The organism is Bacillus cereus group sp. BfR-BA-01349 (assembly GCF_022663795.1).
Classification (GTDB): domain Bacteria; phylum Bacillota; class Bacilli; order Bacillales; family Bacillaceae_G; genus Bacillus_A; species Bacillus_A cereus.
On the sequence record NZ_JAKUGE010000011.1, the window covers coordinates 1 to 105,591 of the forward strand.

Genomic DNA, 105,591 nt, shown 5'->3' on the forward strand with positions numbered 1-105,591 from the left:
AAACTAAAAGGATTGTCCCCTGTGCAATACAGAGTTCAATCCTTAGTAGCTGCTTAATATATTTGTCTAATTTTTTGGGTTCAGTTCAAAAATGTTGGTCTTTTTTTCTTGCTAAAAATAGGATGGTGTGTATACACTGTATATATAAGGTATATACAGTGTATACACAAACTGGAGGAAAACATGAATATTATTATTTCGAATTCTTCCCAAGACCCTATTTATGTGCAAATAAGAAAACAATTAAGCCAGCTTATTTTAAATGGCGGTTTAAAGGGTGGAGATCAATTACCGTCTATTCGTAGCTTAGCGAAGGAATTACAAATTAGTGTCATTACAACGAAGCGTGCATACGAGGAGCTTGAAAAAGAAGGATATATAGAAACTGTTGCTGGGAAGGGGACTTATGTTTCACGTAAAAATAATGAACTATTAAAAGAACAAAGGCTTCGCCTATTGGAAAGTAAAGCGGAAGAGATTGTGAATGAAAGTAAAGCGTTGCAGCTTTCACTTGAAGAATTACAGCAGATGATTGCGTTTTTATATAAGGGGGAATGAGAGAGATGTTAGAGTTAAAAAACGTTTGTAAAAGTTATGAAGGTTTCGCAGTGAAAAATATAAGTTTTACGTTACCACGCGGATATATTATGGGGTTTGTCGGACCGAATGGGGCCGGGAAAAGTACGACGATCAAAATGATTATGAATTTAATTAAAAAAGATAACGGAGATATAAAAATTTTTGGCAAGGACAATAAGAAAGCTGAAAAGGAAATAAAACAAAATATCGGCTTTGTATATGATGAAAATCATTATTACGAAGATTTAACGTGTGAACAAATGAAGCGTATTATTGCACCGTTATATAAAAAGTGGGACGAAGAGCAGTATCAATCGTATATGCATAGATTACAAGTTCCAAAGTATAAAAAAATTAAAGAATTATCAAAAGGAATGAAAATGAAATTTGCGATTGCAATCGCACTTTCGCACCACGCAGAGTTTATTATTATGGACGAACCGACAGCAGGGTTAGATCCAGTTGTTCGAAGTGAATTACTTGATATGTTGCAAGAAATTGTAATGGAAGATGAAGTATCCGTATTATTCTCAACGCACATTACAACAGATTTAGAGCGCATTGCAGATTATGTTACGTTCATCAATGATGGAGAAATTATATTTACTGGTGAAAAAGAAGACTTAATGGAGAACTACGTAATCGTAAAAGGAAGTAATGATTTATTAGACCGAGAAGGAAAAGAACTATTTGTTGGATTACGAAAAAATAAGTTTGGTTTTGAAGGTTTAGCGAAGGATAAACAAGGAATTATCGATTGGTTTGGAAATGAGGTTGTACTAGAAAAGCCTACATTAGATGACATTATCGTTTACACTGCGAAAGGGAGAGGTGCCTATGCGTCAGCTAATCTATAAAGATTTGTTCTTTTTTCGGGTTATGTGGTTAGTGTATTTTATTATGCCTCTTGTTTTCTTTGGATTAGATCCAGATGGTGAATTGTTATTTCCAATGAGTTGCTTACTCATAACGATATCATCTTCTATGATACTAATAGCGATGGATGAAAAAAATAAAAGTGATGTTATTATAAATAGTTTACCTGTTGGACGAAAGGATATCATTATTGCTAGATATATTTCGGGTGTAATATTTATTGTAGGTGGCATGATTTCTACTACGCTAGTTGTTTTTCTTATAAGAGGTATCGCTGTCATTGGTGATATTGGAGCTTATCATCCCAATTTGTATATTGAAATTCCTTGGTATGTAGTAGTCAGAGGTGCTGTATATTCTTTAGTTTATATTACAGCATTATTCCCGAGTTATTATGGGACAAAATCAAAAGTAGTACGTGGAATATTTACAGGTGGAGCCGCTGGAATAGGTGTTATTGTTGGAATGTTTATTGGTGACGGAGAAAGTGCTACGGCATCATTCATTAATTGGATTATGAATCCATTACATTTTGGCATATTTATAGTTGGATTAATCACACTAGCTAGTGTCTATATCGTTTCTATGCTTCTTACAATTAAAATTTATGAAACGCGTGATTTATAGAGAGGAGAATTCATATGCAACAGTTGATTTTGAAGGAGTTTTTTTACAGAAGAAGATGTTTCCTTTCTATTTTTTAATCCCTATTTTATCTATTTTTAAGAATTCCGTCGAACCAATGGGGATTGCAATAGGAGTATTTATAACATGTAGTACGATTATATATATTTCTTTTTATTATGACGAGAAAAGTAAAGCAGAAAAAGTATTAGTGAGTTTGCCTATAACGAGAAAAGAGATAATTATAGCTAAATATATTTCAAGCACATTATTTATTATGGCTGGTTTGAGTGTAACTTTTATAGTCGTAATATTAGGGAATATTTTATTGAACAGAGATATAGTTATGCCTGGATATGCAATATTTTCAGCAATAGTAGCAACTTTGATTTATTGTGCAGTAACGATACCGACTAATTACATTGGGGGATATAAAGTTATTACTGTCTTGAATTTGATTATGCTTTTCCTTTAATGGGTATGATTGGTCTTATGTGCAATATTTTTGGTGATAAAACAATTATGTTAAAAGTACTTCACTCTCAAGAGGCTACACAAGCAATGGGTGTTCTTAGTATCGGAGTATTAGTGAGTATATTCGTATCCATGTTCCTCTCAATGAAAATGTTTCAGGAGGCAGAGTTATAGAAGGGACATTTTCATATTAGGAGGTGTAATACATGATCAAGCAACTAATTTTAAAAGATTTCATCATTCAATGGAAATTTTTAATTTGGTACATACTGTATCCTGTTTTCTTTTATATGGCCTTAACAGATACGGAAAAATTTATTCATCATTATGTCAGTAATTATTACAATTGGGGCAACAGTAAAAACATTTGAAGCAGATAGTAAAAATGAGAGTGAAGTTATAGTAAATAGTTTACCAATATTGAGAAAACAAATTGTGTATGCGAAATATATAGTAGCAATAATTATTCTTTTTATAAGTGTAACGGTCGGTTGTTTCACGATAGGAATGAAGAGCGAGGTTAACTTATTTGAATTTATTGAAACGACAATGGTTGCTAGTATTAGCTTTATTTTAGTGTATTTAAGCTTTGTTCTACCAATATCTTTTGGGTTAGGATATAAAAAAACTATTCTTATTACAATAGTAATATTCATGGCGCCGATTGTTATTTTAGAAACTTTGTTTCAAATCAACTTGGAACAAATTCAATTATATAACAGCATGTTATTCGTTAGTTCAATATGCATGTTCATAATATCTATCTTTGTTTCAGTAAAAATATATAAAAAAAGAGAATTTTAAAAGGTGCCTTAAAAAAAGGCACCTTCTTCAATAACGACAATACGAGAGCAGTAGTTTATAAAAAGAAACGCTATTTGGCACATCTTTCGGAGTATGTAATATAAAGCTGAAAACGATGATGAGAATAAGAAATAGGAAAAATAAAAATAGGATTTGCTTATGTATAGAATTTTGCATATTATCCACTCCTTTTTTGGGGTAGTATGTCCAAAAGAAAGGAATGTATGAAAAAAATTGGAGGGGGAACAATGGGGAAACGAAAATTGTTATTTGAAATAGGAGTATTATTTTTGTCAATAGGTCTTTTGTTATCAAATTTTTATTCAGACATACCATCACCGTTTCCTAATTTGCATAAAGGAATTGGTATAAGTATTGTTATAATTGGTCTGTTTTGTCTTATCACATCTAACTTCTACAGAAAGTCTGAATGAATATAAAAAAGGACAGTTACTCTTTTTCAGAAGTACTGTCCTTTTTAAATAACTTATTCCATAGTTTGGCGATACTCCATATAATGACGATTGCAATGGAGGCGATAATGGACCAAACAATCGATATAATTTCAAGTGTCATGTTAGGAAGGAATGTGAGAATGGATAATACTTTATGAAACAATGATTCTATTATATGAAAACTTATTTGTAATAGAATGACGATACAAAGTGTGATCCATGCTAATATTTTCTTTCCTTGTTCTTTCCACATGACATTCACCTCACGTTAGCTTAATAGTTTTAAGCCAACAGCGCCGCATAAAATGCAGCTTAAGAAAGCAAGACGACGCCAATCCGCTGATTCTCGGAAAATAAGGATGCCTAGAAGTGCGCTTCCGGCAGTTCCAATTCCAGTCCAAATCGCGTAAGCAGTTCCCATCGGTAATGTGTTCATCGCAAGAGATAAGAAGAAGAAGCTTACGCCGAAGTTAGCGATCAAGATAACTTTTGGTGCCCAGCCTTTCTTTTCAGTGGCTACTTTCATAAAGAGTACACCAATAATTTCACAAATACCAGCTAGAATTAAAAATACCCAAGCCATTTTATGCAGCCTCCTTCGCTTCTTTTTCTTCTGTTACTCGTTTTAAACCAATTACTCCGAAGAAGATTAAACCGATTAATAAAACTTTTACGATAGAGAAAGGTTCTCCGAAAACGAAAATCTCAGTAAGAACGATTCCACCAGCTCCAATACCTGTAAAGACTGCGTATACAGTGCCGACAGGTAAATCTTTATAAGCTCTAAATAATAAGACGAAACTAATTGTAATTAATAGAGCAACACCAGCCCATTCAAGTGGTGCTTCCGCGTGTTTTAATCCAATCACCCAAAAGATTTCAATAATACCAGCTAAGATTACATAAATCCATGCCATTTGTCATTTCTCCTTCCTACCAGTCGTTAGGTAAAGGGCTTAAAAACGACGCATTGCAAAGGAGCAATCCGTCAGTTTGAAAGGCCTCGCCAAAATACTTGCCAAGAGGCGTTTAAACGAGTCTCAAAGCGATTTAAACCTGCGAATAGTAGTTCAACCATAAGTCCGTCCAGTAAGCATAGGAAAGCTTCTAGAGCGTCTTTCACTTCAATATTATGCAGTTCACTTTGCTCGTTTGCCTGTTTAAATATAGGGAATAAAAGTTTTCCGACGTTTTCAATGTGCGCATTCGCTTTTTCGATAATTTGTTCGCGAAATGCATCAGGCGGAAAATAAGAAGTTCGTAACCAAAACATTGATTCTTCACTTTCACCAAATCGTTTTGCGTAGCCCTTTAGTAATTGTAAGAGCAATTCTTCAGTAGACGAATTTGAAAATTTTTCGATATCGTCAGTGAAGCTTTGTAAATCTTTTTGAAGAGCGGATTCTAAGCATATAAAATATAGCTCTTCTTTTCCTTTAAAGTGTGCGTAAATCGATGGCTTTTTAATCCCAACTTCTTGAGCAATATTTGCTAATGAAGTTCCTTCGTAGCCGTAGCGTGCGAAATGAGAAAGTGCTACAGCTTTAATGCGGTTTGCTGTCATTTTTATCCCCTACCTACCGTTCGTTAGGTTCATTATATGAGATGGAAAATATAAAGTCAATAGGTGAAGAGCTGAAAAAGAGCGTTATAGGTAACGCTCTTTTTAGACAGTCTCTCGCTCAATTAAATGGAATGAAAGCTCTTTTGTACTGCCGACAATTTGCTCGCTTTGAATCTGCTTATGAAATAAAGAAAAAGCATGTGAGCCCATTGCGAGACCGGGATGTTCAATTGTGGAAATTTCTAATGCCTTTGAAATTTCATGATTATCAAATCCAAGGATAGCAAGGTCTTCAGGTACTCGAATACCATGTTTTCGAGCCTCTGTTAATAAACCAGCTGCAACTTGATCGTTCGCTGTGAAAATAGCAGTTGGACGATTTGTCATATTTAAAATACGATGGAGTATTTGTGCTCCGTCCTGCATTGTATAGCATTGGTGGAAAATCCATTCAGGATGCAACGTTTTCCCTTCGTTACGAAGTGTATCGGCGAACGCTTTTTCTCGCTCCATGGAATTTACACTTGTTTTTCTTGCTAAACAAATTCCGATTTTTTCATGGCCTCTACTTAGTAAATAGGCAGTACCGAGACGGAAACCTTCATAATGATCTACGTAGATGGATGAAATGAGGGGATGCTTCATTTTTTCACATGAAATAATAGGGGCAAATTTTGCAAAAGGTTCGATTTGTTCCCAAGAGCTCGTTCGGGAGCAAATAATCATCCCATCAAATTGTTTCATTTTCATCATTTCAAGAACACGAATTTCTTCAATGCTATCGTAATTCGTTTGACATAAATTAATGTGATATCCGGCAGCTAACGCTTCGTTTCCGATTCCTTCAATAATCGTACTGAAGTAGGGGAGGTTAATGAAAGGAAGCATAACGCCAATTGTATATGTTTTCCCTCTTATTAAATGGACAGCATTTATATTTTTTGCGTAGTTTAATTCTTCAACAGCATCTAGAACACGCTTACGCTTTTCTTCTTTTACGTAAGGGTGATTATTCAGGACACGAGAAACAGTTGATATCGATACACCAGCAGTTTTAGCAATTTGTTTTATATTGGCCATATGTATCACCTCTTTCCCTTATTATAAAGGGAAAATAATAAGAAAGAAAAAATCTTGACCTGAAAAGCTTTTCACAAACTATGGTATTAATAAGACTTCTTTTTATTCGCGTAACCTTTTCACTTGGGCGTAAGAATGATAGGGGTCTTTTTTGTTTGCAAAAAGTGTTGTCAAAATGTGTGAGAATAACGTGGAAAGTTTTCAAAGGTGGAGTTTGGTGACAAAGCGAATATGAAGAGAATATCAACGCTTCGTTCGTTAAGAGAGCGGTATGAAAGGGCGGAAACAAATTGAAAAAAAGAATCATTTGTTTCGTGTTTTCTAGTTTCATGCTTAGTTCGTGTTCGTTTCAGCAAACGATGCAAGAAGAAAAACACTTTGTGGGAACAACAGGAGGAGCTATGGATCGTGTTACGGATCCTATTCCGCTAAAGGAACTTCCAAAATATTTTCCGGTGAAGTTTAAAGTTCCAACGTTTTTACCGTACGACATTACAAGTGATGTGAAGGGGGAAGTAAGAACGCTTGGGAAAAAGAACACTGTCTTAACGATTAAATATAAACAGAAGGAGTCAGGTAGAAATGAGTATATTGAGTTAAATGTCGCGAACTTTCCTTATAGTTTTCCGGATCTTGTGGAAGAGAAGCGATTTCAAGAACAAATGAAACTGAATAATGGAACGTCTGCTTATTTTAAAAATAAAGATGATTATGAACGTGGTGACGAATTTGCTACGCTTATATGGAAAGAGAAAGGAATTGAATATCAACTGCTGTATCGGAATGTAGAAGAGAACGATGAAAAGGTAATCAAGCAGAATTTATTATACATTGCGAATAAGATGAAATGAAAAAACTAGCTGATTTATTCAGCTAGTTTTTTGTATGTTATTATTTCTTTTTAATTTTGCCTGTCCAAGATTTAAATCCACCTTGTAATTGGTAGAAATCTTTGTAGCCTTGTTTTTTTAAGTATTGCGCTGCACGACCTGTACGGAATCCGCTTTGGCAATATAAGTAAACAGGTTGATCTTGACGAAGTTCTTTATGGCGAAGGCGAATTTGTGATAACGGAATGTTACGTGCACCTAAAATATGCCCTGCGTTATATTCGTCTGCTTCACGAATATCGATAAGCTGTGCTTTACGGTAGCCAGCGCGAAATTCTTCTTCTGTAAGAGTTTTAATTAATTTTTTCTGATAGAAGTACATCCATACAGTGTAGCCGATAAATGCTACGATTACGGCTAATAAAATAATCCAAGTTGTTGACACGATTCTATCGCTCCCTTTTTTCTTATCCTACTTTCAATATTATAATGCCCTTATGTATTTATGCAACAGATTCATTTGCATATAAGAAGAAATTTCGTATTCTTTCACAAATTTTGTCGAATTTGGTAGACTAGAGAATGTGAAAAATAATTGGTTATATGAGGTGCAGGATGGGAAAAGAAAAATGGTGTTATATTAACTCTGGTCAATGTTCACCGGCATTTAATATGGCGTTAGATGAATGTTTATTAAATTGGCAAAGTGAAAAGAAAATGCCACCAACAATTCGTTTTTATGAATGGGAAGTACCAACATTAACAGTTGGGTATTTTCAACGTGTTGAAAAAGATATTAATATGGATGTAGTTAACGAAAAGAAATATGGATTCGTTCGTCGTCAAACAGGCGGCAGGGGTGTACTACATGACAAAGAGTTAACGTATAGTGTTATTGTGTCTGAAGATCATCCGAATATGCCGAAAACAGTTACAGAAGCGTATCGTGTTATTTCGCAAGGTTTATTAGATGGTTTTAAGGCATTAGGGTTAGAAGCATATTATGCAGTTCCAAAAACAGAAGCAGATCGTGAAAATTTAAAAAATCCACGTTCAGGCGTATGTTTTGATGCACCATCTTGGTATGAAATTGTAGTGGAAGGACGAAAAATTGCTGGTAGTGCTCAAACACGTCAAAAAGGTGTTATTTTACAGCATGGATCGATTCCATTAGAAATTGATTTAGATGAACTATATGATCTATTTTTATTCCCAAATGAACGTGTGAAGGAACGTATGAAGAGTATGTTCTCTTCTAAAGCAGTAGCAATTAATGAATTAACAGACCGTACATTTACGATAGAACAGTTAATTAAAGCGTTTGAAGTTGGCTTTGAAAAAGGATTGGATGTAGAACTTGTTCCATATGAATTAACAGAAGAACAGTTACATGAAGTTCAAACGTTAGCGAAAGAAAAGTATGAAAGTAATGAGTGGAATTATAAAAAATAAGAGATGGCGATAGCCACCTCTTATTTTTTTATAGTAAATTAAGTACTTTTTCTACTTTGATTCCTTTATCTTGTAAAGAACGAAGGCGACTTACAACGTCCATAATTTCTTTGTCAAATGTAACGCTAATACCTTGGCTTTGTAGTTCTTCTTTTAAGCTTTCAATAGAATCATCTATGTCGATGCCAAGCTCGTAATCTTGACAAACTTCAATTGTCTTTTTCACGAGTTTAACATAATTTTCTTGTAGTTTTGAATTTGTTTCAGTCAAAGCAGGCTGCTTCGGTTTTGCAGGAGCAACCGGTGCGGTCTCTTGCTTTGTAACTGGAGTAGGGACTGCTTTTTTCACAGGCGCTGGAGTAACTAGTTCTACAGCTGCTTCTACGCTTACTGGCTTCGGAGTCGGTACCGGAGTAGGCGTAATTGCTTTTGGAGCTTCTACAACTACTTCTTTTTTCGGTGCTGCTTCTACCTGTGTTTCTTCTTGCTCGGCAGCTTCTTTATTTTCTTTACTCCACATAACGCGTTCAATTTCTAGAGAAACATTGTTTTTGTTCATCGCTGTTAATGTAACTTTACCAACTTCAGCGTTTCCAGTGAAATCAACAATTTTATAAATAACACTCTTGTTCCAATCCACGTTTCCGCTCAAAAATAATTCTTCGTTACATTTCGGCGTTAAGCCCTCGATTTTAATTTCTGCGTTTACACCGTTTTCACTATATACCATAATTAGCGAAGCATTTACATCTTCGTCTGCTAACATTAGTTCACGTACCATTTTGCCGGTGCGTACTTACGTTTTCTTCTTAACTGACATCTAATTTCTCCTCTCAAAAATTCAGTAATAATAAAAAAATCGTATAACGAAAAATAATTGCTCACGAAGATTTATGATACCGATAATAAAAGCATCACGTCAACAATTAACTTTAATTATTTTGCATTTTTCTTATTTTCTTTATGAAATTTTTCAATTTGTAAAATTAGACAGAAGAAAAAACAGCCTTTTGAAGGGCTGTTAAAAATTTGATTTTTTGTATAGTAGTTTATATAAAATAAAAAATAAGATTGCGATTAAGGCGTTTTGCCAAAAGGTTAGATGATAAATGAGATAAGGTTGCTTTTGAAAATAAATATTTAAGAATACAGCGGAACAAAATGGAGTAGCAAATGCGAATCCAAATAGAATTTTTCTTTTCCAATTCATTTTCTGATCAAAGGAGTAACGCTTTAATAAATATAAAATAAATAATATACCTAGTATAATTATTGAAACAGACAAAGTAGTTCCAAGGATGCTAAAAGGCGGACTTGATAATGTATTATTTTTTTCAAAGAGAAACATAAAAAATGAAATAATTGCATTTATGCCAAACTGTATAGCAAGGAGTAAACTAATAACAAAACCAATTAAAGAAGTTTTTTCTAATTTTGTTTGGGCGGGTAAAGCAGCTATAAGTTCATCGCAGTAAGATTGTAAATCATTTCCGAAAATGTCATAAGCATTTTTATTTTCAGCTTGTGCTTCGATAAGGTGGTCTAATATTTCTAACAAAAGTTCTTCCACTTGATGTTCGGGTACATTAGATAACCGAAGATATACTAGCATATCACCATAAGCAATTTCGTTTTCGGAAGTTAGAAGCTCACGTTTTTTATTATTCAATTCAATCATGTCTTGTGCATTCATCCCTATCACTCCCCTTGTAATAATAAGTTGTTTACGGTCGTTGAAACCATCCCCCAGCTTTGTTTAAATTCTTCAAGCTGTTCTAATCCTTTATCGGTTACGTGATAATATTTTCGCTTTGGACCGAGTGAGGAAGCTTTTAATGTTCCTTCAATCAACTTTTCTTTTTGCATACGTAACAATAATGGATATATGCTTCCTTCGCTTACAAATGTAAATCCGTGTTTATTTAATTTTGTACTCAGTTCATATCCGTACACTTCTTCTTGTGAAATGATGTATAGGATGCACCCTTCGAGCACGCCTTTTAACATTTGGCTGTGCATGATTTCACCACCTTTTATTCAGGTAACTTGCGTTGCAAGGTAGCTGGTATCCAAATTATAACATTCAGTAACTTGCAACGCAAGTTACTGGGGTGGAAAACTTTAATGTCCCCCATACTAACGAGAGGGCGAAAAGCATATGAGACCATTTATGCCAAAGCTCGTTTACTTTGAACGAAAGGCACTTGAATATCCACTTGGTTTTATAGTTGCGCCAATTTAAATGCATTAAGAATGGGAAGAAGGAACCGTAAACTATTTGAGCGACAAAGATATGACGATACCAAATTTAACGTTTGAATTGATTCAGCATCGTTTTCCAAAACCATCGGAAAATATGTATATAAAAAGGATGATGCAGCAGTATTAAAAGAAACGATAAGAGGTTATATAAATGAGTTTTTTCCTAATGCAGAAATACAATATTTTACTTAAGGGGGGTCTGTATGCAAATACAGATTCTTTTTTGTTTTATATATTTAGGCTCGTTTTCAACTTGTCACGTTATTCTTTCTGGTGTATCATTTTATTGATTGCTTCGTACGGAATAAGCAAAATGAACTTGGATGGAGGAAACCGATGCCTACCCCTAGTATGGAAGATTATATTGAACAAATTTATTTGTTGATTGATGAAAAGGGTTACGCCCGCGTATCTGATATTGCTGAAGCGCTTAGTGTACATCCATCCTCTGTAACAAAAATGGTGCAAAAATTAGACAAAGATGAATATCTAATTTATGAAAAATATAGAGGGCTTGTATTAACAACAAAAGGTAAAAAAATCGGAGAACGTCTCGTATATCGTCATGACTTGCTAGAGCAATTTATGCGTATTATCGGTGTGGATGAAAGTAAAATTTACAATGATGTAGAAGGAATTGAACATCATTTAAGTTGGGAAGCAATTGATCGCATTGGTGATTTAGTGGAATACTTTGAACAAGATGCAGTCCGAGTGGAAACACTTCGTGGTGTTCAAAGAGCAAATGAAGAGAAAAGTAATTAAGGGGAACGTATGGCGTTTCCTTTTTTATTTCAATTCGAAAAGGATGGGAGAATTATGAAAGCAATTATTTTTGATTTTGATGGATTAATTGTGGACACAGAAACGATATGGTTTCACTCTTTCAGAGATGCTGTTCGTGAATACGGCGGGGAACTACCTTTAGAGGAATTTGCGAAATGTATTGGAACAACAGATGAGGTACTTTATACATATTTAAATGATCAATTAAAAGAGAAGTTTAACAAAAGTGCATTAAAAGAAAAAGTGGCAACTTTACATAAAGAGAAAATGAGAATACCAGAAGCTCGTGACGGGGTAAAAGAATATTTAGAAGAAGCGAAAGAAATGGGATTGAAAATCGCACTGGCTTCTAGTTCGTCTAGAGAATGGGTTATTCATTTTTTAGAAGAGCTACAGATTCGAGAATATTTTGAAGTGATTAAAACGAGAGAAGATGTTGAGAAGGTAAAACCAGATCCAGCTCTTTATCGAGTTGCAATAGAAGAATTAGGAATTAAGCCGTCTGAAGCTGTTGTATTTGAAGATTCATTAAATGGATTGAGAGCAGCGGTTGCAGCGGGATTAACGTGCGTTGTTGTACCTAATGATGTGACACGGAATTTACCATTTGAAAATCATCATCTTCGAATTGAAAGTATGAGAGAGAAAAGTTTAAAAGAAGTGCTTCAAAGTATAAAAAAAGACCGTATTTCCTAAAAGGAAGCACGGTCTTTCTTTTTGCTTTTTTTGCCTTCAATGACAGTTAAATGAGACTGTTTTCTTTTTCGTTTCAAAGTGGGAGAATTCCCTTTTTTGCTTTTGTCATTAGAAGTATTTGACTTAAAGAAAGAATTGCCTAGGGGTGCTACATTTTGTTTCCCATGTTTGCGGTTCGATTGTTTTGCCGCACGCTTATATGAGCTTTGTGAATTTGCAGAACCATTGGAATTTGTAAACATCTTGTATAGCAAGTAAAAGATACCGACAACAAGTAACATGTACCCGATATTACTTAATACACCCATGGGATTTGTAATAACAGATGAAACAAGGCCGAATATTGCCAATCCGATAATAAGCACAAATATAGCGAAAGTAAACGAACGACCGTTCATAAGGGACACCTCCTAAAAACGTATATTAAAATTAGTATATTAACGATGAGGAAAGGAGTTGAACACCATTTTTAAATAATTATTGTTTGTTCTCTAAACGTAATAATTCTTCAAACGATGCAATTGCTACTTCCACTTGATCATCTGTTGGTTCTTTCGTTGTTAATAGTTGTAGCCATAATCCAGGATATCCAAGTACGCGTAATACAGGAATATCTCGTAATCGATTTGTAAATTGCAATACTTCAAAAGAAATACCAAGTACAACTGGAATTAATAAAATTCGGTTTATAACTCGTGCCCAAAGAGGATCTGTAGGGACTAGGAAATAAACGAACATTCCAATAATGACTGTAAATATAATAAAGCTACTGCCGCATCTATAATGGAGACGAGTTTGCTTTTGAACGTTTTCTACAGTCAGAGGAAGGTTATTCTCGTAAGCATTGATTACCTTATGCTCTGCACCGTGATACTGAAATACCCGCTTAATAAGTGGGGTTAAAGAAATAAAGTATATATAGCTCAATAATAGCATGAGCTTAATGACACTTTCGACAATAATTTGCCCAGTATGAGATGGGAAAATCGGTCTCGTTAATTCAGCTAATAGTGCAGGAACTGCTGTGAAAATGACTTTACCGAATATAAAAGATAAAACGCCAACAGCTGCAACTCCTAGTACCATCGTTAATTTTGATTGTTCTTCTTTTTTATTTGCAATTTGTTCATCATCTTCTGGGTGGACGTCAAATCGTTCTGAAGCGAAGTTTAAATGTTTTGCTCCATTCGCACTTGCATCCACAATAGCGGCAATCCCTCGTAAAAATGGAATTTTTTTTAGGGTAGATAGTACTTTATTACGAACGCGTGGTAATCGATAAAATTCAATCGATTTATCTTTACGACGAACCGCTGTAACAGTATATTCTCTACCGCCAAACATAACTCCTTCTATGACCGCTTGCCCGCCATATATTTGTTTTGACTCTTCTGTCATGTTAACACCAACCTGTATTTGTTTCTCTCTTATGTAGAAAAAGAGGCAATTGTCATACTGGGTTCTGTCGTTTTGAAATAAGACAATCACCGAGTTTCCTTTATTTTATCGGCAAATACAAGTAGATGACAAGGGAAAATGTTATGAGAGTCGGACATTTCTTATTCTTTTTATAGACAAATTTCGCAGGATTTAAACATGCTTCAAAATAGTTTCGGGCATACTATTGAGCGGAGGTGTCGATGTGAGTCAAGAACAATTAGGAACAAGGAATTTTGTGCAGATTGGTTTGTTTGGTGGAATCTTTTGGGGCGGGATATGGTATTTCCTTCATATATTTTCATTCACGGAGGCGGGCCCGAATTATTTCCTTTTACCATTTGCGTTTGGAAGTTGGAAAGAGGGTGTATGGGGCAATGTGTTCGGAATAGTGTGTATGGGACTTCTTTCAATTTTAATTGCCTTTTTGTATAAAGCATTTTTTGCAAAGTTTGAAGGGATTATAGCGGGAATTATTTATGGGCTATTTTGGTGGGCACTACTGTTTTTGGGGATGGGTTTAATGGCTCCTGTTATTAAAAGTGCGCTCCATTTACCAAAAGAGACAATTGTGACGACAATATGTATTTTTATATTGTATGGTGTGTTTATAGCATATTCTGTTTCTTACGCAGTAAATAGCAATAAAGCAGAACAAGAAGGGTAAGAGAAGACGAACTATTCAAATAAGTAACTCCTATGTTAAAATATTGTATAGATATTTAATATTAAGGAGTTTTAAGAATATGAAAAAGTTACTCCTCGTAAACGGTCCTAACCTAAATCGCCTCGGTGTTCGTGAGGTAAATGTATATGGAAAGGGCACGCTAACGACACTTGAAGCAGATATGAAGCAAGAAGCAGAAACAATGGGAGTGGAGTTAGAATGTTTCCAATCGAATCATGAAGGTGCCATTATCGACATTATTCATGAAGCGGAAGATATATATGAAGGGATCATTTTAAATCCGGGAGCATTTACGCATTATAGCTATGCGATTCGTGATGCCATTGCGAGCATTTCGATTCCTGTTATTGAAGTACATATTTCTAACATTCATCAGCGTGAATCGTTCCGTCATGAATCTGTGACGGCAGCTGTTTGTGCAGGTCAAATTGTAGGATTTGGTTTTTATGGCTATAAGTTAGCGTTATTTGCATTAATGGAGAAATTGAGGGAGGCATAAAGTAATGGAGAAAATTGAAAGATTACGAAGTGCATTTGATGAGGCTGGTATTGACGGTATTTTGTTAACAAATGAACATAGTCGTAGATATATGGCTAACTTCACAGGAACAGCAGGCGTTGTTCTTATTTCAAAAGATCGTGCTCAATTTATTACAGATTTCCGTTACGTCGAGCAGGCAAGTAAACAAGCGGTTGGATATGAGGTTGTACAGCACGCAGGATTGATCATTGATGAAGTGGCAAAGCAAGTGAAAGAGCTTGGAATTCAAAAGCTTGGTTTTGAGCAAGATACTCTTACATATAGTTCTTATTCAGTGCATAAGGAAGCGATTGATGCTGAATTTATCCCGACTTCTGGACTTGTAGAAAAGTTACGCTTGATAAAGACTGATTCAGAGATTAAGATATTAAAGGAAGCTGCACAGATTGCAGATGCTGCCTTTGAGCATATTCTATCATTCATTCGCCCGGGAGTATCTGAAATTGAAGTGTCAAATGAACTTGAATTTTTCATGAGAAAACAAGGAGCAACATCTTCTTCGTTTGATATTATCGTTGCTTCAGGTCTTCGTTCGGCATTACCGCACGGCGTGGCATCTGAAAAAGTGATAGAAACAGGAGATTTCGTTACATTAGACTTCGGCGCTTATTACAAAGGATATTGCTCTGATATTACTCGTACGATTGCAGTCGGTGAACCATCTGATAAATTAAAAGAAATTTATAATATCGTTTTAGAAGCACAACTACGTGGTGTGAACGGTATTAAAGCTGGTTTAACAGGTCGCGAGGCTGATGCGCTAACGCGTGACTACATAACGGAAAAAGGATATGGTGAATACTTTGGACACTCTACTGGTCATGGAATAGGTCTTGAAATCCATGAAGCACCAGGTTTAGCATTCCGTTCTCATACAGTACTTGAACCAGGCATGGCTGTAACAGTAGAACCAGGTATTTATATTCCAGGTATTGGCGGCGTACGTATTGAAGATGATATCATTGTGACAAGTGAAGGTAATGAAGTAATTACGAAATCACCAAAAGAACTTATTATTTTGTAATACACAGGAGGATTTTTTTACATGATTTCAGTAAACGATTTTCGTACAGGTTTAACAATTTCAGTGGACAATGCCCTTTGGCAAGTACTTGATTTCCAACACGTAAAGCCAGGTAAAGGTGCTGCATTCGTTCGTTCTAAACTACGTAATCTTCGCACAGGTTCTGTTCAAGAGAAAACATTCCGTGCAGGTGAGAAAGTAGAAAAAGCACACATCGAAAACCGTCGTATGCAATACTTATACGCAAGCGGTGAGGCTCACGTATTTATGGATAACGGAACTTATGAGCAAATCGAACTTGGTGAAAAACAAATCGAGCGCGAGCTTAAATTCCTAAAAGAAAACATGGAAGTAGCAATCATGACTTACCAAGGCGAAGTACTTGGTGTTGAACTTCCAAACACAGTTGAATTACAAGTTACAGAAACAGAGCCTGGTATTAAAGGTGATACTGCTTCTAACGTAACAAAACCAGCTACATTGGAAACTGGTCTTGTTGTACAAGTACCAATCTTCATTAACGAAGGCGAAATGCTTATCATCAACACTGGTGAAGGTAAATACGTTTCTCGTGCATAGTAAAAAAGCACTCGTGATAATTCACGAGTGCTTTTTTATAGGAAATAGGGTAGATAGTAAATAGCTGTTATTATAAAACTGACTAAAACAAGTGAAAGAGTACCCATAATAGATGGAGTCAAAACAATTTGAAATGGTTTTATTTCGCCAGTCTCAACGCCAGTTAATGTTTTACTTATTGCGTGATCTGTAATGTTATTTCTATGGTTACTCATAATAATTAACCACATAATTGCAAATATTGCTAAACTACCAAGGAAAAAGGTCTCTATAAATGACCAACCGACCAATAATGAAAAAAGATAAATAAGAGCTAATTCTACTACAACGGTTAAACTAACTTTCAATGCCTTCATATTTTTTCCCCTCATTCTTTAATTTCAACCAGTTTAAAAAATTTTCACGTGACACGACATGCAGAGAGCAAGGTGACTTTACTTCTTTCTCTAGTGCAGCGTGTTCGTCTGGAAACTTGTTTTCCACATGCAATGAAATATAAGGTAGTTTTTCTTGTGCTTTTAAAGAGCGGATATTATTCGTTTTAGCACCAGCAAATACGTAGGAAAGTTGTAAGTCTAAAAAGGCGATTTTAAAGATTTCTTTTTTAGCAGCCTCGTTATAGCCTTTTCCCCAGTACGGATAGCCGAGCCAACTACCAATGTGAGATTGCTTTTTCTCATTATTAATATGTTTAAGTGTGGTGAGGCCAATTATTTCATTTTCTTCATTCACAATCATTCTCGATAAGGATTTCTTTTGACGCTCTTCTTCTGTTGCGAAAAGAAGAAATGTTTTCGTGTCTTCGATATTTTCTACCGTTATCCCCAATGCATTTTTTATATGTGGATCACTTGATAGCTCGAAAATCACATTTGTATAGCATAAATCTAGTGGTAATAAAGTGACGTGCTGCATGGTTTAAACCTCTTTTAAACTAAATATACCATAATATACCGTTAAATAATATGAATATTCAGATTGTAATTCAGACTTTAGAGAAAAATTATGTTTTTACTTCTGAAATAGACAACCTCTGCATATGGTTGTACAAATATATTCTTTTTTAGAATACGAAGTTAGTAACTGTTACGGGAGAAGGTGGAAGAATGAAACAGTGGCTAGCGGCAATGGAAACATCCGTGCTTGTTATGGGGGCACTTCGATTATTTTCAGGTAGTGCGGAGATATTTGCTGCTTTGCTTATGCTTTATGTGAATGATGCGAAGAAAGCGTTGTTTATAAATGGTATGTTGGCGTTTGTTGGACCTACCGTATTAATTTTAACAATGACAATTGGGATAGCGAGTGTAGCAAGTGAAATTTCTTTCTTGAAGCTCTTTTTTCTAGCGCTTGGAATTTGCTGTATTTTTATCGCATTACTGAAATAGTAAGTCGAGTATAGTGGGGAGAAGCCGATGAAAGAGGTATTAGAAGTTTTACCAAAAACGATGAAGTACTTAATTGAAGAATGTAAGCAATACGATGCTTTAGAGGAAATTCGTGTTCGAATTGGAAGGCCGCTAGAGTGTATTGCACACGGAAAGGTGTTTTTTTATGACTATATCACTACTGCAGAGGATGCTATTTACTTATTGAATAAGTTAAGTCAATTCTCAATTTATACGATGGAAGAGGAATTAAAACGTGGGTATGTGACGCTTCGCGGAGGGCATAGAATCGGGTTAGCAGGAAAAGTCATTACAGAAAAAAGCGCAGTGAAAATGATTCGTGATGTCTCTTCCTTTAATATTCGTATTGCTCGTCAAAAAATAGGGATTGCTGAACCGCTTTTGCCATATTTGTATGAAAAAAGGTGGTTAAACACGATGGTAATTGGCCCTCCCCAAACGGGAAAAACGACACTCTTAAGAGATGTAGCACGTTGCATGAGTCAAGGGGTAAGTGCTTCGGAAATTCCTTCCTGTAAAGTGGGGATCGTTGATGAACGGTCAGAAATTGCTGGTTGTGTGAAAGGGATCCCGCAATATGATTTTGGTACCCGAGTCGATGTGTTAGACGCATGTCCAAAGGCAGAAGGAATGATGATGATGATTCGTTCTATGAGTCCTGATATTTTGATCGTAGATGAAATTGGCCGTAAAGAAGATAGTGAAGCAATTATGGAGGCAGTGCATGCAGGTGTCCAGCTTTTTATAAGCGCACACGGATTTTCCTATGAGGATGTTGTGAGACGTCCATCGCTCAAGGCAGTGCTAGAGCTTGGTATATTTGATAGGTTTGTGGAGTTGTCAAAAGCGAGGGGTCCAGGAACGGTTATGCAGGTGAAAGATAAATATGGAAAACCAGTGTTATCAAATAGAAAGGCTGAGGGCGTATGGTGAAAATATTTGGTGCAGTGTTAATCGTTGCGGTCAGCACCTTTTTCGGGTTTTCGTACGCTAAAAGATACAGTGAGAGACCGAGGCAACTTAGGTTATTAAAATCAGCACTTCAATCATTAGAGGCAGAAATTATGTATGGACACACACCTTTATCTGAGGCTGCCGAGCGATTAGTTAAACAAATGCCAAAGCCATTAAATTGGATATTTCAAAGTTTCGCTAAAAAACTAGAAAGTGGAGAACAAACAGTAAGGGAAGCTTGGATAGATAGTTTGAAAGAGAATTGGAAGTTGACGGCTTTTCAACAAACCGAGTATGAAATACTGCAGCAATTTGGTGAAACGCTCGGGCAACATGATCGTGAATCACAACAAAAACATATTCGCTTATGTATTACACATTTGGAGAGAGAAGAAGAGGAAGCGAAAGCTTTACAACTGCAATACGAAAAAATGATTAAGAGCTTAGGGGTACTAGCAGGGCTACTTATTGTAATTTTACTGCTATAGGGGGGGAGAAAGGCGATGTCCATTGATGTTGGATTAATATTTCAAATCGCCGGAATCGGCATTGTTTTAGCTTTCATTCATACTGTACTAAAAGAATTGAAGCGTGAGGATATTGCAAATTGGGTTATCCTTGTCGGTTTTGTCGTCATTTTATTTCATGTTGCATTTTTAATTAATACGCTATTCGACAAGATTAAAAGTGTCTTTCTCTTCCAGTAAAGGAGGCGGTTCGAATCGAAATTATACAAATTGTCGGATTAGGCCTCGTTGCTACGTTTTTAGCTGCTGTTTTGAACCAGCATAAATCTAGTATTACATCTTTATTTATTGTGTTCGTAGGTAGCGTGATGTTTCTTATTTTAATCGATCAAATTCATTCTATTTTACAAATGATTGAGAGAGTAGCGAGTGAAGCGAAAGTTAGCAACGTCTACGTGGAAACGTTACTAAAAATTATTGGAATTGCTTATATTGCCGAGTTTGGAGCTCAAATTACAAAAGATGCTGGTCAAGGTGCCATCGCTTCGAAAATTGAACTTGCTGGGAAAATCTTAATTCTCGTTATGGCAATTCCTATTTTGACGGTTGTAATTGAAACTATTCTCGGATTTTTACCGACGGGATAAGGGGGAGTGAATGTTGAGGAGGTTTGGAGCTAAGCTGCTATTTGCTTGCTTCCTTTTCTTTTCTTTACCGGTTGTTGTACAAGCTTCTCCTGTAGAAACAAACGTCGTTGATCAACAATTGGATAAGCTCGGAATTGAAGATGTGAAGCAATTTTGGGACGGGCTTGTTACAAAATATGGTGGCTATTTGCCAGAGAGTCAAAAAGGGAGTTTTATGGAGTTTGTAAAGGGAGAAAAAGAATTCTCTCTAAAAGAGTGGATGATAGGGTTATTAAAATATTTATTTCATGAGCTTGCAGCTAATGGAAAACTGCTTGGCACACTCATTATGCTCACAATCTTTAGTGCATTGTTGCAATCACTGCAATCCGCTTTTTCAAAAAGTAGTGTAAGTAAAATTGCTGATGCTGTTGTATATATGGTACTTATTATTTTTGCTTTAAATAGTTTTTATGTCGTTATGACATATGCAAGAGAAACGATACAAACAATGGTAGATTTCATATTAGCGCTATTGCCAATTTTATTGGCGCTTATAGCGACTGGTGGCGGGGTTGTATCTGTATCTTTCTTTCATCCGATTATCATTTTCTTAATGAATACAAGCGGGCTTCTTATGAATTATATCGTTCTACCGCTTTTATTACTGGCAACGATATTAAGTATTGTAAGTACAATGAGTGATCAATATAAAGTTACAAAATTGTCCAAGCTTCTGCAAAACGTTAGCGTTGGGATTATCGGTATCTTCTTAACGATTTTTTTAGGGGTATTATCTGTACAAGGAACAGCGACAGCCGTTGCTGATGGCATAGCTGTGAAAACTGCTAAATTTGTAACAGGAAACTTCATTCCAGTAGTTGGAAGAATGTTTACGGAAGCGGCAGATACTGTTATTAGCGCATCAGGATTATTGAAAAACACAGTCGGAATTATTGGGCTCGTCATTTTATGCTTAATTGTTGCTTTTCCTGCGATTCAAATTTTCTGTATTGCATTTATTTATAAATTCGCAGCAGCAGTATTACAACCGGTTGGCGGCGGAGCAATTATTCAATGTTTAGACATTATTGGAAGAAGCATCATTTACGTATTTGCTTGCTTAGCTATCGTATCATTTATGTTCTTTTTAAGTATTACAATTATTATTGCTGCGGGGAATATTACACTTATGATGCGGTAGGAGGTGAAGAGTATGCAATTTGTTACAGAGTGGATCAGAAATATTATCGTTTTTTTGCTCTTAGCGACAATGCTTCATCTTATTCTTCCGAATTCGAATTTGCAAAAATACGTTAAATTCGTTGTAAGTCTTTTGTTAGTCGTATTAATTTTAACACCCCTTTTTAAACTATTGCAGACAGATGTAAATGAAGTAATTGCAAATTTTAATGAAGAAAAGTACGTAGCAGAAGGATCTGTAAAAAATTCAATAGATTCGAAGAAAAAAGAAATACAAGCTCTAACACGTGCATATAGTTTAGAAGAGATGGCTACCAAAATGAAAAAAGAAGTAGGAAAAGAGTTTGAGAAAAAGTATGGTATGACTGTCTCTGAAATACAAATAGTCGCAGCAGAAAATATAGAAGAAGTAAAGTCAGCGAAAGATATTCAATCTGTTGTTGTGACGTTGAAAGAAAAAGAACGTAGTAAAAATGATGCAATCGAAACAGTAAAGCCAATTGAAATTAACACGAAAGAGCCTCCAAAAAAAGTGGAAGAAACGAATGGAGAAATGAAAGATTTCTTTTCAAGCAGGTGGCAACTAGAGGGTAAACAAATCCAAGTTCAAATGGAAGGGAGGACAGGTAGAGTAAATGGACAATAAAGATAAAAATTCGAAGTTCTCATTTTTTCGAAACTTATTGAATGGGGATCAAAAAGAAAGCAACGAGAAGGGTAAAAAGGTAACACCTAAGTTTTTACTTGTCCTACTCATACTTGGAATTTTGCTTATGTTTTCTAGTAGTCTCTTTTCAAGTAAAAAAGAAGAAGTACCTGTATTTAAAGAACAAAAAACTCAAAACCAAGAAAAAGACGTACCAACTTTCGGACAAAAAAGTAATGATAGTATGTCAAATGTAGAAAAATATGAAAAAGTGTATGAACAAGAATTAAAAACTGCTTTAGAAGAAATAGCAGGAGTAAAAGACGTAACGATTAAAGTGAATTTAGATTCATCTGAAGAAAAAATTTTAGAAAAAAATACAGTGAAACGCTCACAAACAACAGGTGAAACAGATAAAACAGGCGGTAAGAGAGAAGTAGAGGACGAGTCTCTTGATGAAAAGACTGTCATTATACGTGAAGGGGATAAAGAAACTCCTGTTGTTTTACGAACAGAGAAGCCGAAAGTACGTGGTGTTCTTGTAGTAGCAAAGGGAGTGGATAATATACAAGTTAAAGCAATGGTAAAAGAAGCTGTGATAAGGCTGCTAGATGTACCGGCCCATCGCGTTTCAGTTTCACCGAAAAATTGATAGGGAGGAAATAAAGTGTTAAAAAAACAAACAGTTTGGTTATTAACGATGTTAAGTTTAGTTGTTGTACTATCTGTGTATTACGTGACAACTCCTGACAAAATGAATACAGCATCGCCAGCAACAGGTGAAAAGATTGGACAAGAAAAACAAGGTACTGATAAAGCAGTAACAAACGAAGCGCCTAAAGAAACTCCGAAAAAAGAAAATACAAGCAAAGAAACAACAAATAAAGAAACAGACAAAAAAGAAAATGCAAAAAAAGAAACAAGTAAAAAAGAGGGCAATGTATCAGTTCAATCAAGTGATGAGAATTTCACAGCTTTACGTATGCAAATGGAAGATCAGCGTAGTGAACAAAAAGCAAAATTACAAGAAGTGATGAGTTCAACAAAAGCTTCAGCAACAGAAAAGAATAAAGCGAAAGAAAATTTTGATGCCATTACGACAATGGAAACGAAGCAAGAATTACTTGAGACAGTAATTAAATCTCAAGGAGGATATCCAGATGCTCTTGTAAGAGCTGATGGTACTGATATTAGAGTAACGGTTAAAGCGGCAAAACATTCACAGAAAGAAGCAAATAAAATTATTCAACTTGTAAGAAGTGAAGGCGGATCAAAAGATGTAGGTGTGAAATTTGATCCACCAGCGAAATAAGTGAAACCTTAATCCGTAGGGATTTCCCTACGGATTATTATCTTTTACTAAGCAAAGGGTATGCAAATAGTAAAATAGGGTATGTAAGTAAACGTGTGTATAGAAAAAAGCTATCATTTTCGATAGCTTTTTTCTATTTCGTCTTTGTAATTATTTTTACTATGTTCAACTCGGAATGGAGAAACACGTTGTGAGTAAAAGATTAATGGTTCATGGTACTGATGATTACTTTTTCCGGATTTGACGTGGATGCAAAGAACGCATGCCCAAACGATTACGGCAGGTAAAAAGAGAATGAGCCATATCATATTTCCACACCTCGACACAATATATTTTCTACACTTTGAACATACTATTCTTATATGAAGGAATGATGAATGGCGTGTAAACAAAAAAAATAATATTTGGTAAAAATATGTTGTTGACTATAGATGTGTGAAGAGTGTAGAGGGGATGGCATGTTTGCTGTGTAACGTTTTGAAAAAGTAGTGAATGTTTTTTAAGAAGTGGTCTTGCCAATTTCGTGTGAAACTTGGTATTATTACTAGGTATTAAATTTTTGTTGGAATAATATTTTTACAGGAGTTTCGATTTATTATAAAGAAATATAAATTGGAATGTTTAAAAAATTTATCGTAAGATGGAAATAGTAAATATTTCTATTAGTTAATGAAATATATTTTCTAATAGAATACATCGTATTTTTACAGTCAATCTAGTTTTCGTGACGAGAATCTGTAAAAACGGGACAAACAAGAGTATGGGAGTGGATTTTACATGTTTAAAATTCAAGAAGTTCGCGAATTAATTAAATTAATTGATAGCTCTAATATTGATGAATTTGAATACAAAAAAGACGGTACAACAATCAAAATGAAAAAGCGTGGTAATGAAGTTGTTGCTGTGCAAGCACCTGCAGCAAAACAAGCTATGCAACCAGTAGCGCCTGTTGAAGTTGAAACGAAAGTAGCAGCAGCACAAGCAGAAGCGCCAAAACAAGAAGAGAAGAAGGTTGTTCAAAATGAAAACCTACATAAAATCACATCACCGATGGTAGGTACATTCTATTCTTCTTCTTCGCCTGATACACCTCCATATGTAAGTGTTGGGGATAGAGTATCGAAAGATTCTATCGTATGTATTGTCGAGGCTATGAAGTTATTTAACGAAATTGATGCTGATGTAGAGGGCGAAATTGTTGAAATTCTTGTTAATAACGGACAGCTTGTTGAGTATGGACAACCGCTATTTCTTGTAAAAGCGTAATAAGGGAGTCTTTGTGATGATAAAAAAAGTATTAATAGCCAATCGTGGGGAAATTGCTGTACGAATTATTCGTGCTTGTAAAGAAATGGATATTGAAACAGTTGCAATTTATTCAGAAGCAGATAAAGAGTCACTTCACGTACAGATTGCAGACGAGGCGTATTGTGTAGGACCAACGATTTCGAAAGAAAGCTATTTAAATTTGACAAACATTATTAGCGTTGCGAAGTTAACAGGCTGCGATGCTATTCATCCGGGATACGGATTTTTAGCAGAGAATGCAGATTTCGCAGAGTTATGCCGTGAATGTAACTTGATTTTTATCGGTCCAAGTCCAGAAGCTATTTCAAAGATGGGCACAAAAGACGTTGCTCGTGATACAATGAAAGAAGCAGGGGTTCCGATTGTACCAGGTTCACAAGGGATTATTAAAAATACCGAAGAAGCGATCGAGCTTGCTAATCAAATTGGATATCCAGTTACTATTAAAGCGACTGCAGGTGGCGGTGGAAAAGGTATTCGTGTTGCACGCCATGAAGAAGAGCTTATAAAAGGAATTCAAATTACACAGCAAGAAGCTAGTACCGCTTTTGGGAACCCTGGTGTATACTTAGAAAAGTACGTTGAAGATTTCCGCCATGTTGAGATTCAAATAATGGCAGATACACACGGAAATGCCATTCATTTAGGAGAGCGTGATTGTACAATTCAGCGCCGTTTGCAAAAACTATTAGAAGAAAGTCCATCACCTGCACTTGATGAAGATATTCGCAAGCAGATGGGTGAAGCGGCAGTTAAAGCGGCGGTAGCGGTTGATTATACAGGTGCTGGTACGGTTGAGTTTATTTATGAATATAAAACGAAAACCTTTTATTTCATGGAGATGAATACGAGAATTCAGGTTGAGCATCCGGTTACTGAAATGGTAACGGGAATGGACTTAATTAAAGAGCAAATTCTTGTTGCTTCAGGAGAAAAGTTATCGTTACAGCAAGAAGAAGTACAATTTAATGGTTGGGCAATTGAATGTCGAATTAATGCGGAAAACCCTGCCAAAAAATTTATGCCATCTCCAGGTAAAGTAGAAATGTACTTACCACCAGGAGGATTTGGTATTCGCGTCGATTCAGCTGTATATCCGGGATATTCAATCCCACCTTTCTATGATTCGATGGTTGCTAAATTAATTGTTCACGGAAAAACACGTGAAGAGGCAATTGCAAAAATGAAGCGCGCACTTAGTGAATTTGTCATTGAAGGCGTACATACAACAATCCCGTTCCATTTGCAATTGCTAGATCATCCTGATTTTGTAAAAGGTGAGTTTAATACGAAATTTTTGGAAGAGCATGAACTTGTGACGCAGTGATACATTAAAGGAGGTTTTTTTCATGGCTGAACATATGTTAGATATGGGTCAAGATACAACTCTTGGTAAAGTAGAAATTGCACCAGAAGTAATTGAAGTAATTGCAGGTATTGCAGCTGCTGAAGTAGAAGGTGTAGCGGCAATGCGCGGTAATTTTGCTACAGATGTTGTTGAGAAGTTAGGTAAGAAAAATCATGGTAAAGGTGTAAAGGTTGAATTAGCAAACGAAGATATTATCGTTGACCTCTATGTTGTAATGTATTTTGGTGTAGCAATTCCAGTTGTTGCACAAAAGATTCAAGACAATATTCGCCAAGCACTCTTTACAATGACAGGACTTGAGCCAAAAGAAGTGAATGTTCACATCGTTGGCGTAACATTCGAAACACAAAAAACAGAAATCGAACCAGTGTAAGAATGAAAAGGTGCCTAGTAACATAGGCATCTTTTTTATCGTTTCATTTCTTCACAAATTACAACCCTCTAATTATTATACTATTTCAAAAAATAAGAAATAAACAAGAAAATGTGTCGTTTTTCCAAAAAACGTACATTGTGATAAGATATGGAACTTGAAGTTAATCTTTTTATTATTTTTCAGCCTTGTAACCCGTGTGTGAAACGATAAATTGTGTTATTATCATTGTATTATAAGGTTGGAAAATCAATGAAAACTGTAAGAGTAAGTGAATTGACGGCTTATAAATTATAATAATATAACAAAGTATAAGGAAAGACTTGAAGCATAAAGGAGAGTTACAATGAAACGTAGGACGGCTAGAGAAAGAGCAATGCAAGCATTATACCAAATGGATATTACAGGTGAATTAGAACCGAAAGTAGCAGTGGAAAACACGCTGGATGAAGGCGAAGAAACAAATGAGTTTCTAGAGTCACTTGTAGTAGGTTTTGTAGAAAATAAAGAAGCAATCGATGAAGCGATTCGTCAAAACTTAAAAAAGTGGAAGCTTGAGCGTATTAGTATTGTTGATCGCAGTATTTTACGTGTAGCTGTGTATGAAATGAAGTACATGGAAGAAATTCCACACAACGTAACAATTAACGAAGCAATTGAAATTGCAAAAACATTTGGGGATGAGGAATCTCGTCGTTTTATTAACGGCGTTTTATCTAATATAAAAGATACACTGTAAATTCTTTAAGGGGGAATCTTAAAATGGTAGCAGTAATCATCAAAGGAAATGAAGTTGCGGAGAAAAAACGAGCACAATTAACAGAAGAAGTTGTGAAGTTGAAAGAGCAAGGTATTGTACCAGGATTAGCAGTTATTTTAGTTGGAGAAGATCCAGCATCTCGTTCTTATGTGAAAGGAAAAGAAAAAGGCTGTGAACAAGTAGGGATTTACTCAGAGCTAATTGAACTTCCTGAAACAATTACTGAGGAACGTTTGCTTGCTGAAATCGATCGCTTAAATGGAGATGACCGTATTAATGGCATATTAGTGCAATTACCTTTACCAAAACATATTGAAGAAAAAGCTATCATTGAAAGAATTTCACCAGAAAAGGATGTAGACGGATTTCACCCAATCAGCGTGGGACGTATGATGACGGGACAAGATACATTCCTTCCATGTACACCGCATGGTATTGTAGAATTAGTAAAAGAAACAAATCTTGATATTTCTGGAAAACATGTAGTAGTAATTGGAAGAAGTAATATTGTCGGTAAACCAGTGGGACAATTGTTTTTAAATGAAAATGCCACTGTAACATATTGTCATTCTAAGACGCAAAATATGAAAGAGTTATCGAAGTTAGCTGATATTTTAATCGTAGCTGTTGGACGACCTAAAATGATAACAGCGGATTATATTAAAGAAGGAGCGGTTGTAATTGACGTTGGTGTTAACCGTTTAGAAACAGGAAAACTTTGTGGTGATGTTGACTTTGACAACGTGTTAGATGTTGCGGGTTACATTACACCTGTGCCAAAGGGTGTTGGTCCAATGACAATCACAATGCTTCTTCATAATACTGTTGAATCTGCCAAACGTGCAGGTGTCGTTTGTAAATAATTTGAGTCGGCTATGAGGAGAGAGAAATGGAGAAGCAATATTTAACCGTTACAGCGTTAACACGCTATATAAAAACAAAAATAGAATATGATCCGCATTTGCAGTCTGTTTGGTTAAAAGGTGAAATTTCCAACTTTAAAAATCATAGCCGTGGCCACATGTATTTTACATTGAAAGATGAAAATGCAAGAATCGCAGCGGTTATGTTTGCGGGCCATAATCGTAATATTAAATTCAAACCTGAAAATGGGATGAAGGTACTCGTGAAAGGGAAAATCTCTGTTTACGAGGCGAGTGGTTCTTATCAAATTTATATTCAAGACATGCAGCCTGACGGAGTCGGGAATTTACATTTAGCGTACGAACAGTTAAAAGTTCGTTTAGAAGAAGAAGGACTTTTTTCTCAAGTTTATAAAAAAGCGATTCCTCCTTACGCTAAAACAATAGGTGTGATTACGTCGCCAACAGGAGCAGCGATTCGTGATATTATAACAACGATTAAACGTCGTTATCCAATTGGGAATGTTATTGTATTTCCGGTACTTGTACAAGGGGAGTCAGCGGCTCCCTCGATTGTACAAGCGATTCGTACAGCGAATGAAATGGGAGAGATAGATGTACTAATCGTTGGTCGTGGTGGAGGTTCTATTGAGGAATTATGGGCTTTCAATGAGGAAATGGTTGCAAGAGCAATCTTTAAGAGTGAAATTCCTATTATTTCGGCAGTAGGCCATGAAACGGATTTTACAATCGCAGATTTTGTTGCAGATTTACGCGCGCCAACACCGACTGCAGCAGCTGAGCTGGCAGCACCTAACATTATAGAGTTACAAGAAAAGGTATTACAAAGAACTCTGAGATTGCAAAGAGCAATGAGAGAGTTAGTACATAAAAAAGAAGAAAAACTACAAGTGTTGCAAAAATCGTATGCGTTCCGTTATCCAAGACAAGTATATGAGCAAAAGGAAGAGCAATTAGATAGAGCGCTAGAACAGCTTGTTTTAGCGAAAGAGCGCTATATTGATAAAAAGGTGAATCAGTTAAAGCAACTTTCATTTTATTTAGAGAAGCACCACCCATCTCAAAAAATTATGCAAACGAAGGTAGCTGTTGAAACGTTGCAAAAGCAATTACAACGTGAAATGCAAACGTTACTTCAAACGAAAGAATTTGCCTTTGTAAGAGCTGCTCAAAAACTTGAAGCGTTAAGTCCGCTTAAAGTAATGATGAGAGGGTACGGGCTTGTATATGATGAAGAGAAGCAAGTGTTAAAAAGTGTGAAAGATGTAAGCCTTGGAGATGCTGTTTCAGTTCAATTACAAGATGGAATACTAGATTGTAGCGTATCAGGCATAGAGGAGCGTGAATTGAATAATGGAAAATAAATTAAGCTTTGAAGAGGCAATTTCGCAACTTGAGCATCTTGTTTCTAAGCTAGAACAAGGTGACGTACCTTTAGAAGAAGCGATTTCTTATTTTAAAGAAGGTATGGAATTATCTAAGCTTTGTGATGAGAAGCTGAAGAATGTACAAGAACAAATGGCAGTTATTCTTGGGGAAGATGGAGAGCTTGAACCGTTTACTGCTTTAGGAGATGAAGCATAGTGACGATTGCTTTTGATACTTTTTTGAAAGAAAGTAAAACTTTCGTAGAAGAAAAACTTGTAAGCTATGCAAATGAATTACAATGTCCAAATGTACTTCGTGAAGCGATGGCATATTCTTTGGAAGCGGGTGGAAAACGTCTCCGCCCGTTACTTTTGTTTGCAACATTACAAGCGTTTGGGAAAGAAAGAAATCTTGGAGTAGGTGCAGCTTGTGCTCTTGAAATGATTCATACATATTCATTAGTTCATGATGATTTACCTTGTATGGATGATGATGATTTAAGAAGAGGAAAGCCCACAAATCACAAAGTATTTGGTGAAGCGATGGCAGTTTTAGCAGGAGATGGCTTATTGACGTATGCTTTTCAAGTTATTATGGCATATGAGCAAAAAGAAATTTCTGCCGAAAAAAAAGTAAGACTTGTACTTGAACTTGCAAAAGCAGCAGGACCAGAAGGAATGGTTGGCGGACAAGTGGCAGATATGGAAGCTGAAGGGAAACGCCTTACGATTGATGAATTGGAGTACATCCATAAACATAAGACCGGAAAACTGCTTGAATTTGCTGTACTTGCGGGTGCGATACTTTCTGATGCGACAGAAGAGCAAGAAGAAAAGTTGCTTACGTTTGCCAAATATATCGGTCTAGCTTTCCAAATTCGAGATGATATTTTAGATGTCGAAGGAACTGAAGAAGAGATTGGAAAACCGATTGGTAGCGATCTTTCTAATGAAAAGAGCACATATACAACGTTGTTTACTGTAGATAGAGCAAAAGATATTTTAGAAGAAACAATTGCAGAAGCAAAAGGTGCGATTAGTTCCTTGCAATTACAAGATGAATATTTACTATCTATTTGTGATTTGATTGCAAAACGTAATAACTAATATAACAGCGTTTTCATTTGTTGAGTCATTCATCATTTTATGATATAAATGTAGGAAAAGGTTTTTCTTTTCTTGTTATTGGCAAAAATATATGTAGATTACATTGCCGTTATCACTTCGTGTTAGCGGCTATTTTTTTCATCGCCTAAAGAAATATGGTTTATAATAGGATTAGGGCGCAATAGACTGGTTAATAGCGGGACAAGACGAAAAATAGAAAAGAGAATTTCTTGTTTTGTGTAAATGTTTTTATAATATTTGACATGTTGACAGATTATGAAATGAAAGTGAGTGATCCATGTGGATCTAACGCAAATTCAAAACCCTAGTTTTTTGAAAGATATGTCTATCAGTGAACTAGAGGGATTGAGTGAGGATATTCGTAAGTTTTTAATTGAAGAGCTCTCTCAAACAGGTGGACATATTGCACCTAATTTAGGTGTAGTAGAACTCACAATTGCTCTGCACAAATTATTTGATAGCCCGCAAGATAAATTTTTATGGGATGTAGGACATCAATCCTATGTACATAAAATTTTAACTGGACGTGCGAAAGAGTTTGGTACATTAAGGCAATATCAAGGTCTATGTGGTTTCCCGAAACGTTGCGAGAGTGAGCACGATGTATGGGAAACTGGTCATAGCTCGACTTCGTTATCGGCTGCAATGGGAATGGCTCTGGCACGTGATTTAAAGAAAACGAAAGAATATGTTATACCAATTATTGGAGATGGTGCTTTAACAGGCGGAATGGCTTTAGAGGCATTGAACCATATTGGACATGAAAAAACAGACATGATTGTTATTTTGAATGATAATGAAATGTCAATTGCACCAAACGTTGGTGCGCTTCATAATGTGCTCGGTCGTTTACGTACCGCAGGAAAATATCACTGGGTAAAAGATGAATTAGAGTATATATTAAAGAAAATCCCAGCAGTTGGCGGGAAAGTGGCTGCGACAGCAGAGAAAATAAAAGATAGTCTTAAATATTTACTAGTATCTGGTGTCTTTTTCGAAGAGTTAGGCTTTACATATTTAGGTCCAGTCGATGGGCATGATTATGAAAAGTTATTCGAAACGTTGCAATATGCAAAGAAAACAAAAGGCCCAGTGCTTGTTCACGTTATTACGAAAAAAGGAAAAGGTTATAAACCGGCTGAGAGTGACGTTATTGGAACTTGGCATGGAACAGGACCTTATAAAATTGAATCAGGTGACTTCGTTAAGCCGAAAGAAGTTGCACCAGCATGGAGTGCTGTCGTTAGTGAAACAGTACTTAAGCTAGCGAGAGCGGATGAGCGTATCGTAGCAATTACACCTGCAATGCCTGTTGGATCAAAACTTGAGAAATTCCAAAAAGAATTCCCAGATCGTATGATTGATGTAGGTATTGCAGAACAGCATGCTACAACAATGGCAGCAGGTATGGCAACGCAAGGAATGAAGCCATTCTTAGCAATTTATTCAACATTTTTACAAAGAGCATATGACCAAGTTGTTCATGATATATGCCGCCAAAATTTAAATGTTTTCATCGGAATAGATCGCTCGGGATTAGTAGGAGCAGATGGTGAAACGCATCAAGGCGTATTTGATATCTCATTCTTACGTCACTTGCCGAATATGGTGCTTATGATGCCGAAAGATGAAAATGAAGGGCAACATTTAGTTTATACGGCGATGCAATATGAAGATGGACCAATCGCATTGCGTTATGCTCGCGGTAATGGACTTGGCGTTCATATGGATAAAGAATTAAAGGCGATTCCAATTGGTACGTGGGAGACGTTAAAAGAGGGTACACAAGCAGCTATTTTAACGTTTGGTACGACAATACCAATGGCAATGGAAGCAGCTGAGCGTCTTGAAAAAGCTGGGGTTTCAGTGAAAGTAGTGAATGCTCGCTTTATTAAACCAATGGATGAAGCATATTTACATGATCTTCTAGGAAAGAATATACCGATTTTAACGATTGAAGAAGCTTGTTTAATCGGTGGTTTTGGAACAGGAGTAGTTGAATTTGCATCTGAAAATGGTTACCATAGTGCATTAGTTGAACGAATGGGTATTCCAGACCGCTTCATAGAGCACGGAAGTGTAACAAAATTATTAGAAGAAATTGGTTTAACGACAGATGCTGTTATAGACCGTATTCATACAATGATTCCATCAAAACAAAAAAGGGCGTAACAAATGAGCGTAAAAAAAGAAAGAGTAGATGTACTATTAGTAGAGCGAGGACTTATAGAAACGCGTGAGAAAGCAAAGCGCGCCATTATGGCCGGACTCGTATATGCAAATGAGATGAGACTTGATAAGCCAGGAGAGAAAATCTCGCAAGATACTGAGATTACGGTGAAGGGACAAGTTATGCCGTATGTAAGTCGTGGTGGTTATAAACTTGAAAAGGCATTAGAGACATTTCATCTTGATTTACAAGATAAAGTTATGATAGATATTGGTTCATCAACTGGTGGCTTTACAGATTGCGCGCTTCAAAATGGAGCGAAATTATCTTATGCATTAGATGTAGGATACAATCAACTAGCGTGGAAATTACGTCAAGATGAGCGTGTTGTTGTAATGGAACGAACAAACTTCCGTTACGTGACACCAGCAGACTTAGAACGTGGTTTACCTCAATTTGCAAGTATTGATGTTTCATTTATATCATTAAAGCTTATACTGCCAGTTTTAAAAACAATGCTTATGCCTAACGGAGATGTAGCAGCGTTAATTAAACCGCAGTTTGAAGCTGGAAGAGAGCAAGTTGGGAAAAAAGGTATCGTTCGCGATAGAAAAGTACATGAAGCTGTTGTAGAAATGATTGTCGAGTTTGCTTTAAAAGAAGGCTATGATGTGGAAGGTTTAACATTCTCACCAATTACGGGTGGGGATGGTAATATTGAATTTTTAATTCATCTGAAATGGCATGGTGAACGTGAGAATGGCGAAAATCATTCTCCGATTTCTATAGAGCAAGTTGTTACAGAAGCGCATGACGTTCTAAAACAAAAAGGGAAAGGGGAATAACATATGTTGTTCCTCTTTTTGCTGTAATTGTATAATGATTGTAAAAACAATTGTGTACAAGAAACGAATTATAAGTTAACATAAATAAGTGAAGTATACCAATGTTTAAACTATGGTAAGAGATAGTGTGAGGTGCAAATGTATGAACAAAGGTCAGCGCCATATTAAAATCAGGGAAATTATTGCAAACAAAGAAATTGAAACACAAGATGAATTAGTTGATATTTTACGTAATGAGGGATTTAATGTAACGCAAGCAACAGTATCGCGCGATATTAAAGAACTGCACTTAGTGAAGGTGCCATTACATGATGGGCGCTATAAATATAGCTTGCCAGCAGATCAACGATTTAACCCGTTACAAAAATTAAAACGAAATCTAGTGGATTCATTTGTAAAATTAGACACGGCAGGACATATGCTTGTGCTAAAAACATTGCCTGGTAACGCTCATTCACTTGGAGCACTTATTGATCATTTAGAGTGGGATGAGATCATCGGAACCATCTGTGGTGATGATACTTGCTTAATTATTTGCCGTACACCTGACGATACAGGTGTTGTCTCTGATCGTTTCTTAAATATGCTGTAACAAAAAATCTTGTTTGCTTTCCATCGTAAAGTGGAAAGTGAACAAGATATTTTTATTGGTTAAAAATATGAATTTTCAATTGTAATATAATATTTTGTTTGCATAAAGTTAAAAAATAGATGGATTGACCCGTAAAACAAATGTTTGGTACAATGAAGCGGGTTAGAAGAGTATATACATACAAATATATAGCATGATTATTTGAATGAAGAACTGAGAAAATCCTTTAGTAAGGGATTATTTTATAACGAGGTGAATGGGGCATTGTTATCGGAATTATCGATTAGAAACTTTGCTATTATTGAAGCATTAAATATTTCTTTTCAAAAAGGTTTAACGGTTTTAAGCGGTGAAACAGGGGCCGGAAAATCGATTATTATTGATGCAATTAGTTTACTTGTAGGTGGCCGTGGGTCAGCAGAATTTGTTCGATATGGAACAGAAAAGGCTGAGATTGAAGGGCTATTTTATGTTGAAGATGAGAAGCATCCATGTATTGAAAAGGCAGAAGAGTTAGATATAGAAATAGAAGATGGTATGATTATTTTAAAGCGTGATATTGCTGCGAACGGGAAGAGTGTATGTCGTGTAAATGGGAAGCTTGTTACACTTAGCATATTAAAAGAAATTGGGAAAACACTTGTTGATATTCATGGACAGCACGAAACGCAAGATTTAATGAATGAAGAACGACATCTGTTTATGCTTGATCACTTTGATGGGGATCGAATCGTTAAACAATTAGACATATATCAAAACGTATACGCTGACTATGAAAAATTAAAAAAACAATTGAAATCGTTAAGTGAAAATGAGCAACAAATGGCACATCGCTTAGATTTAATTCAATTTCAGCACGAGGAAATTCGCAAGGCGGATTTAAAGATGGATGAAGAAAATGAATTAACTGAGGAACGATTGCAAATTTCTAATTTTGAAAAGATTTATAAAGCGTTAGGTGATGCATATCGTTCTTTAAGTGCCGACGGACAAGGATTAGATAATGTAAGAAGTGCAATGGGGCAAATGGAAAGTATTACACATTTAGATGAAGTGTATCAAGAGAATCATGATTCAATTGCAAATAGCTATTACTTATTAGAAGAGGTTGCCTATCAACTGAGGGAAAAGCTCGATATGATGGAATATGATCCAAATCGTTTAGATGAAATCGAAACACGTTTGAATGAAATTCGTATGCTAAAGAGAAAATATGGAAATAATGTAGAAGAGATTTTAGCGTATGCTGATAAAATTGAACAGGAAATTTTTACGATTGAAAATAAAGACGTTCATATTGAAACGACGAAGAAACAGTTGAAGGAATTAGAAAGTGTTATTATGAAAGAAGCAACGTTGTTAAGTAATATGCGTCATGAGCTTGCAGAACACCTTACAAATGCAATTCATCAGGAATTAAAAGAATTATATATGGAAAAAACGAAATTTGAAGTGAGAATTATGAAGAGAGAAGGAAATGCAGAAGAGCCCCTTGTGGAAGGTGCGCCGGTAAGACTTACGGCGGATGGTTACGATCATGTGGAATTTTATATTTCAACGAACCCAGGAGAGCCGCTAAAACCACTTTCAAAGGTTGCTTCTGGCGGAGAGTTATCTCGTATCATTTTAGCTTTAAAAAGCATTTTTTCTAAGCATCAAGGGGTTGCATCTGTTATTTTTGATGAAGTGGATACGGGTGTAAGTGGCCGGGTCGCACAGGCTATTGCGGAAAAAATTTATCGAGTATCAGTAAACTCGCAAGTACTTTGTATTACGCACTTACCTCAAGTAGCTTCAATGGCGGATTCACATTTATTTATTCGAAAACAAGTAGCGAATGATCGGACAATTACATCAGTTACTGTTTTAACTATGGAGGATAAAGTAACAGAAATAGCTCGAATGATTTCTGGTGTGGAAATCACAGATTTAACGACAGAGCATGCGAAAGAATTACTTACGCAAGCGCATCATTTTAAACAGACAGCAGAGGCTATCCAGTAATGGATAGCTTTTTTTCTCAAATGACGATTTCTTAATTTTTCCGGTTATAAATAAAGCACTGCAAGGAGAGATTAAAAAGTGAAGCCAAGAGGCTGAATGTGGGGTAGGAGCGAGGAGAGTGAACAAGTTGAAATTAGAAAAACTTCGAAAAATAATAGGTCTTTGTCTCCTTGTTTCTTTAGTTTTTATTGGATGTTTTAAACCGCTTCGAACGTTTATTTCATCACCGAAACAACTTGTTGTTTTTGAAGGGCAACAATCAGAAATATCATCATTACCAGTTTTCAAAGCTTCATCCACAAATCGTCATGTATTTACAGTGAGTTCGAATGAACAAAAACAAGGACTTATGGTAAATTCTCATCAAAATGGTGAAGCTGATATGGTATTTCAGCTTGCTGGTTTTCCAGTGAAAAAAGTAAATGTGAAAGTGTTAAAAGATTTTAAAGTGATTCCAGGTGGACAATCAATTGGTGTGAAATTAAATACAAAAGGTGTACTTGTTGTAGGCCATCATTTAATTCAAACTGAAAAAGGTAAAATATCTCCTGGTGAAACAGCAGGTGTACAAATTGGAGATATGATTACTGAAATTAATGGTAAAACAATTGAAAGAATGAGTGATGTAGCACCGTTTATTCATAATAGTGGAGAAACAGGTGAACCGCTTAATCTTGTATTGTTAAGAGATGGAAAATATATTCGTACGAAGCTAACTCCACAAAAAGACAACGGTGAATCGTCTTATCGAATTGGCTTGTATATCCGTGATTCGGCAGCTGGAATTGGAACGATGACATTTGTTCATCCAGATTCTATGAAATATGGGGCACTTGGTCATGTTATTTCTGATAATGATACGAAAAAGCCGATTCAAGTCGAAGATGGACAAATTATGCGCTCGACAGTTACATCAATTGAAAGAGGTAGTCATGGGAATCCAGGGGAGAAATTAGCAAGATTCTCACCAGACCGTGAAGTGATTGGCAATATTACAATTAATAGTCCATATGGTATTTTTGGAAAATTAAATACGAATATGAAAAACGGTATAATGGATAAAGCAATGCCTATCGCATTATCTCATCAAGTAAAAGAAGGACCGGCAAAAATATTAACAGTTATTGATCAAGATAAAGTAGAAGCGTTTGATATTGAAGTTGTTAGTACAGTGCAGCAAAAATTCCCAGCCACAAAGGGTATGGTAATAAAAGTAACAGATAAACGTCTATTAGCGAAAACGGGCGGTATCGTACAAGGAATGAGCGGAAGTCCAATTGTACAAAATGGAAAAGTAATTGGTGCTGTTACGCATGTATTTGTAAATGATCCAACATCAGGATATGGTGTTCATATTGAATGGATGTTACATCAAGCTGGAATTAATATTTATGATCAAGAGAAAAAAGCGAGCTAATATATATTATTAGCTCGCTTTTTCTGTTGAAAAATTCGTTGAAATTTTGTAAAAGCTCCGCAAGAGGTGTTTTTTGTTGTAAAATAAAAGGAAAGGGTTGAACGTTTCGTTGTATTTCTATGATGGAATGTGTTGCGAAAGGGAATAAATGAACGATAAACATATTTTTTTGTGATTTTATCGGAAAGTAAGAAACTTTAAAAGGGAATTTTCACACAATTGTCGAACAATTCATGTAGCCTAGAAGGATACACATGTCGGAGAATCGATTCGGTAAGGGAGGAAAAGCTGTGGAGAAAATTAAAGTATGTCTTGTGGATGATAATAAAGAACTAGTATCAATGTTAGAGAGCTATGTAGCCGCTCAAGATGATATGGAAGTAATCGGTACTGCTTATAATGGTCAAGAGTGTTTAAACTTATTAACAGATAAGCAACCTGATGTACTCGTTTTAGACATTATTATGCCACACTTAGATGGTTTAGCTGTATTGGAGAAAATGCGACATATTGAAAGGTTAAAACAGCCTAGCGTAATTATGTTGACAGCATTTGGCCAAGAAGATGTGACGAAAAAAGCAGTTGACTTAGGTGCCTCATATTTCATATTAAAACCATTTGATATGGAGAATTTAACGAGTCATATTCGTCAAGTGAGTGGTAAAGCAAACACTATGATTAAGCGTCCACTACCATCATTCCGATCAGCCACAACAGTAGATGGAAAACCGAAAAACTTAGATGCGAGTATTACGAGTATCATTCATGAAATTGGTGTACCCGCTCATATTAAAGGATATATGTATTTACGAGAAGCAATCTCCATGGTATACAATGATATCGAATTATTAGGATCGATTACGAAAGTATTGTATCCAGATATCGCAAAGAAATATAATACAACAGCAAGCCGTGTGGAGCGCGCAATTCGTCACGCAATTGAAGTAGCTTGGAGCCGTGGGAATATTGATTCTATTTCGTCCTTATTCGGTTATACAGTATCCATGTCAAAAGCAAAACCTACGAATTCTGAGTTTATCGCAATGGTTGCGGATAAGCTGAGACTTGAACATAAAGCTAGTTGAGAGTAAAAGTAGTAAGGGATTTAAGTTTTAGTAAAGCTTAATAATTCTTGAAATTGATACTCGATATCAAATTTAAAACCAATGAACTTTTTATTTAAAGACCAATGAATGTTATAATTCGTTGGTCTTTTTATTTTGTTGGGAAAAAGAGATTATTTGATAGTATGGAAAATAAAACCTATTTTTAGTAATATTACATGTAAGTGAGTTTTTTATAAGGCAATAAAATAGATATAGATAGGGAGAAGGGGAATGGAAAATAAAATTTCAACTTGGCTAGGAATAGTAGCAGCTATGGGAGTTCTTGCTATTGCAGTTACATTTGGAATGTTAGAACTTGCAGATAATCCCGTAGATAAAGAAGTGAGTGCTCAAATAGATAAAAAAGAAGACCAAACAATAGTAGGTAGAGAGGTAGATGGGGTCTTTGTTGATGTGTATGTTACTGAAAATTCTACTGAAAGCGAAGTCATTACAGCGATGCATCGCATGACTCATCAAAAAGTGGTGGCAGAACGAAAATCGGGCTCTATCCCAATGATTCAAAGTAATACTAAAAAATTAAAAGAAATTATAAATAAGAGTAGCTTTGCGAAGAAAAATGAACTTTTAGCAATTGCTGATAGATGGGCGAAAAAAGATTTTAGTAAAATTGTAGAAGATCACAATTATTTCTCAGATGCTCAAGAAGATAGCGTTTGTAAAGCAACTAGAGCAATGGATGCGTTAGAAGAGCAACATTATATTTTAACTACATTCGGGGAGGAAAAAGCGAAAGAACTATACGAATCAGGGGATGCTCCGCACGTTCAATAAAAAACAATATAAAGGGCTTCTAGTTTTTTTATGATCGTGTTTTTAGGACGCAATGGGGACTTATAAATAAATGGTCTGCTTTCTTTATGACGTGTAACAAAAAAGAAAAGATGTGATTCATTATTAAATGATGAAGGAACGGCTAAATCACATCGTAGTACATCTGTTAAAGGATTTTAGTAGGAAAGGCATCCGTGATATAATAGAAAATAATAAAAAGTCCTGCAAAACAGGACTGTATTATTCTTCGTCTTTATTTTGTTTTTCTAATTCAACTAGTTTTTGAATTAAAATGTGCTGCGGCATATGCATGAGTTGTTCAAGTGGAACACCTAGTGCTTTTGATAAGCGGACTGCAGTATCTGGAGAGATTTGTAATGGTCTCATAGAAGTACCTCCTTTTTCGTATAGTATAGCATAAGATTGGGGGAGTGAGGATGACTCTTATATTTGCACATCGTGGTGCGGCTGGAACGTACCCAGAAAATACAATGATTTCATTTGAAGCAGCTGAGTCTTTTAGAGCGGATGGAATTGAACTTGATGTTCAATTAACGAAAGATGGAAAAGTTGTCGTCATTCACGATGAAACGGTGGACCGGACAACAAATGGAAAAGGTGCGGTTCGGAATTATGTATATGAGGACTTATGCAAGTTAGATGCAAGTTATAAATTTGGTGATAAAGTAGGTTTTTGTAAAATACCACTTTTAGAAGAGGTATTAGAATGGCTTGAACAAACGAGTTTGCTACTTAATATTGAACTTAAAAATAATAAAATTCCATACAGAGGTTTAGAGGAAGAAGTTATAACGCTTGTACGGAAATTTAGTCTAGAGGATCGTGTTATATTTTCTTCGTTTAATCACTACAGTATGAAACGGTGCCATATGATGGCTCCTGATATTCAAACAGCAATTTTATATCGCGAAGGTTTGCATAGTCCGTGGGCATACGCGAAAAAAATGGGGGCTACAGCAGTACATCCGAATTATCGTTATCTTCAAGATGCTATTGCCGAACTAACGATGGAAAGTGGTGTAGAAGTTCGCCCTTATACAATTAATGAAGAAACGCTTATGCGTAAATATTTTGATATGAATATATCGGCGATTATTACTGATTACCCTGAAACGGCAAGAACGTTATTGCCAATAAAAAAATGAGACCACGTGTAACGGTCTCATTTTTTTATTTATAAATAGTGGGGCATTCCTATCTTCTAAAGCGAGCTTGTACTTTATTTCGTTTGCGATCTCGGTGCAAGACGAAGCCACCAAAGATATAAAACCCGAGCGCGAAGCAGAGAGCGCCGATTAAAAATTGTAACCACAGTATGGAAATTGGTGGAAATAGAATCCCAAATACAGTATCTCTCATTAACTTTATACCAAACACAGCTAATGAAATAGGGATGAGTGCTAATAGTAGAGCAACGTAACGCTGCATACATAACGCTCCTTTTCAGATTATTTCGTATATTTTAATGATGTTATACGGAAAGGGGGTTTGTCAAGAGGGTGCTGAACGAGTAAGATAAGGGTGTGAAAAAAATTGCAGAGTTACTTCGAGAGGAAGTGTAATATATGAAACAAAAAGTATTAATTGTTGGTGCAGGTGAAGGCGGGAGCGCGCTGCTGAATCTGTTACAAAGTTCGAATATATTTCAAATTATAGGGATTATTGATATAAATCCGTTGGCAAAAGGACTACAAATTGCTAAGGAATACGGGATTGCAATTGGAGAAAGTGTAACTCCATTTCTTTCTATGCATATCGATGTAATATTTGATATGACAGGTGAAGATGATGTACATAAAGTTTTATTAGAAAAAAAGAAAAAAGACACTCTTCTTATACCAGGTGATATCGCAAAAATTGTTACAGGATTAGCGCATGAGAAGGAAGAGCTAATTGGGCGGTTAGAGGAACAGACGCAACAAGGAGAATTAATTTTAAATTCTACACATGACGGCATGATTGTAATTGATCGAGAGGGACAAGTTCGTCTTTTTAATAAAAGTGCAGAGCGTATTATCGGATATAAAAAAGAAGAGGCGATAGGAAAGTATATTTTAGAAGTCATTCCAACTAGTAAATTACTTCGCATTATACGTACGAAACAAATAGAAGTAAATTATGAACTGACATTAGAGAATGGAAAGAAAATTATTACAACGCGTATTCCAATATTAAAAGAAGGAGGAGAGGTACAAGGGGCATTTGCAATTTTTAAAGATATAACAGAAGTTGTAGATCTTGCGGAAGAAGTTACAGACTTAAAAGAAATTCAAACACTATTAGAGGCGATTATTAACTCATCTGAAGAAGCGATTTCGGTTGTGGATGAAAAAGGAAGAGGTTTAGTCATTAACCCAGCATATACGAAATTAACGGGTTTAACAGAAGAAGATATTATTGGGAAGCCTGCTACAACTGATATTGTAGAAGGCGAAAGTATGCATATGAAAGTACTTCGAACGCGTCGTGCGGTGCGCGGAATACATATGAAGATTGGACAAAAAAAGCGAGATGTAATTGTAAACGTAGCACCAGTTATTGTGGATGGAATATTGAAAGGAAGCGTCGGTGTTATCCGTGACGTGTCGGAAATTCAAAAATTAACAAATGAATTGAATAGAGCAAGGCAAATTATTCGTACATTAGAAGCGAAATATTCATTTGATGATATTGTCGGAAATTCAGATGAAACAACGGCAGCTATCGAACAGGCGAAGCTAGGAGCGAATACACCAGCAACAGTACTGTTACGCGGGGAATCTGGGACTGGTAAAGAATTGTTTGCACATGCAATCCATAATGGAAGTAATCGAAAATACAATAAGTTCGTCCGTGTAAACTGTGCGGCCATTTCGGAGACGTTGTTAGAAAGTGAATTATTTGGTTATGAGGAAGGGGCGTTTTCTGGAGCGAAAAGAGGCGGGAAACGTGGGTTCTTTGAGGAAGCGAATAACGGTAGTATTTTTTTAGATGAAATAGGGGAGTTGTCTGCAAATACACAAGCGAAACTCCTTCGTGTATTGCAGGAAAAAGAAATTGTAAAAGTTGGTGGAACGAAAGCGATACCTATTAATGTTCGCGTAATTGCAGCGACACATGTGAATTTAGAAAAGGCTATTCTAGAAGGGAAGTTTAGGGAGGATTTATATTATCGATTAAATAAAATTCCAATTCAAATTCCATCTCTTCGTCAACGTAAAGGAGATATACCGACAATTGCGGACAGATTGATTCAAAAAATTAATCAAGATTACGGTCGTAATGTAGAAGGGCTCACTGATTCAGCCGTTTTATATTTACAATCATACGAATGGCCAGGAAATGTGAAGGAACTTGAAAATATTTTGGGGAGAGCTATTATCTTTATGAATTATAACGAGACCTATATTGATGTACACCATTTACCGCCATTACATAACGAAGAGCAGGTGGAGTCAAAGCAATCTCATTTATTACCTGAATTAGAAGAAAAGCCACTTGAACATTTAGTGACAGAGTTTGAAGGGAATATTATTTATGAATATTTGGAGAGATTTGATGGGAATAAAACACAAACTGCGAAAGCGTTAGGAATTTCCGTTCGAAATTTATATTACAAGCTAGAAAAGTATGACTATGCAAAAAATACCATGCAATAAATTGCGTACCGTGCAATTTATTGCATGGTATACAAAAAGTGACAAAATAAGACAGAATCTTTAGTTATTTTCCAAAGTATTGATTTTACTGCATTTTGAATGCGTTTTCATTACTGGTAAGACCACTTTTAAAAGTTGGCACGGTATTTGCTTTATAAATAGACGAGGGACGACGGAAAGGGTTGATTACAAAATATGAAGTTAGAATACTTAATTGATCAAGCAGCAGGAAAGCCTAAAAAAACTGTGGCTGTAGCAGTAGCTGAAGATCATGAAGTAATTGAAGCTGTAGCGAAAGCAATTAAATTACAGCTAGCTCAATTTCGTCTATATGGAAATCAAGAAAAAATAATGGGGATGCTACAAGAACATGGTTTACAAACTTCAGAACATGTTGAAGTGATTGCAGCAATGTCTAGTGCTGAAGCTGCAGAACTTTCTGTTAAAGCTGTGAGAAATGGTGAAGCAGATGTGCTTATGAAGGGGAACATCCCAACAGCGAATATTTTGAAGGCTGTGTTAAACAAAGAGTGGGGCCTACGTAAAGGTAGCGTACTTTCACATGTAGCAGCATTTGAAGTTCAAAATTACGACCGTCTTATTTTCGTTACAGATGCAGCGATGAACATCGCACCTGACGTAACACAAAAAGCTGCTATTATACAAAATACTGTAGAAGTTGCCCAGGCAATAGGAATCGACTTGCCCAAAGTGGCACCAATCGCAGCAGTAGAAGTTGTGAATCCAGCGATGCAGGCGACAATTGATGCAGCGATGTTAACACAAATGAATCGCCGTGGACAAATTAAAGATTGTATCGTTGATGGACCACTTGCTTTAGATAATGCAGTATCACAAATTGCAGCAGAGCATAAAGGCATAGTAAGTGATGTAGCAGGTAAGGCAGATATTTTACTCGTCCCAACGATTGAAGCTGGAAATGTGCTATATAAATCACTCGTATACTTTGCGGATGCAAAAGTAGGAGCAATGATTGCTGGCGCAACAGCACCGATTGTTTTAACATCTCGTGCTGATTCAGCAGAAACAAAAGTATATTCATTAGCATTGGCAGTTGCGACTGCTTCAAAATAAACCAAAAAGGGTAAAACATTAGGGGGAAACGACAATGACATTAGAAATCTTCGAATACTTAGAAAAATATGATTATGAGCAAGTAGTATTTTGTCAAGATAAAGAATCTGGTTTAAAAGCAATTATTGCAATTCATGATACAACACTTGGACCGGCTCTTGGTGGAACAAGAATGTGGACATATGATTCTGAAGAAGCGGCGATTGAAGATGCATTGCGTCTTGCAAAAGGGATGACATACAAAAACGCAGCAGCTGGTTTAAACTTAGGTGGTGCGAAAACAGTAATTATCGGTGATCCTCGTAAAGATAAGAGCGAAGCAATGTTCCGTGCACTAGGACGTTATATCCAAGGACTAAACGGACGTTACATTACAGCTGAAGATGTTGGTACAACAGTAGATGATATGGATATTATTCATGAAGAAACTGACTTTGTAACAGGTATCTCACCATCATTCGGTTCTTCTGGTAACCCATCTCCAGTAACTGCATACGGTGTTTACCGTGGTATGAAAGCAGCTGCAAAAGAAGCTTTCGGTACTGACAATTTAGAAGGAAAAGTAATTGCTGTTCAAGGCGTTGGTAACGTAGCATATCACCTATGCAAACATTTACACGCTGAAGGAGCAAAATTAATCGTTACAGATATTAATAAAGAAGCTGTACAACGTGCTGTAGAAGAATTCGGTGCATCAGCAGTTGAACCAAATGAAATTTACGGTGTTGAATGCGATATTTACGCACCATGTGCATTAGGCGCAACAGTTAATGATGAAACTATTCCACAACTTAAAGCAAAAGTAATCGCAGGTTCTGCAAATAACCAATTAAAAGAAAATCGTCACGGTGACATCATTCATGAAATGGGTATTGTATACGCACCAGATTATGTAATTAATGCAGGTGGCGTAATTAACGTAGCAGACGAATTATATGGATACAATAGAGAACGTGCACTAAAACGTGTTGAGTCTATTTATGACACAATTGCAAAAGTAATCGAAATTTCAAAACGCGATGGCATAGCAACTTATGTAGCGGCAGATCGTCTAGCTGAAGAGCGCATTGCAAGCTTGAAAAATTCTCGTAGCACTTACTTACGCAACGGTCACGATATTATTAGCCGTCGCTAATCATTCATATATAACTTTTACAAAAGGCGTGGTTACCTCTTATGAGGTTTCCACTTCCTTTTGAATTTATTAGTGGAGGTAGCAACATTGTCTGTAAATCGAATTCTTGTTATTAACCCAGGTAGTACATCCACAAAAATTGGTGTTTTTGATAATGAAAGACCCGTTTTAGAAGAAACGATTCGTCATGACGTAGAACAGATTGGGAAATACAAGCGAATTATCGACCAATATGAGTTTCGAAAAGAAACGATTTTAGAAGTTCTACATTCTCATGGTATTAACATTTCAAAATTAAACGCTGTTTGTGGACGTGGTGGATTACTTCGTCCAATCGAAGGCGGTACGTATACAGTAAACGATGCGATGTTAGAAGATTTAAAAAATGGGTTTAGCGGTCATCACGCTTCAAACCTTGGAGGCATTTTAGCATATGAAATTGCTTCTGGATTAAACATTCCTGCATTTATTGTGGACCCTGTCGTTGTAGATGAAATGGAGCCAGTTGCTCGTATAAGTGGTATTGCTGGTATGGAACGTAAAAGTATCTTCCATGCATTAAATCAAAAAGCAGTTGCTCGTAAAGTAGCCGAACAGTTAAACCACAAATATGAGGATTTAAATTTATTAGTTACACATATGGGCGGTGGTATTACAGTTGGTGCTCATAAAAAAGGAAGAGTAATCGATGTGAATAACGGTTTAAACGGAGAAGGACCATTTAGTCCAGAGCGTGCTGGTACAGTACCAGTAGGGCAACTAGTAGAAATGTGTTTCTCTGGTGAGTATTACCGAGATGAAATGATTAAAAAGCTTGTCGGACAAGGTGGACTTGTAAGTTTAATCGGTACAAATGATGCGATTAAAGTAGAGAAAATGGTTGAAAAAGGTGATCCTGAAGCAACTCTTATTTATAAAGCAATGGCATATCAAGTTGCAAAAGAGATTGGCGGAGCTAGCGCTGTACTTCACGGGAAAATCGATGCAATCGTATTAACTGGTGGACTGGCATACAGTAAAATTCTTGTCGATGAAATAAAAGAGCGAGTGGACTGGATTGCAGATGTTATCGTACATCCAGGCGAAGATGAGTTAGAAGCGTTAGCAGAAGGAGCACTTCGTGTATTACGTGAAGAAGAAGCTCCAAAAGAATACGTTGTACGTGAAAAAGAAACGGTAGCTAGGGGTTGAGATAATGGCAAAAGAATATGATTTAGTCATCGTTGGCGGCGGTACTGGTGGATATGTTGCTGCAATTCGTGCATCACAACTAGGGTTAAAAACTGCACTAGTCGAAAAAGAAAATCTTGGTGGTACTTGTTTACACAAAGGATGTATCCCTAGTAAAGCTCTTTTACGTAGTGCGGAAGTATATGCAACTGCTAAAAAAAGCGAAGAGTTCGGAGTTATTGCAAGCAATGTAGAACTAAACTTTGCGAAAGTACAAGAGCGTAAAGAGAAGATTGTAACGCAGCTTCATAAAGGCGTTCAACACTTAATGAAACAAGGTAAAATTGATGTGTTTGAAGGTATTGGCCGTATTCTTGGCCCATCTATTTTCTCTCCGATGCCAGGGACAATTTCAGTTGAACTTGCAAGTGGAGAAGAGAATGAAATGTTAATTCCAAAAAATGTACTTATTGCAACAGGTTCTCGTCCAAATTCATTACCAGGTTTAGAATTAGACGGAGAGTACGTAATGTCTTCAGATCATACCCTAAAAATGGAAACGCTTCCTAGTTCGATTATTATCGTTGGTGGCGGTGTAATCGGTATTGAGTGGGCATCTATGCTTGCTGACTTCGGTGTAGAAGTTACAGTATTAGAGTATGCAAAAACAATATTATCACTAGAAGATCAAGACGTTTCAAAAGAAATGCAACGTCTATTCAAGAAAAAAGGTATTAAAGTGGTAACTGGTGCAAAAGTATTACCAGAAACATTGGTAAAAGATAATGGAGTAACAATCCAAGCTGAACACAACGGTGAAAATAAAGAATTTAAAGCAGAAAAAATGCTTGTATCTGTAGGAAGACAAGCGAATACGCAAAATATTGGCTTAGAGAACACAGATATCGTTGTGGAAAAAGGATACATTCAAACAAATGAGTTTTATCAAACGAAAGAATCGCATATTTACGCAATTGGAGATGTAATCGGTGGCCTGCAACTTGTTCACGTTGCTTCTCATGAAGGAATTGCTGCAGTAGAACATATTGCAGGGAAAGAAGTTACACCAATTGATTACTCTATGGTATCAAAATGCGTATATAGCAGTCCAGAAGTTGCTTCTGTCGGTTTAACAGAACAAGAAGCGAAAGAAAAAGGCTATAAGTTAAAAGTAGGTAAGTTCTCATTCCGCGCAATCGGAAAAGCACTTGTATACGGAGAATCAGATGGTTTCGTAAAACTTGTAGTTGATGAAGAGACAAATGACATTCTTGGTGTTCATATGATTGGACCACATGTAACAGATATGATTTCTGAAGCGGGTCTTGCAAGAGTACTTGATGCAACACCTTGGGAAGTAGCACATACAATTCATCCGCATCCATCATTATCTGAGGCGATTGGTGAAGCAGCACTTGCTGTAGATGGAAGAGCGTTACACGCATAAAAATGTGGATTTAGGAGGTTATGAAAAATGGCAAAAGTAAAAGAAAAGCGCCATGAAGAGCTTGGCTTAAGTGATGAGCAAGTATTAGAAATGTTCCGTACGATGTTACTTGCACGTAAAATTGACGAACGTATGTGGTTATTAAACCGCGCTGGTAAAATTCCATTCGTAATTTCTTGTCAAGGACAAGAGGCTGCACAAGTTGGAGCGGCGTTCGCTCTTGATAGAGAGAAAGATTATGCATTACCATACTACCGTGATATGGGTGTTGTACTAGCATTTGGTATGACAGCTAAAGAGCTTATGTTGTCTGCTTTTGCGAAAGCTGGAGATCCAAACTCTGGTGGTCGTCAAATGCCTGGTCACTTCGGTCAAAAGAAAAATCGTATTGTTACAGGTTCATCTCCAGTAACAACACAAGTACCACATGCAGTTGGTATTGCACTAGCTGGAAAAATGGAGAAGAAAGATTTAGTAACGTTCGTTACATTTGGAGAAGGTTCTTCAAACCAAGGTGACTTCCATGAAGGGGCAAACTTTGCTGGTGTACACAAACTACCTGTTATTTTTATGTGTGAAAATAACAAATATGCAATCTCTATTCCAGTTGAAAAACAATTAGCATGTAAAAACGTATCAGATCGTGCGATTGGTTACGGTATGCCTGGATATACAATAGACGGAAACGATCCACTTGCAGTATATAAAGCTGTAAAAGAAGCAGCAGATCGCGGTCGTCGTGGTGAAGGACCAACTTTAATTGAAACAGTATCATATCGTTTAACAGCACATTCTAGTGACGATGATGATCGTGTTTATCGTGATAAAGAAGAAGTAGAAGAAGCAAAGAAAAAAGATTCAATTATAACATTCGCAGCTTATTTAAAAGAAGCTGGTGTGTTAACTGAGGAATCCGAAAAACAAATGTTAGACGAAATTATGCATATCGTAAATGAAGCAACAGAATATGCAGAAAATGCTCCGTATGCAGCACCTGAAGATGCATTGAAGCACGTATACGCAGAATAGGGGGGAACGTTTCATGGCTGTAATGTCTTATATTGATGCTATTACATTAGCAATGCGCGAAGAAATGGAACGCGATGAGAAAGTATTCGTTTTAGGAGAAGATGTTGGTAAAAAAGGTGGCGTGTTTAAAGCGACACACGGTTTGTATGATCAATTTGGTGAAGATCGTGCGCTTGATGCACCGCTTGCAGAATCTGCAATTGCTGGGGTAGCAATTGGTGCAGCAATGTATGGTATGCGTCCAATCGCTGAAATGCAGTTTGCTGATTTCATCATGCCAGCAGTAAACCAAATTGTTTCTGAGGCAGCAAAAATTCGTTATCGTTCTAATAATGATTGGACTTGTCCAGTTACAATTCGTGCACCATTTGGCGGGGGTGTTCACGGTGCATTGTATCATTCACAATCTGTAGAAGCGATGTTTGCAAACCAACCAGGTTTAAAAATCGTTATCCCTTCTACACCATATGATGCAAAAGGCTTATTAAAAGCAGCCATTCGTGATGAAGATCCAGTATTATTCTTCGAACATAAACGTGCATATCGTTTAATTAAAGGTGAAGTACCAGAGGATGACTACGTATTACCAATCGGAAAAGCAGATGTAAAACGTGAAGGTGATGATATTACAGTTATCACGTACGGATTATGTGTTCATTTTGCTCTTCAAGCGGCTGAAAAGTTAGCACAAGATGGCATCTCTGCACACATTCTTGATTTACGTACTGTATATCCATTAGATAAAGAAGCAATCATTGAAGCAGCTTCTAAAACAGGTAAAGTTCTTCTTGTAACAGAAGACAATAAAGAAGGAAGCATTATGAGTGAAGTGGCAGCAATTATCGCTGAAAACTGTCTATTTGATTTAGATGCGCCAATCGCACGTCTTGCAGGTCCAGACGTTCCAGCAATGCCATATGCACCAACAATGGAAAAATTCTTTATGGTAAATCCAGATAAAGTTGAAAAAGCAATGCGTGAACTTGCGGAATTTTAATCGGGGGGACTATACATGGCTGTAGAAAATATTACAATGCCTCAGCTCGGGGAGAGCGTTACAGAGGGCACAATTAGTAAATGGCTCGTTAATGTTGGCGATCACGTAAATAAGTATGATCCGCTTGCAGAAGTAATGACTGATAAAGTAAATGCTGAAGTACCATCTTCTTTCACGGGTGTTGTGAAAGAGTTAATCGCTGGTGAAGGTGATACGTTAGCTGTAGGTGAAGTAGTTTGTGTTATTCAAGTAGAAGGCGCAGATGAAGTAGCAGCAACAGCTGTTGAGGAAAAAACTAAAGAAGAATCAAAGGCAGAAGTAGCTACGTCTGAAAAAGCACCGAAAGTAAAACAACCAACTGATGGAAAACCACGTTTTTCACCAGCTGTGTTAAAGCTTGCGGGTGAGCATAACGTTGATTTAGATCTAGTAGAAGGTACGGGAGCAAACGGCCGTATCACTCGTAAAGATATTTTAAAGCTAGTGGAATCTGGAAATATCCCACAAGCAGGTGCGGCGAAGAAAGAGGAAGCTGTAGCGGCAGTAGTAGAAGCTCGCCCAGAAGCACCAAAAGCAGCACCAGTAGCGCAAAAAGTAGAAGCTGCGAAACCAGTTTCTGTACCTACAATGCCTGGAGATATCGAAATTCCAGTAACAGGTGTGCGTAAAGCAATCGCAGCAAACATGTTACGTAGTAAACACGAAGCACCACATGCTTGGATGATGATTGAAGTAGATGTGACAAACCTTGTGTCATACCGTAACTCAATTAAAGGTGACTTTAAGAAGCGTGAAGGCTTTAACTTAACGTTCTTTGCTTTCTTCGTAAAAGCAGTAGCACAAGCGTTAAAAGAGTATCCTCAAATTAATTCAATGTGGGCTGGCGATAAAATTGTTCAGAAGAAAGATATTAACCTTTCTATCGCTGTTGCAACAGAGGAAGAACTATTTGTACCAGTAATTAAGCAAGCGGACGAGAAAACAATTAAAGGTATCGCTCGTGAAATTACAGAACTTGCAGGAAAAGTACGTACGAAATCGTTAAAAGCAGACGAAATGCAAGGTGGAACATTTACAATTAATAACACAGGATCATTCGGTTCTGTTCAATCTATGGGTATTATTAATTACCCACAAGCGGCTATTTTACAAGTTGAATCAATTGTAAAACGCCCAGTAATTATGGATAACGGTATGTTCGGTGCTCGTGATATGGTTAACTTATGTTTATCACTTGATCACCGAGTACTTGATGGTTTAATTTGTGGTAAGTTCTTAGGACGTGTTAAAGAAATTTTAGAAAACATGTCAGAAAATAATACATCTGTATATTAATAAAAAGCTCGCTTATGCGAGCTTTTTATTATCTTATTTCTTCATCTACATCCTACTATATGTATAAATATCTTTCCCAGTAATCTTACAATAAACGATTATGTATTAGGAATTTACGAAAATACATTGCTGATATATGGTATATGGATATAAAATAAGAAAAGAATAATTTTTTTGGCAAATCTTACTGATGAAACTGTAGTATAATATATTGTATTGTATGAAAAAGAGAGTTATTCTATATAAGTGTTTTATAGATAATGTGTAATCAGTCGTCAAAACATGAAGAATGTTGACTCCTGGTTTTTTATTTTTGCCGTAACAATGTTTCAGGAGGATGTCATGAAAAGAAGTACCGAGTTTCTAAAAAGTTTAGATGTAAAATTAATTTTAATTTTGTGTGCACTATGTGTGACGAGTATAGCTGCTATATATAGCAGTCAGCAAACGGGACAGTATGGAGCTGCAAACTTTGCTATGAAACAAGGTGTTAACTACATAATTGGGGTTGTATTGTTACTTCTTGTTGCAAGCATCGACTTAGATCAATTGCAAAAATTATCTTGGGCGCTTTATATTGCTGGATTTGCTTCACTTATTCTTTTGAAAGTATTACCACCATCAGGTTTTACACCTGAAAAATTAGGTGCAAAAAGATGGTTTGTTTTCCCAGTATTTGGGCAAATTCAGCCGTCTGAGTTTTTCAAAATTGCATTGCTACTTGTAGTAGCGAGTATAGCAGTGAAACATAATGCACAGTATATGGCAAGGACATTCCAAACAGATTTAAAGCTAGTAGGTAAAATTATGCTAGTGTCACTTCCACCTATGGCGGTTGTATATAGTCAACCTGATACAGGTATGGTGTTCTTATACGCTGCTGCTATTGCATGTATTTTATTTATGTCAGGTATTCAAAAGAAATTGATAGCATTATGTACAGTTATTCCGTTGACCATATTAGCTGCTTTAATATTTATTTTCTTTAAGTATCAAGATTTTTTCTATAATAATTTAGTTACTTTACTAAAACCTCACCAACAGTCGCGTATTGTAGGTTGGTTAAATCCATTTGAAAATGCAGATCAAGGTTATCAAACACAGCAATCGATTTTAGCTGTAGGTAGTGGAGGAATGGAAGGTAAAGGGTTTGGGGGAGGAAGCGTCTATATCCCAGAGAAGCATACTGACTTTATTTTCGCTACAATTGCCGAAGAAGGTGGATTTATCGTAGCAGCCTTAGTTGTCTTCTTGTTCCTATTACTACTATATCGAACAATTATTATTGGTTATTCCGCTGATAATTTATTTGGTACATTATTATGCGCTGGATCAATCGGTATATTAACAGTTCAAATATTCCAAAACATCGGTATGATCGTTGGATTAATGCCTGTAAAAGGTATTGCATTACCTTTCTTATCGTATGGGGGAAGTTCCTTATTCTCAAATATGATTATGATGGGGCTCATATTATCGGTACGGAAAACTTATAAAAAATATATGTTTTCAGTTAAGTAAAAAAAGCTGGTTCGTTTTTAAACGAACCAGCTTTTTTACATATATGCTCATAAACGTTGCAAACTAAACAGGATAGCAGTTTGAGACGGGTAAGGAGTGCAAAGTGATGCATATGCATATTTTTGAAGGAGCACGGCATCTTTCTAATAGTGAATGGGTTATTCGGGCTATTATAGCATACATATTTTTAATATTAGTTGCGAAAGCGATGGGGCAAAGGTCTATCGCACAACTTCGTTTTTTAGATGTTGTATTAGTGTTATTGCTTGGTGGGAATATTTCTAACGCATTGTCTGATGAAAAAGTAGGGTTACTGGGATCGATGATTACAACGTTCATACTTGTTGTACTTCATATTATAAGCTCAGTTTTAATGCTGAAATGGGATAGATGGAGACGTTTTTTAGAGCCTGCACCTATTATTCTTATACACAATGGTTCCATTGATTTTAGCAATTTGAAAAAGGCGAGAATTACCTTGGAATATTTGTTTTCGGAACTTCGTATGCGAAATGTGAGCGATATTCAAACGATTAAATTAGCATTATGGGAAGCAAACGGTGTCGTTTCTATATTTCAGTATCCAGAATATGAAGCAGTTTCGCGGCTTGATCTTAAAGTGGCGGGAAAAAAATCTCCAGTTTCTTTTGTATTAGTAAAGGATGGGAGGATACAGAAAGATGTTCTTGCATTATTAGGAAAAACAGAAGCGTGGGCGAGAGAATTTCTAGAGGAGAGTACAGAAGTCAAATCTATTATGTTAGCTACAGTAGATGAATCACATAAAATAAATATTTTGTTAAAAAAATGAAAAATATACGCATTTTGTCGTTTCGTACATATGATACAATAGTGTGGACAACGAAAAAGGAGGCGATACGGTGGGATATGTAGAAGAATTACGAAAAATAGTTGGTCATCGCCCTTTAATTTTAGTTGGTGCTGTTGTACTCGTTATAAATGAAAATGGATATGTTTTATTGCAGCAGCGGACAGAGCCGTACGGAAAATGGGGGCTACCTGGCGGGCTAATGGAGCTTAGTGAATCACCAGAAGAAACAGCTTATCGTGAAGTGTATGAAGAGACAGGAATAAAAGTGAAGAACTTGCGACTAATCAATGTATTTTCTGGAGCGAACTACTTTACAAAATTAGAAAACGGTGATGAATTTCAATCTGTAACAACCGCCTATTATACGGATGAATACGAAGGGGATTTTGTTATGAATAAAGAAGAAGCAGTTCAGCTTAAATTCTTTTCAGTAACAGAACTACCTGACTATATTGTAGGATCGCATAAAAAAATGATTGCTGAATATATGAAGATTATGGAAAAAAAGATATAATAATAGTGAAAGAAATACAAAAACACAGCTCTGGTTGGTAGTCCAGACGCATGATTTCATGTCAGTAACCTTCCCCTCCGGGATGTCCCGTATTTCTAATCTTTTAAAGGAGGGGCTGTCAATGGATTTGACAGTATATCACGATGGCCAATTTTTTGTTGGAATCATTACATGTAAAGAAAAAGGGAAATTGTATGGGGCGAGGTATATTTTTGGGGCGGAACCGTCAGATGAAGAAGTGCTTATGTTTGTGAATGGTTCACTTTTAGAGCATTTTCAGCACTTTGCAAAATGTGGTGTAGAAGTTAAAGAAAAACAGCGTCCTAAAAACATAAAGCGTATCATACGACAAGCAGCAAAAGAAACAACTATTAAACGTTTTACTAAGGCGCAAGAGGCGATTAGTTTATCTTATGAATTGCATAAACAAGAAAAGAAAGTGCAGTCTAAAGAGAAGCGAGAAGCTGAAAAAGAAAGAAGACGTTTAATGAAAGTACAAAAAGCAAAGCAAAAACATCGTGGTCATTAAAGAAAAGGTGTTAGAGCAAGAGCTCTAACACCTTTTCTATACTTAAATACAAGTAAACTTACTTGTATTTCATAAACATTAACTGGTAAGATACAAATAGGTAGTTTTAGAGGAGGGAAAAGAGTGATTAATTTTAACTTTTTTATGAATGATGTTGTCCGCCAAGCGCGTGAAGAGATTGTCTCTGCTGGATATACAGAATTGACGACGCCGGAAGCGGTAGAAGAAGCGTTTAAAAGAAATGGAACAACACTTGTAATGGTAAACTCTGTATGTGGTTGTGCAGGTGGTATTGCTCGTCCTGCTGCTGCGCATTCCGTACATTATGATAAACGTCCTAACCACCTTGTAACGGTGTTTGCAGGTCAAGATAAAGAAGCGACAGCAAGAGCGCGTGAATATTTCGAAGGGTACCCACCTTCTTCTCCATCATTTGCTTTATTAAAAGATGGAAAAATTGTAACGATGGTAGAGCGTCATGAAATTGAAGGTCATGAACCGATGCAAGTTATTGCGAAACTACAATCATATTTTGAAGAGAATTGTGAAGAACTATAAAAAATAAGAGAAAAGGCGGCACGTCCACAATCAAGTGGATGTGCCGCCTTTTTTATTTATTATTAAAATTTCTGAGATATGCATAGTTGTGTTATTTTATGCATCATTTTATACATAACAAACAGCATTTATATTGTTTGATTATTTATTTTTATTTTATATATTGCATAAAAATAAAAGTGCTGATACAATACAAACATCGAATAAATATTCTATTAAACTTTTAAATATACATTATTAGGGGGAAGAAAGATGAAGAAGTTAGTATCAATATCGTTTGCACTTATTTTAATTGTAAGTATATTCAGCGCTTGTAGTAATGGGGAATCGAAAGAAACAAAAGGAAATAAAAAAGTACTCGTAATGGGAACTTCAGCAGATTATAAACCTTATGAATATGTAGATGCGTCAAAGAGCGATGAAATTATTGGCTTTGATGTTGATGTTGCTAAATATATCGGAAAAGAACTTGGGTATGAAGTGAAAGTGAAAGATATGGATTTTGGTGGTTTATTAGCATCTCTTAGTTCAGGAAAAGTTGATTTCGTAATGGCAGGTATGACGCCAACTGCAGAGCGTAAAAATAATGTTGATTTTACAGATATTTATTTTGTTGCGAAAAATATGGTCGTTTCTAAAAAGGATTCTAACATTAAATCTGTAGAGGATTTAAAAGGGAAAAAAGTAGGGGTACAAACAGGGTCTATTCAAGAAGAGAAAGCTGCAGAATTTAAAAAACAAGTAGATTTCCAAGTTGAGGGACGTGACCGTATACCAGAAATCGTACAAGAAATTAAAGCTGGTCGTTTTGACGCTGCAATTATAGAAGATACAGTTGCTAAAAATTATTTAGAGAAAATGAAAGATTTACAAGGAATTGAAATTAAAGAAGCACCAGAAGAAGTTGGAGCAGCAATTGCCCTTTCGAAAAACAGTGATAAAACAGCTGAATTTAATAAAGTAATTAAAAAAATGCAAGAAAATGGAGAAATGGATAAATTAGTGAAGAAATGGTTTGGCAGCGGAAAATAAGCTGCCTTTCACTTTTCTGTGAGGGGAATGAAAAGAATGAACTTAGATTTTTCGGCGATTACGCCTTCCATACCATATATACTAAAAGGTTTAGAAGTTACTTTGAAAATTGTAGCAGTATCAGCTTTAGCAGGATTTATTTTAGGAACGCTATTAGCACTTTGTAAAATTGCTAGAATACGAGCATTAAATATAGCAGCAGATTTTTATACATCAATTTTTCGTGGTACACCCCTTGTATTGTAATTAATGATTATTTATTTCGGCGTCCCACAAATAATTGGTTATGAAATACCAGCATTCTTAGCTGCTGTACTTGCATTTAGCTTGAATTCAGGTGCATACATGTCAGAAGTAATTCGTGCTGGTATTCAAGCGGTTGATAAAGGACAAACAGAAGCAGCAATGGCTTTAGGGATACCGTACGGAAAAATGATGAGAAATATTATTTTCCCTCAAGCATTAAAAAATATATTACCAGCGCTTGTGAACGAATTTGCGACACTTACGAAAGAATCGGCTGTAGTAACAGTAATAGGCGCGACTGATTTAATGCGTCGTGCTTACATTGTAGGCGGTGAGACATTTAAATATCTTGAACCATTACTTTTTGTTGGACTGATTTATTATATGTTAGTCATTATTCTTACATTAGTCGGGAAGGCAATTGAAGGGAGAATGAAGAAAAGTGATTAAAATTGAAAACCTTCATAAATCATTTGGTAAAAACGAAGTATTAAAAGGAATTACAACAACAATTGAAAAAGGGGAAGTAGTCGCAATTATAGGGCCTTCTGGATCAGGAAAATCAACATTTTTACGTTGTATGAATATGTTAGAAGCACCAACGGATGGTCACATTTGGATTGGGACGGAAGAAGTAACGAATCCGAAAACGAATGTTATGCATGTTCGTGAAAATGTCGGTATGGTATTTCAGCATTTTCACTTATTTCCTCATATGACTGTATTAGAAAATATTACGTATGCTCCTATCAATGTAAAAGGGGTAACGAAGCAAGAAGCTGAAAAGAAAGCTGAGAAACTTTTAGAAAAGGTTGGATTAGTAGATAAAAAAGATACGTATCCAAATCGTCTTTCGGGAGGACAAAAGCAACGTGTAGCAATTGCAAGAGCGTTAGCGATGGAACCGGAAGTTATGTTATTTGATGAACCGACATCGGCGCTAGATCCAGAGATGGTGAAAGAAGTGTTAGAAGTTATGAAATCGTTAGTTACGACAGGAATGACGATGGCTATCGTTACACATGAAATGGGCTTTGCAAAAGAAGTGGCAGATCGTGTTCTTTTCTTGGACGGAGGAAAGCTTGTAGAAGATAGTGCGCCAGAAGAATTTTTTGCAGCGCCGAAAAGTGAACGTGCGCAACAATTTTTACAAAAAATATTGTAATATGAAAAGGTTATGTGAATAATAAGTAGAAAAGGATGACATTGTGTCATCCTTTTTTTATACTAGCTGTAAATACGTTTATACATATAGGAGTAATGATATGTTTAAAATTGGATATCGTACAGTAAAAACAGCAATAGGGACAGGTGCGGCAGTTTTTATTGCTCAGTTATTAGGGTTAGAATTTTATAGTTCAGCAGGCATTTTAGTTATTTTATGTGTACAAAATACGAAGCGCAAATCACTTCAAGTGTCGTTACATCGTTTTCTAGCGTGTGTATTATCAATGGCATTCGCGTTTTGTATTTTTGAAACGATTGGCTATACACCACTTGCGATTAGCATATTGTTACTTACATTTATTCCGACTGCAGTAATGCTTAAAATTCAAGAAGGTATTGTCACGAGTTCAGTTATTGTTATGCATCTATATTCATTGAAGCAAATTACATGGCTTATAGTTGGAAATGAAATTGCTATATTAACGATAGGGATTAGCGTGGCGTTATTAGTAAATATGTATATGCCGAGTAGTGAAAATAAGCTAAAAGAGTATCAGGATAAAATAGAGAATAATTTTAAAACGATTTTGTTTGAAATGGTTGTGTATTTACGAAATCGAGAAAGTAGTTGGAGTGGAGCAGAACTCATTGAAACCGAGAATATGTTAAATGAAGCAAGAGATTTATCGTTTAAAAAACTTGAGAATGCATTTATGCGAGAAGATGATTATTACTATCGTTATTTTAATATGCGTATGCAACAATTCGAAATTTTAGAGCGAATGATACCACTAGCAGCTTCTTTATCGTGGACATATGAACAAGCTGACATGATTGCAGATGTTGTTGAAAACATTGGTAATGCTATTAGCCCTGAGAGTACTGGCGTTATTTCCTTAAGGCAGCTTCAAGAAATGAGGGAATTATTTAGAGACATGCCATTGCCAGCTACACGCGAAGAATTTGAGATACGTGCGAAACTTGTTCAACTTGTGTATGAAATGGAACAATATTTACTCATTAAAAGTCGCTTTAAGGGAAAGGATAATATAAAAGAACTTATATAGAAGGTAGGAATTATCTATGCCGTATCTTCTCTCTATCATATTATGTCTTTCTTTATCGCCGATTTGGCCTCTTGGGGATAATCCACGTGCCGGAGATCCTTTTATTATTGTAAATAAAGCAACGAATAAATTAGCTTACATTGACGATGGAAAGATTCAAAAGGTTTTTCCAGTAGCGACAGGGAAAACGAATGAATTAACTCCAGAAGGAACTTTTGATGTTGTAATGAAAGCAAAGGATCCGTATTACATTGCGAAGGATATTCCAGGTGGATCGCCAAAAAATCCACTTGGGTCAAGGTGGATTGGATTTAATGCAAGAGGAACTGATGGAAGTAAATATGGAATACATGGAACAAACCAACCGAGTTCAATTGGAAAGTATATTTCACAAGGGTGTATAAGAATGAAGAAAAACGATGTGGAATATTTGTTTGATCGCATTCCAATTGGAACGAAAGTATGGATTGTGAAATCGAAAAAATCATTTCAGCAATTGGCAAAAGAAAAAGGAGCCGTTGCATATGAAAAAGCCAACAAAAAGGTTGGCTTTTTCTATTATAATAAGTTGTCTTGACATGTGTACATAACCGTGCGTTAATGAGAGTATAGAAAGATAAAATTAGATAAAGGGGTTGCTCATATGTACTTGAATCCAAAACTTTCGTATATGCAGTTTTTTATGGGATTTCTATTTGTTATTACATTCATATTGGCAACTTTTAATATATGTTCTTATCTTGTAGCGATTGTATGTATGGCATTACTTAATCTCACTTTTGTTATTGGGGCATTTCAGCAGAAACAATATACAAGTTTTGTAATAGCGCTTGTAATGTCATTTTCCTTTAGTATTGTAGCGATTGTGTTTTATATAAAATAAACCATCTCGATGTCGAGATGGTTTATTTTGTTATGTGTAAAAAGTAAAAAAAGGACGAACACATCGCTCTTTTTACCAAAACATACTCGCGCCAGCAAGTAATGTTGTTACAAGCATAGAAATTAGCATCACATAAACCATAACTTTTTGAGCTTTTTTATGCATCGTTATACCTCCTTGCAAATCAGTACAATTTCATTGTAACGAGAAATGAAATTATGGACAAGGGGAGAGTGAGGACAAAATTCGGGAGGGGATTGCAAAATATAACAGGAAATTTGAGAGTGTGTAGAGAATATAGTAAAAGGGTATATTGTTAATTTTTAGTTGGGCAAGCTGAAGAATGGAGATACGATGATGAAAATATACGAAACAGATCGTTTATACTTAAGGGAAATTGATGAGTCGTATGCTGAAACAGTTCTTCAATATTACGACAGAAATCGTGAATTTTTAAAAGCTTGGGAAGAGTATAGACCGGATGATTTTTTTACGCTAGATTATCAAAAGAAAAAGTTGCAAAAGGATAGAAAAGAGTTCGAAGAAGGGAAAATCATCAGACTATGGATTTTTAAAAAGGGTGATGATACGAAAATAATTGGGTGTATTTCATTTAATTTAATCGTTCGTGGCATTTATCAATCTTGTGTACTCAGTTATAAATTAGATAAAGCAGAGTTAAACAAAGGGTATACGACAGAAGCGCTTAGAAAAGCAATTCAAGTTGCTTTTGGGGAATTTCAGTTACATCGTATAGAAGCTCCGATTATGCCTCGTAATTTAGCATCTATACAAGTAGTAACGAAGATAGGTTTTCAATATGAAGGCGTGTCTAGGAAGATGTTAATGGTAAATGGCGTGTGGGAAGATCATATGCGCTGGGTATTGTTAAATGAGTAATAGAAAGCAGATGGTTATCTAGACATGTAAACCATCTGTTTTTTGTCTTGTATTTCGAAACTTTTGCGAAATTCTGTTATAATTAATAGTGTTACATACATAATGGTAGTGCAGGAGGCGCAGTCTTATGATTAATCAAGAACGTTTAGTAAATGAATTTATGGAATTAGTACAAGTAGATTCTGAAACGAAATTTGAAGCAGAAATCTGCAAAGTATTAACGAAGAAATTTACAGATTTAGGTGTAGAAGTATTTGAAGATGACACAATGGCTGTAACTGGTCATGGTGCAGGTAACTTAATTTGTACTTTACCAGCAACAAAAGATGGTGTTGATACAATTTACTTTACTTCTCATATGGATACAGTAGTTCCTGGTAATGGAATTAAGCCTTCTATTAAAGATGGATATATCGTATCAGATGGTACAACAATTTTAGGTGCGGATGATAAAGCTGGATTAGCATCAATGTTCGAAGCAATCCGTGTTTTAAAAGAGAAAAATATCCCTCATGGTAAAATTGAATTTATTATTACAGTCGGAGAAGAATCAGGTCTTGTTGGTGCAAAAGCATTAGACCGTGAGCGTATTACAGCGAAATATGGCTACGCATTAGATAGCGATGGAAAAGTTGGTGAAATCGTTGTTGCAGCTCCAACACAAGCGAAAGTGAACGCAATTATTCGCGGGAAAACAGCTCACGCTGGTGTAGCGCCGGAGAAAGGTGTATCTGCAATTACTATCGCAGCGAAAGCAATTGCGAAGATGCCACTTGGTCGCATTGACTCTGAAACGACTGCAAATATTGGACGTTTTGAAGGTGGTACACAAACGAATATCGTTTGCGATCATGTACAAATCTTTGCAGAAGCTCGTTCTTTAATCAATGAGAAAACGGAAGCACAAGTTGCTAAAATGAAAGAAGCATTTGAAACAACTGCAAAAGAAATGGGCGGGCATGCAGACGTTGAAGTAAACGTTATGTACCCAGGATTTAAATTTGCTGATGGCGATCACGTTGTAGAAGTTGCAAAACGTGCAGCTGAAAAAATTGGTCGTACACCTTCTCTTCACCAAAGTGGTGGCGGAAGTGATGCAAACGTAATTGCAGGACATGGTATCCCAACAGTTAACTTAGCAGTTGGTTATGAAGAAATTCATACAACAAACGAGAAGATTCCTGTTGAAGAATTAGCAAAAACAGCAGAATTAGTTGTTGCAATTATTGAAGAAGTAGCGAAGTAATGAAGTAGAAAAAGCGTGTAAATCAATTGTGATTTACACGCTTTTTATTTTGATTCGATTGCTTTGACAAGACGTATAAGCCAATATAAGAAAACCTATGGAAGTATATACGTTGTTGCTACATGTACTAGACGAAGGAATAATCCTAACGTATTCATATTGAAAATCTGAAGTAGTAAATAATTAATTGCAATGATTAATATAACTACAAGGAATGTATAGTTGAGTTTATCCCGCTATTTGCCGGACAGTAAGCTCCCTACCTCAAAATTCAGCGAAAGTAAAGAAGTTAGGTGGGGGCCCTGCTGCCCGCAAAAACCCGATTGGTGAGGGTTGATTAAAGTTTCACTTTATTAGTTGATCTCATCATAATCAGACCCTTTCACATATATATCCTCTTTATATCGATTATAAAAAAGAACAAGTAATTATTATAATTATTGTGCAAAATTTGATATAATGAAAGAACGAACGTTCTGATTAGGGAGTGAGTACTATGCGAGAAATGTATCCGAAAAATGGTCGTGTTATTTTACATGTAGATATGAATTGCTTTTTCGCATCTGTTGAAATTGCTCATGATCCATCATTACAAGGAAAGCCATTAGCGGTTGCTGGAAATGAAAAAGAGAGAAAAGGAATTATTATAACATGTAGTTATGAGGCGAGAGAATACGGCATACGTACGACGATGCCCCTTTGGGAAGCGAAAAGGTTATGCCCGCAATTAGTTGTAAGGCGTCCTAATTTCACATTATATCGCGAAGCTTCATTTCAAATGTTTCAAGTCCTTTCTCGTTTTACAGAAAAGATACAACCAGTCTCAATAGATGAAGGATATTTAGATATTACAGATTGCTACGCACTTGGTTCGCCTCTTGAAATAGCAAAGATGATTCAACAAGCACTATTAACAGAGTTGCAGCTTCCGTGTAGTATCGGAATTGCTCCAAATCTTTTCCTAGCAAAAACAGCTTCTGATATGAAAAAACCTCTCGGTATTACCGTACTTCGAAAACGTGATATTCCAGAAATGATTTGGCCACTTCCAGTTGAAGCAATGCATGGGATTGGAGAAAAAACAGCTGAAAAATTAAATGAAATTCATATACATACAATTGAACAGTTAGCGAAGGGAGACGAGCATATCATTCGCGCTAAAATTGGGAAGCACGGTATTGATTTACAAAAGCGTGCAAAAGGTACGGATGATAGGGAAGTGGATCCGAGTCAAATGGGCCAACATAAAAGTGTCGGTAACTCGATGACTTTTTCAAAGGATATGGATGAAGAGAAAGAATTACTTGATATGTTAGAACGGTTATCAAAATCAGTGAGTAAAAGATTACAAAAGCGAACCCTTGTCAGCTATAATATTCAAATTATGATTAAATACCATGATAGGCGAACAGTAACACGGAGTAAGCAATTGAAAAATGCAATTTGGGAAGAACGCGATATTTTTCAAGCAGCATCCCGTTTATGGAAGCAACATTGGGATGGTGATTCCGTTCGTTTACTAGGTGTTACAGCTACTGAAATAGAGTGGAAGACAGAATCGGTGAAACAATTAGATTTGTTTTCATTTGAAGAGGATGCGAAAAAAGAGCCACTACTTGCTGTCATTGATCAAATTAACGATAAATATGGAACACCGATTTTACAACGAGGTAGTCAACTACTACGTAAGCAAGAGAAGTCGTTTCAACAAAAGTTAGAAAATAAGTTTATGTAGAAGGTGTCATGAAGTAGTAAAATCATGACACCTTTCCTATTATACAGGTACCAAGTGATACGAGAGCATTTGTCCGTAACCCAGCCATTCCGTGTCTCCATTGTCTTTCCATTCCAATGCAAGCTCCTACAATAATTACGATAACTAATCTGAATACAATGTCGTACCATACCATCATGGTCACCTCCATAAATAAATATGTGTTATGTCTTTTAGAATGAGCGGGGAATACCCACTCATTCTTATTTTTACAACCAGCTATGAAACTTTTTAATATAAAGCTTTTTTAGGAATTGTGTTAAAAAAGCGTAGCCTAATAGTATTCCTACTAACCAAGGGAAGTAGTTAAGTGGAAATGCTTGTAAACCAACGGCTGCACCAAGTGGTGAGAATGGAATATAAATCCCGATTGCCATAATAAGAGCAGTTAATAAAACGACTGGTGTTGATGCAGTGCTTTGAATAAATGGAATCTTTTGTGTTCTTATCATGTGAACAATTAAAGTTTGTGTTAACAATCCAACGACAAACCATCCGGACTGGAATAATGATTGCTCGCTCGGTGTATTTGCACCAAATACATTCCACATGACTACGTATGTGATAATATCAAATATGGAACTAATTGGGCCGATACAAATAATGAAGTTTCGTAAGTTTGCAGTATCCCATTTTCGTGGTTTTTCTAGAAACTCTTTATCCATTTTGTCCCATGGAATAGAAAGTTGTGAAATATCATAAAGTAAGTTTTGAATTAAAAGATGAATGGCAAGCATCGGTAAAAAAGGAATGAAAGCACTTGCTACTAACACGCTAAACACATTACCGAAGTTAGAGCTAGCTGTCATCTTAATATATTTTAAAATATTTCCGAATGTAGTACGTCCTTCTAAAATACCTGCTTCTAATATAGTTAAACTTTTTTCGAGTAGAATAATATCGGAAGCTTCTTTCGCAATATCAGTAGCAGTATTAACAGATATTCCGACATCAGCTTCACGTAATGCTACAGCATCGTTAATGCCGTCTCCCATGTAACCTACAGTGTGTCCATTTCCTTGTAATGCGTGTATAATACGAGATTTTTGCATTGGATTAAGCTTCGCAAATACAGTCGTTTCTTCAGCAAGTTTTGCTAATGCTTTATCTGGTAAAGAATCAATCTCGTAACCGAGGATTGGTTCGCCGATATCTAATCCAACTTCTTTACAAACCTTTCTTGTAACAATTTCGTTATCGCCAGTTAAAATTTTCACTTGTACACCATGTTTTTGTAATGCTTGAATTGCAGCTGCTGCAGATGGTTTCGGTGGATCTAAAAAGCCGATATATCCAGCGAGAATCATATCAGTTTCGTCTTTTACTGCGTACTCTGTATCATTTATTCTTCTATCTTTTTTATAAGCCACAGCAATAACCCGCATACCTTCACTATTTAGTGTCTCACTTAGTTTTTTGACATTTGAACGTATTTCCTCGGTGAGTGGAACGATTTTTTCATCCACTTCAGTGTAGTTACAAATTGATAAAATTTCTTCTACGGCACCTTTACAAACCATTGTATGTTCACCTGAAATATCCTTTACGATAACTGACATACGCCGGCGGGCGAAATCGAATGGAATTTCATCTAGCTTTTGAAAAGCTGATGGATTAAATTTATTGTTTTCCTCTGTATGCTTAATAACAGCTTTATCTATTAAATTTTTCAATCCAGTTTGATAGAAACTATTTAAATAGGCAAATTGCAAGACGCGATTGCATTCATTTCCCTTGGGATCTAAGTGACGAACAAGGACCACTTTATCTTCTGTTAAAGTTCCGGTTTTATCTGTACAAAGAATGTTCATAGCACCTAAGTTTTGAATAGAATTTAGCTGTTTTACAATTACTTTTTGTTTAGACATGTTAACGGCACCTTTAGCTAAATTAGCAGTTACAATCATTGGTAACATTTCAGGTGTAAGGCCAACAGCGACGGCAATAGCGAAGAAGAAAGCTTCTTGCCAATCTCCTTTTGTGAATCCATTAATGAGAAGGACAATAGGTGCCATAATAAGCATGAATGTAATTAAGAGCCAGCTTACTTTGTTTACACCTTTATCAAAGCTTGTTTCTACACGCTTTCCAATTACCTTATTTGCTAAAGAGCCGAAATACGTATCGGTACTTGTTGAGATGACAACAGCTTTTGCGCTACCACTTACAATATTTGTTCCCATGAAGCAAAGGTTTTCCATATCGAGTGGATTGTAATTTTTTTTCATGTTTTTCGGTAAGATATGCTTATTTTCTGTATGGTAGCAGTGTTCGTATTTTTCTACAGGAAGTGCTTCCCCTGTCAAAGAAGATTGATTAACAAATAAATCTTTAGCGGATACAACACGCACATCAGCTGGAACGATATCACCAGCTGAAAGGGAAATAATATCGCCAGGTACAAGTTCCTCAATTGGAATTTCTGTTGTGTAATTTCGGTTTAAATTCTTTACATTTTTTGTTTCATGTACAAATCCATTTATTCTAAATACGCTCGCAGTTGTTCGAACCATAGCTTTTAACTTATCGGCAGCTTTTTGAGAACGAAATTCTTGGGAAAACCGAATCGTTGCACTAAGTAGGACCATTACAGATACGACAATCGTTCCTTGCATATCATCTGTGAAAAAGGAGAGTGCTCCAAGAGCTAATAAAACGAAAATAAATGGATTTTTAAATGCCAATAGAAATTGAATGTACCACGGCGCCATTTTATTATGAGCTATTTCATTCGGACCATATAAAGAAAGTCTACGAGACGCTTCTTGTTTAGATAATCCACCTTGTGTTGTTTCTAAAAGTTTTAACGCAGAGCTTACATCTTGTGTTGCAACCTCCACTAATAATTCGTTATTTGTTTGCATGCTATCTTGCTCATAAGCATGCTTTGTTTCTTGTCTTTGTAAATTAAACATCGGTAGTTCCTCCTCTGTCATGAAGGAGGAAACAATCTGTTACCTAACTATTTGAAATGGTGAGGAACAGTTTCTTTCCTACCTACATGATGAAATATGAATGTAAAACGTATGGGTATCTGGGCCGAATCATCAATTGCCAACTGTTCCTCACCTCCGTACAATTTAGTAGTTTCTGAATATGCTATGTTTGTTTCATAGTAAGGTGCATATAGACGTAAAAAGACCTTTACTCAAAACGAGTAAAGGTCTGAATTCGCAGTTAAAAGAGTCCACAACAAAGACTGTTAGTAGACATAAATAAAAACAGTTTTTGTGTATGACAAAATACATGCACCTCTCCCTCGTTGAGTTTTAGCACTGTATAGCATAGGTACTGAAACCAGCTACGTTAAAAAAGGCCTTCATTCCGACCTTTCCTGTTGACCCATTGGCGTCTCTCGACATTTTTGGGCAGCAGCGTTTCTCTATACAGGAGCCTCACCTAACAGAGACCATATTCAATTACATGTTGAATGTTAGCAATGGAAAATCGTAGTGTCAATATCTTTTTTATCTGTGTTTTTAAAATATTAAACGGATTTATAATAGATATGTGGGATGAAATGCATGATATTGATTATGAATAATATGGAAAAATATTTTTATAAAAGGGGAATTTGTAATGGGACCACAAAATTTTATTATAAATATTGAGAATCAAAAATGGTTGTTTAATGAGCATGAAGATTTATGTTCTCATGGAGAAATATATTTAAATGTGGCTGGAACGATTATTACGCAGACAGGTATGGATGAGGAATGGGGAATAAGTGAATCAGCTTTAGCTTTGTTACGAACTTTAGATAAAGAATATATTTGTGATATTGAAAATGAAGCGGGGCTTATTTTGCACGGATGTGGCACTATGCTAATGTTAGGATGCCCAATTTCAATTCATTGGACTATAAATCATATAGGTGAAAACGTGATTTTAAAGGACTTTGTCAAAGTTATTTCTACTAATCAAAAGGCTATATACTATGAAGGACTTCATATAGAATTGAATGAAAATGAATATAGAAAACAAATTGTTTCTTTTGCACTACAAGCAAAAGAATTATTTAATAAATCAAGTGAAAAGATAATTTCAAATGAGTTTGAGCGAAGTATGTATACCGACTTTTGGACGGAATATGATCATTTGTTAAATAAGTATAAATAAAAAAGCACTGTAACCAGTGCTTTTTTATTATAGATTACGAGATTGTAGGGTTTTCAAAAATAACAATTTCTGAACTGTTTGTAGTTGAAACACGTTGGGCGTAATATGTTAAAGCTGAAGAAATATATGCTGGTAACGTATCATTTGTATGTGATGTTGTATATTCATGGATTAATTCCTTTAAAGTTGTCCATTCTAATTGTGCGGGGTGATCAGACACGAAAGAACTTACCCAGCGATCAAATGAAGATGAAAAATCAGTTTGTAAACGAAATACTTCTTTCATAATAAAACGCTCCCTTAAAATGTAGTATAATCATTTTACCATAAAACACGAACAATGGCTAAGTTTTTTAAGTATAACGTTCGTGTTATATAGTTGTCTAGATGATTGGTTATGTAAATTCAATTTGCCATTTGAAATAACATTCCGTAAGATGAGAGATAGAGTATATTTAGAGCTGGAGGAAAGAAAGTGGAATTTGTATTTTTAGGAACTGGTGCAGGTGTTCCTTCAAAAGGAAGGAACGTTTCAGCAATTGCTTTACAATTGTTAGAAGAACGAGGACAAACTTGGTTATTTGATTGTGGCGAGGCCACGCAACATCAAATATTACATACATCTGTACGTCCGCGCCGCATTGAAAAAATATTTATTACGCATTTACATGGCGATCATATTTTTGGATTGCCTGGTTTATTAGGTAGCCGTTCATTTCAAGGAGGAACTACGCCTTTAACGGTGTATGGACCGAAAGGAATTAAACAATTTATTGAAGTGGCATTATCGGTAAGTACGACACATGTGAAATATCCACTTGAAGTTGTGGAGATAACAGAAGAAGGTACCGTATTTGAAGATAATGAATTTTATGTAGAAACGAAAAGATTGTCACACGGTATAGAATGTTTTGGATATCGTATTGTAGAGAAAGATATACAAGGTGCTCTTTTAGTTGATAAGTTGCTTGAGATGGGTGTGAAACCAGGTCCAATCTTTAAACGTTTAAAAGATGGTGAAGCAGTTGAATTAGAGGATGGCACGATATTAAATGGAAATGAGTTTATCGGCCCACCTCAAAAAGGGAGAATTATTACTATCTTAGGTGATACGCGATATTGCGAAGCGAGTAGGGAGCTTGCGCAAGATGCAGATGTACTTGTCCATGAAGCGACTTTCGCAGCAGAAGATGAGCAACAAGCGTATGATTATTTTCATTCTACATCTAAGCAAGCTGCGAGCATTGCACTTCAGGCAAATGCGAAGCGACTAATATTAACTCACATTAGTTCTCGCTATCAAGGAGATACATATAAGGAATTATTGAAAGAGGCTAGAGAGTTGTTTTCTAATACAGAAATAGCGACGGATTTGAAATCATTCCCAGTAGAAAAATGATAATTTTATAAAAAATGGTAACGGCGGGTTACCATTTTTTTATGTCTAAAAAAATTTAAAAATAAAACTGTTATTATTTTATACTTATACTTGGATGATACAGAAAATTAGGATGGTTTGAATATATAGGATAAAAATACGAAATAATAATTATTTAGAAAAACTGTTATATAAGTCAGATGACATACAAGTGATACAAATAGCAGAAATGGACTTTTATTCAGAACTTTTAAAATTCAACAAAAGTAAGCGTTTTATAAAAAACAAGCTATAATGAGGGCAGATTATAATTTATGATAAGTCACATGTATTTTAGTCATTATCGTAACAAGTGAAGTTGACTAAATCATGAGAGAGTAACACGAGAATTATAATAGGAAAGATATTACTATTATTTGTCATAAGTCTTTTTCACTTTTTAGCTAAACGATATGATTAGCGAGTGTATCTATTGCAAGTTCCTTAGTTGAAGCTTTTTATTAATAAGGTGGTGGAGATTTAATTGGTATACCACTCTTTAAAAGAGTTCAGAACATCAGCAGGTAGTCTAGGTGGAATAGCGGATGCAAATTTAGTTGCATTAGCAATGGTTATATCACTTGTTTATGCTATGCTTGCAATGGCTTCTGTGTTAAACTTTGGATTGCTACCAGACTTTATTGTGGATTATCTTGTATCATTTTTAAATGAAAATAATGCTAAGGTTCTTATGTATTATGATAACTGGTATTATTTCAGGTTATATTGAATTACTTTTATTCAAAAACTATCCAATTCGTATAGCAGAACAAATTCGTGGTACAACTGGAAAAGCGACAGATGTAGCAGCTTAATAGAATAGTAGAATAAATTTTTTTCATAGAGGTTTAGGGGGAGTTATGATGAAGTATCGCTCAGTATTTGATATTATCGGTCCAGTTATGATTGGACCATCAAGTTCACATACAGCAGGCGCGGCAAGAATGGGGCAAGTTGCTCGCCAGCTGTTTCGTCATGAACCAGAAAGAGTAAGCATTTCGTTATATGGATCATTTGCAAAGACGTATCGTGGGCATGGTACGGATGTAGCGCTAATCGGTGGAATATTAGGATTTGAAACAGATGACTTACGTATTCCAGAGGCGCTAGAAATAGCAAAAGAGCGCGAAATTGAAGTGGAATTCATTGAAGAAGATGCCAATGCACCTCATCCAAATACAGCGAGAATTCGTTTGTATAAAGGTGAAGAGGAAATTGAAGTTGTTGCTTGCTCAATTGGTGGCGGTAAAATTGAAGTTGTAGAGTTAAACGGATTCGATCTTCAATTATCAGGCACGAGCCCAGCACTACTTATTGTAAATAACGATCGCTTCGGTGCTATTGCAGCGGTAGCTTCAATCCTTGCGAAACATGAGATTAACATTAGTACGATGAGTGTATCTCGTAAAGAAAAAGGAAGAAGAGTGCTTATGGTCATCGAAACAGATGAATTATTAGCAGATGAAGTAATTGAAGAAATAAAAGCGCAACAAAATATTTGTCAAGTAACTATTATGGAATAATTGCAGGGGGGACACACCATGTTTCGGAACGCAGCGGAACTAGTGGCGCAAGCTAAAGAACAAAATGTAAAAATCGCAGAAATTATGATTCAATGTGAAATGGAAACAAGAAGTATTTCACGTGAAGAAGTAATTGCTGGTATGGAAAAGAACTTAGTAGTGATGGAGCAAGCAGTAGAACGTGGTATTCGCGGCGTGAAATCACCAACTGGTTTAACTGGTGGAGATGCTGTAAAAGTTCAAGCGTATATGAAGAGTGGAAAAGGCTTATCTGGAGATACGATTTTGGATGCAGTAAGCAAAGCTGTTGCAACAAATGAAGTAAACGCAGCGATGGGAATTATTTGTGCAACACCAACAGCAGGGTCTGCTGGAACAGTGCCAGGTGTACTATTTGCACTAAGAGAAAAATTGCAACCTACACGTGAAGAAATGATTGAATTCTTATTTACAGCAGGAGCTTTCGGTATGGTTGTTGCGAATAACGCTTGTATTTCTGGTGCGGCAGGAGGATGCCAAGCTGAAGTTGGTTCAGCAAGTGGAATGGCGGCTGCAGCTGCAGTTGAGATGGCTGGTGGAACACAAGATCAAGCAGCTACAGCGATGGCAATTTCATTAAAGAACATGCTTGGTTTAGTGTGTGATCCTGTTGCAGGACTTGTAGAAGTACCTTGTGTAAAACGTAATGCAGCAGGAGCTGCAAATGCGATGATCTCAGCAGATTTAGCATTAGCTGGTGTAACGAGTACAATTCCATGTGATGAAGTAATTGAGGCAATGTTTAGAATCGGACAAACGATGCCAGTAGCACTTCGTGAAACAGCAGAAGGTGGACTTGCAGCAACGCCGACTGGTCGTCGCCTGCAAGAAGAGATTTTTGGGAAGAACAATAACTAAGTGTAATTATAGAAAAAGGAGCTCAAATAAACTTGAGCTCCTTTTTCTATTTTTCTTTTGTTAGTTGTTCTAATGTTTTTCCAAGATTATGTGATCGTTTCGTTGCCTGTGTAATACAAGAAATAAGTGCTTGTTGAAATTTATGTTCTTGTAATACTTCAATACCTGCTTCGGTAGTTCCACCAGGAGAAGTAATTTCCTTTCGCAAAATAGAAGGGTGTTTGTCACTTGCTTTTAGCATTTCAGCAGCATCAATCATCGTTTGAAGAATAAGTGATTTTGCAACATCTTCTTTTAAACCAATTTTTGTTGCAGCTTCTTCCATAGCTTCCACTACGTAATAAATATAAGCAGGTCCACTTCCGGATAATGCAGTGACAGCATGCATATCTTCTTCCTCTACAACAGAGACGAGACCAATCGTTTCAAATAAAGATGTTGCAGTGCGAATATGTTCCGCTGTTGCATGTTTTGAAGGGGAGATAGCGGTAGCTGATTTTAAAATGGCTGCGGATGTATTTGGCATTGCACGAATAATTGGAACGTCTTTTTGAAGTAGTTTTCTAATTGAGTGAGTAGAAACACCTGCTAGTAATGAAATAATAAGCACGTTATTATTTATGTATTCTTTAAAAGGGGTAAGCGCCTCTGCAACATCCTTTGGTTTCATTGCTAGAAAAAGAATATTTGCATCAGTAAGTAATTCTTTTTTATTATGAGTACCTTTTACACCGTATTTTTTATGTAGCTCTTGTAATCTTGTCTCGTTAGAACGATTACTTACAGTAATTTGTTCACCTTTAACGACATTTGCATGTAACAAGCCACCAATAATAGCTTCGGCAATAGAGCCTGCACCGAGAAAGGAAATGTTTTGAATAGACATGATGTTCCTCCTTTAATTTTGGTTAGAAATTCTTATAAATGTACATACATTCGTTTTTTTATAGGAAACACCTCTTTTTATCTGAAAATAATGACAAATATATATAGAAGTTGTAAACTGAAGAAGTATTCATTTTTGAACCGGAAAGAGACAGGGGGGCTAAGCATGACGGCGATTCACCGAATGGAGATTCCTGTACCATTTGCAGTGGAAACTGTGAATGTGTTTTTAGTTGAGGGGGAGACATTAACATTAATTGATACAGGGACGAATACAGAAGAGGCAAGGAATGCGTTAGAAAGTCAATTAGGTGCATTAGGACATACGATAGAAGATATTGAAACAGTAGTCATTACGCATCATCATGCAGATCATTGTGGACTTTTAAATATATTTTCTGAGAAGACGAATATTATTGGACATCCTTGGAAGGAGCCTTGGATCACACAAAATCCAGAATTTTTAAAGCGGTATCATGAATTTTTTAGAGAGACGGCCTTACAGTTTGGTGTGCCAGCAGCATTTTTGAAAGACGAGTCGTTATTGACGACGAGGACACTTAAATATTCTTGTAATAGATCGTTAACGCATACTGTGAGAGAAGGAGATCGTATTGATTCTTTGCCTGGATTTATAGTAATTGAAACACCAGGTCATGCTTCTACTCATATTTCTTTATATAGAGAATCTGATGGAATATTAATTGGTGGAGATGCTCTCATCAGTCATATTTCTTCGAATCCAATACTAGAACCACCATATGAAGGGCAAACAGAACGGGCACGCCCATTACTACAATACAATCAAACATTACAGCGTTTAAGCGAAATGAATATTTCACGCATTTTATCAGGGCATGGGGAAGATGTTCTAAATGTGAAACAACTTATTGAAACGAGATTACAAAAGCAAGAAACACGTGCTTTTAAAGTACTTGAGTTATTAAAGGAAAAACCAATGACAGCATTTGAAGTATGTGTAAAACTATTTCCGGTATTATATAAAGAACAATTACCACTTACTATTTCAGAAACGGTTGGACAATTGGACTATTTAGCATATAATCAACAAGTGATGATTGATGAGTCATCGCAACGATTGATTTATTATGCAAAGTAGGTGACAGCAATGACAGGACGTTTACAAAATAAAGTAATCGTCATTACAGGTGCTTCTAGTGGGATTGGTGAGCAAGTTGCAATGCAAGTTGCAGCACAGGGAGCGACTCCAGTATTAATGGCTCGAACAGAAGAGAAACTACAAGCGTTAGTAGACAAAATTAAAGAAACTTATAATACGCCTTGCTATTATTATGTATTAGATGTAAGTGAAGAGATGGAAGTACAGTCTGTTTTTTCAAAGGTATTACAAGAAGTGGGACGTATTGATATATTAGTAAACAATGCGGGATTTGGTATTTTTAAAACGTTTGAAGATGCGTCAATGGATGAAGTGAAAGATATGTTCCAAGTAAATGTATTTGGATTAGTAGCATGTACGAAAGCGGTACTACCTTATATGGTAAACAAGAACGAAGGACATATTATTAATATTGCTTCCCTTGCCGGAAAAATTGCAACTCCGAAATCAAGTGCGTATGCAGCAACGAAACATGCTGTATTAGGATTTACGAATAGTTTACGCATGGAATTAGCGAATACAGATATTTATGTTACAGCAATTAATCCAGGTCCGATAGATACAAACTTTTTTGAAATAGCGGATCAATCTGGTACATATGTAAAGAATATGGGACGTTACATGTTAAAACCAACATACGTAGCAGAACAAATCGTAAAGTCGATGCACACGAAAAAACGTGAAGTAAACTTACCGAAGTGGATGGGAATTGGCCCGAAACTTTATGCTTTATTCCCAGGTTTATTTGAACGTGTAGCAGGTAAATCATTAAGTAAAAAATAGGAGATTTCCACATGGAAATCTCCTATTTTTTATTGTTTTCCAGTCACATAATCATAAACAATATCCTCAATCTCCTCGTATAAATCAATTTCAATATTTGAATGAGTCACCGTTTGAATATGTTTCACTAGCATTTCCTGATCTTCTTTTGATATTGGACTGCATTGATATTGCTGAAAACTTTTTATAATCATTTTCTCAATTAATTTTTCGTTCATATTTTTTCCCGCCTGTATGTACGTATGTATTGTTTTATTGTACTTGAAGTGAAATAAAAAAACTACTATGCACTATTTCTGTATAAAAATTCGGTTGTGTATATTGTTTTTCTAGTAAAATTAAGTTTTTTAAGTTTGTAAAATTTATAAATATTTAATTGACTCTATAAATATACAATATTATAATCATACTTAATTTAAAGAATCGATTTGAGGAGGAACTTATGAAAGTCGCAATTATTGGAGCCACTGGATATGGGGGCATTGAGTTAATTCGTTTATTAGAACAACATCCATATTTTTCTATAGCATCCCTTCATTCTTTTTCACAAGTTGGTGAGTGTATAACAAATGTATATCCGCATCTTCGAAATGTCCTCGTTCATACGTTACAAGAAATTGATGTGGAGACAATAGGGAAAGAAGCAGAAATCGTATTTCTAGCAACACCAGCAGGAGTATCGGCGGAGTTAACTCCCAAGTTATTAGCAGAAGGTTTAAAAGTAATTGACCTATCTGGAGACTTTCGTATGATAGATCCTTCGTCATATGAACTGTGGTATAAAAGGCCAGCAGCGAAAGAAGAAATTCTTAGAAAAGCAGTGTATGGGTTAAGTGAATGGAAAAGGACTGAGATTCAAAAGGCAAATTTAATTGCAAACCCAGGATGTTTTGCTACAGCCACATTGCTAGCGATAGCACCGTTAGTACGTAGTAGCAGGATTGAAGAAGATTCGATTATTATTGACGCGAAATCAGGGGTAACAGGAGCAGGTAAAACACCAACAACAATGACTCATTTTCCTGAGCTATACGATAACTTACACATCTATAAAGTAAACCAGCATCAGCACGTTCCAGAGATTGAGCAAATGCTTACAGAATGGAATAGTGAATTACAGCCAATTACATTTAGCACACATTTAATACCGATATCACGAGGAATCATGATTACACTTTATGCAAAAGTAAAACAAAAGATGGAAATAAAGCAACTTCAAAAATTGTATGAAGAAACGTATGAACAATCGCCTTTCATCCGAACTTGTACGCAAGGGAAATTTCCAAGTCCAAAAGAAGTGAGAGGCTCAAATTATTGTGATATTGGCATAGCTTACGATGAAAGAACAGAAAGAGTTACGGTCGTTTCTGTTATAGACAATATGATGAAAGGCGCGGCTGGGCAAGCGATTCAAAATGCAAACATAATAGCGGGACTAGAAGAGACAACAGGTTTACAACATATGCCGCTTTATCTATAAGGGGGACATGATGATTAAAGTAGCGTCTATTACAAAATTAGAAAATGGTTCAATTGTAACGCCGAAAGGCTTTTCGGCAATTGGTACTGCAAATGGTCTGAAAAAGGATTTAGGGGCAATCGTTTGTGACGTACCAGCATCATGTGCCGCTGTGTATACAACGAATCAAATACAAGCAGCCCCTTTACAAGTAACGAAGGATAGTATAACGGCAGAAGGGAAGTTACAAGCAATTATCGTTAATAGTGGAAATGCAAATGCTTGTACTGGAATGCAAGGATTACAAGACGCATACGAGATGCGCGCATTAGGGGCGGAACATTTTGGGATGAAAGAAAATTACGTTGCAGTAGCTTCAACAGGTGTAATTGGTGTTCCACTGCCGATGGATATAATCCGAAAGGGAGTTGCAACTCTTATACCGACGAAGGAAGAAAGTGAAGCATATTCTTTTTCTGAAGCAATTTTAACGACGGATCTCATAACGAAAGAAACTTGCTATGAAATGATTATTGATGGGAAGAAAGTGGCGATTGCGGGTGTTGCAAAAGGTTCAGGGATGATTCATCCGAATATGGCAACGATGCTTAGTTTTATTACGACAGATGCTCATATAGAGCATGACGTATTGCAAACAGCATTATCACAAATAACGAATCATACATTTAATCAAATTACGGTGGATGGAGATACTTCTACGAATGATATGGTCATCGTTATGGCAAGTGGATTATCAGAAACAAGGCCGATAAATATGGAACATACAGATTGGGAAACTTTCGTATGTGCTTTACAGAAGGTATGTGAAGATTTAGCAAAGAAAATTGCGCAAGATGGTGAAGGCGCTACAAAGTTAATAGAAGTAAATGTGCTAGGAGCTCAAACGAATGAAGAGGCAAAAAAAATTGCAAAGCAAATAGTCGGTTCGAGTCTTGTGAAAACAGCAATACATGGTGAAGATCCAAACTGGGGGCGAATTATTAGCAGTATTGGACAAAGTGAAGTAGCTATTAATCCGAATACAATTGACATTACTCTTCAATCTATATTGGTATTAAAAAATAGTGAGCCTCAAACATTTTCTGAAGAAGAAATGAAAGAGAGATTACAAGAAGATGAAATAGTCATTAATGTGTATTTACACTTAGGAGAAGAGACAGGATCAGCTTGGGGCTGTGACTTAAGCTATGAATATGTGAAAATAAACGCTTGTTATCGTACATAAGGAGAGAGAAGATGAGCGAATATATTGTAGTGAAATGCGGCGGTAGTATGTTGAATCAATTAAAAGCTGTGTTTTTTGAATGTATAAAGAAATTGCAACAGAAGTATAAAGTAGTGATTGTTCATGGTGGTGGGCCAGAAATTGATGCCAAATTAAAAGATTGTAACATCAACGTAGAAAAAAGAGATGGATTACGCGTAACACCAAAAGAAGTTATGGATGTTGTTCAAATGGTGCTATGCGGAAGTACGAATAAAAAACTCGTAATGAATTTACAAAAGCATAATTTACTTGCGGTAGGTTGTTCAGGATGTGACGGCAATTTACTTCAAGTTCAACCTGTCAGTGAAGAGATAGGATATGTGGGGGAAGTAAGTTATGTAGAAACAGCCTTATTAAAAGGATTAATAAATATGGAGTATATTCCTGTTATTGCTCCAATCGGGGTAAATGGTAATGAAGTTTATAACATAAATGCGGACAATGCTGCAGCTGGGATTGCGGCTGCGTTAGGGGCAAAAGAGCTTATTTTTATTACGGATGTAGATGGAATATTACATGAAGGGAATTTGGTAAAGGAAACGGATGAATCTGAAATTGCTACTTTTATAGAAACAGGTGTTATTACAGGTGGGATGATTCCGAAAGTACAGGCGGCACTAGCATCATTAAAAATGGGAGTGCAAAAGATAAGTATTGTGAATGGTACAAAAGATTTTACTGAGGTTACGGGAGAGTGTATTGGAACGACGGTAACGAAAGGTGTGAGTATTGCATGACGAGTCATCTTTTTCAAACGTATGGCAGAAGAACTATTGAGTTTGTAAAGGGAACTGGAACGAAAGTTATTGATAATAACGGTAAGGAATATTTAGATTTCACATCAGGAATTGGCGTATGTAATTTAGGACATTGTCACCCTACTGTTCTCAAAGGTGTACAAGAGCAACTTGATGATATATGGCATATATCTAACCTGTTTACAAACAGCTTGCAAGAAGAAGTTGCGTCATTATTAACAGAAAATAGAGCATTAGATTATGTGTTTTTCTGTAATAGTGGGGCAGAGGCAAATGAAGCAGCTTTAAAGTTAGCACGTAAGCATACTGGAAAATCTCTCGTCGTAACATGCCAGCAGTCTTTTCACGGTAGAACATTTGGAACGATGAGTGCAACGGGCCAAGATAAGGTAAAAGAAGGATTTGGTCCATTACTTCCATCTTTTTTACATATCCCTTTTAACGATATTAAAGCATTAGAGGAAGTCATGAATGAAGAAGTTGCGGCGGTAATGGTAGAAGTTGTTCAAGGAGAGGGAGGAGTAATACCTGCTGATCTATCTTTTTTGAAAGAGATTGAAACATTATGTAATAAGTTCGGTTCCTTATTTATTATAGACGAAGTACAAACGGGGATAGGAAGAACTGGAACACTATTCGCTTATGAACAAGTGGGAATAGAGCCTGATATCGTTACCGTTGCAAAGGCGCTTGGGAATGGGATTCCTGTCGGAGCGATGATTGGCCGGAAAGAGCTCGGAGCGTCGTTTACTGCAGGATCACACGGTTCAACTTTTGGCGGGAATTACATCGCGATGGCTGCAGCGAAAGAAGTATTGCAAGTAAGTAAAAAACCATCGTTTTTAAAAGAAGTACAAGAAAAAGGCGAGTACGTATTAGAGAAGTTGCAAGAGGAATTACAGCATGTCGAATGTATTCAAAATATACGTGGTAAGGGGCTTATGATTGGGATTGAGTGTAAGCATGAAGTTGCAAGTTTTATAGAACAACTAGAAAACGAAGGACTTATCGTATTACAAGCAGGCCCTAATGTTATAAGACTATTACCGCCACTCATTGTCACGAATGAAGAGTTAGAACAGGCAGTATATATAATAAAAAAAGTAGTTTGTACAAAAAACGTATCAATCATATAAGGGGGAAGTTTCATGTCAACTGTACAAGTACCGAAATTAAATACGAAAGATCTTTTAACACTAGAAGAATTAACGAAAGAAGAAATTATTTCTTTAATTGAGTTCGCTATATATTTAAAAAAGAATAAGCAAGAGCCTTTATTACAAGGCAAAATATTAGGGCTTATTTTTGATAAGCATTCCACTCGTACTCGTGTATCTTTTGAAGCGGGAATGGTACAACTCGGGGGACATGGTATGTTTTTAAGTGGGAAAGAGATGCAAATGGGAAGAGGAGAAAGCGTTTCAGATACTGCAAAAGTATTATCGCAGTATATTGACGGGATCATGATACGTACATTCTCACACGCGGATGTAGAAGAGCTTGCAAAAGAATCGAGTATTCCTGTTATTAACGGTTTAACGGATGATCATCATCCTTGTCAAGCATTGGCAGACCTTATGACGATATACGAAGAAACAAATACATTTAAAGGAATAAAATTGGCTTACGTAGGTGACGGCAATAATGTATGTCATTCATTGTTGCTAGCGAGTGCAAAAGTTGGAATGCATATGACTGTTGCAACGCCTGTAGGATATGAACCGAATGAAGAGATTGTAAAAAAAGCGTTAGCGATTGCCAAGGAAACAGGAGCTGAAATTGAAGTTTTGCATGATTCTGAATTAGCGGTGAATGAAGCAGATTTCATTTATACTGACGTTTGGATGAGCATGGGGCAAGAGGGCGAAGAAGAGAAATATACTTTATTTCAACCTTACCAAATCAATAACGAACTTGTTAAGCATGCGAAGCAAACATATCGTTTCTTACACTGTTTACCTGCCCATCGTGAAGAAGAAGTAACAGGAGAAATTATAGATGGACCGCAGTCTATCGTCTTTGAGCAAGCTGGTAATCGATTGCATGCTCAAAAAGCGTTATTAGTGAGTTTATTTAAAAATGTAGAAGAGCCTTCCTAAAAGGGAGGTTTTTTTATATTAAAATGTCGGATGTATATTTGGTTAACCATTTCGATATCATTTATAATAAAAGAGAAAATTAAATTTGTTTTTCAGAGTGTGTAAGGACATACTACATATAAAAATATAGTTAAAGAGATGATGAGGGTGAAAACAACTAAGAAAACATATTCGTTTGTTCAGCGGATGTGGAGAATATTAAAGTTTCAATATTATAAGTTGCTTCGATCGCCAGAAGGCGCAAAGAAAGTATCGTTAGGGTTTGCTATAGGATTCGGCTTAGAAATGTTAGTCATTTATACGGCATCGCTCGTATATGTAATATTTTATCCAATCGTCAGGTTAGCAAAGGGATCTTTTCCTGCGGCAGTTATTGGCAATATTATTGGGAAAATATCGTTTCTCCCAGTATTTTTATTTCCGCTTGCGTATGCGCTAGGAAAAATGATTTATCCATTTCATGTACAGAAAATTCATCATGAACCATTTACCATATCGGACTTGTTTTCAAGTCACATTTTTACGATATTAAAGAGCTTATTACAAAGTGAAGTGTATGTATTAATTGGAATGACGATTTTAGGAGTTGTGTTTGGTCTCATTTCATATTTCGTTGTGCATTATTTATACGAAAAGAACCGTAAGTTACGTTTGAAGAAAAGGAAGAAACGAGTGAGAGAACCACTTGTACAATTATAAACAATGTCACATTCATTTTCTCCTTTGAATATGTTTAAGAAAAAGGAGGAGAGGATAATGTATTATTATTACGTACCTCAAGTATATCCATATGTAAATTATTATCCGGTTTATGATACGAGTAGACAACACGAATTATATCGGCAACAACAATTACAGCAATTATCACAAATACCACAATTACCAACACAACAGCCTACACAGGAAAAAAAACCATATTTAACAACATGGCCATATTCCAATGTATACTATGGTAACTATTACGAATCATAAAGCTGCTTCTATTTAGAAGCAGCTTTATACGTTTGTTTTCAAAATTAAATTTTGAATGGTTTGAAGAGAATGAATGAGCTTTTCGCGTTCTTCCTCAGATAATGTTTGGAAATTTTCTTTTAGTTTGTCTAAAATGAATTGCTGATACTGATTTACTAATAATTTCCCTTCAGCTGTTAGGGAAATTAAAATGACCCGTCGATCTTTTTCGCTATAATGACGCTCTATTAGTTCTTCTTGAATAAGTTTGTTTAATAGAGGTGTCATGTTAGGCCGTGAAATCGCTAGCCGCTTGCCGATTTCGGAAACTGCTAATGTGCCGTTTTCATGCAAAAGCAGTAATACTTGTGTATGTGATGGCGGCATATGTCTTTGAGAAGAAAATTCTCCAGGAAGCATAAATTTGCGATAAAAAAGAGGCACTAGCGAAAGAAGATGATCAACAATACGTTCCCACTCGCGTGATTCCATATAAAGGCCCCCTTCCACTATCATTGTAACAAAAAAGACATGTTATAAAAATAGAATTGTTTCATGGCCGCTTTAATATTTGTAGGATAACACTTGCTTTGTAAATGTATTGGCAATAATTGCATAGCCGTTATCATTTGGGTGTACTTGGTCAAATAATAACTCTTTTTTATCATTCGATATTAATTTGCGAATTGGTAAAACGATAGATGGTTGATTTGCTTTGGAAATGGAATAAACAGATTCGTTCCAGCCATCTAAAAACATATCTGCATAACTTGCGATGGAGTCATCGAGTTGTAACGGGTTATAGAGTTCTGAGAGAATGAGTAAAGCGTCCGGATTTTGATCTCGAACTGTCTTTACAATACTTTTTATATCCGCTTCAAAATGGGCTTTTTCTTTATTTAACATTTTTATACCATCTATAACACCAACATCACGATTTAAACGAAATAAATTATTTCCTCCAATATTAATTGTAATTATATTTGCTGCTCTAATTTTTTCCTTTACATCTTCTGATTGAACTTTTTTAGCGAGACGATCTGTTGTAAGACCGTTTACCCCAAGGTTTTCTACTGTAATTGGTTTGTGAATTTGTGCTTCTATTTGCTTAGAAGCTAATTCAGCAAATCCACCTTGTGTCGATCCATATCCTTTAGCGAGTGAATCACCTAATACAAGATGATAAAAAGATTCGTTTGTTTGCTTATCAATCCAATTTGGGGCAGATGTTTTTTCTGTTTTTTCTTCAGATTCATTTTGTTTTGTCTCGTCGTTCTTTTCAAAATAAGAATAAGAAATGATCAGAAGGAGGAGACAAACAATTGTTAAGATGACTTTTTTCATAAATTCATCCTCTTTGTAATTGGTAATTGTATCATATTCAGCAGTATTAGCAATGTAAGGGCATATTATATGTTTATGAAAAGTTTATAATAACTTTACAGAAAATTTGTTGAAGTTTGTCAAAAAATATTGACGATAGGAAAGAACTTTATATATGATAATGTCAGATAAGGTGAAACTTTAATTAGTGGGAGCTTTATTTCCTATTAATTAATAGTCTTCATCAATCGGGCGTTTAAGGGGACTACTCGTTAGCGCAGGGTGAAATGAAAATTGTGTCTCTAATAGAAGAAAAAAGGTATGTGGTTAGAGACAGATAGGGATTCATTTCATTATTTCTGGTAATTGTATAAGGGGGATTTTTTGTGAAAAAGTCAAAAAAAATGCTAGCTGGAGCAACTCTTGCTATTGGTGTTATAGCACCGCAAGTATTGCCAGCAACAGCTCATGCGGATGAGCAAACTGGGGAGAGTACAGTTAACTTACGAATTCTAGAAACATCAGATATTCACGTTAACTTAATGACTTACGATTACTATCAAACGAAAACAGATAATAAAGTAGGTCTCGTACAAACGGCAACACTCGTTAATAAAGCACGTGAAGAAGTGAAGAACTCTGTCCTATTTGATGATGGGGATGCATTACAAGGGACACCGCTTGGAGATTATGTAGCAAATAAAATAAAAGATCAGAAGAATCGTGTGGATCCTAGTTATACACACCCATTATATCGTGTAATGAATTTAATGAAGTATGACGTCATCTCTCTTGGGAATCATGAATTTAACTACGGTTTAGATTATTTAAACAAAGTGATTGAAAAAACGGATTTCCCGGTTATTAACTCGAATGTCTACATAGATGACCATGATGGTAATGATGAGAATGACGAGCATTACTTTGATAAACCATATCATATTTTAGAGAAAGAAGTAGTGGATGAAGCAGGCCAAAAACAAATAGTGAAGATTGGTGTAATGGGATTTGTTCCACCAGAAATTATGAATTGGGATAAAGCGAATTTAGAAGGACAAGTTAAAGCGAAAGATATAGTTGAAACAGCGAAGAAAATGGTACCAAAAATGAAAGCAGAAGGTGCGGATATTATAGTTGCACTAGCGCATTCAGGTGTTGATAAGAGTGGATACAACGAAGGAATGGAAAATTCATCGTTTTATTTAGCGACAGAAGTTCCTGGCGTAGATGCAGTATTAATAGGACATTCACATACTGAAGTGAAGGATGTATTTAATGGTGTTCCAGTTGTAATGCCTGGTGTCTTTGGAAGTAACTTAGGTATTATTGATATGCAATTGAAAAAGGTAAACGGAAAATGGGAAGTACAAAAAGATCAATCTAAGCCACAACTTCGCCCGATTGCTAATAGTAAAGGTACCCCATTAGTAGAATCTGATCAAAAATTAGTTAATGAAATTAAAGATGAGCATCAAGCGACAATTGACTATGTAAATACACCTGTAGGTAAAACGAAAGCACCAATTAATAGTTATTTTTCATTAGTACAAGATGATCCTTCCGTACAAATTGTGACAAATGCGCAAAAATGGTATGTAGAACAAGAACTTAAAAAACCAGAGTACGAAGAAATTAAAGATATTCCGGTTTTATCTGCAGGCGCACCATTTAAAGCAGGTGGCCGAAACGGTGCTACATATTATACGGATATTCCAGCTGGAACGTTAGCAATTAAAAACGTTGCAGATTTATACGTGTATCCAAATACGTTATATGCTGTAAAAGTAAATGGGGCACAAGTGAAAGAATGGCTTGAAATGTCTGCAGGTCAGTTTAATACAATTGATCCAAAGAAAACAGAAGAACAGCCGTTAGTAAATATAGGCTATCCTACATATAACTTTGATATTTTAGATGGCTTAAAATACGAAATTGATGTAACACAACCAGCGAAATACGATAAAGATGGAAAAGTTGTAAATGCAAATACGAATCGTATTGTAAATATGACATATGAAGGTAAGCCAGTAGCTGATGATCAAAAGTTCATCGTCGCTACAAATAACTATCGTGGAAGTAGTCAAACGTTCCCAGGTGTAAGTGAAGGGGAAGTTGTATACCAATCACAAGATGAAACACGTCAAATCATTGTGAAGTATATGCAAAAAATAAAAAATATTGATCCAGCAGCTGATCAAAATTGGACGTTTAAACCGATTGTTGCAGATAAATTAAATACAACATTTGATTCTTCACCAAATGCACAAAAGTATATAAAGAAAGATGGGAACATATCATATGTTGGACCATCTGAAAATGAATTTGCTAAATATGTAATTGATATAACGAAGAAGAATGATGATAAGGAAACTGGTGAAGGAAATCCAACGACACCGCCGAAAGGTGATGGAGAAAATCCAACGACACCGCCAACAGGTGGGGGAGAAAATCCAACAACACCGCCAACAGGTAATGGAGAAAACCCAACACCACCAACAGAAGAAGGTAATAATGGTAATGAACCAAAACAAGATGGAAACAATACTGGATCTGGACAAACTACAACAGATGATCAAAATACAAAAGAAACAACAACAACTGTAAGTGAAAATAAAGAAGCTGAAAAAGATGAACGTGATTTACCGAAAACAGGTGCAAGTATTGCTTCTACAATTGGAGCTGGTCTTGCGTTTGTTGGAGCGGGATTACTTATGTTATTTAGAAAAAAGAAAGCGAATAGATAGTAGAGAAATATAAAAAGGATTACCAATTTGGTAATCCTTTTTGTTATATTATGAAACTGGTACTGCTTTTTCTTTTTTCCATGAAAGACCGAATCCAGTAAATCCGACGATAATGGTTACGACTGGACACGCTAAACAGAAGATTGCGTATGGCAGGTAATCGAATGTTGGAACGCTAAGAACGTTTGTTAAGAATACGCCACTTACACCCCATGGTACGAGGGGGTTAATTACTGTACCAGCATCTTCTAATACTCGTGATAAATTACGACGTTCTAAACCGACTTCATCGTATTTATTAGCAAATGCTTGTCCTGTTAAAACGATGGATAAGTACTGCTCACCAAGTAAGAAGTTTACACCAATTGCAGTTGAAGCAGTAGAAATAATTAAGCGTGTACTAGTTTTTACGAAGCTAGAGATAATATTCATCAGCTGCGCTATAATACCCATTCCTTGTAATAATCCTCCCATACAAAGAGCTAGGAAAATAAGAGCAATTGACATCATCATACTTTGCAGGCCACCGCGAGATAATAAGCTATCAATATCTTTGATACCAGTTTTAGAAACGTAACCGTCTTGCATAATTTTTATTAAATCAGCTAAAGAAGTGCTAGGTTTAAAAATAAAGAGAATAATAATTCCTACCACAATTCCTGCAAGTAATGTTGGAACTGCGGGTACCTTTTTAAATGCGAATAGGAACAGTAATAAAATAGGAATAAGTGTAACGATAGAAATTGTTGCATTTTTTTCTAATGTGTTAATAAATGCTGAGAAATCAACGTTTCCATCAGATCCGCTTCCTAAAATGAAAAATGCGATAAAAGCAATAATGAAAGCTGGCACTGTTGTCCAAAGCATGTTACGAATATGTTCAAATAAATCTACACCCGTTACAGCAGGCGCTAAGTTTGTTGTATCAGATAAAGGAGACATTTTATCTCCGAAGAATGCACCAGAAATAATTGCACCAGCAATTAGAGCTGGATCGTATCCAAGGGCAGTACCCATTCCCATAAAGGCAAGTCCTACAGTTGCAGCAGTTGTAAAAGCACTACCGATACTCGTTCCAACAATTGCACAAACAACAAAAACAGTTGGAACGAAAATTTTTGGAGATACAAGTTGGAAGCCGTATACCATTAAAGTCGGAATAGTTCCAGCTGCGATCCAAACGCTAATTAATACGCCTACAAGTAAGAAAATAAATATAGATGGAATACCAGCTGAAATACTACTAATCATCCCTTTCTCCATAGTAGACCAAGAGATTCTCTTCAAGAATCCAAATGCTAATAAAAGAACGATACCAAATAAAATTGGGATGTGTGGTGAAACTTCTAATTGAATAACACTAAAACCAATACAGAAAAAGATAAAAATTGTTAAAAGAACAGACTCAATTTTTGAAACCATTGTTTTCCCCTCCTAAGTAATATGAAATAGCTCTTTTTTATATAAAATTCGCCAATATTGTATATCCCCTTCTAAAATTTAGAATTTTGTGACAAATTACCGGTAATTGTTTGTTCTTCTATATGATACGGAAATAATTGGATAAAAAAACGTCCCTGCATATAATTATGCAGGGACGAAGAAATCGCGGTACCACCCTAGCTTGTGAAATGAATGTATCACAAAATAAAGGGTCATATGATATGCGCTTATAAAATAAAAAACGCCCCTGCAATATATGCAGGGACGAAAAATTCGCGGTACCACCCTAAATTGTGAAACAGTGTCGTTTCACCACTCTTTAGACATAACGGTCTATAACCGTCTTTCACTACTCCTCACGTTTCGTAAAAGAAGCTCCAGGGGGTAATTCATAATTCGCTCTGTACTGGTTCGCACCGACCACCAGCTCTCTGAATCAGAAATCGAAATACTACTAAATCCTATCAACGCCGATTCATATGATGTTAGTTAAATTTTTATCATATTTTCATCTTACATGTCAATAAAAATATTAAATGTTTTTTTAGGGAAATAAAGGATAATTGTTTTTAATGCTGTAAAAATGTACGTTATAATGAATTTGAAAGGGGGAGGAAAGAGTGAAGAAAAAAATAATTCTTTTTACCACTTTATTAGTTATTGGAGGAAGTGCTGGAATTTACACAGCTTTTGCGGCTGAATCAGAGCAGCTGAAACAAAAGCAAATACAACAATCAGAAGTGAAGAAAGTAAAAGAAATAGAAGAGAAGAAATCAATGGAAAAAGCAGCAGAGAAACTAGGAGTTTCTACAGAGGGAAAAACAAAAGAAGAGGTTACGAAAGAAGTAAATACCGCTAGGTTTGAGAAGCGTCATGATTTATTAATTGAGCACGCTAAGCAACTTGGAATTGATACAGAGGGGAAAAAAGATGAAGAAATTATTTTAGAAATTGGAAAGATACAGCATGGAAAGTAGAACAACTTATCGTATGATAAGTTGTTCTTTTTTAAGAACTATTTGATTTTAAAATAATTGACAGTCATTCGGATTTAATGTTAACTATATTTATAAACAAGTTAACATTAGGGGTGACAATTGTGACAATAAATAGTAAAACGATTGAAAAATCATCTTATACATATGAAGAATTAGCAGAGAAAAATAAAGCTTACGTATGGCACCCATTTACACAAATGAAAGATTATTTAGAAGAAGATCCTGTCATTATTGAACGTGGAGAGGGAAGAAAGCTATACGATGTAAATGGTAATGAATATTGGGATGGTGTTTCATCTATATGGTTAAATGTTCACGGACATCAAGTACCGGAATTAGATGAAGCAATTCGTGAGCAATTAAATAAAATTGCTCATTCTACTATGTTAGGACTTGCTAACGTTCCATCTATTTTATTAGCAGAAAAAATTATTGAGGTTGTACCAGATGGATTGAAGAAGGTATTCTATTCTGATTCAGGTTCTACCGCTGTTGAAATTGCAATTAAGATGGCTTTCCAATATTGGCAGCATAAAGGGAAACGAAAGAAACAAAGATTCGTTACATTAAAAGAAGCATATCACGGTGATACAATTGGAGCTGTTTCGGTAGGAGCAATAGACTTGTTTCACCAAGTGTATAGTTCGCTCTTATTTGATGCGATTAGAATGCCGTATCCATATACATATCGTTCTCCTTACGGAAATAATAGGGAGGAAATTGTAAAAAGCCATTTAGAAGAAATGGAAGAATTGTTGAAAGAAAAGCATGAAGAAGTAGCTGCCATCATTGTGGAGCCATTAATGCAAGGTGCTGGCGGGATGATTACAATGCCAAAAGGATATTTAAAAGGACTGCGCGATTTATGTACTAAGTACAATGTATTATTTATTACAGATGAGGTAGCGACTGGATTTGGGCGTACAGGGAAAATGTTTGCGTGTGAACATGAAAATGTGACGCCAGACATTTTAACTGCTGGGAAAGGTTTAACAGGTGGATATTTACCAATTGCAGTTACGGTAACGACGGATGAAATATATAATGCCTTCTTAGGAGAATATGAAGAACAAAAAACATTTTTCCATGGACATAGCTACACAGGCAATCCGTTAGGGTGTGCCGTAGCAATCGCTAATTTAGAGCTATACGAAAAAACAAATTTAATAGAAGAAGTGGCACATAAAACGGATTATGTGGCAGCGCAATTAGAAAAGCTCTTTGCGTATAAACATGTAGGTGATATTCGTCAGTGCGGATTAATGGTTGGTATTGAGCTTGTGAAGAATAAGGAAACGAAAGAAGCGTTTGACTGGACAGAAAGAGTCGGTGTTCAAGTATGTAAACGCGCAAGAGAGCTGGGTATGATCTTGCGACCGCTCGGTAATACGATTGTATTTATGCCACCTCTTGCTTCTACAATTGAGGAGATTGATGATATGTTACGTATTTTGTATAAAGCAATCTCGGATGTTACGGAGGGAGAATAATGCGCGGTTTTTTATAACAGCAACAGATACTGAAGTGGGGAAAACTGTCGTTGCCGGTGCATTAGCCGGTGTATTTAGAGAATTGGGATATAACATCGGAGTATATAAACCGTTGCAAAGTGGGCATGTTGCATCAAACCCTGAGGGAGATGCGGCAAGGTTAAAAGCATTATCAGGTGTGCCGACACAAGAAAATGAAATTTGCCCTTATTCTATTGAAGCACCACTTGCTCTGAGACTTGCCATGAAAAGAGCTGGAAGAGTAGTAAAGTTAAAAGAAATTACTGATTACTATAATGAACTATTAAAAGAGTTTAATAGCTTATTTGTAGAAGGGGCAGGTGGGCTTGCTGTCCCATATACAGAAGATGCTTTAGTAATTGATTTTGCAAAAGAATTACAGTTGCCTCTTATTGTAGTAGCTCGTCCTACATTAGGAACAGTAAATCATACAGTGTTAACGATTGCTTATGCAAAGGCGCATGGCTTAACCGTAGCGGGTGTCATTTTATCAGGTTGCAAAGAATGTGAAATGGAAAGAGTGCAAGAAAATAAAGAGATGATTGAAGAGCTGAGCGGGGTACCAGTTTTAGGATTATTACCATTCTTTGAAGGTGAGTTTACGAAAGAAGAAGTATTAGAATCTGCAAAAGAACATATTATGATTTCAAAATTAGAGGAGTTTATCCAAAATGAATCAAACGTGGCGGGCGCACCTTCAATGTAAATTACAACAATTACATGAGCAAGGGCAGTATCGTGATTTGCATGTAACAGAGAAGGCAGAAGAGACTTGGCTTATTCGAGATAAAAAAAGGATGTTAAATTTAGCGTCAAATAATTATTTAGGGTTAGCTGGAGATGAAAGGTTAAAAGAAGCTGCTATTGCCTGTACAAAAAGATATGGAACTGGAGCGACTGCCTCTCGTCTCGTTGTAGGAAATCATCCATTATATGAAGAGGTTGAGAGAAGCATATGTGACTGGAAAGGTACTGAAAGAGCTTTAATTGTAAATAGTGGGTATACGGCAAATATTGGTGCCATATCTTCTTTGGCCTCTCGGCACGATATTGTTTTTAGTGACAAGTTAAATCACGCAAGTATTGTTGATGGAATCATATTAAGCGGGGCAGAGCATAAAAGGTATCGTCATAATGATTTGGATCATTTAGAGAAGCTGTTGAAAATGGCTTCGCCTGAAAGCAGAAAATTAATCGTAACAGATACCGTTTTTAGTATGGATGGTGATACTGCGTATTTGAGAGATTTAGTACAGCTGAAAGAGAAATACGGGGCAATCATTATAGTCGATGAAGCACATGCGAGTGGAATATATGGAATCGGCGGAGCTGGGTTATCTCATATTGAAAAAAATCTTGCTCAAAAAATTGATATACATATGGGGACGTTTAGCAAGGCTTTAGGGTGTTATGGTGCGTATTTGACAGGTGATGAAATTTATATAGAGTATTTACAAAATATGATGAGAAGCTTTATTTTTACTACAGCTTTACCACCAAGTACGTTAGGAGCAGTGCAAAAAGCAATTGAAATTGTAAAAGAAGATAACGAAAGAAGAGAGAACCTTATAGCAAACGGAGAATACTTCAGAACTAAATTAAGGGATGCTGGTTTTGATATTGGGAATAGTTCAACTCATATTGTACCGATTGTAGTCGGTTCAAATGAACATGCTTTACGATTTAGTAAAAGGTTGCAAGAGGTAGGGATTGCGGCCATTGCAATTCGTCCGCCAACTGTGCCGGTTCATAGTTCTCGAATTCGCTTTGCAGTTACATCGCAACATACAATAGCTGATTTAAAATGGGCTATTGACCGAATTATTCACATTGCGAAAGAAGAGGAGATTTTCGTATGAACGAGCTAAAGATTATTTTTATCCCCGGATGGGGAATGGAAGAGAATATTTGGGATTTAGTACTTCCGTATTTTAAAGGATATCCTGTTGAATGCGTAGATTGGCGTAATGTGAGAGAACGAAGTGAATTTGCGGAACGAATTATAGATGTAGCGCATAACGACAACGTAATTTTAGTTGGATGGTCACTAGGAGCGTTAGCGGCAGTTGAAGCTTATACAAAGATTCAGGCAAAAGGCATCGTATTAATTGGTGGGACTGCTAAATTTACAAATACGAGCGACTATAGTAATGGATGGAATGCTTTGCATGTAGAACGGCTGAAAAGGAATTTGGCGAGAAGGAGAGAGGATACGCTCAAGCGGTTTTATGAAAATATGTTTACGAAAGATGAGCTAAAAGGGAATAAAAACTTTGAAGACATTGTAGACCGTTTTAAAGGTGATTCTATTCAGTCTTTACAACTAGGTTTGGATTATTTAATAGAAACAGATATGAGAGAAGAACTAAAAGAAATTAAAGTACCTATACTACTTATTCACGGAGAACAGGATGTAATATGCCCATTGTCTGCGGCACGTAGTATGACGGAGAATAGCAGCAGCGAGCTGAAAGTAGTAAGTGAAGCAGGGCATGCATTATGTGTAACGAATTTTGAATATTGTGCAAATGAGATAATTCAATTTGTAGAGGGGATACGACATGATCAACAAAACGTTACTACAAAAACGGTTTAATGGGGCAGCCGTATCTTACGATCGATATGCAAATGTACAAAAAAAGATGGCACATTCATTACTTTCAATCTTAAAGGAACGATATAGTGAAACGGCATCAATACGTATTTTAGAACTGGGATGCGGGACGGGGTATGTAACAGAACAATTATCAAAGTTATTTCCGAAAGCACATATTACAGCAGTTGATTTTGCTGAAAGTATGATTGCGATTGCGCAAACTAAACAAAATGTAAAAAATGTAACGTTTCACTGTGAAGATATTGAGCAATTACGATTAGAAGAATCATATGATGTCATTATTTCAAATGCTACATTTCAATGGTTAAATAATTTACAACAAGTGTTAAGAAATTTATTTCAACATTTGTCTATAGATGGGATATTACTCTTTTCAACGTTTGGACATGAAACATTTCAAGAATTGCATGCTTCGTTCCAACGTGCGAAAGAAGAAAGAAATATAAAAAATGAAACATCGATTGGTCAACGTTTTTATTCAAAAGATCAGTTGCTTCATATATGTAAGATAGAAACAGGGGATGTGCATGTTTCTGAAACATGTTACATAGAGAGTTTTACAGAAGTTAAGGAGTTTCTGCATTCTATTCGAAAAGTAGGAGCAACTAATAGCAATGAAGGATCATATTGTCAAAGTCCCTCACTCTTTCGTGCGATGCTACGCATATACGAAAGAGACTTCACGGGAAATGAAGGGATAATGGCAACGTATCATGCTTTATTTATACGTATAACAAAAGAGGGGAAGAGATGAAATGAAACAAGTACAAACAAAAAGGGATTGGAAAAAACTTGCATACGACGTAGTGGAAGAGAAAATGATTACGAAAGAAGATGCAATAGCGATATTAGAAGCTGATGATACAGAAGTTTTAGAAATTATGAATGCAGCTTACATTATTCGCCATCATCACTTTGGTAAGAAAGTAAAATTGAATATGATTATTAATACGAAATCTGGATTATGTCCTGAAGATTGTGGATATTGCTCACAGTCTATTATTTCAGAAGCACCGATTGATAAATATGCATGGTTAACGCAGGAGAAGATTGTAGAAGGGGCACATGAAGCAATACGCCGTAAAGCAGGTACATATTGTATTGTAGCGTCTGGTCGTCGTCCGACGGATAAAGAGGTAAATCACGTAATTGGAGCAGTTAAGGAAATTCGTGAAACGACAGACTTGAAGATTTGTTGTTGTTTAGGTTTCTTAAATGAAGATCAAGCAGGACGTTTAGCGGAAGCAGGCGTGCACCGTTATAATCACAACTTAAATACACATGCAAATAATTACGATAGTATTTGTTCAACTCATACGTATGATGATCGTGTTGATACAGTTCAAAAAGCAAAACAAGCTGGTATTTCACCATGCTCTGGAGCAATTTTTGGCATGGGAGAAACAATTGAAGAGCGTGCTGAAATTGCATTTGAATTACAACGTATAGATGCAGATTCTATCCCTTGTAATTTCCTTGTTGCTGTAAAGGGGACACCTCTTGAAGGGCAAAAAGAGTTAACGCCAGTAGAATGTTTAAAAGTACTTGCAATGATGCGTTTTGTAAACCCAACAAAAGAAATTCGTATTTCAGGAGGACGTGAAATCAATTTACGTTCTGTACAGCCAATCGGTTTATTTGCAGCAAATTCTATTTTTGTCGGGGACTACTTAACGACAGCTGGACAAGAGCCGACTGCGGACTGGGGTATGATTGCAGATTTAGGATTTGAGATTGAAGAATGTGCATTATAAGATAGATGAAAAAGCAAACTTGTAAAAGGGTTTGCTTTTTTTGTAAATAAAATGTAATAAATAGTTGTGAACGCTTGATATTATTGGTTTTTGAGCGAAAAAAAGAATTTTTGTGGACGAATTTTCCAAGCCCTAGTTGTACATAGTAAATATGTAATTTATATTGGGTTGGAGGATTTTACATGTACAAATACATATTAGCGATTATGACTTGTTTAATTTTAATAAAAGCAATAAGTTCTGATCCAGTTAAGGCTGCTGAAAATCCTGAACAAAAAGAGATGCAACAAAGAATCGAACAACACTTTCGAACGAAAGCTGAACATTTTGGATTGAAAACGGAAGGAAAAGATTTAAAGGAAGTTAGAAAAGAAATTACTATTATAGAAGAAGCGAAAAAAAGAGAGAATGTATGGAGAACAGCACAAGCTCTTCATATAAAAACAGAAGGAAAAACGATGAATGAATTAATAAAAGATGTACAAAAAAAGGTGAAAAAATAAAAAGAGGCCGCAGCCTCTTTTTTTTATGCCCATTGTTTTGATAAGTGAGCCATTTCAATTGCAGCAACAGCTGATTCATATCCTTTATTACCAGCTTTCGTACCTGCGCGTTCAATCGCTTGTTCAATTGTTTCTGTCGTTAATACGCCGAAAATAACTGGGATGTCCATTTGTAGTGATAAAGACGCAACACCTTTTGCTACCTCATTACAAACGTAATCGTAGTGTGTTGTAGCACCTCGGATTACAGTACCTAATGTAATAACAGCATCATACTTTCCGCTACTAGCCATCTTTTTAGCGATTAAAGGAATTTCAAATGCACCAGGAACCCAAGCAACATCAATATCACTTTCTTCTACACCGTGACGCTTTAATCCGTCTAAAGCTCCGCCAAGTAACTTACTTGTAATAAATTCGTTAAAACGTCCAACAACAACTCCAACTTTTAATCCTGTACCAACTAAATGACCTTCGAATACCATAATAAATCTCTCCTTTAATTATAAGTTTAGTAAGTGTCCTAATTTATTTACTTTCGTTTGTAAATACGATTTATTTTCTTCTTTTGCCGGCATTTGCAACGGTACACGCTCGACTACTTCTAAATCGTAACCTTGTAAGCCAGCAATTTTTCTTGGGTTATTCGTTAATAATCGTAAGCTTTGTAAACCTAAATCTTTTAATATTTGAGCACTGATACCGTAATCACGAAGATCAGCAGGGAAGCCGAGTTTTTCATTTGCTTCTACAGTATCGAATCCTTCTTCTTGTAATTTATAAGCGCGAAGCTTATTAAGAAGCCCAATGCCTCTTCCTTCTTGTCTCATATAAAGAAGAACACCTTTTCCTTCACGCTCAATTTGAGCAAGTGCTGCATGGAGTTGTGGTCCGCAATCGCAGCGATGTGAACCGAATACATCTCCTGTTAAGCATTCAGAATGAACACGTACAAGTACCGGTTCACCTGTTGAAATATCACCTTTTACAAGTGCGATATGTTCTTTCGTATCTAATGAGTTAGAATAGCCAATTGCGTGGAAAGTACCGAAATCTGTAGGTAATGTAATTTCCACTTCTCTCGTCACAAGTGTTTCATGATGGCGGCGATAAGCAATTAAATCTTCTATTGTAATCATTTTTATATCAAATTGTTTTGCACATTCTATTAAATCAGGTACACGTGCCATCGTGCCGTCCTCATTTATAATTTCGCAAATAACTCCAGCTGGTTCGGCACCGCATAGCTTTGCTAAATCAACAGCAGCTTCTGTATGACCTGCACGACGCAGGACACCGCCTTCTTTCGCAATTAATGGAAAGATATGTCCAGGTCGATTGAAATCAGCGCCTTTTGATGCGGGGTTTAACAATTCTTGTATCGTAGTTGCACGTTCGTGAGCGCTAATCCCTGTTGTTGTAGAAACATGGTCAATGCTCACTGTAAACGCAGTATGATGTGAATCTGTATTATGAGATACCATTGGTTCTAATTGTAGACGTTCTGCGTACCCTGCTGTAATCGGTACACAAACGAGACCACGGCCATGTGTAATCATAAAATTAATTGTTTCTGGTGTAATGTACTCTGCTAAAGCAATAAAATCGCCTTCATTTTCTCGGTTTTCATCATCACATACGATAACGACTTTACCTTGTTTTAAATCTTCTAGAGCTTCTTCAATACGATGAAACATTGTGCTTCCCCCTTATAGAAATCCGTTTTCTTGTAAAAAGCTTTCAGTCATTGAACCTACTCGTTTTGTAGGTTTAGTAATAAAGCGTTCGATATATTTACCAATCATGTCACACTCAATGTTTACGATATCTCCGGCATTTTTTTCTCCAATGACAGACTCGCTTACTGTGTGCGGGATGAGTGAAATCGTTATGGAAGATTCGTCTATATCAAATATCGTTAAACTCGTTCCATCAACAGCAATGGACCCTTTCTGCAAACAATAGCGCAGCAGTTCATCAGAAATTGCTATTTTGTAATATACGGCATTGTAATGTTGTTTTTTATTTAAAATCGTTCCGATGCCATCAATATGTCCTGAAACGAAATGTCCACCGAATCGTCCATTTGCAGCCATTGCTCGCTCTAAATTTACTTTAGAGTGCGGTTTAAGCATGCGAAGTGATGTCGACTGCATCGTTTCAGGCATTGCATCAACTGTAAATGAAGTAGTTGTAAAGCTTGTTACAGTTAAGCAAATGCCGTTAACAGCGATACTATCACCTAAGTGAACATCTGATAAAATTTTGTTTGCATGAATCGTTAATTTCATCGCTTCTCCGCTTTGTTGCATGTTTGCTATCGTTCCTAATTCTTCTACAATTCCTGTAAACATTTCGTCACCTCGTTTCGGGCATTCGCAACGATTTTTATATCATCACCAATTTGTTTCATCTCTTGAATTTTCAAGGAAAGCGCATCTTGTAATTTTGAAAAACCATTTCCTCCAAATAAAGTAGGAGCATCTTTCCCACCAATTAATTTCGGACTTATATAGGTTACAATTTCATTAAAATTGTTTGTTTTTAAGAAACTTGCATGAATCGATTGGCCACCTTCAACGAATAGAGAAAGAATTTGTTTCTCTCCAAGAAAGGAAAGAAGGTCCTCGATTTCTATATAATTCGTTTCCATTTGGAATATAGCTATATTTTTAGATTCATAAGAAGATATCTTCTCTTTCTTTACATCCTTACCGACAATAATCCACGTCGGTGCTAAACCATCTGTTATGACATGAGAAGATGGTGGCGTTCGTAAATGGGTATCTAAAATAACGCGAATAGGATGTTTCCCACCATTTGGAATTCTTGTTGTTAAATGAGGATTATCAGCTATAACTGTATTTACTCCAACAAGAATTGCATCATGTGTATGGCGATATTGGTGAACATCAGCACGTGCTTGTTCACCTGTAATCCACTTACTTTCACCAGTTACAGTTGCTGTCTTTCCATCTAAGCTCATCGCTGTTTTGATTGTTACAAAAGGGCGTTTCGTTTTCATGTAGTGAAAAAAGTAGCGATTTAATAAAACTGCTTCTGCTTCAAGAACACCGGTAGTTACTTCAATTTTAGCTTCCTCTAATCTTCTTTTTCCGGTACCAGAAACGAGCGGATTACAATCGAGAGTAGCAATTACAACACGCTTAACTCCTTTTTCGATGAGCAATTCACAACAAGGTGGTGTTTTTCCAAAGTGGCTACACGGTTCCAGTGTTACATAAACGGTAGCGTCTTTGGCGTTCTGACCAGCCATTTGAAGGGCATGAACTTCTGCGTGTTCTTCACCAGCTCGTAAATGAGCCCCCATACCAACGATGTTTCCATCTTTTACAACAACAGCACCAACCATAGGATTTGGACTTGTTTGTCCTGATGTTCCTTCTGCTAACTGCAGGGCAATCCTCATATATTCTTGATCTGTCATTTTCTTCACCTCTCCAAAAAAAAACAAAAAACCCCAAGGATTTAATATCCTTGGGGTTTGGGAGACGTGATTTCTAGAAATATAGTTTGAATACGAAAGCATAGGAAAGAAACCTAACGATAATTGATATTTCTGCATAAGGAAAAAACCTAGCAAAATATCGAATTTTTAAACGCTAGTTGTCTCTTTTTATTTCAGTATAAAAAATAAGTATAGAAAATTAAACATATATAAAGAATCAAAATGAATCTTTAAAAATATGCATACTGAAATAAAAGTGTATTCACTATATAAAAAACTAGAAACATATCCTTCTCCCATCCAGACTATACTGTCGGCCCTAGAGTTTCACTAGATCCACCGTTTTCGAGTTGAAAACGGGTCATGGACTTAGAAGTTTTCACTTCATCACCGCCGGTTGGGAATTTCACCCGACCCCGAAGGATGCTGTTTGCTCAAATTATAGCACAAAAAAAATAAAAGGCTAGTAAAAAATATTCGAATGTGAAGAATTGTGTGAAAATATATGCAGGCTGGAATGGAAATAAAAGTATTAGAAATGTTGTAAAGAGAAGGGATATAACGGAGTTGCTAAAAAGAAAAAACATGCACAAAAAAATGTGCATGTCACATGTAAAATTATTCTGCCTCTGGTGCTCTAACAACAGACTCGAATTTACCTTTATGCGAAGCGTCGTAATAAGGCATATTTTTTGATAAACCACAACGGCATAAAGAAAATGCCGGTTTTGCTGGGAATACATTCCCTTGTGAGTCGACTAATTCCACGTCCCCTGTAACGCGAAAAGAGCCATTATCATTTACTTTAATTTGTACTTTTGCCAACGTTATCCCTCCTTCCCAAACGCTTAATTTCATCATATAATCAAGGGAAGTGCTTGGCAATATAAAGTGAAACTTTAATTAGTGGGGGAGGCATCCCCCACTAATTATTAGTTGAACCAATCGGGCTTTTAGGGGCAGTTAATCTCCCACCTAACTTCTTTGTTTCAGCCGAATTTTGAGGTGGGAGTTTTACTGCCCGCAAATAGCGGGGAAAAAGAGCACTTTGTTTGAGAAAGAAGAGAGTGTCATAATAGTTTTCATAACTGACTAGAGTAAGGTGACGAGAGATGGATAAACAATTACATACATTACGAAACATTGCAAATGAGTGCACGTGGGCATCATTTTTGAATGATAATCATCCATATAGTTTGTTGCATTGGTCCATTGCAGGTGTAGGGCAAGAGGCAAAGGATGTTTGGTTACTGCAAGATGAAGTAACATTTCAAACGACAGAATTCCCAACGTTAGATGATGCAATGCAATGGATTTCTGAAAATATGGAACAAGTTACAGACGTTTTAGCGCAATAAAAAACAGGCTTATGCAAGCCTGTTTTTTGTTTCTTTCACATATGTGTTTAAAAATTGATCGACGGCTGCTTCGTACTCTTCTTTATTTTCGTTATAAGAGCAAGCGTGTGCACCGTGTTCTGCAATATAAAGTTGCTTATTATTTTCTTTCGCTTCATATAACGCTTTTGTCATATCAGCTAAAATATAGTCGTCATCTTTACTATGAATAAAGAGAACGGGATTGTTAATGTTTTTTATACAATCGATTGGTGAAACTTCACGAATTGTATAACCGTCACGAACTTTCAAAAATGCGTTTGCTAAAGGTAATAAAGGCCATTTTGGTAAATGGAATTCAACCTTTAAACGGTGCTGTAATTGTCCGTGAAAATCAGAGAAAGGACAATCTGCAATATAGAAATCAGCACCATCTTCTACAAGTCCTGCGTATTGAAGAAGTGTTGCAGCTCCCATAGATTCACCATGAATACCAAGTGTAATATTGGTGCCAAAACGGTTTTTTAGCCAGTCAACTACGGATTTTAAATCATGTTTTTCATAGTATCCATAGCTTGTTGTTTTTCCGCCAGTTTTACCATGACGACGATGATCGTAAATGAGGACGTTATATCCCCTTTTTAAGAATAAGTTTGCATATTTTACAGAGTTTATTTTATTTACAGTTACACCGTGGCAAAAAACCATAAACTTATTGGTGGAATGACCAGCAGGAATGTAATATCCGTGAAGGTCGTATCCGAATTGTGAAGGGATATGAATTTCTTCTTTATGAAGAGCATCAAAATCCTCTATACGAAAATGTTTTTTCGTTTCTCTTTCGAGTACTTCTTCCTCTGTTTTTTTCTTTAAGTACATCACTTTATTTGTAAAGAAAATCCCAAGCGCAGTTATTGCACCTAGTATAGTAAACAATGCTGCAAAAAAACGTTTCATACTTTACCTCATCCTCCAAATACCGTTACATGTGATACACTTATATTGTATCACAATGATATAAAAGGGGAGAAATAGGAAATGCTGCATATACAAAAAATTACGCCAGCGATGAAAGAAACAATCCGAATGTTCATGTGTGAGAATTGGGGAAGTTCATTGATGGTTTCACGTGGTAAGGGACATCAGTTAGAAGAGTTGCCAGGATTTGTTGCGCTCTCAGATGACAGAATAATCGGAATTATAACGTATGAAATGACCGGAAATATGTGCGAAATTGTATCGCTAGATAGCTTTGAAGAAAGAAAAGGAATAGGGACGAAACTTGTGGATTGTGTATTACAAGTTGCAGAAGAACGGTGCAGACAGGTTTGGCTTATTACAACTAATGATAATATGAATGCGTTACGATTTTACCAAAAACGTAATTTTGTAATGACTAATTTATATGTGAATGCGGTAGAGGAGGCGCGAAAAATAAAGAAAGAAATTCCACGTATTGGATATGATAATATCCCAATTTTACATGAAATTCAGTTGGAGTATCGTTTAGTGAAGTGATGTAAAAATTTTCAGAAATGTGAGTTATTAATCTTGACGGATAGTGTAATTTAGGATACCGTAAAATTGTAATCTATTACCATATTAAGGGGTGACGATGTGGCAACTATACGTGATGTTGCAAAATTGGCAGGTGTTTCAGTCGCAACCGTTTCACGAGTTATTAATGAAAAAGGATACGTTCATGAGGACACAGTAAAACAAGTAAAGGAAGCAATTGAAGAATTACGTTATAGGCCAAACAGTGCAGCGAAGCCACTATTTAAAGAGAATTCAACGATAATTGCATTACTTGTAGATAATTTATGTAACCAATCAAACATCACTTTGCTACATTGTATTGAGGAAATAGCATATAAAGAAGGTTATCAAATCATTATTTGTAATATAGAGAATAAAGATAGATACATACATATGCTGAAGCAAAATAACATTGCAGGTGTTATTTTGACAAGAGCAGTTTTTAAAAGTGTAGGAGAAATTCCATTTCCGTTTGTTGTGATTGATGAGCAACAATTACATGGAAATTATTATGAAAGTGGACAGAGAGCTGTTTCTTTATTAAAAGAGAAAGGGTGTCACTTTCTTGCATATTTCGGTGAGGGAGAAGAAAGTGAAGAAATGGAAGATCATATAGCAGGGTTTTTAGACGCTGTTTGGGATGAAGGAATCTCTTATCGAGAAGAATGTGTACAAGGGTATACAAATAAACAATTTATTACATTATTGCAAAACAATCCATATATAGATGGAATTGTAGCCTCAAGTGATCAGATTGCTATTGAGTTAATTCGGTCAGCGAGATTTCTAAATATACATATACCAGATAAATTAAAAATTGTTGGACCGAAGGGGAGCATAGAGTGTGAATGGATAGGTTCATCACCACCGACAATTGAAAGCTGTGTCAAAGATAACGGAAAAGTAGCTTTTCAACAATTAAAAGGAAAAATGAAAAAGTAAAAGGTGCGTTTTATACGCACCTTTTTATAATGTAATTGCGGCAATAAAGCCAAATATAAGTAACGGTATATTGTAATGTAGAAAAGTGGGTACACATGTATCCCATATATGATGGTGCTGACCATCAGCATTTAAACCGGATGTTGGTCCAAGGGTACTATCCGATGCTGGAGATCCTGCGTCACCTAGCGCTCCGGCTGTACCGATAATAGCAATTGTGGCCATTGGACTAAATCCAAGCTGAATGCAAAGAGGTACAAAAATGGTTGTTAAGATAGGGATGGTTGAAAAGGATGAACCAATTCCCATCGTAACGAGAAGTCCAATAACGAGCATAAGAAATGCAGCGAGTGGTTTGTTATTTCCAATTATATGTGCACTCGTTTGCACTAGAGATTCAACATGTCCTGTTTTTCGAAGAACAGCGCCGAATCCGGCGGCAGCAATCATAACAAAGCCAATAAAGGACATCATACGCATTCCGCTTGTTAATATCGCATCTGCTTCTTTAAGTGGTAGACTGCCACTAACTGATAAGACGATAATACCTGCTAAAGCACCGAAAATCATTGATTCTGTTGTTAATTGAACAGTTAATGTAGCAATGATAGATAATAACCCGAAAGTAATACTACGTTTTGTATAGGGAACGATTTCATTTTCGGTAGTATGAATTTGTTCTGTTTCATACGTACGAGGTTTTCGGTACGTAATGAATACTGCTACACATAATCCAATAATCATACCGATTGCTGGAATAGTCATTGCTTTTGGAATAAGTGTGACATCAAATGTAAGGCCGCTTTGCGCAGCGTTGGTTTGCAATACGTCATGATAAATTTTTCCGAACCCTGCAGGGATCCACATATAAGGAGTAATCAATCCAAATGTAATAATACATGTGACAAGTCTGCGATCCACTTTCAGCTCATTTAATACTTTTAAAAGTGCTGGAATTAAGATGGGGATGAAAGCAATGTGAACAGGAATCACATTTTGCGAGAAACAAGCCATCGTTAAGATAATGAATAAAATAAGTATTTTAGAATAAACTTGTTTTTTCGTGTCTTGTTCATTGCCAATCCATTTTAATGCAGTTTGAATCATAGCATCTGGAAGTCCTGTTTTGGAAAGGGAAATAGCGAAACCACCAAGCATTGCATAACTTAAAGCGATTGGAGCACTGTTTCCAAGACCAGTTGTAAAAGTGTTAATCGTTTCTGAAATACCGAGTCCGCCGATAATTCCGCCTGTTAAAGCTCCAACAATGATGGCGACAATGACCTGGACACGTAACAAACTAAGCAATAGCATAATTGCTACTGCGACGAGTACAGCGTTCATAATAAATGTAATCTCCCTAAATTTTTATTCTGTTAAGACAAGTAAATATGAAACATTTTGCTATGTTTATACATACTTGCGACATAGTATTATAAAATGTTTTCTATGAAATGTAAAAGAGCCTTTTGTTACTAATGCTGAAAAGCTAGCTCTTGTTTAATTGATTGCAAAGAATTAGCGAATAATTCTGGTTCTTCTAAATCAGGAGAATGTGCTGAATTTGGGAACCAAATCATCTTTTTTATAGGCGCTTCAATAATATCGCAATATTCCTGAACGAGTGCATAAGGAGTTTGATAATCATAGCGACCAGAACAAAAATAAACTGGAATAGATAAACTTGAGATAGAAGAAAAGAAATCGATTGTCAGCATTTCTTCCCATAAAACGCCAGATTTTAAATTTCCTGCGAGAAACTTGAACCAATCTAATAGCGTATACTCAGGAGAAAAGAAACCTTTTCGTATGAAAGAAAAGGAAGATCCGTTTTGGATTGCGCCTCCAAATGTGCCAAGCCACTTTCTTTGAATAATGAGACGTCTCGTATCTAAAAATGGTGGTTTGCCTAATTTTAAAAGGGAAGCTAATGCCTTTTTATGATCATGTTTTTTTGCAGAATGAATTAAATGTTGATATAGCAATTCTTCATTTTGTTTCATATGTACAATTTGCCCAATACCGATGTAAGCCTCGATATACTTTGGATATTGATGTGCTATGTTAAGCCCAATAATACTTCCCCAAGAATGACCAGCGAGAAATAGTTTTTGTTTGTTGAACCTTTTAAGTACATATTGAATCACTTCTTTTGCATCGGAAACGAATTGTTCGATTGTGAAATTTGCTCCGAAATCTTTCAGTGAAAAGGATTTACCAGCCCCGCGCTGATCCCAATTAATAACAATAAATTGCTTCTCTAATTCTTTTTGAAAATGGCGAATAAATCCGATTTGTGCCATCCCAGGTCCGCCGTGACAGCATAATAAAATAGGTTGCTCTACGTTTTGTCCACGCATAAGGAGAGTTTGTTTTCGATTATTAATCATAACGCTTTCTATCGTAGCGATACTATTAGGAATGAGTTGTTTGTTTTCATTATAGAACTGAGGGGTGTAGCTACGAAAAAGCATATTGAAAACCTCCTTTTGTGAAATCGTATGAATCGCACAGGCTATTCATTTTGCATATACTGTTAGAAAATCATTGTAACATACCATACTAGTGTCATTTCAACACGGGAGGAGGGAAATTGTGACGATTGGAGAAATTATAGATGGTTTAAATAGACGTGAATCCATCGCTATTATAGCAAAACGTCTTGAAATAAGCCCGTATACATTATCGAAGAAATTAAGATTGATTGGATACGAATATGATGGAGAGCAGAAGAAACGTATTTTTGTAGGAGATGGAGAAGAACCACGTCACTTACAACTCCAAGAAGCGACCGCCCTTCAATATGAGAAAACAGATTATCAATTATTAATTTATGAGCAACTACAAAGTATTTATGAGTTATTAAGAAAAAGAGAAGAAGTAATTGCACCAATTGTGAGTAAAAGTACAGAGAAAAAGAGACGAACTTTTTCTATTAATACAGAAATATTAGCAAGATTGGACCTTATATCAGAATCGAAAGGAATTCAAAAATCTAAACTTGTAGAAGAAGCGTTGCAACAATTTTTACAGCAATATGAAGTTGACAAAACATCACATTTTGATAACTAAAGAAAAGGATACTATGTTCATTGGAAGAACGAGTATCCTTTTTATGATGTATATTACGTATAAAATAGAGGATCAGTACAAATCCTTTATGGTGTGAAAAATGAAATTTATTATTAGAGAAACACTTAATTTACTTTTTGAATTCTTCCATCAATAACTGGCTGAATTGGTTCTTTTAATTGTTTTACGTAATCGACTAACGCTTCAAAGTCGTTTGGACCAGTTTCTGCATTTGTACCATTTTTAAATGATACAAATCCGTCACCGCCAGAAGTTAAGAAGGCATTTGCAACTACGCTATACGTTGTAGATGGAGATAATTCTTCTCCGTTTGTTAAACGTATATTTGTAATTTTTTCACCGTTTGGTTTATTTGCATCCCACGTATATTGAATACCTGAAATTTGAAGCATTCTTGTTGTTCCTTTTTGCCATTGCTGATTTAAAATATCGCGAATGTCTTGACCTGTTAAATCTACTTTAATCAATTGATTTCCAAAAGGTTGAATGCCGTATAACTCACCCCACGTAATATCACCAGCATCTAAGTCATTACGAATGCCACCAGGATTCATGAGGGCAATTTGAGTTTGCATCGTTTGACGCTGAGCATCGGCAACTAAATTTCCAAGAGTGGACTCACCAGCATCATTTTGTTTACGGTCGATAGGTGCTGTAGATTTTCCGACCACTTCATTTACAAGTGGTGCGATTTTTTCTTTATATTGATCTAGTTTTTTCTTTACTTGTTTATCAGGTTCTACACCTTCATGATACGTTGTAACAACTTCAGCTTTTTTCTTTACAATATCCTTTGTTTTACGATCAATTGTTACATCCACGTCTGAGAAAGCCGTTCCGTATGAATTTGCTTGGACAATTAGTTTATTATTTACTGTACCATTTACATACGTATGACTATGTCCACCGAAAATAACATCAACTTCTGGGTCTGTTTCATTTGCAATTCGAGTAAGATCGCCATTTGTTACTCCAGACTCATCGGTTGTTCCACCGACATGAGCAAGAACGACGATAGATTTAACGCCGAGGCGTTTTAATTGTTGTGTTGATTTATTAATTGCTTCTACTTCATCAGTAATTTGTACATTTTTAAGCATCGTAGGCATAACGACATTTGGTGTATCAGTTGTAACAACCCCAATGAATCCTACAGGAACACCATCTACCATTTTTACAGTAAACGGTGGTAAAAATAAGCGGCCAGTTGATTTGTTGTAGAAGTTAGCAGCTACATAGGGGAAGTTAGCTCCTTTGAAATTTCCTGTTTTTTCATGATATCCACGTGCGCCCATACGGGCATTTAGAGATTCAACTCTAGCAAAGTTGTAGGCTCAGGTCTCACAAAAGCCTATCATCAACCAACTTATCCATGA

The 105,591-nt window shown here is 36.1% G+C and carries 117 protein-coding genes, 6 pseudogenes, 2 riboswitches and 1 other annotated feature; of the genes and pseudogenes, 89 read left to right on the forward strand and 34 right to left on the reverse strand.

The annotated features are described in order from the left end of the window. The first annotated feature begins 183 nt into the window (after positions 1–183). From MR169_RS08205 to MR169_RS08230, 6 genes and pseudogenes are all read left to right on the forward strand, one after another. A complete protein-coding gene (locus tag MR169_RS08205) occupies positions 184–558 on the forward strand; it encodes a GntR family transcriptional regulator (protein ID WP_001021353.1) in 375 nt (124 codons plus the stop codon). 5 nt (positions 559–563) lie between these two features. Then, positions 564–1,436 (forward strand): ABC transporter ATP-binding protein, encoded by an 873-nt coding sequence (locus MR169_RS08210; RefSeq protein WP_044795912.1) that lies wholly within the window; start codon positions 564–566, stop codon positions 1,434–1,436. After that, positions 1,417–2,082 (forward strand): ABC-2 transporter permease, encoded by a 666-nt coding sequence (locus MR169_RS08215; RefSeq protein ID WP_044795913.1) that lies wholly within the window; start codon positions 1,417–1,419, stop codon positions 2,080–2,082. Before MR169_RS08210 ends, MR169_RS08215 begins: the two co-directional genes overlap by 20 nt. Positions 2,083–2,096: 14 nt before the next feature. Continuing rightward, a pseudogene (locus MR169_RS08220) lies at positions 2,097–2,727 on the forward strand (ABC-2 transporter permease). A 32-nt stretch (positions 2,728–2,759) separates the two neighbouring features. After that, positions 2,760–3,357 (forward strand): annotated as a pseudogene (locus MR169_RS08225) (ABC-2 transporter permease). A gap of 248 nt (positions 3,358–3,605) precedes the next feature. Further along, on the forward strand, positions 3,606–3,791 hold the full coding sequence (locus MR169_RS08230) for a hypothetical protein (protein WP_000518066.1): 186 nt from the start codon (positions 3,606–3,608) through the stop codon (positions 3,789–3,791). Positions 3,792–3,807: 16 nt separating this feature from the next. Here the strand turns inward: MR169_RS08230 and MR169_RS08235 are convergent, their stop codons facing one another. The 5 genes from MR169_RS08235 to MR169_RS08255 all read right to left on the reverse strand — a co-directional run bounded on the left by MR169_RS08235 (position 3,808) and on the right by MR169_RS08255 (position 6,456). Further along, positions 3,808–4,065 (reverse strand): DUF3975 family protein, encoded by a 258-nt coding sequence (locus MR169_RS08235; RefSeq protein WP_000265427.1) that lies wholly within the window; start codon positions 4,063–4,065, stop codon positions 3,808–3,810. A 15-nt stretch (positions 4,066–4,080) separates the two neighbouring features. After that, the gene (locus MR169_RS08240) at positions 4,081–4,395 is read right to left on the reverse strand and encodes a DMT family transporter (RefSeq protein WP_000312623.1); all 315 of its coding nucleotides are present in this window, start codon (positions 4,393–4,395) and stop codon (positions 4,081–4,083) included. Position 4,396: 1 nt separating this feature from the next. Further along, positions 4,397–4,729 (reverse strand): DMT family transporter, encoded by a 333-nt coding sequence (locus tag MR169_RS08245; RefSeq protein WP_000312349.1) that lies wholly within the window; start codon positions 4,727–4,729, stop codon positions 4,397–4,399. 71 nt (positions 4,730–4,800) lie between these two features. Beyond that, complete coding sequence (locus MR169_RS08250; protein WP_002181118.1) at positions 4,801–5,382, reverse strand: TetR/AcrR family transcriptional regulator; 582 nt, start codon at positions 5,380–5,382, stop codon at positions 4,801–4,803. A 96-nt stretch (positions 5,383–5,478) separates the two neighbouring features. Continuing rightward, complete coding sequence (locus MR169_RS08255) at positions 5,479–6,456, reverse strand: LacI family DNA-binding transcriptional regulator (protein WP_061663456.1); 978 nt, start codon at positions 6,454–6,456, stop codon at positions 5,479–5,481. A 314-nt stretch (positions 6,457–6,770) separates the two neighbouring features. On the opposite strand from MR169_RS08255, the gene MR169_RS08260 reads away from it, so the two are divergent. Continuing rightward, positions 6,771–7,307, forward strand: coding sequence for a hypothetical protein (locus MR169_RS08260; RefSeq protein ID WP_025966335.1), 537 nt, complete (start codon positions 6,771–6,773; stop codon positions 7,305–7,307). Positions 7,308–7,347: 40 nt separating this feature from the next. Here MR169_RS08260 and MR169_RS08265 read toward each other — a convergent pair whose 3' ends face one another. Further along, positions 7,348–7,731 carry a rhodanese-like domain-containing protein gene (locus tag MR169_RS08265; protein WP_000108653.1) on the reverse strand — a complete coding sequence of 128 codons (384 nt, stop codon included), beginning with the start codon at positions 7,729–7,731 and terminating at the stop codon, positions 7,348–7,350. Between the two features lie 170 nt (positions 7,732–7,901). On the opposite strand from MR169_RS08265, the gene MR169_RS08270 reads away from it, so the two are divergent. Beyond that, positions 7,902–8,738: a lipoate--protein ligase family protein gene (locus tag MR169_RS08270; RefSeq protein ID WP_000514081.1), complete on the forward strand. Its 837-nt coding sequence runs from the start codon at positions 7,902–7,904 to the stop codon at positions 8,736–8,738. 28 nt (positions 8,739–8,766) lie between these two features. Here the strand turns inward: MR169_RS08270 and MR169_RS08275 are convergent, their stop codons facing one another. The 3 genes from MR169_RS08275 to MR169_RS08285 form a co-directional block, all read right to left on the reverse strand. Further along, complete coding sequence (locus MR169_RS08275; RefSeq protein WP_242319251.1) at positions 8,767–9,519, reverse strand: hypothetical protein; 753 nt, start codon at positions 9,517–9,519, stop codon at positions 8,767–8,769. A 240-nt stretch (positions 9,520–9,759) separates the two neighbouring features. Then, the gene (locus tag MR169_RS08280) at positions 9,760–10,431 is read right to left on the reverse strand and encodes a DUF1129 family protein (protein ID WP_140159104.1); all 672 of its coding nucleotides are present in this window, start codon (positions 10,429–10,431) and stop codon (positions 9,760–9,762) included. Positions 10,432–10,436: 5 nt separating this feature from the next. After that, a complete protein-coding gene (locus tag MR169_RS08285; protein WP_061663458.1) occupies positions 10,437–10,757 on the reverse strand; it encodes a PadR family transcriptional regulator in 321 nt (106 codons plus the stop codon). 190 nt (positions 10,758–10,947) lie between these two features. Between MR169_RS08285 and MR169_RS08290 the strand changes: the two are divergent. The 3 genes and pseudogenes from MR169_RS08290 to MR169_RS08300 form a co-directional block, all read left to right on the forward strand. Continuing rightward, positions 10,948–11,192, forward strand: a pseudogene (locus MR169_RS08290) (spore photoproduct lyase family protein); the annotation flags it as partial. A 144-nt stretch (positions 11,193–11,336) separates the two neighbouring features. Further along, on the forward strand, positions 11,337–11,765 hold the full coding sequence (gene mntR / locus MR169_RS08295; protein WP_001143083.1) for a transcriptional regulator MntR: 429 nt from the start codon (positions 11,337–11,339) through the stop codon (positions 11,763–11,765). 54 nt (positions 11,766–11,819) lie between these two features. Continuing rightward, entirely contained in the window at positions 11,820–12,482 is a 663-nt protein-coding gene (locus MR169_RS08300) for an HAD family hydrolase (protein WP_025966333.1), read from the forward strand. Here MR169_RS08300 and MR169_RS08305 read toward each other — a convergent pair. Continuing rightward, entirely contained in the window at positions 12,479–12,880 is a 402-nt protein-coding gene (locus MR169_RS08305) for an SA1362 family protein (RefSeq protein ID WP_242319252.1), read from the reverse strand. The genes MR169_RS08300 and MR169_RS08305 overlap by 4 nt on opposite strands. Positions 12,881–12,959: 79 nt before the next feature. After that, positions 12,960–13,880, reverse strand: coding sequence for a DUF1385 domain-containing protein (locus MR169_RS08310; protein ID WP_000134186.1), 921 nt, complete (start codon positions 13,878–13,880; stop codon positions 12,960–12,962). Positions 13,881–14,124: 244 nt separating this feature from the next. Here MR169_RS08310 and MR169_RS08315 point away from each other — a divergent pair, with 244 nt between their 5' ends. From MR169_RS08315 to efp, 4 genes are all read left to right on the forward strand, one after another. Beyond that, positions 14,125–14,586 carry a YqhR family membrane protein gene (locus MR169_RS08315; RefSeq protein ID WP_000076880.1) on the forward strand — a complete coding sequence of 154 codons (462 nt, stop codon included), beginning with the start codon at positions 14,125–14,127 and terminating at the stop codon, positions 14,584–14,586. Positions 14,587–14,665: 79 nt separating this feature from the next. Then, positions 14,666–15,106 carry a type II 3-dehydroquinate dehydratase gene (gene aroQ / locus MR169_RS08320; RefSeq protein ID WP_000735147.1) on the forward strand — a complete coding sequence of 147 codons (441 nt, stop codon included), beginning with the start codon at positions 14,666–14,668 and terminating at the stop codon, positions 15,104–15,106. 4 nt (positions 15,107–15,110) lie between these two features. Then, positions 15,111–16,172: a Xaa-Pro dipeptidase gene (gene pepQ / locus MR169_RS08325; protein ID WP_000411041.1), complete on the forward strand. Its 1,062-nt coding sequence runs from the start codon at positions 15,111–15,113 to the stop codon at positions 16,170–16,172. A gap of 21 nt (positions 16,173–16,193) precedes the next feature. Then, positions 16,194–16,751, forward strand: coding sequence for an elongation factor P (gene efp / locus MR169_RS08330; RefSeq protein WP_000626516.1), 558 nt, complete (start codon positions 16,194–16,196; stop codon positions 16,749–16,751). A gap of 35 nt (positions 16,752–16,786) precedes the next feature. On the opposite strand, the gene MR169_RS08335 is transcribed toward efp, so the two are convergent. Together MR169_RS08335 and MR169_RS08340 are read right to left on the reverse strand one after the other, a co-directional pair. Continuing rightward, positions 16,787–17,107 carry a hypothetical protein gene (locus MR169_RS08335; protein WP_000645695.1) on the reverse strand — a complete coding sequence of 107 codons (321 nt, stop codon included), beginning with the start codon at positions 17,105–17,107 and terminating at the stop codon, positions 16,787–16,789. After that, positions 17,088–17,666, reverse strand: coding sequence for a GNAT family N-acetyltransferase (locus tag MR169_RS08340; RefSeq protein ID WP_242319253.1), 579 nt, complete (start codon positions 17,664–17,666; stop codon positions 17,088–17,090). The genes MR169_RS08335 and MR169_RS08340 overlap by 20 nt, the downstream gene beginning before the upstream one ends. A 191-nt stretch (positions 17,667–17,857) precedes the next feature. On the opposite strand from MR169_RS08340, the gene MR169_RS08345 reads away from it, so the two are divergent. From MR169_RS08345 to MR169_RS08385, 9 genes are read left to right on the forward strand one after another with little or no spacing between them, the layout of a single operon-like run. Further along, positions 17,858–18,139, forward strand: coding sequence for a YqhV family protein (locus MR169_RS08345; protein WP_000816050.1), 282 nt, complete (start codon positions 17,858–17,860; stop codon positions 18,137–18,139). Positions 18,140–18,166: 27 nt separating this feature from the next. Further along, positions 18,167–19,093, forward strand: coding sequence for a stage III sporulation protein AA (gene spoIIIAA / locus MR169_RS08350; RefSeq protein WP_000665905.1), 927 nt, complete (start codon positions 18,167–18,169; stop codon positions 19,091–19,093). After that, complete coding sequence (spoIIIAB, locus tag MR169_RS08355) at positions 19,087–19,602, forward strand: stage III sporulation protein SpoIIIAB (protein ID WP_000238702.1); 516 nt, start codon at positions 19,087–19,089, stop codon at positions 19,600–19,602. The genes spoIIIAA and spoIIIAB overlap by 7 nt, the downstream gene beginning before the upstream one ends. A 15-nt stretch (positions 19,603–19,617) precedes the next feature. Beyond that, a complete protein-coding gene (gene spoIIIAC / locus MR169_RS08360; RefSeq protein WP_000020914.1) occupies positions 19,618–19,821 on the forward strand; it encodes a stage III sporulation protein AC in 204 nt (67 codons plus the stop codon). 23 nt (positions 19,822–19,844) lie between these two features. After that, positions 19,845–20,228, forward strand: coding sequence for a stage III sporulation protein AD (spoIIIAD, locus tag MR169_RS08365; protein ID WP_077393170.1), 384 nt, complete (start codon positions 19,845–19,847; stop codon positions 20,226–20,228). A gap of 10 nt (positions 20,229–20,238) precedes the next feature. Then, the gene (gene spoIIIAE / locus MR169_RS08370; protein ID WP_000946110.1) at positions 20,239–21,411 is read left to right on the forward strand and encodes a stage III sporulation protein AE; all 1,173 of its coding nucleotides are present in this window, start codon (positions 20,239–20,241) and stop codon (positions 21,409–21,411) included. A 12-nt stretch (positions 21,412–21,423) separates the two neighbouring features. Beyond that, positions 21,424–22,056, forward strand: a complete 633-nt coding sequence (gene spoIIIAF / locus MR169_RS08375; RefSeq protein WP_016111659.1) for a stage III sporulation protein AF — start codon at positions 21,424–21,426, stop codon at positions 22,054–22,056. After that, positions 22,046–22,708 carry a stage III sporulation protein AG gene (gene spoIIIAG, locus MR169_RS08380; protein WP_242319254.1) on the forward strand — a complete coding sequence of 221 codons (663 nt, stop codon included), beginning with the start codon at positions 22,046–22,048 and terminating at the stop codon, positions 22,706–22,708. Before spoIIIAF ends, spoIIIAG begins: the two co-directional genes overlap by 11 nt. A 15-nt stretch (positions 22,709–22,723) precedes the next feature. After that, a complete protein-coding gene (locus MR169_RS08385; protein WP_000914710.1) occupies positions 22,724–23,368 on the forward strand; it encodes a SpoIIIAH-like family protein in 645 nt (214 codons plus the stop codon). A gap of 113 nt (positions 23,369–23,481) precedes the next feature. Here the strand turns inward: MR169_RS08385 and MR169_RS08390 are convergent, their stop codons facing one another. Beyond that, positions 23,482–23,676 (reverse strand): hypothetical protein, encoded by a 195-nt coding sequence (locus tag MR169_RS08390; RefSeq protein WP_002000935.1) that lies wholly within the window; start codon positions 23,674–23,676, stop codon positions 23,482–23,484. Between the two features lie 469 nt (positions 23,677–24,145). Between MR169_RS08390 and accB the strand changes: the two genes are divergently transcribed. The 15 genes from accB (at position 24,146) to MR169_RS08465 (ending at position 39,486) form a co-directional block, all read left to right on the forward strand. Beyond that, complete coding sequence (gene accB, locus MR169_RS08395; protein WP_000472861.1) at positions 24,146–24,634, forward strand: acetyl-CoA carboxylase biotin carboxyl carrier protein; 489 nt, start codon at positions 24,146–24,148, stop codon at positions 24,632–24,634. Positions 24,635–24,650: 16 nt separating this feature from the next. Next, the gene (gene accC, locus MR169_RS08400) at positions 24,651–26,003 is read left to right on the forward strand and encodes an acetyl-CoA carboxylase biotin carboxylase subunit (RefSeq protein WP_242319255.1); all 1,353 of its coding nucleotides are present in this window, start codon (positions 24,651–24,653) and stop codon (positions 26,001–26,003) included. A 22-nt stretch (positions 26,004–26,025) separates the two neighbouring features. Continuing rightward, positions 26,026–26,418: an Asp23/Gls24 family envelope stress response protein gene (locus tag MR169_RS08405; protein ID WP_000807630.1), complete on the forward strand. Its 393-nt coding sequence runs from the start codon at positions 26,026–26,028 to the stop codon at positions 26,416–26,418. A 346-nt stretch (positions 26,419–26,764) separates the two neighbouring features. Further along, positions 26,765–27,157, forward strand: a complete 393-nt coding sequence (nusB, locus tag MR169_RS08410) for a N utilization substance protein NusB (protein ID WP_000830247.1) — start codon at positions 26,765–26,767, stop codon at positions 27,155–27,157. 23 nt (positions 27,158–27,180) lie between these two features. Beyond that, the gene (folD, locus tag MR169_RS08415) at positions 27,181–28,041 is read left to right on the forward strand and encodes a bifunctional methylenetetrahydrofolate dehydrogenase/methenyltetrahydrofolate cyclohydrolase FolD (RefSeq protein WP_000226732.1); all 861 of its coding nucleotides are present in this window, start codon (positions 27,181–27,183) and stop codon (positions 28,039–28,041) included. A 26-nt stretch (positions 28,042–28,067) separates the two neighbouring features. Continuing rightward, a complete protein-coding gene (xseA, locus tag MR169_RS08420) occupies positions 28,068–29,426 on the forward strand; it encodes an exodeoxyribonuclease VII large subunit (RefSeq protein ID WP_000415249.1) in 1,359 nt (452 codons plus the stop codon). After that, the gene (gene xseB, locus MR169_RS08425; protein WP_000428423.1) at positions 29,416–29,646 is read left to right on the forward strand and encodes an exodeoxyribonuclease VII small subunit; all 231 of its coding nucleotides are present in this window, start codon (positions 29,416–29,418) and stop codon (positions 29,644–29,646) included. Before xseA ends, xseB begins: the two co-directional genes overlap by 11 nt. Next, complete coding sequence (gene ispA / locus MR169_RS08430; RefSeq protein ID WP_000150374.1) at positions 29,646–30,536, forward strand: (2E,6E)-farnesyl diphosphate synthase; 891 nt, start codon at positions 29,646–29,648, stop codon at positions 30,534–30,536. The genes xseB and ispA overlap by 1 nt, the downstream gene beginning before the upstream one ends. A 300-nt stretch (positions 30,537–30,836) precedes the next feature. After that, complete coding sequence (gene dxs / locus MR169_RS08435) at positions 30,837–32,729, forward strand: 1-deoxy-D-xylulose-5-phosphate synthase (RefSeq protein WP_000366453.1); 1,893 nt, start codon at positions 30,837–30,839, stop codon at positions 32,727–32,729. 3 nt (positions 32,730–32,732) lie between these two features. Next, the gene (locus MR169_RS08440; RefSeq protein WP_000111874.1) at positions 32,733–33,572 is read left to right on the forward strand and encodes a TlyA family RNA methyltransferase; all 840 of its coding nucleotides are present in this window, start codon (positions 32,733–32,735) and stop codon (positions 33,570–33,572) included. Between the two features lie 142 nt (positions 33,573–33,714). After that, positions 33,715–34,164, forward strand: a complete 450-nt coding sequence (gene argR / locus MR169_RS08445; protein ID WP_001032580.1) for an arginine repressor ArgR — start codon at positions 33,715–33,717, stop codon at positions 34,162–34,164. A 264-nt stretch (positions 34,165–34,428) separates the two neighbouring features. After that, positions 34,429–36,168 (forward strand): DNA repair protein RecN, encoded by a 1,740-nt coding sequence (gene recN, locus MR169_RS08450; protein WP_000947765.1) that lies wholly within the window; start codon positions 34,429–34,431, stop codon positions 36,166–36,168. A gap of 118 nt (positions 36,169–36,286) precedes the next feature. Then, on the forward strand, positions 36,287–37,585 hold the full coding sequence (gene spoIVB / locus MR169_RS08455; protein ID WP_242319256.1) for a SpoIVB peptidase: 1,299 nt from the start codon (positions 36,287–36,289) through the stop codon (positions 37,583–37,585). 290 nt (positions 37,586–37,875) lie between these two features. Then, complete coding sequence (gene spo0A, locus MR169_RS08460; protein WP_021727703.1) at positions 37,876–38,670, forward strand: sporulation transcription factor Spo0A; 795 nt, start codon at positions 37,876–37,878, stop codon at positions 38,668–38,670. Positions 38,671–38,922: 252 nt separating this feature from the next. Next, positions 38,923–39,486, forward strand: coding sequence for a PRK06770 family protein (locus MR169_RS08465; protein WP_000428232.1), 564 nt, complete (start codon positions 38,923–38,925; stop codon positions 39,484–39,486). A 240-nt stretch (positions 39,487–39,726) separates the two neighbouring features. Here MR169_RS08465 and MR169_RS08470 read toward each other — a convergent pair whose 3' ends face one another. After that, a complete protein-coding gene (locus MR169_RS08470; protein WP_001247671.1) occupies positions 39,727–39,873 on the reverse strand; it encodes a YycC family protein in 147 nt (48 codons plus the stop codon). 50 nt (positions 39,874–39,923) lie between these two features. Here MR169_RS08470 and MR169_RS08475 point away from each other — a divergent pair, with 50 nt between their 5' ends. Then, positions 39,924–40,652: a glycerophosphodiester phosphodiesterase gene (locus tag MR169_RS08475; protein ID WP_000172580.1), complete on the forward strand. Its 729-nt coding sequence runs from the start codon at positions 39,924–39,926 to the stop codon at positions 40,650–40,652. 49 nt (positions 40,653–40,701) lie between these two features. On the opposite strand, the gene MR169_RS08480 is transcribed toward MR169_RS08475, so the two are convergent. Beyond that, entirely contained in the window at positions 40,702–40,935 is a 234-nt protein-coding gene (locus MR169_RS08480; protein WP_001190210.1) for a DUF2627 domain-containing protein, read from the reverse strand. A gap of 137 nt (positions 40,936–41,072) precedes the next feature. Here MR169_RS08480 and MR169_RS08485 point away from each other — a divergent pair, with 137 nt between their 5' ends. From MR169_RS08485 to MR169_RS08575, 19 genes and pseudogenes are all read left to right on the forward strand, one after another. Beyond that, the gene (locus MR169_RS08485; protein WP_242319257.1) at positions 41,073–43,145 is read left to right on the forward strand and encodes a sigma 54-interacting transcriptional regulator; all 2,073 of its coding nucleotides are present in this window, start codon (positions 41,073–41,075) and stop codon (positions 43,143–43,145) included. Positions 43,146–43,340: 195 nt separating this feature from the next. Next, positions 43,341–44,240: a phosphate butyryltransferase gene (gene yqiS / locus MR169_RS08490; protein WP_016118617.1), complete on the forward strand. Its 900-nt coding sequence runs from the start codon at positions 43,341–43,343 to the stop codon at positions 44,238–44,240. 34 nt (positions 44,241–44,274) lie between these two features. Continuing rightward, complete coding sequence (locus tag MR169_RS08495; RefSeq protein WP_000171357.1) at positions 44,275–45,375, forward strand: leucine dehydrogenase; 1,101 nt, start codon at positions 44,275–44,277, stop codon at positions 45,373–45,375. Positions 45,376–45,462: 87 nt separating this feature from the next. Beyond that, complete coding sequence (gene buk, locus MR169_RS08500; RefSeq protein ID WP_000115780.1) at positions 45,463–46,566, forward strand: butyrate kinase; 1,104 nt, start codon at positions 45,463–45,465, stop codon at positions 46,564–46,566. A 4-nt stretch (positions 46,567–46,570) separates the two neighbouring features. Further along, positions 46,571–47,992, forward strand: a complete 1,422-nt coding sequence (lpdA, locus tag MR169_RS08505) for a dihydrolipoyl dehydrogenase (RefSeq protein ID WP_242319258.1) — start codon at positions 46,571–46,573, stop codon at positions 47,990–47,992. A 27-nt stretch (positions 47,993–48,019) separates the two neighbouring features. Next, on the forward strand, positions 48,020–49,021 hold the full coding sequence (gene bfmBAA, locus MR169_RS08510; RefSeq protein WP_242319259.1) for a 3-methyl-2-oxobutanoate dehydrogenase subunit alpha: 1,002 nt from the start codon (positions 48,020–48,022) through the stop codon (positions 49,019–49,021). Between the two features lie 13 nt (positions 49,022–49,034). Beyond that, on the forward strand, positions 49,035–50,018 hold the full coding sequence (gene bfmBAB, locus MR169_RS08515; protein ID WP_000290071.1) for a 3-methyl-2-oxobutanoate dehydrogenase subunit beta: 984 nt from the start codon (positions 49,035–49,037) through the stop codon (positions 50,016–50,018). Positions 50,019–50,033: 15 nt separating this feature from the next. Continuing rightward, a complete protein-coding gene (locus tag MR169_RS08520) occupies positions 50,034–51,353 on the forward strand; it encodes a dihydrolipoamide acetyltransferase family protein (protein WP_000257681.1) in 1,320 nt (439 codons plus the stop codon). 342 nt (positions 51,354–51,695) lie between these two features. Further along, positions 51,696–52,874, forward strand: coding sequence for an FtsW/RodA/SpoVE family cell cycle protein (locus MR169_RS08525; RefSeq protein WP_242319260.1), 1,179 nt, complete (start codon positions 51,696–51,698; stop codon positions 52,872–52,874). 106 nt (positions 52,875–52,980) lie between these two features. Then, positions 52,981–53,685 (forward strand): DUF421 domain-containing protein, encoded by a 705-nt coding sequence (locus MR169_RS08530; protein WP_109139904.1) that lies wholly within the window; start codon positions 52,981–52,983, stop codon positions 53,683–53,685. A 70-nt stretch (positions 53,686–53,755) separates the two neighbouring features. Beyond that, positions 53,756–54,220 (forward strand): NUDIX hydrolase, encoded by a 465-nt coding sequence (locus MR169_RS08535; protein WP_000542555.1) that lies wholly within the window; start codon positions 53,756–53,758, stop codon positions 54,218–54,220. 121 nt (positions 54,221–54,341) lie between these two features. Continuing rightward, entirely contained in the window at positions 54,342–54,749 is a 408-nt protein-coding gene (locus MR169_RS08540; protein WP_242319261.1) for a YjdF family protein, read from the forward strand. Between the two features lie 144 nt (positions 54,750–54,893). After that, positions 54,894–55,307 carry a BrxA/BrxB family bacilliredoxin gene (locus tag MR169_RS08545; protein ID WP_001979317.1) on the forward strand — a complete coding sequence of 138 codons (414 nt, stop codon included), beginning with the start codon at positions 54,894–54,896 and terminating at the stop codon, positions 55,305–55,307. Positions 55,308–55,559: 252 nt separating this feature from the next. Then, positions 55,560–56,339, forward strand: coding sequence for a transporter substrate-binding domain-containing protein (locus MR169_RS08550; RefSeq protein WP_242319262.1), 780 nt, complete (start codon positions 55,560–55,562; stop codon positions 56,337–56,339). Positions 56,340–56,375: 36 nt separating this feature from the next. Continuing rightward, positions 56,376–57,035, forward strand: a pseudogene (locus tag MR169_RS08555) (amino acid ABC transporter permease). Continuing rightward, the gene (locus MR169_RS08560; RefSeq protein WP_000590202.1) at positions 57,028–57,750 is read left to right on the forward strand and encodes an amino acid ABC transporter ATP-binding protein; all 723 of its coding nucleotides are present in this window, start codon (positions 57,028–57,030) and stop codon (positions 57,748–57,750) included. Before MR169_RS08555 ends, MR169_RS08560 begins: the two are co-directional and overlap by 8 nt. A 100-nt stretch (positions 57,751–57,850) precedes the next feature. Further along, on the forward strand, positions 57,851–58,819 hold the full coding sequence (locus MR169_RS08565; RefSeq protein WP_000472665.1) for an aromatic acid exporter family protein: 969 nt from the start codon (positions 57,851–57,853) through the stop codon (positions 58,817–58,819). A gap of 16 nt (positions 58,820–58,835) precedes the next feature. Beyond that, positions 58,836–59,396 carry a L,D-transpeptidase gene (locus MR169_RS08570; RefSeq protein WP_016118615.1) on the forward strand — a complete coding sequence of 187 codons (561 nt, stop codon included), beginning with the start codon at positions 58,836–58,838 and terminating at the stop codon, positions 59,394–59,396. A gap of 66 nt (positions 59,397–59,462) precedes the next feature. After that, positions 59,463–59,702, forward strand: a complete 240-nt coding sequence (locus tag MR169_RS08575) for a DUF3894 domain-containing protein (protein ID WP_000281167.1) — start codon at positions 59,463–59,465, stop codon at positions 59,700–59,702. Positions 59,703–59,774: 72 nt separating this feature from the next. On the opposite strand, the gene prli42 is transcribed toward MR169_RS08575, so the two are convergent. Then, positions 59,775–59,867, reverse strand: a complete 93-nt coding sequence (gene prli42 / locus MR169_RS08580) for a stressosome-associated protein Prli42 (RefSeq protein ID WP_000549040.1) — start codon at positions 59,865–59,867, stop codon at positions 59,775–59,777. A 189-nt stretch (positions 59,868–60,056) separates the two neighbouring features. Between prli42 and MR169_RS08585 the strand changes: the two genes are divergently transcribed. The 3 genes from MR169_RS08585 to MR169_RS08595 all read left to right on the forward strand — a co-directional run bounded on the left by MR169_RS08585 (position 60,057) and on the right by MR169_RS08595 (position 63,583). Then, the gene (locus tag MR169_RS08585) at positions 60,057–60,602 is read left to right on the forward strand and encodes a GNAT family N-acetyltransferase (RefSeq protein WP_001987197.1); all 546 of its coding nucleotides are present in this window, start codon (positions 60,057–60,059) and stop codon (positions 60,600–60,602) included. 127 nt (positions 60,603–60,729) lie between these two features. Further along, positions 60,730–61,848: a tripeptidase T gene (locus tag MR169_RS08590; RefSeq protein WP_242319263.1), complete on the forward strand. Its 1,119-nt coding sequence runs from the start codon at positions 60,730–60,732 to the stop codon at positions 61,846–61,848. A gap of 496 nt (positions 61,849–62,344) precedes the next feature. Then, positions 62,345–63,583, forward strand: coding sequence for a DNA polymerase IV (locus MR169_RS08595; protein WP_001208856.1), 1,239 nt, complete (start codon positions 62,345–62,347; stop codon positions 63,581–63,583). A gap of 40 nt (positions 63,584–63,623) precedes the next feature. On the opposite strand, the pseudogene MR169_RS08600 reads toward MR169_RS08595, so the two are convergent. Beyond that, a pseudogene (locus tag MR169_RS08600) lies at positions 63,624–63,758 on the reverse strand (MgtC/SapB family protein); the annotation flags it as partial. A gap of 73 nt (positions 63,759–63,831) precedes the next feature. Next, positions 63,832–66,537 carry a magnesium-translocating P-type ATPase gene (mgtA, locus tag MR169_RS08605; RefSeq protein ID WP_206905213.1) on the reverse strand — a complete coding sequence of 902 codons (2,706 nt, stop codon included), beginning with the start codon at positions 66,535–66,537 and terminating at the stop codon, positions 63,832–63,834. A gap of 331 nt (positions 66,538–66,868) precedes the next feature. Then, positions 66,869–67,036, reverse strand: a riboswitch (M-box (ykoK) riboswitch). Between the two features lie 165 nt (positions 67,037–67,201). On the opposite strand from mgtA, the gene MR169_RS08610 reads away from it, so the two are divergent. After that, complete coding sequence (locus MR169_RS08610) at positions 67,202–67,741, forward strand: hypothetical protein (protein WP_016118611.1); 540 nt, start codon at positions 67,202–67,204, stop codon at positions 67,739–67,741. A gap of 34 nt (positions 67,742–67,775) precedes the next feature. On the opposite strand, the gene MR169_RS08615 is transcribed toward MR169_RS08610, so the two are convergent. Then, positions 67,776–68,027 carry a DUF3932 family protein gene (locus MR169_RS08615; protein WP_000665709.1) on the reverse strand — a complete coding sequence of 84 codons (252 nt, stop codon included), beginning with the start codon at positions 68,025–68,027 and terminating at the stop codon, positions 67,776–67,778. 189 nt (positions 68,028–68,216) lie between these two features. On the opposite strand from MR169_RS08615, the gene rnz reads away from it, so the two are divergent. The 4 genes from rnz (at position 68,217) to sdaAA (ending at position 71,578) form a co-directional block, all read left to right on the forward strand. Then, positions 68,217–69,140: a ribonuclease Z gene (rnz, locus tag MR169_RS08620; protein ID WP_000397453.1), complete on the forward strand. Its 924-nt coding sequence runs from the start codon at positions 68,217–68,219 to the stop codon at positions 69,138–69,140. 502 nt (positions 69,141–69,642) lie between these two features. Continuing rightward, positions 69,643–69,888: a hypothetical protein gene (locus MR169_RS08625; RefSeq protein ID WP_016118609.1), complete on the forward strand. Its 246-nt coding sequence runs from the start codon at positions 69,643–69,645 to the stop codon at positions 69,886–69,888. A gap of 133 nt (positions 69,889–70,021) precedes the next feature. After that, positions 70,022–70,681: an L-serine ammonia-lyase, iron-sulfur-dependent subunit beta gene (sdaAB, locus tag MR169_RS08630; protein WP_242319264.1), complete on the forward strand. Its 660-nt coding sequence runs from the start codon at positions 70,022–70,024 to the stop codon at positions 70,679–70,681. Between the two features lie 18 nt (positions 70,682–70,699). Further along, the gene (sdaAA, locus tag MR169_RS08635) at positions 70,700–71,578 is read left to right on the forward strand and encodes an L-serine ammonia-lyase, iron-sulfur-dependent, subunit alpha (RefSeq protein WP_000489461.1); all 879 of its coding nucleotides are present in this window, start codon (positions 70,700–70,702) and stop codon (positions 71,576–71,578) included. A 46-nt stretch (positions 71,579–71,624) separates the two neighbouring features. Here sdaAA and proI read toward each other — a convergent pair whose 3' ends face one another. Beyond that, positions 71,625–72,464 (reverse strand): pyrroline-5-carboxylate reductase ProI, encoded by an 840-nt coding sequence (gene proI / locus MR169_RS08640; RefSeq protein WP_242319265.1) that lies wholly within the window; start codon positions 72,462–72,464, stop codon positions 71,625–71,627. Between the two features lie 165 nt (positions 72,465–72,629). Here proI and MR169_RS08645 point away from each other — a divergent pair, with 165 nt between their 5' ends. Both MR169_RS08645 and MR169_RS08650 read left to right on the forward strand, forming a co-directional pair. Then, positions 72,630–73,583 carry an MBL fold metallo-hydrolase gene (locus tag MR169_RS08645; RefSeq protein WP_242319266.1) on the forward strand — a complete coding sequence of 318 codons (954 nt, stop codon included), beginning with the start codon at positions 72,630–72,632 and terminating at the stop codon, positions 73,581–73,583. A 9-nt stretch (positions 73,584–73,592) separates the two neighbouring features. Then, complete coding sequence (locus MR169_RS08650) at positions 73,593–74,387, forward strand: SDR family NAD(P)-dependent oxidoreductase (protein ID WP_000147791.1); 795 nt, start codon at positions 73,593–73,595, stop codon at positions 74,385–74,387. 29 nt (positions 74,388–74,416) lie between these two features. Here MR169_RS08650 and MR169_RS08655 read toward each other — a convergent pair whose 3' ends face one another. Then, positions 74,417–74,605, reverse strand: a complete 189-nt coding sequence (locus MR169_RS08655) for a YqzH family protein (RefSeq protein WP_001003222.1) — start codon at positions 74,603–74,605, stop codon at positions 74,417–74,419. Positions 74,606–74,829: 224 nt separating this feature from the next. On the opposite strand from MR169_RS08655, the gene argC reads away from it, so the two are divergent. The 7 genes from argC to MR169_RS08690 all read left to right on the forward strand — a co-directional run bounded on the left by argC (position 74,830) and on the right by MR169_RS08690 (position 80,963). Then, positions 74,830–75,867 carry an N-acetyl-gamma-glutamyl-phosphate reductase gene (argC, locus tag MR169_RS08660; protein ID WP_144574517.1) on the forward strand — a complete coding sequence of 346 codons (1,038 nt, stop codon included), beginning with the start codon at positions 74,830–74,832 and terminating at the stop codon, positions 75,865–75,867. Between the two features lie 10 nt (positions 75,868–75,877). Further along, a complete protein-coding gene (gene argJ / locus MR169_RS08665) occupies positions 75,878–77,092 on the forward strand; it encodes a bifunctional glutamate N-acetyltransferase/amino-acid acetyltransferase ArgJ (protein WP_242319267.1) in 1,215 nt (404 codons plus the stop codon). Positions 77,093–77,103: 11 nt separating this feature from the next. Beyond that, on the forward strand, positions 77,104–77,871 hold the full coding sequence (argB, locus tag MR169_RS08670; protein WP_016118601.1) for an acetylglutamate kinase: 768 nt from the start codon (positions 77,104–77,106) through the stop codon (positions 77,869–77,871). Then, entirely contained in the window at positions 77,868–79,028 is a 1,161-nt protein-coding gene (locus MR169_RS08675; RefSeq protein ID WP_033694206.1) for an acetylornithine transaminase, read from the forward strand. The genes argB and MR169_RS08675 overlap by 4 nt, the downstream gene beginning before the upstream one ends. Before the next feature lie 12 nt (positions 79,029–79,040). Continuing rightward, entirely contained in the window at positions 79,041–79,991 is a 951-nt protein-coding gene (gene argF, locus MR169_RS08680; protein ID WP_000108854.1) for an ornithine carbamoyltransferase, read from the forward strand. A gap of 138 nt (positions 79,992–80,129) precedes the next feature. Beyond that, complete coding sequence (locus MR169_RS08685; protein ID WP_206905210.1) at positions 80,130–80,690, forward strand: DUF2062 domain-containing protein; 561 nt, start codon at positions 80,130–80,132, stop codon at positions 80,688–80,690. Between the two features lie 57 nt (positions 80,691–80,747). Next, complete coding sequence (locus MR169_RS08690) at positions 80,748–80,963, forward strand: hypothetical protein (RefSeq protein WP_016118598.1); 216 nt, start codon at positions 80,748–80,750, stop codon at positions 80,961–80,963. Between the two features lie 24 nt (positions 80,964–80,987). On the opposite strand, the gene MR169_RS08695 is transcribed toward MR169_RS08690, so the two are convergent. Both MR169_RS08695 and MR169_RS08700 read right to left on the reverse strand, forming a co-directional pair. Further along, positions 80,988–81,434, reverse strand: a complete 447-nt coding sequence (locus tag MR169_RS08695) for a MarR family winged helix-turn-helix transcriptional regulator (RefSeq protein WP_000445819.1) — start codon at positions 81,432–81,434, stop codon at positions 80,988–80,990. A 72-nt stretch (positions 81,435–81,506) separates the two neighbouring features. Beyond that, positions 81,507–82,286 (reverse strand): GDSL-type esterase/lipase family protein, encoded by a 780-nt coding sequence (locus MR169_RS08700; protein ID WP_000755850.1) that lies wholly within the window; start codon positions 82,284–82,286, stop codon positions 81,507–81,509. 365 nt (positions 82,287–82,651) lie between these two features. Here MR169_RS08700 and cpdB point away from each other — a divergent pair, with 365 nt between their 5' ends. Continuing rightward, a complete protein-coding gene (gene cpdB, locus MR169_RS08705; RefSeq protein WP_242319268.1) occupies positions 82,652–85,009 on the forward strand; it encodes a bifunctional 2',3'-cyclic-nucleotide 2'-phosphodiesterase/3'-nucleotidase in 2,358 nt (785 codons plus the stop codon). Positions 85,010–85,057: 48 nt separating this feature from the next. On the opposite strand, the gene nhaC is transcribed toward cpdB, so the two are convergent. Then, the gene (gene nhaC / locus MR169_RS08710) at positions 85,058–86,431 is read right to left on the reverse strand and encodes a Na+/H+ antiporter NhaC (RefSeq protein ID WP_016118595.1); all 1,374 of its coding nucleotides are present in this window, start codon (positions 86,429–86,431) and stop codon (positions 85,058–85,060) included. Positions 86,432–86,709: 278 nt separating this feature from the next. After that, positions 86,710–86,929: a binding site (T-box leader), on the reverse strand. 143 nt (positions 86,930–87,072) lie between these two features. Here nhaC and MR169_RS08715 point away from each other — a divergent pair. From MR169_RS08715 to MR169_RS08750, 8 genes are all read left to right on the forward strand, one after another. Then, positions 87,073–87,429: a hypothetical protein gene (locus MR169_RS08715; RefSeq protein WP_000726902.1), complete on the forward strand. Its 357-nt coding sequence runs from the start codon at positions 87,073–87,075 to the stop codon at positions 87,427–87,429. A gap of 77 nt (positions 87,430–87,506) precedes the next feature. Next, a complete protein-coding gene (gene bioA / locus MR169_RS08720) occupies positions 87,507–88,940 on the forward strand; it encodes an adenosylmethionine--8-amino-7-oxononanoate transaminase (RefSeq protein WP_242319269.1) in 1,434 nt (477 codons plus the stop codon). After that, positions 88,921–89,667 (forward strand): dethiobiotin synthase, encoded by a 747-nt coding sequence (bioD, locus tag MR169_RS08725; RefSeq protein WP_242319270.1) that lies wholly within the window; start codon positions 88,921–88,923, stop codon positions 89,665–89,667. The genes bioA and bioD overlap by 20 nt, the downstream gene beginning before the upstream one ends. After that, positions 89,633–90,820 carry an 8-amino-7-oxononanoate synthase gene (bioF, locus tag MR169_RS08730; RefSeq protein WP_016118592.1) on the forward strand — a complete coding sequence of 396 codons (1,188 nt, stop codon included), beginning with the start codon at positions 89,633–89,635 and terminating at the stop codon, positions 90,818–90,820. Before bioD ends, bioF begins: the two co-directional genes overlap by 35 nt. Next, entirely contained in the window at positions 90,817–91,557 is a 741-nt protein-coding gene (locus MR169_RS08735) for an alpha/beta fold hydrolase (RefSeq protein WP_206905205.1), read from the forward strand. Before bioF ends, MR169_RS08735 begins: the two co-directional genes overlap by 4 nt. After that, the gene (bioC, locus tag MR169_RS08740; protein WP_242319271.1) at positions 91,523–92,332 is read left to right on the forward strand and encodes a malonyl-ACP O-methyltransferase BioC; all 810 of its coding nucleotides are present in this window, start codon (positions 91,523–91,525) and stop codon (positions 92,330–92,332) included. The genes MR169_RS08735 and bioC overlap by 35 nt, the downstream gene beginning before the upstream one ends. 1 nt (position 92,333) lies before the next feature. Continuing rightward, positions 92,334–93,332, forward strand: a complete 999-nt coding sequence (gene bioB, locus MR169_RS08745) for a biotin synthase (protein ID WP_000815856.1) — start codon at positions 92,334–92,336, stop codon at positions 93,330–93,332. A 182-nt stretch (positions 93,333–93,514) separates the two neighbouring features. Beyond that, positions 93,515–93,835, forward strand: coding sequence for a hypothetical protein (locus tag MR169_RS08750; protein ID WP_000280032.1), 321 nt, complete (start codon positions 93,515–93,517; stop codon positions 93,833–93,835). A 23-nt stretch (positions 93,836–93,858) separates the two neighbouring features. On the opposite strand, the gene ribH is transcribed toward MR169_RS08750, so the two are convergent. From ribH to MR169_RS08775, 5 genes are all read right to left on the reverse strand, one after another. Continuing rightward, complete coding sequence (ribH, locus tag MR169_RS08755; RefSeq protein WP_000230899.1) at positions 93,859–94,320, reverse strand: 6,7-dimethyl-8-ribityllumazine synthase; 462 nt, start codon at positions 94,318–94,320, stop codon at positions 93,859–93,861. Positions 94,321–94,338: 18 nt separating this feature from the next. Then, entirely contained in the window at positions 94,339–95,532 is a 1,194-nt protein-coding gene (gene ribBA, locus MR169_RS08760) for a bifunctional 3,4-dihydroxy-2-butanone 4-phosphate synthase/GTP cyclohydrolase II (RefSeq protein ID WP_242319272.1), read from the reverse strand. Positions 95,533–95,544: 12 nt separating this feature from the next. Next, a complete protein-coding gene (gene ribE / locus MR169_RS08765; RefSeq protein WP_000493915.1) occupies positions 95,545–96,189 on the reverse strand; it encodes a riboflavin synthase subunit alpha in 645 nt (214 codons plus the stop codon). Then, positions 96,171–97,283, reverse strand: a complete 1,113-nt coding sequence (gene ribD, locus MR169_RS08770; RefSeq protein WP_242319273.1) for a bifunctional diaminohydroxyphosphoribosylaminopyrimidine deaminase/5-amino-6-(5-phosphoribosylamino)uracil reductase RibD — start codon at positions 97,281–97,283, stop codon at positions 96,171–96,173. Before ribD ends, ribE begins: the two co-directional genes overlap by 19 nt. Positions 97,284–97,588: 305 nt before the next feature. Then, positions 97,589–97,732: riboswitch (FMN riboswitch) on the reverse strand. A 190-nt stretch (positions 97,733–97,922) separates the two neighbouring features. Continuing rightward, entirely contained in the window at positions 97,923–98,129 is a 207-nt protein-coding gene (locus tag MR169_RS08775; protein ID WP_242319274.1) for a CDGSH iron-sulfur domain-containing protein, read from the reverse strand. Between the two features lie 287 nt (positions 98,130–98,416). Here MR169_RS08775 and MR169_RS08780 point away from each other — a divergent pair, with 287 nt between their 5' ends. Next, entirely contained in the window at positions 98,417–98,662 is a 246-nt protein-coding gene (locus MR169_RS08780; protein ID WP_242319275.1) for a DUF2552 family protein, read from the forward strand. A 9-nt stretch (positions 98,663–98,671) separates the two neighbouring features. Here the strand turns inward: MR169_RS08780 and MR169_RS08785 are convergent, their stop codons facing one another. Then, complete coding sequence (locus MR169_RS08785; RefSeq protein ID WP_000819234.1) at positions 98,672–99,598, reverse strand: alpha/beta hydrolase; 927 nt, start codon at positions 99,596–99,598, stop codon at positions 98,672–98,674. 81 nt (positions 99,599–99,679) lie between these two features. Between MR169_RS08785 and MR169_RS08790 the strand changes: the two genes are divergently transcribed. Both MR169_RS08790 and MR169_RS08795 read left to right on the forward strand, forming a co-directional pair. Beyond that, entirely contained in the window at positions 99,680–100,159 is a 480-nt protein-coding gene (locus MR169_RS08790; protein WP_242319276.1) for a GNAT family N-acetyltransferase, read from the forward strand. 99 nt (positions 100,160–100,258) lie between these two features. Beyond that, complete coding sequence (locus tag MR169_RS08795) at positions 100,259–101,122, forward strand: LacI family DNA-binding transcriptional regulator (RefSeq protein ID WP_242319277.1); 864 nt, start codon at positions 100,259–100,261, stop codon at positions 101,120–101,122. Positions 101,123–101,146: 24 nt separating this feature from the next. Here MR169_RS08795 and MR169_RS08800 read toward each other — a convergent pair whose 3' ends face one another. Together MR169_RS08800 and MR169_RS08805 are read right to left on the reverse strand one after the other, a co-directional pair. Beyond that, on the reverse strand, positions 101,147–102,466 hold the full coding sequence (locus MR169_RS08800) for a Na+/H+ antiporter family protein (RefSeq protein WP_000994810.1): 1,320 nt from the start codon (positions 102,464–102,466) through the stop codon (positions 101,147–101,149). 131 nt (positions 102,467–102,597) lie between these two features. Then, on the reverse strand, positions 102,598–103,596 hold the full coding sequence (locus MR169_RS08805) for an alpha/beta fold hydrolase (protein ID WP_000898966.1): 999 nt from the start codon (positions 103,594–103,596) through the stop codon (positions 102,598–102,600). Positions 103,597–103,717: 121 nt separating this feature from the next. Here MR169_RS08805 and MR169_RS08810 point away from each other — a divergent pair, with 121 nt between their 5' ends. Further along, the gene (locus MR169_RS08810; RefSeq protein WP_000151931.1) at positions 103,718–104,194 is read left to right on the forward strand and encodes a ribbon-helix-helix domain-containing protein; all 477 of its coding nucleotides are present in this window, start codon (positions 103,718–103,720) and stop codon (positions 104,192–104,194) included. Positions 104,195–104,319: 125 nt separating this feature from the next. On the opposite strand, the pseudogene MR169_RS08815 reads toward MR169_RS08810, so the two are convergent. Further along, positions 104,320–105,498: pseudogene (locus tag MR169_RS08815) on the reverse strand (bifunctional metallophosphatase/5'-nucleotidase); the annotation flags it as partial. Positions 105,499–105,591: the final 93 nt, after the last annotated feature.

What these genes read in the sequence shown, in the direction of transcription:
- MR169_RS08205 (WP_001021353.1), top strand. Translation starts at nt 184, where the DNA reads ATGAATATTATTATTTCGAATTCTTCCCAAGACCCTATTTATGTGCAA.
- MR169_RS08210 (WP_044795912.1), top strand. Translation starts at nt 564, where the DNA reads ATGTTAGAGTTAAAAAACGTTTGTAAAAGTTATGAAGGTTTCGCAGTG.
- MR169_RS08215 (WP_044795913.1), top strand. Translation starts at nt 1,417, where the DNA reads ATGCGTCAGCTAATCTATAAAGATTTGTTCTTTTTTCGGGTTATGTGG.
- MR169_RS08230 (WP_000518066.1), top strand. Translation starts at nt 3,606, where the DNA reads ATGGGGAAACGAAAATTGTTATTTGAAATAGGAGTATTATTTTTGTCA.
- MR169_RS08235 (WP_000265427.1), bottom strand. Translation starts at nt 4,065, where the DNA reads ATGTGGAAAGAACAAGGAAAGAAAATATTAGCATGGATCACACTTTGT.
- MR169_RS08240 (WP_000312623.1), bottom strand. Translation starts at nt 4,395, where the DNA reads ATGGCTTGGGTATTTTTAATTCTAGCTGGTATTTGTGAAATTATTGGT.
- MR169_RS08245 (WP_000312349.1), bottom strand. Translation starts at nt 4,729, where the DNA reads ATGGCATGGATTTATGTAATCTTAGCTGGTATTATTGAAATCTTTTGG.
- MR169_RS08255 (WP_061663456.1), bottom strand. Translation starts at nt 6,456, where the DNA reads ATGGCCAATATAAAACAAATTGCTAAAACTGCTGGTGTATCGATATCA.
- MR169_RS08270 (WP_000514081.1), top strand. Translation starts at nt 7,902, where the DNA reads ATGGGAAAAGAAAAATGGTGTTATATTAACTCTGGTCAATGTTCACCG.
- MR169_RS08275 (WP_242319251.1), bottom strand. Translation starts at nt 9,519, where the DNA reads ATGGTACGTGAACTAATGTTAGCAGACGAAGATGTAAATGCTTCGCTA.
- MR169_RS08280 (WP_140159104.1), bottom strand. Translation starts at nt 10,431, where the DNA reads ATGAATGCACAAGACATGATTGAATTGAATAATAAAAAACGTGAGCTT.
- MR169_RS08285 (WP_061663458.1), bottom strand. Translation starts at nt 10,757, where the DNA reads ATGCACAGCCAAATGTTAAAAGGCGTGCTCGAAGGGTGCATCCTATAC.
- mntR (WP_001143083.1), top strand. Translation starts at nt 11,337, where the DNA reads ATGCCTACCCCTAGTATGGAAGATTATATTGAACAAATTTATTTGTTG.
- MR169_RS08300 (WP_025966333.1), top strand. Translation starts at nt 11,820, where the DNA reads ATGAAAGCAATTATTTTTGATTTTGATGGATTAATTGTGGACACAGAA.
- MR169_RS08305 (WP_242319252.1), bottom strand. Translation starts at nt 12,880, where the DNA reads ATGAACGGTCGTTCGTTTACTTTCGCTATATTTGTGCTTATTATCGGA.
- MR169_RS08310 (WP_000134186.1), bottom strand. Translation starts at nt 13,880, where the DNA reads ATGACAGAAGAGTCAAAACAAATATATGGCGGGCAAGCGGTCATAGAA.
- aroQ (WP_000735147.1), top strand. Translation starts at nt 14,666, where the DNA reads ATGAAAAAGTTACTCCTCGTAAACGGTCCTAACCTAAATCGCCTCGGT.
- pepQ (WP_000411041.1), top strand. Translation starts at nt 15,111, where the DNA reads ATGGAGAAAATTGAAAGATTACGAAGTGCATTTGATGAGGCTGGTATT.
- efp (WP_000626516.1), top strand. Translation starts at nt 16,194, where the DNA reads ATGATTTCAGTAAACGATTTTCGTACAGGTTTAACAATTTCAGTGGAC.
- MR169_RS08335 (WP_000645695.1), bottom strand. Translation starts at nt 17,107, where the DNA reads ATGAAGGCATTGAAAGTTAGTTTAACCGTTGTAGTAGAATTAGCTCTT.
- MR169_RS08340 (WP_242319253.1), bottom strand. Translation starts at nt 17,666, where the DNA reads ATGCAGCACGTCACTTTATTACCACTAGATTTATGCTATACAAATGTG.
- MR169_RS08345 (WP_000816050.1), top strand. Translation starts at nt 17,858, where the DNA reads ATGAAACAGTGGCTAGCGGCAATGGAAACATCCGTGCTTGTTATGGGG.
- spoIIIAA (WP_000665905.1), top strand. Translation starts at nt 18,167, where the DNA reads ATGAAAGAGGTATTAGAAGTTTTACCAAAAACGATGAAGTACTTAATT.
- spoIIIAB (WP_000238702.1), top strand. Translation starts at nt 19,087, where the DNA reads ATGGTGAAAATATTTGGTGCAGTGTTAATCGTTGCGGTCAGCACCTTT.
- spoIIIAC (WP_000020914.1), top strand. Translation starts at nt 19,618, where the DNA reads ATGTCCATTGATGTTGGATTAATATTTCAAATCGCCGGAATCGGCATT.
- spoIIIAE (WP_000946110.1), top strand. Translation starts at nt 20,239, where the DNA reads ATGTTGAGGAGGTTTGGAGCTAAGCTGCTATTTGCTTGCTTCCTTTTC.
- spoIIIAF (WP_016111659.1), top strand. Translation starts at nt 21,424, where the DNA reads ATGCAATTTGTTACAGAGTGGATCAGAAATATTATCGTTTTTTTGCTC.
- spoIIIAG (WP_242319254.1), top strand. Translation starts at nt 22,046, where the DNA reads ATGGACAATAAAGATAAAAATTCGAAGTTCTCATTTTTTCGAAACTTA.
- MR169_RS08390 (WP_002000935.1), bottom strand. Translation starts at nt 23,676, where the DNA reads ATGATATGGCTCATTCTCTTTTTACCTGCCGTAATCGTTTGGGCATGC.
- accB (WP_000472861.1), top strand. Translation starts at nt 24,146, where the DNA reads ATGTTTAAAATTCAAGAAGTTCGCGAATTAATTAAATTAATTGATAGC.
- accC (WP_242319255.1), top strand. Translation starts at nt 24,651, where the DNA reads ATGATAAAAAAAGTATTAATAGCCAATCGTGGGGAAATTGCTGTACGA.
- MR169_RS08405 (WP_000807630.1), top strand. Translation starts at nt 26,026, where the DNA reads ATGGCTGAACATATGTTAGATATGGGTCAAGATACAACTCTTGGTAAA.
- nusB (WP_000830247.1), top strand. Translation starts at nt 26,765, where the DNA reads ATGAAACGTAGGACGGCTAGAGAAAGAGCAATGCAAGCATTATACCAA.
- folD (WP_000226732.1), top strand. Translation starts at nt 27,181, where the DNA reads ATGGTAGCAGTAATCATCAAAGGAAATGAAGTTGCGGAGAAAAAACGA.
- xseA (WP_000415249.1), top strand. Translation starts at nt 28,068, where the DNA reads ATGGAGAAGCAATATTTAACCGTTACAGCGTTAACACGCTATATAAAA.
- xseB (WP_000428423.1), top strand. Translation starts at nt 29,416, where the DNA reads ATGGAAAATAAATTAAGCTTTGAAGAGGCAATTTCGCAACTTGAGCAT.
- MR169_RS08440 (WP_000111874.1), top strand. Translation starts at nt 32,733, where the DNA reads ATGAGCGTAAAAAAAGAAAGAGTAGATGTACTATTAGTAGAGCGAGGA.
- argR (WP_001032580.1), top strand. Translation starts at nt 33,715, where the DNA reads ATGAACAAAGGTCAGCGCCATATTAAAATCAGGGAAATTATTGCAAAC.
- MR169_RS08465 (WP_000428232.1), top strand. Translation starts at nt 38,923, where the DNA reads ATGGAAAATAAAATTTCAACTTGGCTAGGAATAGTAGCAGCTATGGGA.
- MR169_RS08470 (WP_001247671.1), bottom strand. Translation starts at nt 39,873, where the DNA reads ATGAGACCATTACAAATCTCTCCAGATACTGCAGTCCGCTTATCAAAA.
- MR169_RS08475 (WP_000172580.1), top strand. Translation starts at nt 39,924, where the DNA reads ATGACTCTTATATTTGCACATCGTGGTGCGGCTGGAACGTACCCAGAA.
- MR169_RS08480 (WP_001190210.1), bottom strand. Translation starts at nt 40,935, where the DNA reads ATGCAGCGTTACGTTGCTCTACTATTAGCACTCATCCCTATTTCATTA.
- MR169_RS08485 (WP_242319257.1), top strand. Translation starts at nt 41,073, where the DNA reads ATGAAACAAAAAGTATTAATTGTTGGTGCAGGTGAAGGCGGGAGCGCG.
- yqiS (WP_016118617.1), top strand. Translation starts at nt 43,341, where the DNA reads ATGAAGTTAGAATACTTAATTGATCAAGCAGCAGGAAAGCCTAAAAAA.
- MR169_RS08495 (WP_000171357.1), top strand. Translation starts at nt 44,275, where the DNA reads ATGACATTAGAAATCTTCGAATACTTAGAAAAATATGATTATGAGCAA.
- lpdA (WP_242319258.1), top strand. Translation starts at nt 46,571, where the DNA reads ATGGCAAAAGAATATGATTTAGTCATCGTTGGCGGCGGTACTGGTGGA.
- bfmBAA (WP_242319259.1), top strand. Translation starts at nt 48,020, where the DNA reads ATGGCAAAAGTAAAAGAAAAGCGCCATGAAGAGCTTGGCTTAAGTGAT.
- bfmBAB (WP_000290071.1), top strand. Translation starts at nt 49,035, where the DNA reads ATGGCTGTAATGTCTTATATTGATGCTATTACATTAGCAATGCGCGAA.
- MR169_RS08520 (WP_000257681.1), top strand. Translation starts at nt 50,034, where the DNA reads ATGGCTGTAGAAAATATTACAATGCCTCAGCTCGGGGAGAGCGTTACA.
- MR169_RS08525 (WP_242319260.1), top strand. Translation starts at nt 51,696, where the DNA reads ATGAAAAGAAGTACCGAGTTTCTAAAAAGTTTAGATGTAAAATTAATT.
- MR169_RS08530 (WP_109139904.1), top strand. Translation starts at nt 52,981, where the DNA reads ATGCATATGCATATTTTTGAAGGAGCACGGCATCTTTCTAATAGTGAA.
- MR169_RS08540 (WP_242319261.1), top strand. Translation starts at nt 54,342, where the DNA reads ATGGATTTGACAGTATATCACGATGGCCAATTTTTTGTTGGAATCATT.
- MR169_RS08545 (WP_001979317.1), top strand. Translation starts at nt 54,894, where the DNA reads ATGAATGATGTTGTCCGCCAAGCGCGTGAAGAGATTGTCTCTGCTGGA.
- MR169_RS08550 (WP_242319262.1), top strand. Translation starts at nt 55,560, where the DNA reads ATGAAGAAGTTAGTATCAATATCGTTTGCACTTATTTTAATTGTAAGT.
- MR169_RS08565 (WP_000472665.1), top strand. Translation starts at nt 57,851, where the DNA reads ATGTTTAAAATTGGATATCGTACAGTAAAAACAGCAATAGGGACAGGT.
- MR169_RS08570 (WP_016118615.1), top strand. Translation starts at nt 58,836, where the DNA reads ATGCCGTATCTTCTCTCTATCATATTATGTCTTTCTTTATCGCCGATT.
- MR169_RS08575 (WP_000281167.1), top strand. Translation starts at nt 59,463, where the DNA reads ATGTACTTGAATCCAAAACTTTCGTATATGCAGTTTTTTATGGGATTT.
- prli42 (WP_000549040.1), bottom strand. Translation starts at nt 59,867, where the DNA reads ATGCATAAAAAAGCTCAAAAAGTTATGGTTTATGTGATGCTAATTTCT.
- MR169_RS08585 (WP_001987197.1), top strand. Translation starts at nt 60,057, where the DNA reads ATGATGAAAATATACGAAACAGATCGTTTATACTTAAGGGAAATTGAT.
- MR169_RS08590 (WP_242319263.1), top strand. Translation starts at nt 60,730, where the DNA reads ATGATTAATCAAGAACGTTTAGTAAATGAATTTATGGAATTAGTACAA.
- MR169_RS08595 (WP_001208856.1), top strand. Translation starts at nt 62,345, where the DNA reads ATGCGAGAAATGTATCCGAAAAATGGTCGTGTTATTTTACATGTAGAT.
- mgtA (WP_206905213.1), bottom strand. Translation starts at nt 66,537, where the DNA reads ATGTTTAATTTACAAAGACAAGAAACAAAGCATGCTTATGAGCAAGAT.
- MR169_RS08610 (WP_016118611.1), top strand. Translation starts at nt 67,202, where the DNA reads ATGGGACCACAAAATTTTATTATAAATATTGAGAATCAAAAATGGTTG.
- MR169_RS08615 (WP_000665709.1), bottom strand. Translation starts at nt 68,027, where the DNA reads ATGAAAGAAGTATTTCGTTTACAAACTGATTTTTCATCTTCATTTGAT.
- sdaAB (WP_242319264.1), top strand. Translation starts at nt 70,022, where the DNA reads ATGAAGTATCGCTCAGTATTTGATATTATCGGTCCAGTTATGATTGGA.
- sdaAA (WP_000489461.1), top strand. Translation starts at nt 70,700, where the DNA reads ATGTTTCGGAACGCAGCGGAACTAGTGGCGCAAGCTAAAGAACAAAAT.
- proI (WP_242319265.1), bottom strand. Translation starts at nt 72,464, where the DNA reads ATGTCTATTCAAAACATTTCCTTTCTCGGTGCAGGCTCTATTGCCGAA.
- MR169_RS08645 (WP_242319266.1), top strand. Translation starts at nt 72,630, where the DNA reads ATGACGGCGATTCACCGAATGGAGATTCCTGTACCATTTGCAGTGGAA.
- MR169_RS08650 (WP_000147791.1), top strand. Translation starts at nt 73,593, where the DNA reads ATGACAGGACGTTTACAAAATAAAGTAATCGTCATTACAGGTGCTTCT.
- MR169_RS08655 (WP_001003222.1), bottom strand. Translation starts at nt 74,605, where the DNA reads ATGAACGAAAAATTAATTGAGAAAATGATTATAAAAAGTTTTCAGCAA.
- argC (WP_144574517.1), top strand. Translation starts at nt 74,830, where the DNA reads ATGAAAGTCGCAATTATTGGAGCCACTGGATATGGGGGCATTGAGTTA.
- argJ (WP_242319267.1), top strand. Translation starts at nt 75,878, where the DNA reads ATGATTAAAGTAGCGTCTATTACAAAATTAGAAAATGGTTCAATTGTA.
- argB (WP_016118601.1), top strand. Translation starts at nt 77,104, where the DNA reads ATGAGCGAATATATTGTAGTGAAATGCGGCGGTAGTATGTTGAATCAA.
- MR169_RS08675 (WP_033694206.1), top strand. Translation starts at nt 77,868, where the DNA reads ATGACGAGTCATCTTTTTCAAACGTATGGCAGAAGAACTATTGAGTTT.
- argF (WP_000108854.1), top strand. Translation starts at nt 79,041, where the DNA reads ATGTCAACTGTACAAGTACCGAAATTAAATACGAAAGATCTTTTAACA.
- MR169_RS08685 (WP_206905210.1), top strand. Translation starts at nt 80,130, where the DNA reads ATGATGAGGGTGAAAACAACTAAGAAAACATATTCGTTTGTTCAGCGG.
- MR169_RS08690 (WP_016118598.1), top strand. Translation starts at nt 80,748, where the DNA reads ATGTATTATTATTACGTACCTCAAGTATATCCATATGTAAATTATTAT.
- MR169_RS08695 (WP_000445819.1), bottom strand. Translation starts at nt 81,434, where the DNA reads ATGGAATCACGCGAGTGGGAACGTATTGTTGATCATCTTCTTTCGCTA.
- MR169_RS08700 (WP_000755850.1), bottom strand. Translation starts at nt 82,286, where the DNA reads ATGAAAAAAGTCATCTTAACAATTGTTTGTCTCCTCCTTCTGATCATT.
- nhaC (WP_016118595.1), bottom strand. Translation starts at nt 86,431, where the DNA reads ATGGTTTCAAAAATTGAGTCTGTTCTTTTAACAATTTTTATCTTTTTC.
- bioA (WP_242319269.1), top strand. Translation starts at nt 87,507, where the DNA reads ATGTTAACTATATTTATAAACAAGTTAACATTAGGGGTGACAATTGTG.
- bioD (WP_242319270.1), top strand. Translation starts at nt 88,921, where the DNA reads ATGTTACGGAGGGAGAATAATGCGCGGTTTTTTATAACAGCAACAGAT.
- bioF (WP_016118592.1), top strand. Translation starts at nt 89,633, where the DNA reads ATGAATCAAACGTGGCGGGCGCACCTTCAATGTAAATTACAACAATTA.
- MR169_RS08735 (WP_206905205.1), top strand. Translation starts at nt 90,817, where the DNA reads ATGAACGAGCTAAAGATTATTTTTATCCCCGGATGGGGAATGGAAGAG.
- bioC (WP_242319271.1), top strand. Translation starts at nt 91,523, where the DNA reads ATGATCAACAAAACGTTACTACAAAAACGGTTTAATGGGGCAGCCGTA.
- bioB (WP_000815856.1), top strand. Translation starts at nt 92,334, where the DNA reads ATGAAACAAGTACAAACAAAAAGGGATTGGAAAAAACTTGCATACGAC.
- MR169_RS08750 (WP_000280032.1), top strand. Translation starts at nt 93,515, where the DNA reads ATGTACAAATACATATTAGCGATTATGACTTGTTTAATTTTAATAAAA.
- ribH (WP_000230899.1), bottom strand. Translation starts at nt 94,320, where the DNA reads ATGGTATTCGAAGGTCATTTAGTTGGTACAGGATTAAAAGTTGGAGTT.
- ribBA (WP_242319272.1), bottom strand. Translation starts at nt 95,532, where the DNA reads ATGTTTCATCGTATTGAAGAAGCTCTAGAAGATTTAAAACAAGGTAAA.
- ribE (WP_000493915.1), bottom strand. Translation starts at nt 96,189, where the DNA reads ATGTTTACAGGAATTGTAGAAGAATTAGGAACGATAGCAAACATGCAA.
- ribD (WP_242319273.1), bottom strand. Translation starts at nt 97,283, where the DNA reads ATGACAGATCAAGAATATATGAGGATTGCCCTGCAGTTAGCAGAAGGA.
- MR169_RS08780 (WP_242319275.1), top strand. Translation starts at nt 98,417, where the DNA reads ATGGATAAACAATTACATACATTACGAAACATTGCAAATGAGTGCACG.
- MR169_RS08785 (WP_000819234.1), bottom strand. Translation starts at nt 99,598, where the DNA reads ATGAAACGTTTTTTTGCAGCATTGTTTACTATACTAGGTGCAATAACT.
- MR169_RS08790 (WP_242319276.1), top strand. Translation starts at nt 99,680, where the DNA reads ATGCTGCATATACAAAAAATTACGCCAGCGATGAAAGAAACAATCCGA.
- MR169_RS08800 (WP_000994810.1), bottom strand. Translation starts at nt 102,466, where the DNA reads ATGAACGCTGTACTCGTCGCAGTAGCAATTATGCTATTGCTTAGTTTG.
- MR169_RS08805 (WP_000898966.1), bottom strand. Translation starts at nt 103,596, where the DNA reads ATGCTTTTTCGTAGCTACACCCCTCAGTTCTATAATGAAAACAAACAA.